Below are 115,343 nucleotides of genomic sequence, written 5' to 3' on the forward strand. Positions count from 1 at the left end.
GTGCCTGCGCTTGCCGCTTCCGGCCCGCGGATTTCCGCACCCTGACCTTCACCGGTGGCGATAGGCTTCGGCTGCACGCCGCCACCGTTTTCACCTGGGGCTACTTTCGTAGTCACAGCCGCCGTGTTGCGTACCGCACCTTTCACTAGGTTGCTTTGGGCACCCGAGTTTTCAGCTGAGGTTACCGTCGTTTTAGGCTCGGCATCGGTCGCAGTTGCCGCCGGCATCTTACGCACTGAGCCTTTAACCAGTTTAGGTTGGCCTTCATACGCCGTACCGTTGTTGGTATTCCCATCACGCGGTGTGGCGTTGTCTTGCACGTTGTTGGTGCCCGACCCTGGGGTCAGTACCACCGGTGCCGGTTCTTCAACTCCCCAGCTCTTACCGTCGTACTTGCTCGGATCACCGTTCAGGCCGGTGGTTTCAGCGATATTCTTCGCGGTGCCGTCCGGATCGTGAACAACTTTGCCCTGGCCTTCGTATGCAGTGCCGTTACTGGTATTCCCATCACGCGGCGTGGCATTGTCCTGCACGTTGTTGGTGTTGGACCCTGGGGTCAGCACCACCGGCTCAGGCGTTTTCACATCCCAGTGCTTACCGTCGTACTGGCTTGGATCACCGTTCAGACCGGTCGTCTCAGAGATATTTTTCGCCGTGCCGTTTGGATCGTGAATAATCTTGCCCTGGCCTTCGTATTCGGTACCGTTATTGGTATTCCCGTCACGCGGCGTGTCATGATCCTTGATGTTGTTGGTGTTAGACCCTGGGGTCAGAATCACCGGATCAGGCGTTTTCACATCCCAATGCTTGCCGTTATATTGGCTCGGATCAGCAGCAGGGGTGCTGTCTGCCGGTTTAATATCCGCCACACGCGGAATGGTAGAACCCGACCTCGGTACGCCCTCATACGGGGTGCCGTTGTTGGTATTACCGTCGCGCGGCGGCTCAATCCATTCCGTTTTACCGGTGGCTGACCCTGGGGTGAGGATGACGCGATCCGGCATCTTCACTTCCCAATGCTTACCGTTATATTCGCCAGGACGGCCCGGTTTAGCAGGATCGATCGTTTCGTCACCATCCGTTCCATCCGGCTTCGGCTGGTTATCGTCCGGCTTCGGCTGAGGTTGCGGCTTCACATCATCCGGTCTTGGTGCCGGGCGTGCGTCATCCGGTCTTGGTGCCGGGCGTGCGCTATCCGGCCGTTTTGGCGGTGACGCTGCGTCTGGTTTTTTCTTGCCACCACCTCCGGTACCGAAGCTGAAGGAGATGTCATTGCCCCACTCTTTCTCATCTTTAGTGATGGTAGAGGTCTGGCTGCCATCCTTGTTCAATTTGCCATTGACCTCACCGACGACGTCACCGACAGAAATGGTTGAGTGCTGTGTTTCGTTGAAATGCACTTCATCCACAGTTTCCACATAGCCGTTGACACTGACACCGGTTTTGGTGATACCACCGCCGCCGCCGCCGTAGGCACCGTCTTGCTCAACCTTATCAATGAGTTCAGTGGCGTTGATCTTGCCTTTCGTTTCCACCGTGCCGGTTTTGCTGTCAGAGATAATGTGGGCACCGGTCATGTTGATATCATCACCGCTCTTCACATTCAGCTCACCCTTGGTATGGATGCCCGCCTGTTTATTGGTTTTCGCTTCATCATGATATTCCGAGCCCCCACCAGCATTCACGCCAAAGGTTGGAATCGGCATCATCTTGCTGTCCGTTGTGACGGCCACGCCTACTGAGACCCCGGCATGCCAACTGGACGCGTCGGTGTTTACCGTATCCTGGCGTGAGATGATATTGAGTTTGCCGCCGGTCTCAATATCGGCGGTGTCCGCCTCAATATTCGACCCGTCCAGGGTCATATTTCCCCCGGTCTTAATCTTCACATCTTTCGCTGCAATGGAAGAGTTGGTGTAACTCTTCGTATCACCCGATGACTTACCGCCATGGGCGCTGATATCCAGCGAGGCCCCCATACCGACGGTGTCTTTGTCAACCGCCACGCCCGAACTGATACCGACCTCAAAGCCTTTGGATTTCTCTTTAAAGGAAGTTTTTGCCTCCGCCGCACGCACGCTGAGGTCACCGCCAATGTCCATATTCACGCCATCGGCTTTGATATCCACCCCGTTCAGGGCCGCATCGTTTTTGGTTTTAATATTGAGCTGGCCGGCTTCAATATGGGTAATGTTTTCCTTGCTCGACGATGTAGAACCTGAGGTAGAGTTTTTACTGACGCCCCACGTGGTGGTGGAACTTGCCAGGTCGTTGAAATAGAGGTTAGAGGCATCGCCCGCTACCTGGAGTGCCGTCATTGCCGGGTCAAAGCCAACGTCCGGGTTATTGACTTTATTCACCACCATCGCCGCGTTCTTATCCAGCACGTCGGCGACCACGCTGCCGCTCTGGTTTTTCACCCCAATGAACATCTCTTCCTTGGAATAGGTCGTCTCTAACGTATCTTCATACTTCGTGGACGCCAGTTCCTCGGCCGTGAGATTAACAAGGCCTTTGGACTTGATATCCGCGCCGCCGATATCCAGCGTTTTCCCGGCGGTCATATCCAGTTGTTCGTCAAAGTTAAACTGGGCGTTCTTATTGGTGGTGCTTTGGGCGGTGCTCTCTTCCTTCAGTGAGCTATAACCCGCTTTTACCTCAACCATCGGTGCCACCGGCGCTTTACCCGGTTTTCTGCTGCCCGGAGAGGCGGTGTCGGTGTCATTCACGTTCTCATAGTTGCCGCCATCGGTATGGGAGGATGCGCCGTCGCGGTTACTGTATTCCCCTTCTGCGGTATAGCCGCCGCCACTCACCTTGCCGGAGATAGAGAACTCTTCTTTGACATGTTTCGTTTCACTGTAGGCGTGATCCTGTGCAGTTTTGATCAGGATGTCATTGCCTGCGTTGAATTTACCCGCTTTCGCGGTGTATTCGCCGCCTTCCATGACGATGTCATTGGCTGCGTCAATAACCATATTGTTGCCGGCGGAAATATGGCTCTGCTTACTGGTTGCCTGCGTGTTTTTGGTTTCTGTGGACTCAAAGTTCAGCGCACCGCCAAAGTCAGAGGATTGTTTATACTCCGCAGAAATTTCATGCATTTCATTGAATTTGACATCCCCTTCAGTGGCCTTCATGCCGATATCTTTGCCTGCCGTGATGGTGCCGGCATTGACGGTGATATCTTTGGCTTGCATGCCGATGCTGCCGCCTGCAGAGATGGCATCATCGTAGCGATGGATCTCCTGTTTACCGGTGACATCACGGCCGACGCTGGCAGTGATATTGATTTCACCGTTTTCAGCGCTCATCAGGATATCCTGACCGGCTTTCATCGCAGCGCCGTCATTATTGATGGAGCCATCGGTACTCACCGCAATAATGCTCTCACCGGCTTTGATGCCGCTGTTCATGCCGCGGCTGACGTTATTGATGTCGCCTTTCGACTGGATCACAACACTCTTACCAGCGCTGATCACGCCGTTATTGTTGTTCACTTCAGTCGCGTCAGTGATCACGTTGTTATTGGCGTGAATCACTGCCGAGCCGGCGCCTTCCTGTACCCCGGTTTCCATCTGTTCAATGGTTTTGGCAGAGAGGTAAACCATCGGCACCAGCACATCTGTGCCGTCAATGTTCTGGTTAACGAACCAGACAATGTCCTGATCCAGATTGGCTTTTTGCTCATCCGTCAGCGGTTTACCCACTTCCAGCCCCATGAAGGCATCATCACTGGCCTGACGGGCATTGTTCATCAGCATCTGCACCAGGTCGGCGCCTTCTACCCCATCACGCACGCTGAAGAAGGTGCCGACGGATTGGTTCAGCTGGCGGCGGATCAGTTCGGAGATGAAGTAGTTGTCCCCAATCACCATCGCCGGCTGAGCCGGGTCGTAGCCTACCTGCTCAAAGAAGTACTCAGAGCCGAAGTAGTCATCCTGATTAATCAGCGATGTCCGGGTCTCATACATCGGCACGACTTTGCTGTCAGGATCTGTTTTAACAGCTTTATCATCGCTATTGCGGGTATTCCACTCGGTCGAGGTGGCGAACATTCCTGGAATGTTGATAAGCTCCGCCAGCGTCGGCAGGGTACTGATGCCGCCACGCAGCTCTTCCACTTTTTTCAGGTTAACGTCGATTTCATAGCCTGCATCAATGGCGTCGACTTCTTGTTCGCCGACTTTCTCCACCACGACATTTTCGTCTTTGCCGGTTTTGATCTCGACATCGTCGATGCCGTTATTCAGGCTGCCGCCATCGTGGACGAAGTCCCCCCCGGAAACAATGCTGCCTTTATCACTTGGCAGGAAATATTGTTTCTTCTCTTTGAGTTGTTTCTCACTCTCACCGTTAAGTTTTGCCCAGTCACTTTTCAGGTCAGCATAATCTTTTGTGATCCAGCTTTCGCCAAACAGCCTGATCATAATATCGTTTAATTGCGCTGAAGAATTTGGTGTGCCCGCAGCAGTTTTCCGCATAACGTCGACGAATTTAGGACGATTGGCATCTTGCCACCAGCTCCAGCTTGCATCATCATCTTTATAGTCGCTTGGCTCGCCGCTTCCTAACAGGTAATCCAGCAGACCATGCAACGTATCGAACAGCGCCGTACGCGTGCCGTCACCTACTGATCTCCAGTAGAAGCTGATTTTAATAGGCGTTGCGAGCTGATGATGCAGATAGTCATGCATAGACATATCCACATAACGCGGGGTGTTATACAAATCACCCGTAATAAACATGCTGCCTTTGGACTGAATAATGCCGCCGTCATTTTTAACGCTCATCGGCTTTTCAGCACTGTTGGTAAACAGATCTTTCTGGTTAATGAACATATGCCCACCAGAAGAGATCTCCCCGGCTTTTACCAGTTCAATATCAGAAGAGAGGATGGGCAGGTCTGTCCACATTTTCCACTCTAAGTATTTCATCCCCTCATCACCGGTGATAGAAGCCGTGCCTTGCTGCGTTGGGCCGTAATCCCATTTATCGCCGCTGTACTGGCTGCGGTTTTCAATGACCTGGGCATCCAGGTTCATATTACCTTCAGAACGGATAATCCCTACGTCGTTAATCAGGTTTTCGGCGACGATAGATATATCGCTCATGCTCAGCACATTACCGTTATAACCATTGGTAAAGGTGCCTTCTTTCGCGTCGATATTAAGATCGTCCATGCTCCAGATCAGCGAATTTTCACTGTTGGTAACATTGGTACCGGTCAGGTAGATGTCCTGGTTACTGATAATGGCGTGGTTATTGGTGAGGTCGCCTTCAGCATTCAGATGAATTTCACCGCGGCTTTCCAGGGCGGAGTCAATCTGCAAATCACCCGTGGTATTAATAGCAAGTTTATTCCTGGCGTTGATTGTCCCGGAGTTATCACTGTCATCAACGTTGTCATCCGGGTTGCTGTCGGCAATATCCCGAAGGGTGAAATCACCCTTGATATTCAGCTCCAGAGAATGATCTGACCAGAGCGTCCCTTCGTGGTTTTTCAGGAGCTTATTGATATTCAGGATCAGGTTTTCATACGCCTGAATTGCGCCGTGGCGGTTATCCAGCGTGTTAGTGAGTAAGTTGACCTCACCAGCGCTGATCTGGCCCCCCATCAGATGATCACCCTTGGTGTTGGACAGGGTGTCTGTGATGATATCCAGGCGGTTATTTGCGACCAGGGCAGCGCCGCCGGTGTTCACCAGCTCATCAGCAATCAACAGTTCCATGCTGTCATCTGCCAGCACGCCGGTACCTTCGTCTGTGTCAGTACCAATGTTCTCCATCGTATCGGCACTGATGCTCACATCGCCCGCGGATTGGATAATCGCTTTGCTGTTGATCAGCTTGCCGATCTGTTCCAGTACCGCTGCGGTTCCGCCGCTGATGTAGGCACCGTCCGCGTTGGTAAGCTCCGCGATGGCCTGCAGCGTCAGCTGCTCGATAGACGCAATCAGGGCCGTTTCACCGCTGTTGACCAGGCGGTTAATGCCCTTCAGCATCACGGCGTCATTCGCCTGAATGACGCCCTGGTTTGCCAGGGTATCGATGTTAACGATGGCTATCTGTGCGGCAGAGAGAATCTGGCTGGTCGCATCATTAGAGAGGACGCCGATATCAGACAGTGTCAGCGCGTCATTAATCGACAACATGCCGGACGCGTTTTCATTTTTCAGCAGGCCGACATTGTCGATATTGAGTGAACCCTGGGACTGAATTGTACTGCTGTCAATATTACGCAGTTGGACGGCATTGCTGATGTCAAGCGAGGTGCCGGCGCTGATCAGGCCTTTCTGGTTAACGATGTTTTCTACACCGTCCAGCACCACCTCATTGGTGGCCGACAGCGTAGACTGCGCATTGGTCAGGTCTTTAACCTGCGTCATGCTCAGCGAATCCCCGGCGAGGATGGTGGAGTCATTCTGGTTAGTCACGGTGTTGATGTTATCCAACACCACGTTATTACCCTGAATCAGGCCTGAGTCATTCAGCAATGTATTGCTGTTTTTCAGGTCAAACGTATTACTGGTAATAATGGTACCGTTATTTTGGTTCGTCAGCGTATCCAGCCCGTTAAGATGGATATTATTACCCTGCAACCAGCCACCATCATTGGTGATATTGAGTTTGCGCTCTTCTGCACCGGTTACCGTCAAATCGCCGTAGGCGGTGGTTTCACTGCCCTGATGCAGGTTTAGTGCATCGGTCAGCGCCAGGTTCATCTCTTTGCCGGAATAGAGTTTGCCGCTGTTGTCCAGGGTGTCGGTTTTAATGCGCAACGCATCTGCAGCCTGCACTTTCCCGGTATTGGTCATTTTCGCGCTGCCGGCCGTGGTGCCGTTCTGCTCGATAGCGACATTTTTACCCTGAATATCCCCGCTGTTGTTAACCAGATCGCCATTCGCCTTGAGCGTAATATCCGCATTGGCGTTGATCACACCGCTGTTATCCAGCGCGCCGGTTTCAACGATGACATTATTGGCAAACATCGCGCCCTGGTTTTCCAGGCTACCCACCGTAAAGCGCTGGGTGTCAGCATAAATAATGCCGCTGTTTTTCGCCTTGCCTGTATTGAGGAAGAAAGAGCCGGCAGCCTGAATGGTACCGTCGTTTTCAGCCACATCAGTAATATTGAAGGTGATTGCGCCTTTTCTGGCTACCACCCCGCCTTTATTGTTTTTGAATTTTTTCGCGTTAACGCTGATGTCACCCTGTTGTGCCACGAGCTGCGCATCAGAGGTCACACCGGCGTTCACCACCTGCCCGCCGACCCGCACCACATATGCGCCTTTTTCCAGCGTAATCGTGGCGTTATTCAGGCGGTTACCTTGGGCATCAACCGCATACAGATTGCCCGCAATCTGGTACTCATCATTGACGTTGATGATAATGGACGGGATATTGCCGGTGCTGCTCTGGCCATTTTTAGCCATCAACACTGCGGCGCTTTGCAGCATAGAGCCGGCATCGATGCGGATCGTGCCCTGTTCAGAGACCGCATCGGCCCCCAGCATCAGGTGGGACAGTGCACGGATAACCAAATCGCCCTGGCTGGCGATGCCGCCGTAGCCATCATGCTTCTGCACGGAGATAGTGTTACCCGCCAGCGTGACATTGCCCTGATCGCTTTGAATGCCGCTCAGCATCAGGTCGCCGTCGGCAGAGATTTCAACGCCGCGCGTCCCCACCAGGCTGCCCTGGTGGCGCACGCCCACGCCGCTTTCCGTACTGATCAGCTGAATACGGCCGCCATACATGGAGCCTAAGGCGCTGCCGTCGATGGCGACTTCCGGCCGATCTTCACCGGTGGTGCTGCGCACGGTGTGTGTACGGGTTTCCGGATCATAATCATTCAGGCCCGTTACCACTTTGGTTTCAGCCTGGCCTGCGATTTCCCCGTCCAGTTTTACGGTGCGGCTGATGATATCAAAATAGCCCAGGCCATCGGTTGAGATGCCGCGCCCTTCGATATCTACCCCACCTTTTTCTACGTTAAGCAGAATACGGCCGTCGTTCTGAGGGACGACTTTACCGGTAGTCAGGGTCAGGTTATTGGTGTTGACCGTAGACACACCATTCACTTTGATCCCATTTTCGTTGGCAATGATGACGTCAGCTTTACGGCCAAACACTTCCATGGTGCCGTTAAGGTGAGTACCTTTCGCGCCCGTCACCTCATTGAGGATGACGTTAGCCTCTTTATTCAATTGGGTGTTCTTCATCGTATGGCCGCCGATTTTAGAGACACCATCGGCCATGCTGTTGTTAAAGATCACACCCTGCTGGTTAACGTTGAATTCCGAGTATTTATTATGTGAAATTCCACGTTGGTTAGGATCTGTGATATTAACCACCGGCGTACCATTCGCTGACTGATTCATTGTCGGCGCATTTTGTTTATTGGTTTCCGGGATAATCGCATCACCCATTGCAGCGACCGGCATAACGCTGGCAACGGCCAAGTATAAGGGACGAAGCTTACTGTTCAACCCTTTTCCTTTTTTACTTCCTTTCTGAACCGGCTGTTTTTTACTCACCATTTTTTCCTCTAAAATATCACCATTGCACATCAAAGATTATTCACTTAAAAATTCAACCCAACGCTGTAATAGATTGCGCTTTCAGACACGTCCTGATCCCTTAACGTAGAAGGTTCAGCTAAAGGCCAGCTCATCGTAAGTGACGTATTAAAATATTGGCCGGAGGCTTTAATACCGACGGCAGCACCTGTCATATATTGCGTATGACATACATTAACCCCTGCCGGGCAGTTGTCTTTCACCGTCCCCAAATCGTAACCAATAAACGGCGTAATCTGGTTTACGCCAAATTTATTCACGTAAATCGGGAAATTGAGGTTATTCGCAATATAGGCACCGCTATGCACTGACATAAAGCTGTCTTTATAACCACGCACGGTAAATTCATCACCCACGCTGAATTTCGCGTCGCTTACGGTGACATCCGGCGTATATTGGAAACCTGAGCTCATGTCATAAGTGATGCCGACATGATCATTACGATAGAGGTCGCGTGACCAGTTCACCATGCCGTTATATTTGACATAGTTCAGGTCAAAGCCTTCCAGATCGGCATCGTCTTTCCAGGCTGCGTTAAACCAGGGTGTGCCGGTCGTGATATTCAGATCACCATAGAGCCAGCCGCCCCATAAGGCGCCCACCCGGTTTAACCCGGCAGTGATGCTGCTAAAACGTTTACTGCTGACATCAATGATGTCGCCTTCAATCAGGTTCGCGCTGTCACGCGTTTCTACTTTGACATAGCCGCTGGTTTTCCCCAGCGCGTCACGGTGCAACAGACGGCTCAATTTTAATGAGGCCCGGCTTGAATCACCTTCACTGTGGTAGCCGCCATAATAGCCGCCAATGGTTTTTGCATACCCGGACTTATAGAACATCATGTCCCAGGTCCAGTAGCCTAAAGGCAGGCTGTAGTTAACGGACCAGGAGTCCTGGTTATCCGGGTTGTTTTTCAAGTCGTTAAAGGAGTAATAAAAGCCCAGCACATCGTTCAGGCCAAGTGGGTTATTCACATTCAGACTGGCAGAATATTGCCCCCAGCCTTCAGCTTCCGAACCGGAGTTATTGGTGGCAATGCCGCCGGAAAAAGGCTGAACATCCGCACCTTGCAGATTCACCGTGGAGTAGCCCATTTTTTCATGGGGTACGATGCTCAGTTTGTCACTACGGGAAACACGCATCAGGTTATCGAGGCCCTGATCAATATCCTGAAGGTTTAATGGTTTCCCTTCAGCAAAGGGCATGGCACTGAACAGACGCGATGATTCACGGAATGTCGGCTTCTTTCCTTCCACGCTAAAGTCAGCAACTTTTCCCCACAGCACTTTCAGGTTCAGAATACCTTCACGCAGGTTACCCTGCTGAATGGTGACCAGCGTCGTGGAGTAGCCTTTTCCAATATAGAAATCACTCAGCTCCTTTACCAGGGACATAATTTCATATTGGCCCATTTTAGTATTGATATAACGATCAATAATTTTTTGGCGCGCCGGTGAATCTTCATAGATATCGTCACCGGCAACATTGATCTGTTTAATCATAAACTGGTAGCCGGCACCGGGTTTTCCCAATTCCGACAAAGAAGTGTCGACCCCCATCTCTTTCTGGGTAATGATCTCTTTTTCACGTGCCTTCTCCTCCTCAATAGTGAGTTGGTTCTGACGGCGCTCTAATTGATCCAGTTCATGCTTTGCGTTATTTGTTGATAACATCGCAGAGTAAGCATTGCCGGAAAGTAGTAATACGCCTGCACTAACGCAAAGCATTTTCTTCATCATGTTAAATTACACCTATAAGACTTAATGTATTGAAATGAGTTAATCCATGTAGATATCAAAAATGGCATACGTATTGACTTTGCCCGGCGTCATCGAGGGAATATCAACAGGAACAATCTGTGCTTTATATTTCAATGTTTTCTTACCGGTAACGTTGCCCACATTGATTGCCTTTGTTTTATCGCCTGTGACATCAATGCCCATGCCCATGCTATTCATTAATTTCACTTCAACGGATTTTGCGCATTCTGTTGTTTCGCAGTTTTTAATTACGCCTTTCGCTGCCCCAATACTTTGCTCCCCGGTAAAGGCAATTTTTACGGGTACCGTTACCGGGCAATCCAGGGTCAGTTCAAAATCCTTTACCACGCCTTTCGTAATTTTCTTTGTGGTGAAATCTGCAATGGAATAACTGCCTAAATCAACGTTCTGATAGGTTGTCAAAATCGCGCAGGATTTAGGCTGAATGTCGACGGCGCTGGCCAGCGTGACGTTCATTAATGTCAAAGGCGCGCCAGGGTTAGTGTCTGCAGTGACCTGAACCACCCCGATCTGGCCGGCAGGAATCACACCGGCAGAGATGGTGCCGGTCTGAACAAACTCCAGCTTAACCGTATCACCACGTTCACTACAGGCCCCATTACACGGGTATGCAGTGGGGAAATATGCCCCTCGCGACGTTGGCCAGCTTAACCGGATGCCTAAGCCTGGAATATTTGTCTGGTACACATCCGGCACCGTAGACTCCGTACTCAGCTCCGGGCGGGTAAATTTAGAACGCCAGGTATTCCTTATATTGGTTCCGCAGTTATAACTGATCCCCGGCGCCTGAATTTCTGCCGCCCCAAGCACGGTACCGGATGTGCCGTTACTCGCCGGACGCAGGGTAGGCACCGTGATAGCAATATTCATCACTGAACCCGATGTAATAGAGCAATTGTTGGCTGCCGCCACAGGCATGCTATAAAAAGAGAAACCTGCCGCCATAACAAAGGCTATTTTCATCAAAAATTTAAACATAACGCCCCCCTGCCCCGTTCAGAGCAGTAATTTATTTTTTACACATCAGATGCTGGGTAGGAATATCTTCGTCAGAATTAGTGGAAGATGTTTTATCCATTTTATAGTCAATGAAACAGCTGCCTTTCTCTTTTCCGGATGTCCAGCTCACCCGCAATTTTCCGGAAATCTTATCCTGCGGCAGGCTTAACATGGCACGGCCGCCCTGGCCTACAATGCCCAGAACCTCATCGCCTTCATTTTTGATCGTCGCACCATAAGGAATATATTTTCCGTCAACGCGGTTAATCTGAATAAATTGTGTTGAGGTACTTTTAGTATCCAGTTTTATTTTTACTGATGCACCGGCCGTCGGTACGGTCTGTAATTTGGATTCACCAAATTCCACGCCGATGGGTGCGCCCTTTGCTTCAACATAAATTTCGTTATATTGATAAGGGCTCAGGGAAGAGATGATCGCATAGCCATTATCCGACACGGTGGACGTCAACTCTGGGTAAATACGCGCGCCCGCCGCTCCTTTTGCTTCAACAATGCCGAAGGTATTCCCTAATGAAGAGGAGAAATTCACACCGCCGCCATGCACAACGACCGCACCGCTGGCATTTATTGACCCGGTATAAGAGGTTTCTGTCTGGCTATAACTGATGTTGCCTTGTGCGCGGCTGCCGTTATACCCCATATTGAAACCGAAATTGGTCTGGTGTTCCTGGGCATAATCAAACCAGGTGCCGTAGTCGAACTGATTATATTCACCGGCATTGCCGTATAAGGAAGCCCTGAGCTTGGCATCCTGATTGCTGTAACTGACAGCGGCATTCAGTGTCGGGACTTTGGTATGCAATGTCCCGAATGGCACCGACATCCCTAAATAAATTGCCCGATCTTCTATCCCGTCCTCATCAATGGTTTTACTTAAATTGACGCTATAACTGACAGAGCGCCAGGAATTGGAATAACCAAATTGATAGCTGCTTTGTGTATTACGGCTGTAGCGGCTGTCCCAGACACGGCCATAGTAACCGGATGCAAATACACTGCCCCAGCCAGGTGCCAGCGACTGGCTGATATTGACTTCAATTTTGTCGCGGTAGTTTTCCGGCAAAAAGCTGTCATCACCTGTCTCCTGCGCTTCCGCCGTTAACAGCGCATCCATCAGCGAGTAGTAGTTCTGGCTGGAATAGCGATACCCTGCCAGGCTCAGGTTGGTGCCCGTCTGGTCAATGTATTTCGCCAGGCTGACTTTCAGGCTCAGATTGCAGATGCTGTCACAGGCATTATCCTGTTCGTCTTCAAACGAGGTGAAAGAGCGGGTTAAATCGATACCCAACGCCCCCAGAGGCGTATTGATTGCCATCCCGCCCATCAGCGCAGCGTAATCACCTGGTGCGGTAATCTGGCCGCCGCCATAGACCGTCACCGTATTATTCAGGCCGTACTGATAAGTGCCTTCCATTAATACAGGAGTATGGCGCAGCGATTCACTGCGGACTTCACCGGCCGTTGCTGAGAACTTCGACGTGCCTGGGCGCAGCAACATGGGCAGGCTGGCGTAAGGCGTAATGAAGGTGCGGGTCTTACCGTTACTTTCGTTGATCGTGACTTCTAAATCACCGCCATAGCCGGTCGCGTAGAGGTCATCGATGACGAACTCACCTGGCGGCACGCTCATTTCACGGATAAGGTTGCCGTTTTGTTTAATGGTGATCCGGGCATTGGTATCCGCCACACCGCGCACAACCGGAGCGTAGCCTTGCAATGACTGCGGCAGCATCCGTTCATCGCTCATCAGGCTTACGCCGCGCAATGCCACGGTATCGAAGAGTGACCCTGTGGTATTGATATCCCCGGCGGTCAGCTCCGCCTTAAGTGGAATAACGGCACGTTGTACATAAGAAGAGAGATGGCTCCATTGCGTGCCGGTTTCATCATTGGTGTTAATATTGTCATAGGTATAGAGACGCCAGGCGCCCCATTTCAGTGATGAGAGCAGGCTGCCGTAATAATAATTAGAGGACGTATGATCATCATATTGGGTGCTGGTTGCACTGACGTTATAGCTGGCTGAGAAGGAAGGCACACCTTCATCCCACAGCATAGGGTTAATGTAACCCTCCGGATTGTTATTTAAATAACGCTGTGGAATGGTTATTTGCAGGATTTCATCATCAGTGTCATAGTCCGTCGTTGCACCGGGAATAATATCCTTAATTAAAATGCAGGCGTTATTCTGCCAACCGAGCGGCAACGTTTCAGGATTCACATCCATTTTAAGCAGCATCTCTGCTGACAAACAGGGTTCTACATTTCCGGCAGAATCCTTCACAAACTTAATGTGATGCGTACCTAATGTTTTTTTATTGCGCGTAACTTCAACAAAGTATTCGCCCGGCTGAGTGGTTGGCTCGCCATCATAAATACTGAAGTCTGTCCCTTCGTTATAAGCATTGGCAAAACCACGATTAAATTTTACCGCGGATTTTTTAGGGGCAACTGCGCCCCCATCAACAGGTTGGGTGTCACTGTTATTAATAATATGGCTTTCATCTGCATAGTTCACTGCCGGATAGATACTCAGGCTGCCGACCACCAATGAAAGGGCTATTTTTCCTCCTTGTCCAACCCGCATTTTATCTTTTCCTCTATCATAAAAAGTCTGACAACTTAAAACTGCTTATCCACGTAGGCACCAAGATCGGTGATGAAGGTGTATTCCAATACCGGCTTAGCGGTTTTGTTTTTCGTTTTAAAAGAAAATGTTTTTTTACTAAAAGGTGCAACCATATCGCCATTGATCAGCGTTTTATCATCGCCTTTAATGACTAGCCGGGAGAAAGAGACATGGAAAGGCGAATTATTTTCACAGGTATAGGTATACCCGTCCGCATTGTTTGCCATGCTCCACTTCAGATTTTCTCCGGCCTTGATTTCATCACCCTTCAGGCCTGCCGGACGATAGAAGAATTTCAGGCGGGTGCGGAACGCCAGATTAAGCAGATTTTTATCCTGCAACGACGCCTCTTCCGGCGGAATATCCAGGAAGTTAACCCATAAGACGGATTCACGATCTTTCGGGTATTTGTTTACCGTATCCTGCGTCTGGAATATGCGGAATGTTTTCCCTTTTCCTTCGTTAACCCGCGCCATCGGCGGCGTAATAACAAACGGCAGATCTTCTTTATCCGCAACACCCGATTCTGCGCGGCTATCCAGCCACACCTGGACTAAGCTCGGTGTATTGCCAACGTTATTGACACGAATAGCCTGCTCTTTATCTTTCGCATTAAATATCACCCGGGTTCCCATAATTTGTATTGAGGCAAAAGAGGGGAAGGCTGTTGTAAATAACAGCGAAGTCAGTAAAAGTGCTTTCAGCTTCATAACATTAGCTCATGTAGAGTAAATAAGGGGGAGCACCCCCCTTATTTAATTAGTTGTAAATAATGGAATAAACAACGTTGGTATTAACCGTACCTGCAGTTGCTGCCCCACCGGTTGCAACATATTGCGCCCAGTAATCAAATCGGGCAGTACTGTTTGTAATTTGTTTACCTTTGGTTGGATCGGTAATTTGCTGGTTAAGATCAATCGCGTTCAGTTTTTCATCCGTCAGCCCTACCTGTACTTTGGTTGCCGCACCCGCTGCAGTGTGGTTTTTCAAATTACCGGTTACCGGGTCAATATTAAGGCTGAGCGCGCGCTCAAAGGAAACATTGGCATATTTCCCGTTTGGACATTGCGCACCACTCAATTTAATATAAAACGGTGTATCCCCAGCACGACGTTTGTCTGCATCCAGAGACGTCACACTGACAGGTTTCAGTTTTACGGTGAAATCACCGGTATCACTGGAACCCGTATCATCGCCCACTTCAATTTCACAGGTTGCATCACTAATATCACCCGTAAAGGTAATGGTGCCGTCTTCAGCGCTGACCGCTGTAGCACTTACCAGTAGACAAACAGGTAACATTAGTGCTTTCATACGTTTAGTAACAATACTCATAATTACTTCTCCTTTAACTAGGCCAATTTCCTAAGGGAGGAAATAATAGACAACCCCTAAAAATACATATATGGCGCTATGCCTAAAATATTCGGAGAAATACCTCAAAATCATTTACTTGCTTCATGATTTTTATTTTACTCATAGAAGAAATGCATTAATTAAACCTGCTTTTAAAGATAAATTAACAATAAAAGTGATGAATACGGGAGAAAAGGATTTAATTTTATAATTACCATTACTATTCGATAATAAGTTTTTCACTTGAATAAGGTGAAGAAAAAGTAAAAGTGCTTAATCAATAATAAGTTGGCTAATAACTAAAGCTTTCTCATTTTTCTCCGCCTTAAAGAAGCCGGCGATTTAAAGCAGAGAGAAAAATACCTCTACCCACCTGCTTATTTATCATTATAAATATAAGCGCCGGCTGTCTTTACCTCTTCTTTCCTTTCTTATATTTATCCCTATGATTTACACGCCAATACATGGCGATGCGCTGCTTTTAAAGCGTGCGTTTTATCAGGCCAGCCCTGTAAATAAGACCCGGTGAAATAACTTGTTACTGTGCATAATCCTTATAACCAACTGTTTTTTTTAATTTTTATGAGGGAGGGGCAATAACGGGTAGCGAACAGAGAGGGTCATGACTAGGCTTAATACATCAACAAATCATCATAAGGAGGACACGATGTCGAACAAGAAAATTGCGGTACTCATCACCGATGAATTTGAAGATGCAGAATTTACCTCACCTGCGGACGCCTATAAACAGGCTGGTCATCAGGTCATTACTATTGAGAAGAAAGCCGGTAATGTAGTGAAGGGTAAAAAAGGTGAGGCCAGCGTCACCATTGATAAGTCTATTGATGACGTCAGCGTTGAGGACTTTGATGCGCTGCTGCTGCCCGGTGGCCACTCACCGGATTCCCTGCGCGGGGATGACCGGTTTGTTGCTTTCACCAAAGCATTCTCTGACAGCGGTAAACCCATTTTTGCGATTTGCCATGGGCCACAGCTGCTAATCAGTGCGGATGTGCTGCGCGGGCGTAAGGCCACCACCGTGAAACCGGTCGTGGTTGATGTAAAAAATGCCGGTGCTGATTTTTATGATAAAGAAGTGGTGGTAGACAACGATACACTGGTCACCAGCCGCACCCCGGAAGACTTGCCGGCCTTTAACCGTGAAGCATTGCGAATTCTGGCGCAGTAAGCGCGGGTGAAAGGTCAGTTACTGTGATGTGAAAAGGCCGCATAATGCGGCCTTTTTTATGGGCGGTTTTCACGCTGCCAGAAAAGTTTTTTACCGAACCCCAGCGTGTTGTCGGTCATTTTTATTTCGTCCAGCGACAGCCGCCAGACAGGCGACGGCATAGCCCGGGCCACCGGAAATTGTTTGCAGTAAAGCGCCCTGCCCGCCTGCTCTTCCTCCCCCACCAGCTGTATTGCCCGGCCGCTGTATTGTACCCCTTTAATCAGCGCAACGGTTTTCGGCTGTGCGGCAATGGTGCCGCTGACACGGGGCTGCTGCGCCATCAGCGCGCCGTGGCGGGTTTTCAGATCGGTCATCAGCAACAATGCCATCTGTCCCGGCTCCACTACATAAAAACAGTTCGCGCACCATAAATCTTCCCCGGCTGCCGCGCAGAGGGTCAGGACATGGTATTTTTTCAGGTACTTCTCAATGGCTACCCGATCATCAGACAGCTGCATATGTTTCTCCCCTGGGAAGGGTACGCCGGCCTGGCCGGCGCACACGGCAAGTAGAACCCACCCGCCAACTGGTTTACCCTGTGGCCATGATAAATGATCAAAAACCCCTTATTGCTGACTGCGCGCCCGCCGCCCTGTGGCACCTCTATATGCTGCGTACCGCCGCCGGGCTGCTGTATACCGGCATCACTACCGATGTTCCGCGCCGCCTGACGCAACACCAATGCGGCAAAGGGGCGAAAGCCCTGCGCGGCAAGGGGCCGTTGACGCTGGTGTTTCACTGTGTCATTGGCGACCGCTCAGCCGCCCTGAAAGCGGAATATCGTATCAAGCAACTTTCACGCGGCCAAAAAGAGAGGCTGGTAAGCGACCAGCCTCAGGATCTTATGGCGTATATGGCGCATACCGGCCGGGTGCCCGCTTAAAAACGGTTAAAAGGCGGCGCAAAACTGATAAGGCCGGAGGCATCATCCAGCGCCTGCTCCGACAGCGGATAGATCTGGAAGGCGGCTTCCGCCCCCGGCCAGCGGCAATGCAGCTGATGGGCGGCAGCCGGGGTGAACCCCAGCCGGCCGTACCAGGCCGGGTCGCCCAGTACCACTACCGCCGCATAGCCAAATTCATTGAGCGCATCCAACCCCTCATACACCAGTTTGGTGCCGATGCCCTGATGGCGCAGCGTTTCATCCACCGCCAGCGGTGCGAGGCCCACCCACTGACGATCTTCCCCTTCCACATCCACCGGGCTGAATGCGGCATACCCGACTACCCCGCCTTCGTCATCGGTGGCGACGATGCCCAGGGTTAACAAGCCATCCTCACGCAATTGCTGGACCAGATCGGCCTCATCGTCACGGCCAAAGGCGCGGCGTAACAGGTTGTCGATGCCGGCAGCATCCACCGGGATTTCTACACGAATTAACATAATTCACCTGCACGGGAGAAGGTTGCGGTGTCCTGTTGCATACCGGCCTCAATAAAATCAGCCAGCTGGGTCAGCCCTTGCCGGAGCACCGGCGGCAGCGTGTCCAGATCCACGGCATCCATCAGGTTTTTCACATACAGGCCGAGTTCAGTATCCCCTTCAATGCGCAGACGGCGCTGGAAGAAGAGTGTGTCCGGGTCACGGCGGCGGGCCGCGATCAGGATCAGGTCATTGGCGTCCGCACTGAAGCGGACATCCGGCGTGGCGTCTGCACTGATTTTCAGGCGATCATTTTCCACGGTGACATACCAGCGCAGGCCCAGGTCCCGGACGTCGACCTCCAGCCAGCGCGATGCCAGAAATTCCAGCTCCCCGTCAGCCAGTGCCTGCCGGAACTGCCAGTGCAACAGTTGCTGTAACACCTGTCGTTGCAGAGCAAACGGCATAAAGGTTAACGGAATGCGCAACAGTGACGGCCCCTGCCGCACAATGCGTGCTCGTAATTGCTCCAACACTGGCATTTACTCCTCTGGTAAAGACTGGCGCTATTTTGCCATATCGGGAAACAGGTTCAGCGCGCGGTATCCATAAATTTTGCACCAGAACGTCGCTGTGTACAGTGGAATTTATTCATCAGCTTGTTAACAACTCGCCAGAAACTGCCTCAAATCAATACTTCAGCCTGCCGGGTTGCCTAAAATCGCCGGCTGTTATGTCATCACCCATGATGGGTGGCTCTGCCGGGAATATACTATGGAGTTACTTTGCCCTGCTGGCAATCTGCCAGCGCTGAAAGCTGCGATCGAACAGGGCGCGGATGCGGTTTACATCGGCCTGAAAGATGATACAAACGCCCGCCATTTTGCCGGGCTTAACTTCACTGAGAAGAAACTGCAGGAAGCGGTGGGCATTGTCCACCGCCATCACCGCAAACTGCATATTGCCATCAACACCTTTGCCCATCCCACAGGCTTTGAACGCTGGCAGCGCGCCGTGGATATGGCGGCCCAGTCCGGCGCGGATGCCCTGATCCTTGCTGATTTAGCGATGCTGGAGTACGCCGCCCAGCGTTACCCCCACCTGGAACGCCATGTCTCTGTGCAGGCGTCCGCCACCAATGAGCAAGCCATCGCGTTCTATCACCGGAATTTCGCTGTCAGCCGGGTGGTACTGCCGCGGGTGCTTTCCATGCATCAGGTTAACCAACTGGCACGCAGCAGCCCGGTGCCGCTCGAAGTCTTTGCCTTTGGCAGCCTGTGCATTATGGCGGAGGGGCGCTGTTATCTCTCCTCTTACCTGACCGGGGAGTCGCCCAACACGGTCGGCGTCTGTTCACCGGCCCGCTTTGTGCGCTGGCAGCAAACGCCACAGGGGATGGAATCCCGGTTGAATGACGTGCTGATTGACCGTTATGCCCGTGGCGAAAACGCCGGCTATCCGACGCTCTGCAAAGGCCGTTATCACGTCGGGGATGAGCTCTACCACGCGCTGGAGGAACCCACCAGCCTGAATACGCTGGCCCTGTTACCGGCGTTGATGGCGGCTAATATTGCGTCGGTGAAAATTGAAGGGCGTCAGCGCAGCCCGGCGTATGTCAGCGAGGTGACGCGCATCTGGCGGCAGGCTATCGACCTGTGTAAAGCCGATCCCAACGCCTTTGAGCCGCACCCCGCCTGGATGACAGCACTGGGCGGTTTGTCGGAAGGCACACAAACCACGCTGGGTGCCTATCACCGTAAATGGCAATAGAGGATAAGGGACATGAAATACTCATTGGGTGCAGTGCAATACTACTGGCCAAAAGAGAATGTGGAGGCGTTTTACCAGGCGGCGGCAGAGAGCAGCGCGGACATCATCTACCTGGGGGAGACGGTATGCAGCAAGCGCCGGGCGATGAAAGCCACTGACTGGCTGGCCCTGGCACGTATGCTGGCAGCCGCAGGCAAGCAATGCGTGATCTCTACCCTGGCGCTGGTGCAGGCCCCTTCAGAACTGAACGAGGTGCGGCGTTATGTTGAGAACGGGGAGTTTTTACTGGAGGCCAACGACCTGTCGGCCGTCAATATGGCGGCGGAACAGCATCTGCCGTTTGTGGCCGGCCATGCGCTGAACTGTTACAACGCCTATACCCTGCGCATTTTGCACCGGCAAGGCATGGTGCGCTGGTGTATGCCGGTCGAGCTTTCGCGCGACTGGCTGGCCGCATTGCTGGCGCAGTGCGAGACGCTGGGGCTGCGCGGTAAATTCGAGGTCGAGGTGCTGGGCTACGGCCATCTGCCGCTCGCCTATTCTGCCCGCTGCTTTACCGCACGCTCAGAGAACCGCGCCAAGGATGAGTGCGAAACCTGCTGCATTCGTTACCCGACCGGGCGGGTCGTGCATTCGCAGGAGCAACAGCAGGTTTTCGTCCTGAACGGTATTCAGACGCAAAGCGGTTACTGCTACAACCTGGGCAATGCGCTGGCCGGCATGGCGGGCCTGGTGGACATTGTCCGGCTTTCTCCCTCATCCATTGACGATCTGGAGATGCTGTCGCGCTTCAAGGCGAATGAGCAAGGAAACGCGCCGATGACTGTTGCGACACAGCCTGAATGCAATGGTTACTGGCACCGGATCGCCGGGCTGGCGCAGGTCGCGCAGCCGTAACCGGTGCGGCTGCCCGGATGAGGAAGCCCGCCCACTTTCCTGGGGCGGGCCAATAGCGCACATTCCCCTTAGGCAAGAACTGCGGGATGCGTAATACTCAGGGTTATGATTAGTTGGCGAGCTATTTCGCCACTGTATAAACCGTGGGTAATGACTATGTCTCAATCAACGACAGTATCCCAACAAACGGCCTCCCAGCCGCAAACCGTTCCTCTGTCGGTGCTGGACCTGGCACCGGTGCCGCAAGGCCTGGGTCCGGCCGATGCCTTCCGCCACTCCCTTGAGCTGGCACAACATGCTGAAAAATGGGGCTATCAGCGCTATTGGCTGGCCGAGCATCACAACATGACCGGCATCGCCAGTGCCGCAACTTCCGTACTGATTGGCCACCTTGCCGGCGGCACGAAAACCATCCGCCTTGGCTCCGGCGGCGTCATGCTGCCTAACCATTCCCCGCTGGTGATTGCCGAACAGTTCGGCACGCTGGCCACGCTCTACCCCGATCGTATCGATCTGGGGCTGGGCCGTGCGCCGGGTACAGACCAGCGCACCATGATCGCCTTGCGCCGCCATCTTTCCGGTGAAGTGGACAATTTCCCGCAAGATGTGCAGGAATTACAGCACTATTTTGCTGATGCCCAGCCCGGCCAGCCTGTACGGGCAGTGCCGGGCCAAGGGCTGCATGTGCCGATCTGGCTGCTTGGCTCCAGCCTTTACAGCGCGCAGCTGGCCGCCGCGCTCGGCCTGCCGTTTGCCTTTGCCTCACACTTCGCCCCGGACATGCTTTATCAGGCACTGGCGTTGTACCGCAAAAACTATAAGCCGTCAGAACGCTGGCCTGCGCCGTATGCGATGGTCTGTGTGAATGCGATTGCGGCCGACACTTCAGAAGAAGCACACCGTATGTTTACATCGAACCAGCAGCAGTTTATCAACCTGCGTCGCGGCCACCCCGGCCCGCTGCCGCCGCCGGTGGATGACATCGACAGCCTCTGGTCTCCGGCGGAGCGTTTTGGCGTTGAGCAGTCACTGCGGATGTCAGTGGTCGGCGATAAGAAGAGTATCCGCCACGGCCTTCAGGCGTTGCTGCGCGAAACCCAGGCGGATGAGCTGATGATTAACGGCCAGATCTACGATCATCAGGCACGTCTGCGCTCATTTGAAATTGTGTCAGAGGTGCAGCAGGATTTGGTGAAAGAACCGCGCATCGGCTGAGGCCGTGAATAGCAGGCAAAAAAAACCAGCCCGGAGGCTGGTTTTTTTATATCACTGGCAATTAATTATGCATCGCCAAAACGACGTGGGGTGCGCTGGCCGTCACGGTTACCTGCCGGACGACGCTCGCCGCCTTCACGACGTTCACCGTTGAACGGACGCGGAGGACGGGCACCGCCTTCACGACGCTCACCGCCGCCAAAGGAACGGCCACGGCCGCCTTCACGGCGATCACCTGCCGGTGCACCACCTTCACGACGCTCACGGCGTGGTTGCGGCTGTGCATCACCCAACAGCTGCATGTTCAGCGGCTTGTTGAGAATACGGGTGCGGGTGAAATGCGACAGCAGATCGCCCGGCATCCCTTTCGGCAGCTCAATGGTGGAGTGGGTAGCAAACAGCTTGATGTTACCGATGTAACGGCTGCTGATGTCGCCTTCGTTGGCGATCGCGCCCACGATGTGACGAACTTCAACGCCGTCATCGCGGCCCACTTCAATGCGGTACAGCTCCATGTCGCCCACGTCACGACGCTCACGGCGCGGACGGTCACCATCACGTGCATCACGGCGATCGCCACGATCGGCACGGTCACCACGACGATCGTCACGATCGTTGAACTCGCGGCGCGGACGCGCTTTGAAAGCCGGCTCCGGCGGCAGAATCAGCGGACGTTCGCCCTGGGCCATTTTCAACAGTGCTGCGGCCAGGGTTTCGATTTCCAGCTCTTCTTCCGGTTGCAGTTTAGCCAGCAGACCACGGTACAGGTCCAGATCGCTGCTTTCCAGCTGTTGCTGCACTTTCGCAGCAAATTTAGCCAGACGACGTTGACCCAGCAGTTCTGCGTTCGGCAGCTCTACTTCAGGAATGGTCAGCTTCATGGTGCGCTCGATATTGCGCAGCAGACGGCGTTCGCGGTTTTCCACGAACAGCAGCGCACGACCCGCACGGCCTGCACGGCCGGTACGGCCGATACGGTGCACGTAGGATTCAGAATCCATCGGGATATCGTAGTTCACAACCAGGCTGATGCGCTCAACGTCCAGGCCACGGGCCGCTACGTCGGTAGCAATCAGGATGTCCAGACGACCATCTTTCAGGCGCTCCAGAGTCTGCTCACGCAGAGCCTGGTTCATGTCGCCGTTCAGGGCAGCACTGTTATAGCCATTGCGCTCCAGCGCTTCTGCCACTTCCAGGGTCGCGTTTTTGGTACGTACGAAGATGATCGCCGCATCAAAATCTTCCGCTTCCAGGAAACGTACCAGCGCTTCATTTTTACGCATACCAGACACAGTCCAGTAGCTCTGGCTGATGTCAGGACGGGTCGTCAGGCTCGACTGAATGCGCACTTCCTGCGGGTCGTTCATGAAACGACGGGTAATACGACGAATCGCTTCCGGCATGGTGGCAGAGAACAGGGCGGTCTGATGGTCAGCCGGGATCTGCGCCATGATGGTTTCAACGTCTTCGATGAAGCCCATACGCAACATTTCGTCAGCTTCATCCAGTACCAGACCGCTCAGGTTGGAGAGGTCCAGCGTACCGCGTTTCAGGTGGTCCAGCAGACGGCCTGGAGTCCCTACTACAATCTGCGGGCCTTGACGCAGGGCGCGCAGCTGTACGTCATAACGCTGGCCGCCATACAGGGCAACCACGTTGACGCCATGCATGTGTTTAGAGAAATCGGTCATTGCTTCAGCAACCTGAACCGCCAGCTCACGGGTCGGTGCCAATACCAGGATCTGAGGTGCTTTCAGATCGGCTTTCAGGTTGTGCAGCAGCGGCAGCGAGAACGCTGCAGTTTTACCGCTACCGGTCTGTGCCATGCCCAGCACATCGCGGCCGTTCAACAGGTGAGGAATACACTCAGCCTGGATCGGTGACGGTTTTTCATAGCCCAGGTCAGTCAGGGCGGAAATGATCGGAGCAGACAGCCCCAGGTCAGCAAAAGAGGTTTCAAACTCAGTAGTCATGTACACGTGCCTCATATGAGATGGCGGCCAGTCTACGTAACTCGTCGAGAAAATTTTCAGTCATTTTCATTGAAAAGTGTGAACCGGCTCAAAATAAATTTAATAAACGAACAAAAAAGCCTCGCCCGTTAAGGCGATTGACGTTGGTGGAAAACCAAGGTAAATCAGGCTGATAGGTCCGTCAGCTATTGCTGGTCCGATTCTGATAGGTCGTCTTGCTCTTGGCCCAAAAGCGCCAATTCCAACAATGCGTAGCGGTGCTCAACAAAGTTATGAACATTGTTAGCCACCGTCAGCTTGAACAGTGCCGAAGCGCTGCTCTTGTCCCCCAGACTCAGGTAGTGTTTACCTAAATAGAAGTCAGTTTCACTGAGATGCTCAGCGAGCGAAGTGTTATCCGTTGCATCTGCCTTCAGGCGGTCCATCAGCGTGTCTTCGCTGATTTTGCCCAGGTAGAATTCGACAATATTCCATCCCCATTGCCCTCTGTCCGCTTTGTCGTGACGCTGTTCCAGCAACACGTCAGCCTCTTTGGGGTCGATTTCTCGTTCCACCAAATAAAGCCACAACGAACGGAAGGGATCATTTGGGTCGTCTTGATAAAACGCCTGCAGATCATCCTGCGCCAGGCGGTACCGGCCACCGTAATACAGTGCGATGCCCCTGTTTAAACGCGCGTAATTGTAAGTTGGATCAAGCTCTAATACAGAATCAAACGCTTCATAGGCAGCATCAAAGTTGCCTGCCTGCGTTAAGTAAATGCCCAGGTAGTTGAAAACTTCCGGCATGTCGGGACGAATCGCCAGCGCCTGTGAAAAGTCGTTTCGCGCTAACGCCCGTAATCCAAGGCTATCATACAGCACTCCACGCTCATATAACAACTGCGCACGCTCATCATCTGTCAATGCCCGGCTGGCAAGGATTTGTTCCATGCGTGCCAGAATGACTTCCTGCTGCAGCGTAGGCTGCAAAGGAATCGCCAGAACGTCGTCTTTACGCCAATCATGGTTGCTGCATCCTGCCAGCATAAGTGCTGTCGCAACATAACACCAGCGCAAGAAAGGCTTCATTTCCCACTCCCGAAGACAAACATTGGATGATCGTCCTGTCATCCGCTTGCTTAACACAAAGGCGTCCTGCCCTCGCGATACGAACAGCGCCCTGCCACCGGCAAGGCGCTGTAAAACTGCTTTAACAGTTATTCTGCTGCGGGTGCAGCCGCTTCCGGAGTTGGCGTCGTTGCTTCTTTAATGCTCAGACGCACACGGCCCTGGCGATCAACTTCCAGTACCTTAACCGGGACTTCCTGACCCATTTCCAGGTAGTCGGTCACTTTCTCAACGCGCTTGTCAGCGATCTGAGAAATATGAACCAGCCCTTCTTTACCGCCGCCGATAGCCACGAAGGCACCGAAATCAACGATACGGGTCACTTTGCCCTGATAGATGCGGCCTACTTCGATTTCAGCGGTGATCTCTTCGATACGGCGAATCGCGTATTTGGCTTTGTCACCATCTGTTGCGGCAATTTTAACGGTACCGTCATCTTCGATTTCGATGGTGGTGCCGGTCTCTTCCGTCAACGCACGGATAACAGAGCCGCCTTTACCAATCACATCCTTGATCTTATCAGGATTGATTTTGATGGTGTGGATGCGCGGAGCGAACTCAGAGATGTCACCACGCGGCGTGCTGATCGCCTGTTCCATCACACCCAGGATGTGCAGACGCGCACCCTTGGCCTGGTTCAGTGCCACCTGCATGATTTCACGGGTGATGCCTTCGATTTTGATATCCATCTGCAGAGCAGTGATACCTTCGCGGCTACCGGCTACTTTGAAGTCCATGTCACCGAGGTGGTCTTCGTCACCCAGGATGTCAGACAGCACGACAAAGTTCTCGCCCTCTTTCACCAGACCCATCGCGATACCTGCTACAGCGGCCTTGATCGGCACGCCGGCATCCATCAGCGCCAGGGAGGCACCACATACGGACGCCATAGAGGAGGAACCGTTGGACTCCGTGATTTCAGACACCACACGCACGGTGTACGGGAACGCATCAGCTTCCGGCATGACAGCCAGCACACCGCGCTTCGCCAGACGACCATGGCCGATTTCACGACGTTTCGGTGAACCTACCATGCCTGTTTCCCCGACCGAGTACGGAGGGAAGTTATAGTGGAACAGGAAGTTATCGGTACGCTCGCCCATCAGCTCATCAAGGTTCTGCGCATCACGTGCAGTACCCAGCGTCGCGGTAACCAGCGCCTGCGTCTCACCACGGGTGAACAGTGCGGAACCGTGGGTACGCGGCAGCACGCCGGTACGGACGTCCAGACCACGGATCATGTCTTTTTCACGGCCGTCGATACGCGGCTCACCACGCAATACGCGGCTGCGCACCACATTTTTCTCAATGTGACCCAACACATCCATGATTTCGCCGTCATCCAGCGATTCATCTTGTGCCAGCAGGGCAGCGCTGACGTCCGCTTTAATGGCGTCAACCTGCGCATAACGCGCTTGTTTGTCAGTGATGCGGTAAGCATCGCCCAGGCGGGACTCAGCCAGTTCTGCCACACGGGTGTGCAGGGCTTCGTTCACCGGCTCCGGCTGCCAGTTCCATTTTGGTTTACCGGCTTCAGCGACCAGAGAATTGATGTTCTCGATAACCACTTGCTGTTGCTCATGGCCAAAGACCACAGCACCCAGCATCTGATCTTCGCTCAGCAGCTGCGCCTCGGATTCCACCATCAGCACGGCACCCTGGGTCCCGGCAACTACCAGGTCCAGTTTGCTTTGCTTGAGTTCATCCGCAGTCGGGTTCAGCACGTACTGGTCATTGATGTAACCAACGCGCGCAGCACCAATCGGGCCATTGAACGGAATGCCGGACAGGCTCAGTGCAGCAGACGCGCCAATCATCGCCACGATATCCGGGTTAACCTGTGGGTTAACAGACACTACGGTCGCGATGACCTGAACTTCGTTCAGGAAGCCGTCTGGGAACAGAGGACGGATTGGGCGGTCAATCAGGCGGGAGGTCAGGGTTTCGCCTTCGCTCGGGCGGCCTTCACGACGGAAGAAACTGCCCGGGATGCGGCCTGCCGCATAGGTACGTTCTTGATAGTTAACAGTCAGCGGGAAGAAGTCCTGGCCCGGCTTCGCTTTTTTGGCACCGACGACGGTAACGAAAACCGCGGTGTCGTCCATGCTTACCATCACAGCGGCAGTCGCCTGGCGGGCCATCATGCCGGTTTCCAGCGTTACGGTGTGCTGGCCGTATTGGAATTTGCGTACGATCGGATTAAGCAAAATCATATCCTTCTTTAAGACACAGCACCGCATTGGCGGCGTCGTGTCAGTAACTTACCGACCTTCACATTACATCCTCGCGACTAATGACAATCCTTATCTTTTCCACTGAAAGACAAAGCCTCTCATTAGCCGCGCGAACCTCTGTAGCGGAAGATCCTCTTTAGAAACAACACCCATTACCATACTGCGTTCTTGTGTTGCTTCCTAGAATAAAGGGGCCAAATTTGGCCCCTTTACACTGAAACTCGCAGACTTAGCGACGCAGACCCAGACGTTCAATCAGGCTGGTGTAACGTGCAACATCTTTACGCTTCAGGTAGTCGAGCAGCTTACGACGCTGAGAAACCATACGCAGCAGACCACGACGGCTGTGGTGATCTTTTTTGTGCTCTGCAAAGTGACCTTGCAGGTGGTTGATCTGAGCGGTCAGCAGAGCTACCTGAACTTCGGTAGAGCCGCTATCGTTTGCACCGCGACCGTAGTCGGCTACGATCTGTGCCTTAGCTTCAACGCTTAGAGACATGGTAATACTCCAGATTATAGATAAAAAAAACAGGTGCCGATCTCTAATTCAGCAACCCAATGCATAAGCTGCGCCATTCTACTCTTTGCCTTGGGTATTCGCAAGATGAGCAGCAGCGCCTCAGACAGGGTTTTCTACCACCAGACGGCGGGGCGCAACACGTCCGTCATCCGCGATTTCGCCGACGCCGATAAAGTGGTGTTCTTCCCCTTCCGTGATGCGAACCATCCCTTGTGCCGGTGCCTGCGCGGCCTGAACCGGCTGCCCCTGCTTGACGTAGCCTGCCACCACGAGCGGCAGATTCACTTCCGGGAAGTGCTGTACGGCACTGTCCATCGGCATCAGCAGCGGATCCAGCACCTCTGACGGGGTACGCCCTTCGGCATCACACTGTTCAAGCAAACTGTTCAATTGCTCCAGGGTCACCATGCGGGCAACCGGATAGGTCGCGACCTGCACACGGCGCAGGAAGATAACGTGCGCGCCGCATCCCAGCTGCTCACCCAGGTCATCAATGATGGTACGGATGTAGGTGCCTTTGGAGCAGTGAATTTCCAGCTCCAGCTCCAGCCCTTCATGGCGGATAAACTGAAGTTCATACACCGTGATATCGCGGGCTTCGCGCGGAACCTCAATACCCTGGCGCGCGTACTCATACAGCGGTTTACCCTGATGCTTGAGCGCGGAATACATTGACGGCACCTGCTTGGTGGCACCGCGGAAACTCTCCAGTGCCGTCTCCAACTGGGCAGCGGTAAACGCCACCTCACGCTCAGAGATGATCTGGCCGTCTGCATCGGAAGTATCCGTGCGCTGCCCCAGGCGTGCGATCACCCGGTAGCGCTTATCGGAATCGAGCAGGAACTGGGAAAATTTGGTGGCTTCACCCAGGCAAACCGGCAACATGCCGGTGGCCAGCGGGTCCAGTGCACCGGTATGCCCCGCCCGGTTGGCATTATAAATGCGCTTTACTTTTTGCAGGGCATCATTGGACGAGAGACCCTGCGGTTTGTCCAGCAGCAGGATGCCGTGAATATCGCGCCCGCGACGGCGAGGACGTCCCATTATTCTTCCTCGTTATCGCCTGCGGCAGAACGGCGCTCAGCGTCATTCTTCACAACATTGGTCACCAGGTTGGACATACGCATACCTTCAACCAGAGAGTTGTCGTAAGCGAATGTCAGCTCCGGCACCACGCGCAGGCGCATCGCTTTACCCACTAAGGTACGGATAAAACCTGAGGCGTCTTGCAACGCTTTGATACCGGTCACCACACGATCAGGATCGTGATTTTCTGCCAGCACATCCAGGAACGTGACGAAGACTTTGGCGTAGGCCAGATCGCGGGACACTTCGACGCCTGAAACAGTCGCCATACCAATGCGCGGATCTTTAACTTCACGCTGCAAAATGATAGCAATCTCTTTCTGCATCTCCTGAGAGACGCGCTGAGTGCGGCTAAATTCTTTTGCCATAAGGGATTCTCCAGACAAAGCGGGGGGCGCAAGGCCCCCCAATTGGATCTAAGCAGAGTGTCGCTGTGATTAAGCGATGGTGCGTTGGATCTCGATGGTTTCGAAGACTTCGATCATGTCGCCGGTACGAACGTCATTATAGTTCTTCACGCCGATACCACATTCCATGCCGTTACGCACTTCGCTGACGTCATCTTTGAAGCGGCGCAGGGATTCCAGCTCGCCTTCATAGATAACCACGTTTTCACGCAGTACACGGATTGGGCTGTGGCGCTTGATGATACCTTCGGTAACCATACAACCGGCAATCGCACCAAACTTCGGCGATTTGAACACGTCACGCACTTCGGCCAGGCCGATGATCTGTTGTTTGTATTCCGGTGCCAGCATACCGCTCATCGCCTGTTTCACTTCGTCGATCAGGTCATAGATCACGGAGTAGTAACGCAGGTCGAGGCTTTCAGACTCGATAACGCGACGGGCAGAGGCATCAGCACGCACGTTGAAGCCGATCACGATAGCGTTGGATGCAGCCGCCAGGGTTGCGTCGGTTTCGGTGATACCACCTACGCCGGAGCCAACAATCTTCACCTTCACTTCGTTGGTGGAGAGCTTCATCAGGGAGTCGGCAATCGCTTCTACAGAGCCCTGAACGTCCGCTTTGAAGACGATGTTCAGTTCGGACACTTCGCCTTCGGTCATGTTGGCAAACATGTTTTCCAGCTTAGACTTCTGCTGACGTGCCAGTTTGACTTCGCGGAATTTGCCCTGACGATAGAGCGCCACTTCACGGGCTTTCTTCTCGTCACGCACTACGGTGGCTTCATCACCTGCTGCCGGCACGCCGGACAGACCTAGGATTTCAACCGGGATAGACGGACCCGCAGAGTTAATCTCACGGCCCAGCTCATCACGCATCGCACGCACACGGCCATATTCAAAGCCACACAGCACGATATCGCCCTTGTTCAGGGTACCTTCACGTACCAGTACCGTTGCAACCGGGCCACGGCCTTTGTCCAGGAAGGATTCGATAACCACACCGCTTGCCATGCCGTTACGGATTGCTTTCAGCTCCAGAACTTCAGCCTGCAGCAGGATGGCGTCCAGCAGCTCATCAATGCCGGTACCCGCTTTGGCGGAAACGTGCATGAACTGGGATTCACCGCCCCACTCTTCCGGCATAACACCGTACTGGGAGAGTTCGTGCTTAACACGGTCCGGATCGGATTCTGGTTTGTCGATTTTGTTCACCGCCACCACAATCGGCACATTGGCCGCTTTGGCGTGCTGGATAGCTTCAATCGTCTGCGGCATCACGCCGTCATCGGCAGCCACGACCAGAACAACGATATCGGTCGCCTGGGCACCACGGGCACGCATTGCGGTAAACGCGGCGTGGCCTGGGGTATCCAGGAAGGTGATCATGCCGTTTTCAGTCTCAACATGATAAGCACCGATGTGCTGGGTAATGCCGCCTGCTTCGCCTGCCGCCACTTTCGTGGAGCGGATGTAGTCGAGCAGAGAGGTTTTACCGTGGTCAACGTGGCCCATGATGGTCACAACAGGCGCGCGCGATTCTGCACCGGCACCGGTGTCACGGTCACTCATTACCGCTTCTTCCAGCTCGTTCTCACGACGCAGGATAACTTTGTGGCCCATCTCTTCAGCAACCAGCTGTGCGGTTTCCTGATCGATAACCTGGTTGATGGTAGCCATCGCGCCCAGTTTCATCATCGCTTTGATGACCTGAGAACCTTTGACCGCCATCTTGTTAGCCAGTTCTGCTACCGTCAGCGTCTCACCGATCACCACATCGCGGTTCACGGCCTGAGCCGGCTTGTTGAAGCCCTGCTGCAGGGTGCTTGGCTTACGCTTACCTTTACCGCCACGGGTAACGGCGCGGGCCTCTTCACGGTCAGCTTTGGATTCAGACAGCTTGCTGCCTTTCTTTTGCTTGGTGGATTTGCTGGTACGGACACGGCTGCGGCGCTCGCCTTCAACCTGACGATCGTTCTCGTCTTCCGCTTCGCGGGCATGGTGAGACGTGGTGACATGATAGTCAGCAGACTCGGACTCAGTCGGCTCTGCCGTTTCAGTCCATACGCCGGAATCCGCCATTTTACGGGCTTCTTCTGCAACGAGACGGGCATTTTCTTCAACCTTGCGGCGCGCTTCGTCTTCTGCTTTGCGTTTCAGTTCGGCGGCCTCAGCCTCGCGTCGTGCTTTTTCTGTCTGAGCTGGCTTGGTCATTTCGTCGGTATGTTGGTTAGTCACTTTTTCTTTTTCCGCTGCGTCACGCTTCGCTTTTTCAGCGGCCTCACGTTTGGCTTGCTCATCGGCTACACGCTTCGCTTTCTCAGCGGCTTCACGTTGAGCTTGCTCTTCTGCCAGGCGTCGTGCCTGCTCTTCCGCTTCGCGCCGTGCTTGCTCTTCCGCTTCAGCCTGAGCCTGTTCAGCCTCGGACGTGTCGCGTTTAACATAAGTGCGTTTCTTGCGGACCTCAATTTGCACCGATTTACTTTTACCGCCGGTGCTCGGAATATTCAGGGTACTACGCGTTTTGCGTTGCAATGTCAGTTTATTTGACGCACCGCTGTTATCACGGTTCAGATGCGCCAGTAATGTCTCTTTCTCGTGCTGGGTCACAGAGTCCGCTTCGGATTTATTGATCCCTGCATCAGCAAACTGCTGTACCAGGCGATCAACCGACGTTTGGATCTCTGCGGCCAATGATTTTACGGTTACATCTGTCATGCTGTTCCTTCCTGCTACAGTTTATTACGCATTGTCGCCGAACCAGCAGATATTACGTGCGGCCATGATCAGCTCGCCGGCTTGCGTATCGTCAAGCCCTTCAATATCTGACAGGTCGTCAACACCCTGCTCGGCAAGATCTTCCAGCGTACAAACCCCACGCGCAGCCAGTTTAAATGCCATGCTGCGTTCCAGACCAGCCAGGTTCAGCAGATCGTCTGCGGGTTGCTTATCGCCCAGACTCTCTTCCTGTGCCAGTGCCAGGGTGGTCAGTGCAGCTTTGGCGCGTTCGCGCAGCGCTTCGACTGTATCTTCGTCCAGACCGTCGATTTCCAGAAGTTCTTTCATCGGCACATAGGCCAATTCTTCAAGCGTAGAGAAACCTTCTTCCACCAGGACTGTCGCGAAGTCTTCGTCAATATCGAGGTGTTTAGTGAAGGTATCGATAGCAGCATGTGCTTCAGCCTGATGTTTGGCTTGCAAGTCATCTGCTGTCATGACGTTCAGTTCCCAGCCACTGAGCTGAGATGCCAAACGTACGTTCTGGCCGTTACGGCCGATCGCCTGAGCCAGATTACTGGCTTCAACAGCGATATCCATCGTGTGTCGATCTTCGTCAACCACAATTGACGCCACATCCGCCGGCGCCATCGCGTTAATGACGAATTGTGCCGGATTGTCATCCCACAACACGATATCAATGCGCTCACCGCCCAGTTCACTGGAAACGGCCTGAACGCGTGCGCCACGCATACCGACGCAAGCACCCACCGGATCGATGCGCTTGTCATTGGTCTTCACAGCGATTTTTGCACGGGAACCCGGATCGCGGGCTGCCGCTTTAATCTCGATCACTTCTTCGCCGATTTCCGGCACTTCAATGCGGAACAACTCAATCAGCATTTCCGGACGTGAGCGGCTGACGAACAGCTGCGCGCCGCGTGCTTCCGGGCGAACGGCATACAACACGCCACGGATGCGGTCACCCGGACGGAAGTTCTCACGCGGCAGCATATCTTCACGCAGAATGACCGCTTCCGCATTATTGCCCAGGTCCAGAGAGATGCTGTCACGGTTAACTTTCTTCACAACGCCGGTGACGATTTCGCCTTCCTGCTCGCGGAACTGGTCAACCACCATCGCACGTTCCGCTTCGCGGACTTTCTGTACGATAACCTGTTTAGCGGTCTGGGTGGTAATGCGGTCGAAGGTGACAGATTCAATCTGATCTTCAATATAGCCGCCTACATCAATAGACGGATCTTCAAACTGGGCAGCTTCACGGGTAATTTCACGCGTAGGCTGGGTAACTTCTTCAACAACCAGCCAGCGGCGGAAGGTGTCGAAATCACCGGTTTTACGATCAATGCTGACGCGTACGTCAATTTCTTGCTCGTATTTTTTCTTTGTCGCCGTAGACAGTGCAGTTTCCAGTGCTTCAAAAATTTTTTCCCGCGGGAGGGCTTTTTCGTTCGAAACTGCTTCTACAACAGCCAGAATCTCTTTATTCATCCTAGTTGCCTCATCCTAACTTTAAAAGTGGGGTACCAGGTTCGCTTTCTGGATGTTACTCAGCGCGAACACTTCATCTTTCCCATCCACAGTCACCGTGATCATCTCACCATCGACAGCCTTGATAATACCCTGCCATTTGCGACGGTTTTGCATTGCCATACGCAGGACAATGCTGACTTCTTCACCAAGATAACGGGTATAGTGTTCAGCGGTGAACATAGGACGATCAAGGCCCGGAGAGGAGACTTCCAGGTTGTAAGCCACAGTGATGGGGTCTTCAACATCAAGCACTGCGCTCACCTGATGGCTTACATCAGCACAATCGTCGACATTGATGCCGTCTTCACTATCAATATAGATGCGTAGCGTTGATTGGCGACTACGGATGAATTCGATACCGACCAGTTCATAGCCTAACGCTTCTACCGGCGCGGTAATCATCTCTGTCAATTTTTGCTCTAATGTGGACAAGCCCACCCCCAAGACATAAAAAAAGGGCTTAATAGCCCAGTGATTCTGTTGTCAAATAACAAAAAACCCCGATAAATCGGGGCTTTTTGTGACTGGACCCTATTTGCCGCAGTGCGGCTTCGGTGCACTTTCTGGCAAGAATTTTTTCAAATTGCCCTGAAAACACTGTCGATTCATTCACAGTATATTTGAAAAAAGACTTTAAGGGAAAGTGGTTGCGGGGGCCGGATTTGAACCGACGACCTTCGGGTTATGAGCCCGACGAGCTACCAAGCTGCTCCACCCCGCGTCCGAAAACGTGGCGAATACTACGCCGAAATTTGCGAAAATGCAAATCAATAAAAGGATTGGTACCGAGGACGGGACTTGAACCCGTAAGCCCATGCGGGCACTACCACCTCAAGGTAGCGTGTCTACCAATTCCACCACCTCGGCACTTTTTTTTAAACAACCGTCTTTGCTGCTTAGGCGCATTAACCGTTATTTGAAAAGCGTTTACTACTGTTTGTCACCTGTCGCTTACTGCGGCAGGTCACTGTTCTGAGCCGGTGCTGCCGGTGCAGTTGTCTGCTCAGATTTTACTGGCTGACCCAGGTTTTCCCACTCACTGCCTTTATGGCTTTGGTTACTGCTCAGGTTGCCCAGGATCAGGCTGATGACGAAAAACAGTGTTGCCAGAATCGCCGTCATGCGGGTCATGAAGTTACCGGAGCCGCTTGAACCGAAGAGAGTGGCTGAACCACCTGCTCCGAAAGAAGCGCCCATATCCGCACCTTTACCTTGTTGCAGCATAATCAGAGCTACAAGCCCTAACGCCACGATCAGGAAAATAACCAGAAGAGCTTCGTACATAAACGTACCTGTATCCTTGCGGGTTCACCGCATGCCAATTGCTTCGCACCAATCAAGCAGGTCAGGCTAACTCACTCACCTACTGAAGCGGGTGTGAATACTAACCAAAGGGAGCACCACGCGCAAGGGCAATTTTTTATATCTGGTTTGATTGCGGAAAAAAGCGCCAGACCAGAATAAATTACAGCCATTTGCCGGCCGTGCGACGTGCGCAGGCCGGCAAAAACCGGCTGTCAGCCAGCGGCTTTCACCGCATCGGCAATACGGTTCGCCAGGGATTCAACCAAAATGGCATCCTCCCCTTCCACCATCACGCGGATCAGGGGTTCAGTGCCCGATTTACGCAACAGAACGCGGCCCTTACCTGCCAGTTGTTTTTCCACTTCCTCAGTAACTTTCATCACTTCAGGAGACTGCAGCGGATCATTTTCCCCGGCAAAACGCACGTTAACCAGAATCTGCGGCAGCAGTTTCATCCCGCTGCACAGATCATGCAGGCTCATGTGGTTACGCACCATCGCAGTAAGCACTTGCAAACCTGCTACGATGCCGTCCCCGGTCGTGGTTTTGTCCAGCAGGATGACATGCCCGGAGTTTTCAGCGCCAATGCGCCAGCCCTTCTCCTGCATTTTTTCCAGCACATAGCGGTCGCCCACTTTGGCACGCGCAAAAGGAATGCCCAGCTGTTTCAATGCCAGCTCCAGCCCCATGTTGCTCATCAAGGTACCGACAGCACCGCCACGCAATTGGCCCTGACGAAGCCCTTCCCGTGCAATGATGTACAGGATCTGGTCACCGTCTACGGTGTTACCCTGATGATCCACCATCATCACGCGGTCGCCGTCACCATCCAGCGCCAGCCCGACATCCGCCTTTTCAGCCACAACACGTTTTTGCAGCTCACGCACATCTGTTGCGCCGCATTTTTCGTTGATATTCATGCCATCCGGCTCACAGCCAATGGCGATGACTTTGGCACCCAGCTCACGCAGCACACTTGGCGCGATGTGGTAGGTTGCACCATTGGCACAGTCCACCACGATCTTCAGCCCGCTCAGGCTCAATTCGCTGGGGAACGTCCCTTTGCAAAATTCAATGTAACGGCCTGCGGCATCAACGATGCGGCTGGCTTTACCCAGCTCACTGGATTCTACACAGGTCAGCGGTTTTTCCATTTCCGCTTCAATGGCTTCTTCCACTTCATCCGGCAGTTTTGCGCCATCGATCGAGAAGAATTTTATACCGTTGTCATAAAACGGGTTGTGGGACGCCGAGATTACAATCCCCGCCTCGGCCCGGAAGGTGCGGGTCAGGTAGGCAACCGCCGGGGTTGGCATCGGCCCGGTGAAGGCCGCTGAAAGCCCTGCGGCAGCCAGGCCGGCCTCAAGCGCGGACTCCAGCATATAGCCTGAAATACGCGTATCTTTTCCGATGATGACTTTCCGGGAGCCATTGCGCGCCAGGACTTTGCCGGCTGCCCAGCCAAGCTTCAGGACAAAATCAGGTGTGATAGGGGTCTGCCCGACCTTCCCACGAATTCCATCAGTGCCAAAGTATTTACGGTTACTCATAATCTCTTTTTAATCCTTCGCATAAAGTGTTGCTTCAACCACGCGCATTGCCTCAACCGTTTCTTTGACATCATGCACCCGGATAATTTTGGCGCCTTTCATGGCGGCAATCACTGCACAGGCAACACTGCCGGAAACACGTTGTTCTGGAGGAATATTTAACAGCTGCCCCACCATCGATTTACGCGACATCCCTACCAGGAGCGGCAAATCAAATTGATGCAGCTCGGACAAACGGTTCAGTAACTGATAGTTGTGCGACAAATTCTTACCGAAACCAAAGCCTGGGTCGAGCACCAATTTTTCCTTGCCGATCCCTGCCTGCTCACAGCGGGCAATATGATGACGGAAGAAGGCGAAGACATCTCCCATTAAATCATCATAGTGCGGCGCTTGTTGCATGGTAGAAGGCTGGCCCTGCATATGCATCAGGCACACCGGCAAGCCCGTGCCTGCTGCAGCTTCCAGCGCACCAGGCTCCTGCAAAGAGCGGATATCGTTAATCAGATCGGCCCCTGCCGCCGCACTGGCGGTTATCACCGCAGGTTTTGAGGTATCAACGGAAATCCACACATCAAAATAGCGGGTCAGAGCTTCAACCACCGGGATAACCCGATCCAGCTCCTCTTGCTCACTGACTTCTGCAGCGCCTGGCCGGGTGGATTCACCGCCTACGTCTATCAGCGTGGCACCCGCTTCAATCATGGTTTGAGCATGACGCAACGCGCGATCAATGGTGTTGTGTTTACCGCCATCTGAAAAAGAATCAGGCGTGACATTCAAGATGCCCATTACCTGCGGGTAAAGCAGGTTAAGTGAGCGGCTTCCCGCAGTCAGCTGCATAGGTTGTTCTCCACCGTGTAGCATATATAACAGACAATAAAAAACCCCGGGCGAGCCCGGGGTTAGTATGTAGCAAACAGCATTTCAGGCAGGCGTGAAACTTATTTGTCGCCCAGCTGCTCAGACATGGTGTTACCGGGGTTTGCTGTGCGCGGGTCATCAACCGGTGTTGGCGCTTTAGGGGAGCCGCCATCATTCGAATTGTTTTTCACCGCGTCATCCCAACCTGCCGGCGGACGCACATCTTTACGGTTCATCAGGTCATCAATCTGCGGCGCGTCGATGGTTTCATACTTCATCAGGGCGTCCTTCATTGAGTGCAGGATGTCCATGTTTTCCATCAGCAGCGAACGTGCACGCACGTAGTTGCGTTCAATCAGGGATTTCACTTCCTGGTCAATGATGCGTGCCGTTTCGTCAGACATGTGCTTGGCTTTGGCCACGGAACGGCCCAGGAACACCTCGCCCTCTTCTTCCGCGTACAGCAATGGCCCCAGCTTCTCAGAGAAGCCCCATTGGGTCACCATGTTACGTGCAATCGACGTCGCAACTTTGATGTCATTTGACGCACCGGTAGACACTTTTTCCGGCCCGTAAATGATCTCTTCTGCCAGACGGCCGCCGTAAAGCGTAGAAATCTGGCTCTCCAGTTTCTGACGGCTGGCGCTGATTGCATCCCCTTCCGGCAGGAAGAAGGTCACACCCAGAGCACGGCCGCGCGGGATGATCGTCACTTTGTGTACCGGGTCATGCTCAGGAACCAGACGGCCAATGATCGCGTGCCCAGCCTCATGGTACGCCGTGGACTCTTTCTGCGACTCGGTCATCACCATAGAGCGGCGCTCAGCACCCATCATGATTTTGTCTTTGGCTTTCTCGAACTCAACCATCGACACCACACGTTTGCTGCCGCGGGCGGCAAACAGTGCAGCTTCGTTGACCAGGTTAGCCAAATCCGCCCCTGAGAAGCCTGGGGTACCACGTGCAATCACAGAAGCATCAATGTCCGGTGACAGCGGCACACGGCGCATGTGAACTTTCAGGATCTGTTCACGGCCGCGTACATCCGGCAGGCCGACCACGACCTGACGGTCGAAACGGCCCGGACGCAGTAACGCAGGGTCCAGTACGTCAGGACGGTTGGTCGCGGCAATCACGATGATACCTTCATTCCCTTCGAAGCCATCCATCTCAACCAGCATCTGGTTCAGCGTCTGCTCACGCTCATCATGGCCGCCGCCCAGGCCTGCACCACGCTGGCGACCCACGGCATCAATTTCATCGATAAAGATGATGCAAGGTGCCGCTTTCTTCGCCTGCTCAAACATGTCACGGACACGGGACGCACCCACACCCACGAACATTTCAACAAAGTCAGAACCGGAAATGGTAAAGAACGGCACTTTGGCTTCGCCTGCAATGGCTTTCGCCAGCAAGGTTTTACCGGTCCCCGGCGGGCCTACCATCAGGACCCCTTTTGGAATTTTACCGCCCAGCTTCTGGAAACGGCTCGGCTCGCGCAGGTAATCGACCAGCTCGCTGACCTCTTCTTTCGCTTCGTCGCAGCCGGCAACATCAGAGAAAGTGGTTTTAATCTGGTCTTCGGTCAACATGCGGGCCTTACTCTTGCCAAAGGACATGGCACCTTTGCCGCCACCGCCCTGCATCTGCCGCATGAAGAAGATCCAGACCCCAATCAGCAACAGCATCGGGAACCAGGAGATAAAGATAGAAGCCAGCAAACTCGGTTCTTCCGGCGGTTCACCAACCACTTTCACATTTTTCGTTAACAGGGTATCCAGTAATTTTGGATCGTTAACCGGGAGATAAGTCGTGTATCGGTTACTGTCTTTCTTGGTAACGTTGATCTCACGTCCGTTGATACGTGCTTCACGAATCTGGTCTTGGGTCAATTCGGACATGAAGGTAGAATAATCTACCCTACGGCCATTCGACTCGCTGGGCCCAAAGCTCTGGAACACAGACATCAGCACAACTGCGATGACCAACCAGAGAATTAGGTTTTTCGCCATGTCACTCAAGGGATTAACCTCATATTACAACTGTGTTAACAAACAGCGTTAGGGTACTACAGTTTGCGCCCTGTCGCTACGATGTACACTTCCCGCGACCTTGCCCGGGAAGCGTCTGGCTTACGAATCTTAACCTTCGTAAACAGAGAGCGGATTTCGCGCAGGTATGCGTCAAACCCATCCCCCTGAAACACCTTCACCAGGAAACTACCCCCTGGCGCCAGTACATCACGACACATATCCAGCGCTAATTCAACCAGATACATCGATTTAGGAATATCGACAGCCGGAGTACCACTCATATTCGGGGCCATATCGGACATGACCACCTGAACTTTCTTGTCGCCTACGCGTTGCAGCAGCGCATCCAACACTATTGGATCACGAAAATCCCCCTGAAGGAAATCAACGCCAACAATAGGATCCATCGGTAAAAGGTCACAGGCAATAATGCGCCCGCTTCCGCCAATCTGGCTGACCACATACTGTGACCAGCCACCCGGTGCCGCGCCTAAATCCACGACGGTCATGCCCGGTTTGAAGAGTTTGTCGCTTTGTTGTATCTCATCAAGTTTAAACCAGGCACGTGAGCGTAGCCCTTTTTTCTGTGCCTGCAGGACATATTTATCGCTAAAGTGTTCCTGTAACCAGCGACTGGAGCTGGCAGAACGCTTTTTATTGGTCATCGGTTTTCCAACTATCCTGATTTTAAGCCTGTTTTACAGGCCCTTAGAGACATACGATTGATTGCTTAGCGCTCGGCAGCGGCGGAGAGGCAGATACCGGGTTGGTGATAAACCTGAGATGGCGGTAGAATGACCCGTTTTCAATCCCAACCTAAGCAAAAAATACGATGAATCTGAATAACAAACAAAAACAGCACCTGAAAGGCCTGGCGCATCCGTTAAAACCGGTCGTTATGCTGGGTAATAACGGGCTCACCGAAGGGGTGCTGGCCGAGATCGAGCAGGCGCTTGCGCATCATGAACTGATTAAAGTGAAGATCGCTGCTGAAGAGCGCGAAACCAAAACTTTGATCGTTGATGCGATTGTGCGTGAAACTGGCGCGGCTAACGTGCAAGTTATCGGGAATATTCTGGTTCTCTATCGTCCGTCCGACGACCGAAAAATCAGTTTACCGCGTTAAGCTTCCCACGTTTACTGAAAAGGTGCCATGTGCACTGCTCTGATAAAAGGCCGCATGCGGCCTTTTTCTTATCTTTACAAATGTAGCGGGATTGTAACCTTCCGGACAGCGTTAAAGATAATCAACGTGCAAAATTTCATATTCCACGTCGCCGCCCGGCGTGTTGATCACCACCACATCATCCTGCTCTTTGCCAATCAGGCCGCGGGCAATCGGGGAGTTTACCGAAATGAGGTTCTGCTTAAAGTCAGCTTCATCATCCCCTACGATCCGGTAAGATTGTTCTTCATCCGTATCCAGGTTCAGGACCTTCACGGTGGCACCGAAAATCACCCGGCCATTATTTGGCATTTTTGTGATATCGATCACCTGAGCGTTAGACAGTTTTGCCTCGATCTCCTGAATACGCCCTTCACAAAAGCCCTGTTGCTCACGGGCGGCATGATATTCAGCATTCTCTTTCAGGTCGCCGTGCTCACGCGCATCAGCAATATCAGCGATAATTTTCGGGCGACGCACACTCTTAAGGTAATCAAGCTCTTCGCGCAACTTCTCTGCGCCACGCAACGTCATCGGAATCTGTTTCATAGTTACACTACCTCTACTTCTATCCTGATTAAAAATCCGCCTTCCTGACGTGTTCGGATGAAAATGCGCAGGACCGGCGTGGCCCTTTCGCTTCCAGGCGAGAAACAAAAGAATCCTGACCGGCAGTGATAGCCGGGTCAGGATTGGTTTTGCATTTTGATACGCATTTTAACGTAGAGTTCATTATGGGTCATCGTTTACTTTTTCCTGCTTTGCACCGTAGTATGACGGCACATTATCCATCTGTTGCCCCAAAATTATGCGTTTTTCACGAATTGTCAGCGGATTAACCTGCGCATTTATGTTGTCTGCCCATGCTGCGCCGGTCGAAGATTACACGCAATACCTGCCTGATGGTGCCAACCTGGCACTGCTGGTTCAAAAAGTAGGCTCAACGACGCCCGCCATTGATTATCACGGCCAGCACATGGCGTTACCGGCCAGTACCCAAAAAGTGCTGACGGCATTGGCCGCGTTGCTGCAACTGGGGCCGGATTTCCGCTTCAATACGACGTTTGAGAGCAGCGCGACGATCGCAGATGGCGTATTGCGCGGCAACCTGGTGGCGCGTTTCGACGGCGACCCAACCTTTAAACGGCAAAACCTGCGCAATATGGTTGCGGCGCTGAAAAAGCAGGGTATTCGTGAAATCACCGGTGATGTGATTGTGGATACCTCCGTGTTTGCCAGCCATGACAAAGCGCCGGGCTGGCCGTGGAATGACATCACCCAGTGCTTCAGCGCTCCGCCGGCTGCCGCGATTGTTGACCGCAACTGTTTTTCAGTTTCGCTTTACAGCGCCCCAAAGCCTGATGATATCGCCTTTATCCGGGTAGCTTCCTACTACCCGGTGCATATGTTCAGCCAGGTACGTACGCTGGCAAAAGGCTCGCCGGATGCGCAATATTGCGAACTGGATGTGGTGCCGGGTGAACTTAACCGTTTCACGCTGACCGGCTGTCTGACCCAACGTGCTGACCCGCTGCCGCTGGCGTTCGCTATCCAGGATGGGGCCGCTTACGCGGGGGCCATCCTCAAAGACGAGCTTCAGGATGCCGGGATCCAGATTGGCGGCACATTGAAACGCCAGACACAGCAAACCCCGGCCGGAACAGTCCTGGCGCAGACGCAATCCCTGCCGTTGCATGATTTGCTGAAAATCATGCTGAAAAAGTCCGACAATATGATCGCCGATACGGTGTTCCGGACTATCGGCCATGAGCGCTTTGGCGTGCCGGGAACCTGGCGCGCCGGGGCAGATGCTGTCCGTCAGATTTTGCGGCAAAAAGCCGGGGTAGACCTCGGCAACAGCATCGTTGTGGATGGCTCCGGCTTATCGCGCCATAACCTGCTCTCCCCTGCCACCATGATGCAAGCACTGCAATACATCGCCCAGCATGACAACGAGCTGAATTTCATCGCGATGTTACCGTTGGCCGGTTATGACGGCACGCTGCGTTACCGCGGCGGCCTGCATGAGGCGGGTGTGGACGGCAAAGTGTCGGCGAAGACGGGTGCGCTTCAGGGTGTATATAACCTGGCCGGGTTTATCACCACCGCCAGCGGCCAGAAGATGGCCTTTGTGCAGTACCTGTCCGGCTATGCAGTTCCACCGGAAGATCAGCGCACACGGCGCGCCCCGCTGGTGAGGTTTGAAAGCCGCCTCTATCGCGATATCTACCAGAATAACTGAGCATGAAACTACTGATCATTGAAGATGATGCACTGTTGCAACAAGGCCTTTCGGCCGCGCTTTCTGCGCAGGGCTACGTGTGTGACTGCGTCAGCTGTGCAGCCGACGCAGTCCGTTATCTTCCTGCCAGTCAGTACAGCTTAATTATTCTTGATCTGGGGCTGCCGGATCGCGACGGCACGTCGCTGTTGCGTCAGTGGCGGCGTGAAAACATGGCGCTGCCGGTGTTAATTCTGACGGCGCGTGATGCCATGGAGGATCGGGTAGAGGGGCTGGATGCAGGCGCGGATGATTACCTGATAAAGCCTTTCGCGCTGGCTGAACTGCAGGCGCGTGTCCGCGCTCTGTTGCGGCGCTATCAAGGGCACAGCGATAATCTGCTGACCGTGGATAATCTCACGCTTAATCTGTCGACTCAGCAGGTTTCTCTGGATAACAAACCCCTGGAGATCACGCCTAAAGAGTTTGCCATTCTGTCCCGGTTGATGCTGCGTGCAGGGCACACGGTCAACCGGGAGCTGTTACAACACGATCTCTACACCTGGCAGGATGATTTAGGCTCCAATACTCTGGAAGTGCATATCCACAATCTGCGCCGCAAACTGGGCAAAGAGCGCATCCGTACCGTGCGCGGTATTGGTTACCGGCTGGATGCCCAGTCATGATCAGTATGCGTCGGCGTTTATTGTTAATGCTGGCGTTAATTCTGCTGGTCACCCAACTCATCAGTGTTTTCTGGCTCTGGCATGAGAGCCGGGAACAGATTAGCCTGCTGGTGGATACTACACTGACCGCTAAAGTCCGCAACCAGCACGTGGAAATGGAAATTGCCGAGGCAGTGGCTTCCTTGCTGGCTCCCTCGCTGATTATGCTCGGCATCACGTTACTGCTCTCCTTCTGGGCCATCAGCTGGATTATCCGCCCGCTGAATCAGCTGCAACAGCGTCTGCAGAACCGTTCTGCGGATAATCTGACTCCCCTGCCGATTAATAGCGATATGCAGGAAATTGTGTCGGTGACGACATCGCTTAATCAACTTCTGGCGCGACTCTCCAATACTATTCAGCAAGAGCGCCTGTTTACGGCCGATGCAGCTCATGAATTACGCACGCCCCTGGCGGGCATCAGGCTTCATCTGGAGCTGATGGAGCAAAAGGGAATCACTGAAAGCCGGGTGTTGATCGCACGTCTCGATCTGCTGATGCATACCATTGAGCAGCTGCTCATGCTGTCACGGGCCGGGCAAAACTTTGCCGGCGGCCACTATCAGCGGATTAACTGGGTTGAAGAGGTTGCCCTGCCCCTGCGCGAAGAGTTGGAGGAGATGGCTGCGCAACGTCAGCAAACGGTGATATGGCACATGCCAACCCAGGCCTGGATGGAGGGGGATGCGGTATTGCTGCGGCTGATGTTACGGAACATGGTGGAAAATGCGCACCGTTACAGCCCTGAACAGACGCGCATCACTGTGTCGTGTCTGGCACAGCAGGCGCAATGGCAACTGACGGTGAGCGACGAAGGGCCGGGCATTGATGAAAATCTGGCGGGTGAGCTGACTAAGGCCTTTACGCGGATGGATCAACGTTATGGCGGCAGCGGGTTAGGGCTAAATATTGTTATTCGTATCGCCCAGCTTCACCGGGCGACCCTGACGCTACAAAACCGGCCTAAAGGGGGTTTGGCGGCCCAATGCCTGCTCCCTTCCCGGCTTGATCCAGCCTGATTGCTCAGATGCGTATAAAAAAGGCTGCCCGAAGGCAGCCTTTTTTCCGCAGATTAACGCTGGTAAATGATTTCGACGCCTTCGTCGTCATCTTCATCCCAGTCGTCATCCCACTCTTCTTCTGCTTCAGCCTCAGCTTCGGCCAGCTGTTCACGGTGGTAATCATCCCACATGAACTCTGCTTTTTCCGGCTTGCTCTCTTCGATGGCCATTTCACGCGGCTGCGTGTTCAGGAAGCTCATCACATCCCAGCACAGGGCATTTACCCCAGCGCGGTTTGCTGCTGAGATCAGGTAGTATTTACCTTCCCAGCCCATTTCTTCCGCAATGGCTTTGGCACGGGCTTCCGCTTCTTCATCGTCCAGCAAGTCAACCTTGTTGAACACCAGCCAGCGCGGCTTCTCAGACAGTTTTTCGCTGTACTGCTTCAGCTCGTTGATGATGACACGGGCATTTTCAACCGGGTTAGATTCATCGATCGGGGCGATATCCACCAGGTGCAGCAGCACGCGGCAACGCTCCAGGTGCTTCAGGAAGCGAATGCCGAGGCCTGCGCCTTCCGATGCGCCTTCGATAAGCCCAGGAATGTCAGCCACCACGAAGCTCTGTTCGCTGTCCATACGCACCACACCCAGGCTCGGCACCAGCGTGGTGAACGGGTAGTCCGCCACTTTTGGCTTCGCCGCGGAAACCGCACGGATGAAGGTCGACTTACCGGCGTTCGGCAGGCCCAGCATCCCGACGTCTGCCAGCAACAGCAGCTCCAGGTTAATGTCACGCTTTTCGCCCGGCGTGCCCATGGTTTTCTGGCGCGGAGTACGGTTAACGGAGGACTTGAAGCGGGTGTTACCAAGGCCGTGGAAACCGCCCTTGGCGACCATCAGGCGCTGCTGGTGACGGGTCAAATCGCCCACCACTTCACCGGTGCCCTGGTCGATAATACGCGTCCCGACCGGCACCTTAATGGTAATGTCTTTGCCGCGTTTACCGGTGCAGTCACGGCTTTGGCCGTTTTCACCCCGTTCTGCCCGGAAAGACTTCTCAAAACGGTAGTCGATCAGGGTATTCAGGTTCTCATCAGCCAGCAGGTAGACATCACCGCCGTCGCCGCCGTCGCCGCCATCCGGGCCGCCTTTAGGAATATATTTTTCGCGACGGAAACTCACGCACCCGTTGCCGCCATCACCTGCCACCACCAGAATCGTGGCTTCATCTACAAACTTCATTTGCTGTCTCCGTAAATCATTCGTCTGAGGGCTTTAATGAAGCAACCAGACTTTTTTCTGTCCGCCCGGGCCACCAACGGTGGCCAATTGCGGAAAACATTGCCCCTGACACCACAACGATCGCCCCGAGGTATCCCACCACATTCAGCGCAGGCACCGCGAAGAAATGCGGCCAGGCCAATGCCAGTAAATTCGAAAATAGCAGGGTAAACAGCGGTGTCAGCGTCACCAGGGCACTTACCTGTGCCGCCTGCCAGCGCGCCATGGCCTCAGCCAGCGCGCCATAGCCAATCAGGGTGTTGGCGCCACAAAACAGCAGACAGGCGAGTTGCCAGCCGCTCAATTGCATGATCATCCCCGGATGCGCCAGAGGAAAAAGCGCGACTGCACACAAAGTGTACAACATTACCAGGATCTGTTGCGATGCCAGGCGACGCAAAAGAACCTTTTGTGCCACGCCATAGCAGACCCAGACGGACGCGGCGCACACACCGAGCAAGACGCCCAGCGTGTAATCGGTCAGCCGGGTAAAAATTTCAATCAGGCTGTTGTTGAAAAACATGATCAGCCCGCAAATCAGCATCGCTGCGCCGATCACCTGCGTAATGCGCATCCGCTCTTTAAGGATGAACACACTGGCGATCATCATCCCAACCGGCGAAAGCTGGCCAATCACCTGTGAGGCTGTCGGGCTGAGGTATTGCAGCGAGGAGCTGAAAAAGATGAAGTTCCCCAGCAACCCTGCCGTGGCAACCGCCAGCAGCGCCAGCCAGCGCGGCTTGCCGAACAAGCGTAACGGCGGCAGATTCCCCCTGACAGCCAACAGCCCGCCCAGGCCCAGTGCGGCCATGGTAAAGCGGTACCAGACAACGGTAAACGGGTCCATGACCTGGAGTACCTGTTTCATCGCGATTGGCAATGCGCCCCAAAATACGGCGGTGGTCAATGCCAGCATGATGCCGATGCCTGCCTGCTGCCTGGTTTCCATATCCTGCCCCGACGTCCACTCTAAAATGTAAAAAGCCCCGCAACAGAATTGCGGGGCTTACATCTACCAGTAAGGCTCGAAAAACTTATTCAGCAACGATGCTGATGAATTTACGATTGTTCGGGCCTTTTACTTCGAACTTAACTTTACCGTCAGCCAGTGCGAACAGAGTGTGGTCTTTGCCGCAACCTACGTTGGTGCCTGCGTGGAACTTGGTCCCGCGCTGACGAACGATGATGCTGCCTGCCAGTACTGCTTCGCCGCCAAAGCGCTTCACGCCCAGACGTTTAGCTTCGGAATCGCGACCGTTACGAGTCGAGCCGCCAGCCTTTTTATGTGCCATTTTATGCTCCTAAACTTAAGCGCTGATGCCGGTGATTTTCACATCAGTGAACCACTGACGGTGGCCCTGCTGCTTACGGTAGTGTTTACGACGACGAAACTTAACGATTTTAATTTTCTCGCCACGACCGTGAGCCACAACTTCAGCGGTGATTTTGCCACCATCGACGAAAGGAACGCCGATGTTGATTTCTTCACCATTGGCAATCATCAGCACTTGGTCAAACTCAACAGCTTCACCAGTTGCGATGTCCAGCTTTTCCAAGCGAACGGTTTGACCTTCGCTTACTCGGTGTTGTTTACCACCACTTTGGAAAACCGCGTACATATAAAACTCCGCTTTCCGCGCACTCGCCTTTAGTAGTTCAAAGCGCGCTATAAATATTCACAATAGGGCGCGAATTCTACGCAAAAAAGCATCGCATGACAAGAGCAGAATAAAGTCAGAAGAAGAAAAAAAGCACAGCTCATTTCGCGACGTTTATCTATGCCATTTTTCAAGTACAATCAATGGTACTGTTACTACGATGAGCCGCTGCGTGCGGTGCTCCCATTCATGGTGAAGAGCATCCTAATAGAAAAAAACACAATGAACCTTGAACAGATTACCGACTTAACCGCACAAGATATGGCGGCCGTAAACGCGATCATTCTCGACCAGCTCAACTCTGATGTCACCCTGATCAACCAGTTGGGCTACTACATCATCAGCGGCGGCGGCAAGCGCATCCGGCCGATGATCGCAGTTCTGGCTGCGCGCGCGCTCAACTATACCGGCCAGAAACATGTCACCGTTGCGGCCCTGATTGAATTTATTCATACCGCCACCCTGCTGCACGATGATGTGGTTGACGAGTCAGATATGCGCCGCGGCAAAGCCACGGCGAATGCGGCCTTCGGCAACGCAGCCAGCGTGCTGGTCGGCGATTTTATCTATACCCGTGCCTTCCAGATGATGACCGGCCTGGAGTCACTGCGTGTACTGGCGCTGATGTCTGAAGCGGTCAATGTGATTGCCGAAGGCGAAGTGCTGCAACTGATGAACTGTAACGATCCGGACATCACCGAAGAGAGTTACATGCGGGTTATCTACAGTAAAACGGCCCGGCTGTTTGAAGCGGCGGCGCAGGCTTCGGCCATCCTGTCAGATGCCACCGAGCAGCAGGAAAAAGCGTTGCAGGACTATGGCCGTTACCTCGGCACCGCTTTCCAGCTCATCGACGATTTACTGGATTACGATGCCGATGGCAGCACGTTGGGCAAAAATACCGGCGATGATCTGGACGAAGGCAAACCGACCCTGCCGCTGTTACATGCCATGAAACACGGCAATGCCGAACAATCTGCACTGATCCGTCAGGCGATTGAGGAAGGCAACGGCCGCCATCTGCTGGAGCCGGTGCTGGAAACCATGCATCAGGCCGGGTCACTGGCCTATACCCGCCAGCGTGCGGAAGAAGAAGCGGATAAAGCCATTGCCTGCCTGAGCATCCTGCCGGACACGCCATACCGCCGCGCCCTGGAAGGGCTGGCGCACCTGGCCGTGAAACGCGAGTACTGAGGCAATAACCGGCTGCCTGGTCACCGGGGCAGCCGGTTAAGCAGCCCCTGCATCCCCTCTTTGACAATCAGGGCGATCACCCGCCGGCGTTGCGCGTCGGTCAGTTGGTGATAGCCCTCGATCCAGATCGTTAATGGGCTTTTCCCAGGCTTTCCGGGCACGACGCCAGAACACTGCCTCGTCAATTCAGCGACGGCGGCGGCCGGTAAACTCCGGATAGAATATTCCACCGCTTTTCCCTGTACGCCATGACGGCGCCGCCTGTCCCAGCCTTCGCGCCGGGCTCTGGCATTTACGCCCTGTGGGGTTGAAGGCAGGCTATACACTTCTGCCAGCTCTTTGGCCGTAAACCACGCTTGTTTCATTATCCTTCTCGCGTCTGAATGCCCGGTTAAGACAGGACACGCCCTGATCACTGCCGCGTGTTTTTAACCCCTCTGTTATACCATTCACCCACAAAGACCACACCAAAATTACGCGTATAAACGCGGATGCACAGATTTTTCAGACCCCTTGCCCGCTTTCAGGGATTTTTCAGATAAATTTTCGTTAATTTTCTATAAAAACCATTAATACATACTCCGTAAATGATTGATGGAAAACATTACCGTTCTGTTTCGTTTGGCTTATTTCACTGCATTTACAGCCATTATTTGTTGATGAGCACACATTCTTACCGTCTTTCAGAAAGTTATTTGCGCAAACTTACTAAATTTGATGTTATGAATTTCTCAAAATGCACGCAGGATTTTAAGCAACATGTGCATGTGGACGAGTAAGGACAAAGGGAATGAACATCAAGCTAAAGGCGGATTGGCACTCAGCAGATATTATTTCTGCCCTGCATAAAAGGGGCACGTCAATGGCGGCATTATCACGTAAAGCGGGGTTGAGTTCCTCGACCCTGGCCAACGTGCTTTACCGCCCCTGGCCTAAGGGAGAATGGATTATTGCCCACGCTCTGGGTGTTCACCCGAAGCGCATCTGGCCCAGCCGTTATTTTGATGCAGAGACGCTGTTACCGATTGAGCGGACAACCCGCCGGCCTTTGCCGAAGAAACTGCAACAGCCTTTGCCGAAGAGAGTGCCGCAGCCGTTGGTGAGAAAGGAGCGCGCCGGGGTGAAAAATCCCGGTTGAAAAAACCGCTGAAGCCAGCCCGGATTCCGGCCCCGAAAACGAACCGCTGGCATAGCGCCAGCGGTAATAGGGAAGTTATGCGTTAACGAATTTTACCCGTTAACGAACTGTTCCCCCAGTTCGATATCCTTGCGCAATACCTCCAGCATCCCTTCCAGCGCCTGTTTTTCAAATGCGCTTAATGTGCCGATATCCTGGCGTTCAGCCACGCCCTCTTTACCCAACAGCAGCGGTTGCGCAAAGAAACGGGCATAGCGGCCTTCCCCTTCAACATACGCGCACTCTACCACGTTACTTTCACCTTGCAGCGCCCGCACCAGCGACAGGCCAAAACGCGCGGCAGCCTGGCCCATAGAGAGTGTGGCTGAACCTCCGCCCGCTTTGGCTTCCACCACTTCTGTCCCGGCGTTCTGGATACGCCTGGTCAGCTCTGCCACTTCGTCCTCAGAGAAGCTGACGCCCGGCACCTGTGACAGCAGCGGCAAGATAGTGACACCGGAGTGCCCGCCAATGACCGGCACTTCAACCTCTTCCGGCTGTTTGCCTTTCAGCGCAGCCACAAAGGTATTCGCCCGGATGGTATCCAGGGTGGTCACGCCAAATAATTTGTTTTTGTCGTATACGCCGGCTTTTTTCAGTACTTCAGCCGCAATGGCCACGGTGGTGTTAACCGGGTTGGTGATAATACCGATCAATGCGCCGGGGCAGGTTTTCGCGACCTGCTGGATCAGGTTACGCACAATCCCGGCGTTGACGTTGAACAGATCAGAGCGATCCATACCCGGCTTACGTGCCACCCCGGCAGAGATCAATACCACGTCAGCGCCTTGCAAGGCCGGGGTGGCATCTTCACCACTGAAACCTTCAATGCTTACTGCAGTAGGGATATGGCTGAGATCGACGGCCACGCCGGGCGTGACGGGTGCGATGTCATAGAGAGAGAGTTCCGAACCTGAAGGCAATTGGGTCTTAAGCAAAAGGGCGAGCGCCTGACCAATACCGCCGGCTGCGCCGAGGACTGCAACTTTCATCCTATACTCCTTTTTTATGGTAAACGTAAAAATGCTGTGAATTCAGAACATTAATACTTTACGTCATCGCGTGATCCACCACAAACCATTAACAGGGCCTGTGCGGGCTTAGGCGATAATTCAGCCCGAACATTAAGGAAACTGCGAAGTAAATGAAGATCATAGTGCACAACGTGCCTGCAGAGTATGACATGATTCACAGCCTGCTAACCGTGAGCCGTGTGGCATCGATGCACAACATTTGAACAACATAATCTTAATAAGAATTCTACATATTGCCACCCGGCTAAAAACCCTGCCCAAACGGCATATTCATTACACAATGATTTTGCTACACTTCGCGCCTTTCCTTGTGCGAGTAAGCCTCAGATGATGCAGGCCCTCTCTCGACATTGCATAAAAATTCAATTATATGCATAATAATGACGTCAACTTTAGCTATTTCACGGTGCAATATGCGTAATCCCGCAAAACAAGAAGATCTGATCAAAGCCTTTAAGGCGCTGCTGAAAGAAGAAAAATTCAGTTCTCAAAGCGAGATTGTCCAGGCGCTGCAGGAAGAAGGTTTTGATAATATTAACCAGTCCAAGGTTTCGCGGATGCTGACCAAATTTGGCGCGGTACGCACCCGTAATGCCAAAATGGAGATGGTGTATTGCCTGCCCGCTGAACTGGGTGTGCCGACGACCACCAGCCCGCTGAAGAATCTGGTGCTGGATGTGGATTATAACGATGCCGTGGTGGTGATTCGCACCAGCCCAGGCGCCGCACAATTGATCGCCCGCCTGCTGGATTCGCTGGGTAAATCGGAGGGCATTCTCGGCACCATCGCCGGTGACGACACCATCTTTACCACCCCGGCAAATGGCTTTTCGGTGAAACAACTCTATGAGGCCATTCTCGGCCTGTTTGAACAAGAGCTGTAACCGGTGTGATACCGCAAGGGTACTGGCCAGGCTGGCCGGGCCATTGCGGTAGGTATGCTGCCCCCTCTCCTTCTCCTTTTCCGCCCCTCTGCCTGCTCATTGTCCCTGAGTGATAATTCCAGTGCGTTACCTGCATTACGCATATTGCTGCGCACTTCCCTGCTTCAGCAGTGATTATCACTGCTATGAACAGCACATTTAGTTAAATCATCCTAGATGTTTGATCTTACGAAAAATTAACCATAAATGTTCACGATTTATACAATTTTTATGCTTTTTGGTTATTAAAAACTCACAAAGCCCCTCAAAGTAACCTCAAAAACTATTAGCGTCCTATTTATTTTCGAATGTTACCAGGCGTATACTTCTTTCCGTGATGAAACTCACAGTTTCCTAACGAATAATAAAATACGACGAGGCTAAACCATGAACATTAAAACAACCATCGCGGCTGCCAGCATCCTTTCTGCACTGTCATTCGGCGCGTTTGCAGCACAATCTATCGATGCCAATCAGGCCGCTTCTCTGCAACCTATGGGCACCATTTCTGTAAGCGGCGTCAGCGCAGCACCTTCTGACATCCGTCAGGCACTGTCTGAAAAAGCGGATGATAAAGGCGCAAAAGCCTACCGGGTTATCGAGGCGTATAACAACGGCAACTATCACGCGACTGCAGAAATCTACCAGTAATAAAACGTGCCCGGTAAAACGCACGTCAGTGAATCCCTGAGGGATCGGTGATCCCGGCAATGCATCAGAACAACCGGCAGGCAATACCTGTGATATGGCCTTAACGGTTGTCAGCCAACATTAAGGAACATCATCATGAACATGAAAAAAACCCTGGCCGCCCTGGCCCTGCTCTCTGTTGTCTCTGCCGGTGCCTCTGCCGCTGAGCTTATTACTGCGCCGGACAGCAACCTGACCCCGGCAGGCACCATCAGTGTCAGCGGTGTCAGCGGTTCTCCGTCTGATATCCGCCAGGCACTCTCAGAGAAAGCGGACAGCAAAGGGGCGAAAGCCTACCGCGTGATTGAGGCCTATCAGAACGGCAACTACCACGCCACCGCTGAGATTTACCAATAAGCACTCCCCCTCTGGAACCTTGCCGGCGCCCTCTCCCTACTCAAACCATTACGTTAAGAGGGTGCCGGGTTATCTCTTCAGGAATAGATCGTGTCATTACAAGTTATACCGGCCGTGTGTGGGTTGCTTGCTGCCCTTTCGTGGAGTGTGTCGGCGGCCCCTGTAGAGGCGAATGATGCCCAGGGGAACACGCAACATGCAGAAATGCTGCCGCTGACGCTGCCACACGCACTGACGGTAAAAGCCATTGAAAAAAAGGTGAGTGAACCTCACCGCTACGGCGTGCTGGAAAGCCAGGAGTGGCATACCCGCCCGCTCTGATCCAGATGTACCCTCGTCCTATCCGACGAACCCCATTGCCCCCGTTTGGGGGCTTTTTTTTGCCTGGAATGACGTGAAGGCGGGGCGTTGCCCAAAAAAACAGGGAGGCGAATGCCTCCCTGTTTTTGTAGCCCGCGGAATTGTCGTAGCCCGCGGAATTGTCGTAGCCGGTGCGGTTATCACTGCCGGTAACGTTTACCGGGCCGCTTTGGCCGCCAGCTTTTCCAGCAGCTTGTTATGAATACCGCCGAAGCCGCCGTTGCTCATCACCAGGATATGGTCACCCGGCTGGGCCGCTTTCACCACCATGTCGGCCAGCGTCTCCACGTCGGCGCTCCAGTGCGCGGGCTGGATACACTCCTCAGCGACTTCGGTGACCAGCCACGGAATATGCTGCGGCTGGAACAGGAAGACTTCATCAGCCCGGCCAAGCGACGGTGCCAGCTCGTTTTTGCACATCCCCATTTTCATGGTATTCGAGCGGGGTTCCAGCACGGCCAGAATGCGTGCTGTACCACCGACCTTACTGCGCAGCGCCGCCAGGGTCGCCAGAATGGCCGTCGGGTGGTGGGCAAAATCGTCATACACCGTGACGCCATTCTCCTCACCGCGCAGCTCCAGGCGGCGGCGGGCGTTGATGAAGTTATCCAGCGCCCGGCAGGCGTCCGCCGGCAAAACGCCCACATGGCGCGCCGCGGCAATCGCCATCAGGCCATTGTGCATATTGTGTTCACCCACCAGCGACCAGTTCACTTCGCCCACGCGCTCGCCATTCAGGAAGACCTCGAAACGGCTGGCGTCCGGCGTCAGCTTGGCAGCACGCCAGGTGCCGTTTTCACCGAGGAACTCCTGCTCACTCCAGCAGCCCATCGCCATCACCTGCTTCAGGTGGGCATCATTTTCCGGCAGGATAATTTTGCCCTGGCCCGGCACCAGGCGCACCAGATGGTGGAACTGTTTCTGGATCGCTTTCAGATCGTCGAAGATATCGGCGTGATCAAACTCCAGGTTATTCAGGATCAGCGTGCGCGGGCTGTAATGCACGAATTTGGAGCGTTTATCAAAGAAGGCGCAATCATACTCATCGGCTTCAATCACAAAGAATGGGCTGTTGCCCAGCCGGGCGGAGACATCAAAGTTCCCCGGTACCCCACCAATCACAAAGCCGGGCTGGTAGCCGCACGCTTCGAGGATCCAGGCTGCCATGCCGGCCGTGGTGGTTTTTCCATGCGTACCGGCCACGGCGATAACCCAGCGATCATGCAACACATCATCATGCAGCCACTGCGGGCCGGACATATAGCGGATGCCGCGCTCCAGTACCGCCTCCACACAAGGGTTACCGCGTGACATGGCATTGCCGATGATCACCAGGTCCGGTGCCGGGTCAAGCTGGGCCGGATCGTACCCCTGAATCAGGTTGATGCCCTGGTTCTCCAGCAGCGTGCTCATCGGCGGATAGACGTTATCGTCTGAACCGGTTACGTCATGGCCCAGGGAGCGGGCCAGCATCGCCAGCCCGCCCATAAAGGTGCCGCAGATACCAAGAATATGAATACGCATATTATTTCCATTAGATCACATCAGGTCAGCCGGTATTCTACCGCTCGGAATCGTCCAGAAGAAATGGATTTGCCTATGAATCGTCCATATCTTTACGTTAAACTCATTTCGCTTATGTTGGTGGTTTGTATCAAAAACCACTTTCCATCATTAGATTCAGGGATTGTGTCATGAAAACGTTAGGCGAATTCATTGTCGAGAAGCAGCACGATTTTCCCCACGCCACAGGTGAACTGACGGCGTTGCTCTCCGCGATCAAACTCGGTGCCAAGATCATCCACCGGGATATCAATAAAGCCGGGCTGGTGGATATTCTGGGGACCAGCGGCGTATCAAACGTTCAGGGCGAAGTGCAGATGAAGCTCGATCTGTTCGCCAATGAAAAGTTGAAAGCGGCGCTGAAAGCCCGTGGTGAAGTCGCGGGGATCGCGTCGGAAGAAGAAGATGAGATCGTGATCTTCGAAGGCGCGGAAGATGCCAAATACGTGGTGCTGATGGACCCGCTGGATGGCTCCTCCAACATTGACGTCAATGTGTCTGTCGGCACAATCTTCTCTATCTACCGCCGCATCAGCCCGATCGGCACACCGGTGCGGGAAGAGGATTTCCTGCAACCGGGCAGCGCGCAGGTCGCGGCCGGGTATGTGGTGTACGGCTCCTCAACCATGCTGGTCTACACCACCGGCTGCGGCGTGCACGCCTTTACCTATGACCCTTCCCTGGGTGTGTTCTGCCTGTCCCATGAAAAAGTCTGCTTCCCGGAAAAAGGCAACATGTACTCCATCAACGAGGGGAACTACATCCGCTTCCCGCTCGGGGTGAAGAAGTACATCAAATATTGCCAGGAGCAGGATGAGGCGACCCAGCGCCCTTATACCTCACGCTACATCGGCTCGCTGGTGGCAGATTTCCACCGCAACCTGCTGAAAGGCGGCATCTACATCTACCCAAGCACCGCCTCGCACCCGAAAGGGAAACTGCGCCTGCTGTATGAGTGCAACCCGATGGCCTTCCTGGCTGAACAGGCCGGCGGCAAGGCCAGTGACGGTATGCGCCGTATCCTCGACATTACGCCTGAATCCCTGCACCAGCGTGCGCCATTCTTTGTCGGCACCCGTTCGATGGTGGAAGACGCAGAGCGTTTCATCGAGCTGTACCCGGACAACTGATTCGCCACCGTGGCACACTCCCGAAGGGCGATCGTCAGATCGCCCTTTTTTATTGGGGGTGCGCAGCGTTGCCGCCTGCCGGCCGGTGAAGGATAAGTCTGAAAGTACCGCAAGCGGCGGCCTGGGCGTTTCCCGCCGGGCTGACCGCATGTTAAAAGGACAGGAATTCATAAAAGAGTTGGCTATAATAGCCGGCACTCTAATTCTGGTTCGATGAAAGGAAACCACTATGAGCTTGAACAACGTACCGGCGGGTAAAGATCTTCCGGAAGACATCTATGTAGTGATTGAGATCCCGGCTAACGCGGATCCGATCAAATATGAAATCGACAAAGAAACCGGCGCCCTGTTCGTTGACCGTTTCATGTCCACCGCGATGTTCTATCCGTGCAACTACGGCTACATCAACAATACCCTGTCCCTGGATGGTGACCCGGTAGATGTGCTGGTGCCGACCCCATACCCGCTGCAACCAGGCTCCGTGATCCGCTGCCGTCCGGTTGGCGTGCTGAAAATGACGGACGAAGCGGGCGAAGATGCCAAGCTGGTCGCCGTACCGCACAGCAAGCTGACCAAAGAGTACGATCACATCAAGGATGTGAACGACCTGCCGGAACTGCTGCGCGCCCAGATCAGCCACTTCTTTGAACACTACAAAGATCTGGAAAAAGGCAAATGGGTGAAAGTCGACGGCTGGGACAATGCCGACGCCGCTAAAGCTGAAATCGTGGCCTCTTTCGAGCGCGCGAAGAAGTAAGACTCATCAGCGTCACGCCTTATGATGTACGGCGTACCCTGTAAAAAAAAACACCGCTCAATGAGCGGTGTTTTTTTATGGGCGAGCTCCCGGCATTCACAGTGTCCGGGGTTCACGCGTCAGCCAGTTACCACTGGCAATGCGCGGCACGCCCGCCAGTGAACGCTTATAGATGTAGATCCATGCGCTGCCGTAGGGCGTTGCAATCAACTCCCGGCGGTAGTCCTTGGTATTGCTTTTCAGCTCGTCCAGTTCTGCAAGGATACCGGCATTAATCCGGTATACCTCACAGTAAATCGTGCCCTCACCGGGGACGGCCGCCGGATACTGCCCCAGATCATAGAGGTCAAACCCCTCTAACTCATGATCGCCCAACCATTGGGCGTTGGTCATCCAGTGACTGTTACCCTGCTTGCGGCGCAAGCTGCCGTAGACAATTATTCGCATCGTTAAAACTCAAACTGATAGAGCAAATCCAATGCCTGGTCGAGTCCAGACACCGCTTCCAGATACAATTTCGGCATCAACCGGTAACGTAACGTCAGGGTCGCCAAAGAATCAAATATTCCTACACCATATTTTACTTGCAGGCCGGGCAGCACATAACCGCTGACCACCACCTGGGAGCTGTCGCCTACCCCGGCGGTATCCAGGGCCAGGTTGCTTACCCCGAACGCCTCGCCGATTTTACCCACAAGTTTACCACTTTGTGCAACCCCTAATCCCACCAGCATCGAGGTCATCATACTGCCGTCCGTGCCGGTGTCATCCAGCCCCTGGCCGCGCAGCAGATACGAGAGCGCTTCCTGTTGTGACATCGCCGGATCAGAGAAGATCTCCAGCTTCGGCTCGTCGGCCATGCCGGTGACTTTCACCCCGGCCACCACATCATTCTCGGTGGATTCCGGGTTACGGATCGCCTCAATGTTCAGCAGCGGTTGCGCCGGCGGGCCGGAGAACAGTAACTGCCCTTTGCGCACAATCAGATCCTGGCCATAGGCGTGGAAGCGGCCGGACGGAATATCGATCTGCCCGTTCAGCCCCAGCCCCTGCTGATCCTGCACCACTTTGAGCGCACCTTTCAGCTTCGCCCGCAGGCCAAAGGCATCCAGCCGCACATTGTCGCCAATGTTGACGGTCAGGTTGCTGTTGATCGGGATCGAGGCTTTTTTCGTTTCGATCGGCTGGTGTTGCGCATCCAGCATCACTTCATCCGACGACACGCCCACCGCGCTCTCCGGCAGGTCCTGCACCGTGATCCGCGCCCACGGGATATCGACATTACCGTTCAGCGAGAAGAGCTGCGGCGTCGCCTCAAATACCAGATCCGGCGAGACATCGAGCCGCACCATCGGCGGCACGATCACGCGCACCTTGTCACCTTTTGCCGCGATGCGCGCCCGCCAGGCATCAATCTGCGCCCAGTCCGCGTTACCGGCCAGCGACAGCTGGCCTTGTGTCGTCTGGATCAGGCCATTGAGCGTGGAATTGTCACCGTTGAAGTTCAGGCCCAGGCGGCCGTTGGTAATGTCAAACGGCATCCATGAGCCGTCGATATCCACATCATCCAGCGCCATTTGCCCATACACCAGCGGACGCTGGGCGTTCCCGCCCAACCGCAGGTTGGCACTCAGCAGCCCCTTGGCTTTTTCATCGCTCGACAGCACCGGGTTAAGCATCGCCAGGGAAATAGCGTTAATGCTGACATTGCCCGAAATGTTGCGGCGGCCCTGCGGGTCACTGACCTGCACGTCACCGGCCAGCTGGCCGTTGTCCGCGATCTTGATAAGCCACCCCAGCCGTGCCCGGCCCTTGTCCAGCCCGGCCGAGAGGTTCAGCGTGTCGAAATCTACCGGCAGGGTTTTGCCCTGTAGGTTCTGCCGGACTTTTACCCCTTTGCCGGAAAGCGACACAGCCGCCTGCGGCAGGCCGCCCGCGGCATTCCAGCTGACATCCGCTTTGCCGGTAAAGATGCCGCTGAGCCGGGTATCGTCCGTCAGGTAAGGTTTGACCATCGCCAGATCAAAACGGTTGAGCACCAGGCTGGCCTGCCCGCTCGCCCCGGCGTTGATGGTTTTCGGCACACAGAGTTCAGCATTCGGGTTCAGCCAGCAATGCGGGCCTACTGTCACGCGCTGTTCATTGTTGAAATACTCCAGCGCGATTGCGCGGCTGAGCCGCACTTCACCGACCGGCGTATCAAAGCGGGTATTATTGAGGGTGCCTTGCCAGCGCTGGGTCTGCCGGTCAAAACTGCCGGCCAGCGCCAGTTGGCCGGAAACCGGTTTGCCGTCAATACGCAGTTGCATCTGGTGCTGCTTTTCGCTGCCTTTGGCCTCCAGCGTTAACTGCCGGATCGCCAGCGAAGCCTGGGTCAGTTGCTGCACCCGCACGGCCAGTTCACCCTGGATCTGCTCACCGGAGCGCACGTCCCCTTTCACGTTGACGCTGTTGATGCGCAGTTCCTGCCAGCGTAACCGGCTGGCAGTGAGATCGGCCAGAACCTGCGGGGCCTTCAGGTTTCCGCGCAGCTTCAGGTTGCCTTTCGCCACGCCGCCCAGCCCCGGCAGGGCGTTATCCAGCGCCGGTGCATCGATCAGGGCATCCAGCGCCCAGTTCTCGTCCAGCTTGCCTTTCACATCAATTGCGTTGCGGCCGAGCGCCAGGTGCATTTGCGGAATATCCCACTGCCCGGCGGCATTGCCGCTGAGCTGGCCGCGCGCCTCGACCTTGTTCTGCCGCACATTACCGTCCAGTTGCAGCTCGGGAATGCGCAATTGCATGTTGCCGCCATACAGGCTGCCGCGCGTGACAATTTTGCCGCGCAGCGTCGCCGGCCATTCCGGCCACTGCTTCGCCGTGTTGATGCCGTCCAGCGTCAGCACCGTATTCCAGCTGATGGCTTTGCTCCAGTCCACCACGCCACTGAGGTCGGTGTTGCCCTGGAGGGCGGCCACCCGCAGCCGCGCCAGCCGGAACTGTTCAACATTGCCGCCGCCGTCCAGCGTGACGGTAGCCGGCGGCAGCCCGACACCGCTGATGTCAGAATGCAGGCCGAGCCGGTAATCCACCGCTTTGCCGTTGAGGCTGACGTCAATATTCTTCACCTGATACTGCGGCTCGCCCACCAGCGGCCAGCGCAGTTCATCACTTTTCAGTGACAGCGCCAGCGGCAGCCCGGCCTCGGCCAGTTGCGTCTGCACGGTAAGATCGCTGCGTACCGGCCCAGAGAGGTTCAGCGCCACGTTCAGTTTGTCACGCAGCCCGCCGCCGACCGTCAACCTGGCTTTCTCTCCTTTGAGCGGGTCCACATTCAGCGTGCTGTTCACGTCTATTGCCAGCGGCCAGTTGCCGCTGAGTGTGGCCTGCCCGCGGGCATTCAGGGTGCCCTGCGGCGAGTCCACATCCAGCGTGTCGAGTTGCAGATGCTGATCTTTGGTGCTGGCCTGTAACAGCAGTGAGGTGACGGTAACGTCGGTATCACCGGTCAGGCGCAGCTGGGTGCCGCGCACGGATTTCACCGTGATATCCAGCGGCAGGCGGAATTCCGGCAGATCCGGCAGCAGCGGTTTGGCGAACAGCTGTTTCAGGGTGTCGCCCAGCGGCGGCCCAGGCGGTGCCGGTTTGGCCGGTTCCGGCGGGGCGGGTTCGGTGACCTTCTCCAGCGCCAGTTGGGCGGCGGTCGGCAGTGCCACCAGCAGGGAATTAATCTGCGTCGGCATCAGCGTCAGGGCGCGATCCTGCCATTGTAAGCCGGTGCGGAATTCATCCAGCGCAATCGCGGTGTTATCCACGGTCACTTTAACGTTATTGACCCGCAGCATCCGCAGGATGATGGGGTACGGCGTGCTCAGGTTGCTGTTGCCCGCTTCTTCTTCCGGTTGCGGGGCGGCCGGGGCCATCTGTTGGGTATTGACCGCCACATTCACATCCTGCGCCGTCAGCGCATTCACACAGAGCTGGCTGCGGCGGAAACAGGAGAGATCCAGCGAAAGATGGAACTGCCCGGCATTCACGGTGACACCCGGCATTTTATAGGTCACGCCGGTCAGCGTCAGGGAACGCCAGCCGCCGGTGACGCTGTTAATCTCCAGCCCCGGCACCCAGCGTGCCGCGCCGTTAATCACCAGATGCAGGCCGGTTTGCGTGCCGAGCAGAAAGGCGACAGTGCCCAGCAGCAGGAGCACCACGATCAGCACCCCAAGAGAAATCTTTTTCAACAGGCTCATAATTCAGGCCCCAACCCAATGTAGAACTCGACGCCGTGCTCTTCCTGATCGCCAACCGGGGCGGCGAAATCCAGTTTTACCGGGCCAATCGGTGATGCCCAGCGCACGCCTACCCCGGCGCCGGTCTTCACGTTGCTCTGTTTGATGTCGTTGACCGCTTCACCGGAATCAACAAACACCGCGCCCCACCACTTGCCGGTCACGTTGTATTGGTACTCCAGCGAGCCGGTCGCCAGCTTGGAGGCACCGGTGAGTTTGCCTTCATCATCCCGTGGTGAGATCGATTTGTACTGGTAACCGCGGATGCTGCGATCGCCCCCGGCAAAGAAGCGCAGGGAGGGCGGCACCCGTTCGAAGTCGTTGGTTTCAATCCAGCCCAGATTGCCGCGCACCACAAAGCGGTGTTTCTCCGCCAGGGTTCGGATCCAGACGTTTTGCGCCTGCACCACGGCAAAATCGATGTCAGAACCCCAGCCGGTATCGGAGACGTCAAGCGAATAGCGCTGCGAATCGCCCCAGTCCGGCATCAGCCCGCCGCGCTGGCGCGTCCGGCTGACGCTGACACCGGGGTAGATCAGCATCGTGGTGTTGGTGACGCTGCCCTGCGTAAAGTGGTCCATGCTCCAGCGCAGGTTGATGGCTTTTTTCCAGCCGCTGGAGGCATCCCAGTAGCGCGCCACGTTGGCGGTGGCCCCATCGGACTCGGTGTCGTTGAGGTCTTCGCGTTTGAAGCCGCCCTGTACCACGTAATATTGTTCGATCGGGTTTTTCAGCAGCGGGATTTTATAGCTGAGCTCCAGCTCCTGCTCCGGCCCGGAGAGGTTCATGGTGCTTTCCAGGCTGTGGCCGCGTGAGTTAAGCCAGGGTTTTTTCCAGTTGGCTTTGATGCGCGGCCCGACGTCGGTGGAGTAGCCCACCCCGGTTTCCAGCGTGTTACGGGTACGCGGCGTGACGACCGCGTTTAACGGCAAGACTTTGTGCTCTTTGGCATTCTTGAATTCAGGCGCGACCACCACGGAATTGAACCAGTTGGTGGCAGAGAGGCGACGGTTCAGCTCAGCCAGATCGCTGGCGCTGTAGTAGTCACCCTCATGGAAGGGAACAAGGTTTTGCAGATAATCATCACGGATTTGCGCACCCTCAAAGGTGACGCGGCCGAAGCGGTAACGCTGCCCGGTATCGAAGTCGATGTCCCAGAACGCCTGATGCTGATCCTGGATGATGCCGAGCTGGCTTTTGCGCATGGTGGCATCGAAATAGCCTTTGCGCACCGCCACATTGGTAATCGAACTTTTGAAACTTTCATAGGTGCCGTGGTTGAGCTGAGTCCCTTTCACCGGGATATTATTTTTCTTCAGCGTCTGGTAGTCCTCATCGTCTTTGCCCTGCCCTTCAATCACGACAGAGGTGCCGGCAATCCTGACCGGCTCACCCGGCGTGACGCGCGCAATCAGCACCGGACGGCCGGGCGGCGGCGTGGCCCGGTACTCAAAATCGATGGTGGGGTCGTAATAGCCGAACGGCCGTAACCCCTGGCGGACTGCCTTATCCACACTGGCCCGGAAACGCCCGTCAGCCGTGACTTCATCACTGCCGATGGCGGAAAGCCGCACCCGCACATTTTTCTCTAAATCCCCGCTCAAACCCTCCACCTGCAACCGCAACGTTGCGGCATGTGCCAGGGGGGAAGCCAGCAGTACACATAAAATACTAAGCACCCGGTTTTGTCGCACACGTACTCCTGGGAATGTTTTACTGTCCTGTAACGCAACACGCTGGCATAAAAAACAGCATCAGTATGGGCGAAATCCCTTCGGCCGGTAGCCGTTTAACCCTGAAATTTTGATTATCGTAAGAAAATTAATCGATAACAGACGATGTATTGTGTGCAAAGACGCAATCAGATACAACTAACGATCCTTACCCTGCTATTGAATGGAGCCCAGCGTGGTGCAGAATTTCGACAAAACTCAACCTGTTACTCAGGAAAACGCGTTACCGGGGCGGACCACGCCAATGCCGGTCGCCCCCCTTCATGCGGTCACCGGCCACTCCATGACCCATGTTCCTGACGGCATGGAGGAAGCGATTTTTGCGATGGGCTGCTTCTGGGGCGTAGAACGCCTGTTCTGGCAACAGCCGGGCGTGCACAGCACCGCGGCCGGTTACAGCGGCGGCTACACGCCAAACCCGACGTATACGGAAGTCTGCACCGGGCAGACCGGCCATGCGGAAGTGGTACGGGTGGTGTTTGACCCGGCCGTCATCAGCTATGCCACCCTGTTACAGCTGTTCTGGGAAAACCATGACCCGGCTCAGGGTATGCGCCAGGGCGGCGACATCGGCACCCAGTACCGTTCGGCGCTTTACCCGCTGACGGCGGCGCAGCAGGCCGCAGCGGAGCAGAGCCTCGCCGCGTTCCGCCGGGCGATGCTGGCCGCCGGCGACACCCGGCCGATTACCACGGAGATTACCGCGGCGCTGCCCTTCTATTATGCTGAGGATGAGCACCAGCAATATCTGCATAAAAACCCGGAAGGCTATTGCGGCCTCGGCGGCATCGGGGTTTGCCTGCTGCCGCAGTAATGCCTGAACGGCCGCCCGGTGCCCTTTTTTCTCCGCTGGCGGCCTTCTCAGCGCTGCTGCTATACTATGCGTGCTGCAAATGTAGGCTGTTTGCAGCATTTCTGTCTGTTATTTTAGAATTTTTCACTCAGTGTTACCCCCTGCCTCAAACGCGCCGGTCGGGAACCGGAACTAAGCGGATAAACTATGCTAAACAGTATATTACTCATTCTTTTATTGATCGCCGTGAGCGCCTTTTTCTCCCTGTCGGAGATCTCCCTGGCTGCCTCACGAAAAATCAAACTTAAACTTCTGGCGGATGACGGCAGTATTAATGCCCTTCGCGTGCTGAAACTCCAGGAAACACCCGGCATGTTCTTTACCGTGGTGCAGATTGGCCTGAACGCGGTGGCCATCCTCGGGGGTATTGTCGGTGACGCGGCCTTCTCGCCGGTATTTGAAACCTTCTTTATTCGTTTTATGTCGCCTGAGCTGGCTGAGCAAATCAGCTTTATCTGTTCCTTTGTGCTGGTTACCAGCTTATTCATCCTGTTTGCGGATTTAACCCCGAAGCGCATCGGTATGATTGCACCAGAGACGGTTGCCGTCCGGATCATCAACCCGATGCGTTTCTGCCTGGCGGTATTCCGCCCGCTGGTCTGGCTGTTTAACGGGCTGGCGAACTGTATTTTCCGTCTGTTTAAACTGCCGATGGTACGTAACGATGACATCACCTCTGATGACATCTACGCCGTGGTGGAAGCCGGCGCACTGGCCGGGGTGCTGCGTAAGCAGGAACATGAGCTGATTGAAAACGTGTTCGAGCTGGAATCGCGCACGGTGCCCTCCTCCATGACCTCGCGGGAAAGCGTGATCTTTTTCGACCTGCGGGAGAGTGAAGAGAGCATCAAGCAGAAGATCGCGACGCATCCGCACTCGAAGTTTCTGGTGTGCGATGGCCATATCGATCAGGTGGTGGGGTATGTGGACTCCAAAGATCTGCTGAACCGGGTGCTGGGTAACCAGAGCCTGATGCTGAGCAGCGGCGTTCAGATTCGCTCGGCGCTGATTGTGCCGGACACCCTGACGCTCTCCGAAGCGCTGGAGAGTTTCAAAACTGCCGGTGAAGATTTCGCGGTGATCCTGAACGAATATGCGCTGGTGGTCGGGATTATTACCCTGAATGACGTGATGACCACACTGATGGGTGACCTGGTCGGCCAGGGCATGGAAGAACAGATTGTGGCGCGTGATGAAAATTCCTGGCTGATCGAAGGCGGCACGCCGATCGATGACGTCATGCGCGTGCTGCACATCGACGAGTTCCCGCAGTCCGGCAACTATGAAACCATCGGCGGCTTTATGATGTTCATGCTGCGCAAGATCCCGAAACGTACCGACTTTGTGAAATTCTCCGGGTACAAATTCGAGGTGGTGGACATCGACAGTTATAAGATTGACCAGTTGCTGGTTACCCGCATCAGTGACAAGCCACTGACGCCGCTGCTGCCGAAAACGCCGGAAGAACTGGCGCGCGAGAAAAGCCTGTAACGGTTTCCCTCTGCCCCTTCGCTCAGCACAGACAATAATGGCCCCAATCGGGGCCATTATCTTTTATCCGGGTATGCTCTAAGGTACGGGGGTGTTACCTGACCAACGCGTTGACGCGCCCGTCATTACATCTCTGCCTGTAGGCTCATTACCTGGCGGTTAACTTCAGACATCACACTGAAGTGACGCTTATCGCGTACTTTCGGCAATAAAATTTTGCCGTTATCAAATTCAAATGCACCAACATCTTTGATGTAGATTCGACCACGAAACAGCGTTTTTACATATTTAGCCACTTTTAGCGGATTATAACGCTGAAAGATTCTCATTTCTTACTCTCTCCTTGCTGGGATCCGTTGTGTTCCTGCCAGATAAATAACCAGACTAGGGGCAGCTCTTCGAAACGAACACAACGTAATGGACTTTAAAAATAGTCGTTAGTTCTGAAATTGCCACTCTGTTTTGTTACTTTTACAGAATCTGACAGTAAATTGCATGTAATCAAACTGCTCTGAATACGTTGTACCGGTCTGGCGCCGGATACCTTGCCGGAAAGCGATCCTCATCACGCTTACCAACAGGACAGACCACTGATTACAGCTTATGATGCGGCTTTCTACTATCAGAGCGCTCTTAAACCGATCGCATCGCCAAGGAGAAAGCATGTTCAAGCATAGTCTGCTGACTATAGTGTTAATGGCTTCATCATTTATCGCCTCCGCCCACAATTTTACAATTATGCAACCTGTTCCCCCGGTCTATGTCAGTGACAAAGGTGAACTGCTGCTTAACCACGGCACCTTCAGTTACCAGCGCTGGCAAAGTGCCGCATTGGCCGGGAAAGTCCGTGTTATCCAGCACATAGCAGGCCGTACTGCGGCTAAAGAGATGAACGCGCCACTGGTCGAGGCCATCAAGGCAGCCAATCTACCCGCCAAATATTACCAAACGACGACAATCGTCAATTCAGATGACGCGATCATCGGCACCGGTGCTTTTGTGCGCAGCAGCATTAAAGAGAGCAAAGAGAGTTTCCCGTGGTCACAGTTTGTGGTGGATGACCAGGGCGTGGTGCGAAAAGCGTGGGCATTGAAAGAGGCCAGCTCAGCCATCGTGGTGCTGGACACCGCCGGCAAGGTGCGGTTCGCCAAAGAGGGGGCGTTAACGGCGGCGGAGGTGCAGCAGGTAATCGCCCTGCTGCACCAGCTTATCCCGGCGGCTTAATAGAGTGAAACGCGGAAGCCGGGGTTAATAAAGGATTCGCGCGGGGTATAGCTCAATGTCTGGCCCTGCCAGTCATGCACCTGCGCCCCGGCGGCCAGCGCCACGGCGTGGCCGGCCGCGGTGTCCCAGATGGACGTCGGCCCGAAGCGCGGGTAAAGCTGCGCTTTCCCTTCGGCCACCAGGCAGAACTTCAGCGATGACCCGACAGCCACGGTCTGGTGCTCGCCCAGTTGCGCCAGATAGTCCTGCAACTCCTGGCTGCCGTGCGAACGGCTGACCACCACCAACGGCGGGCGCGCATCCCGCACCGCGATCTGCTCCCGGCGGCCGCCCTCTTCTTTCCAGGCTTTGCCGTCTGCCGCAGCGTACATCACGCCGGTAACCGGCACATACACCACGCCCAGCACCGGAATGCCATGTTCAATCAGCGCAATGTTCACGGTGAAGTCACCGTTGCGCTTGATGAACTCTTTGGTGCCGTCCAGCGGGTCAACCAGCCAGTAGCGGTCCCAGTGCCGGCGCACATCCCAGGCCGGGGGATCCTCTTCTGACAGCAGCGGGATATCGGGCGACAGCGCCGTCAGCCCGCGCTTAATCACCTGATGCGCGGCCAGATCGGCTGCCGTTACCGGCGAGTCATCTGTCTTGGTTTCAACATCAAGGGGCTTGTGGCCGTCATAGACCTCCATGATCGCCGCGCCCGCTTCCCGGGCCAGCTGACAAATTTTTTCCAGCATCCTCTACCTCTGCAATTTTGAACCTTATTAAGCAGACTAGTTATTTTTCCCCTGAAGATCTATAGCCGTGCCTGATGGATAACGCCCCCTGCCTGGAACAGGCCCGCCAGACGTGATTTCCTGCGCAGTTTTAAGGGCTTAAATTCGCCATACTTCACAGTTATTTGCGTCATCTGGTCATATTTACACGTTATTCTGCGAGCTTTGCCTGATAAATACCCAAGGAGAACGATCATGAGGAAAGGTTATTTTGCCCTGACGCTGCTGGCTGCCGCAGTCAGTACGCACGCCGCCACGGTGGATCTGCGCATCATGGAAACCAGCGATCTGCACAGCAACATGATGGATTTCGACTACTACAAGGATACGCCGACCGACAAGTTTGGCCTGGTGCGCACCGCGACCCTAATTGCGCAGGCACGCCAACAGGCCACCAACAGCGTGCTGGTGGATAACGGTGACCTGATCCAGGGCAGCCCCCTTGGGGATTATATGGCGGCCAACGGGCTGAAAGCCGGTGAGGTTCACCCGGTCTATCTGGCGATGAACACGCTGGGTTATTCGGTGGGGAATATCGGCAACCATGAATTCAACTACGGGCTGGACTACCTCAAGCGCGCCCTGGCCGGGGCCAAATTCCCCTATGTGAACGCCAACCTTATTGATGTGGCGACCGGCAAACCGCTGCTCTCCCCTTACCTGATTGAGAAAAAAGAGGTCAAAGACCGGGACGGCAACACCCACACATTGAATATCGGCTACATCGGCTTTGTGCCGCCGCAGGTAATGGTCTGGGATAAAGCCAACCTGCAGGGTAAAGTTACGGTGGATGACATCACTGAAACCGCGAAAAAGTGGGTGCCGGAGATGCGTAAAGCCGGGGCGGATATCGTGGTCGCGATCCCGCACTCCGGGCTATCCAGCGAGCCGTATAAGGCGCTGGCGGAAAATTCGGTCTACTACCTCAGCCAGGTGCCGGGTATCGACGCGATCATGTTTGGCCATGCGCACGCCGTGTTCCCCAGCGACGATTTCGCGGCGATCAAAGGCGCGGATATCAAACAGGGGACGCTGAACGGTATCCCGGCGGTGATGCCCGGCCAGTGGGGCGATCACCTCGGTATTGTCGACCTGCAACTCACGAACGATCAGGGGACATGGCAAGTCGCGCAGGCGCGGGCCGAAGCACGGCCAATCTTTGATAAAGCGGCGAAAAAATCCCTCGCCGCCGAAGATGCCAACCTGGTCGGGGTGCTGAGTGACGCCCACAAAGGCACGCGGGCGTTTGTCAGTAAACCGGTGGGCAAAGCCAGTGACAGCATGTACAGCTATCTGGCGCTGGTGCAGGACGACCCAACCGTGCAGATTGTGAATAATGCCCAGGCGGCCTATACCCGCCATTATATCCAGGGTGATCCGAACCTGGCGGACCTGCCGGTGCTCTCGGCAGCGGCGCCGTTCAAAGTGGGTGGCCGGAAAAACGATCCGGCAAGTTATGTCGAGGTAGAAAAAGGGGAACTGACCTTCCGCAACGCCGCCGATCTCTATCTCTACCCCAATACGCTGGTGGTGCTGAAAGTCACCGGCCAGGATGTCAAGGAGTGGCTGGAGTGCTCAGCCGGGCAATTTAACCAGATCGATCCGCACAACAGCCAGCCGCAGCCGCTTATCAACTGGGACGGTTTCCGCACTTATAATTTTGATGTGATTGATGGCGTGAACTACCAGATCGATGTTACCCAACCGGCGCGTTATGACGGCGAATGCACGCTGGTCAACCGCAACGCCAGCCGCATCCGCGACCTGACCTACCAGGGAAAACCGGTCGACCCGAAAGCGACCTTCCTGGTGGCGACCAATAATTACCGCGCGTACGGCGGTAAATTTGCCGGCACCGGTGACGCGCATATCGCCTTTGCCTCACCCGATGAGAACCGCGCAGTGCTGTCGGCCTATATCAGTGCGGAAACCCGTGAGCATGGCGAGGTAAAACCTCAGGCTGACAATAACTGGCAACTGGCACCGATTGCGGGCACCCAGCCGCTGGATATCCGCTTTGAAACTTCCCCCAACGCCAAAGCGGCCGCGTTTATCCAACAAAAAGCGCGTTACCCGATGGTGTTGAAAGGCCAGGATGAGATCGGCTTTGCGCTGTACAGCCTCGATCTCCGCCCGCGCTGAATTACCGGCGGCAAGGTTTCAGGCGACATCAGGCAATAAAAGCAGGGCAATAAAAAAGGCAGGGCCGGAAAACCGGCTCTGCCTTTCTGTTTATCTATAACGCACACATGAAACGGGGAAAAAAATTACAGAATTTCCAGCAGCTCAACGTCAAAGATCAACGCGCTGTACGGCGGGATCGACGCACCGGCACCACGCTCGCCATAGGCCAGGTTGTGCGGGATGTAGAGCTGCCATTTGGAGCCGACCGGCATCAGGGTCAGCGCTTCGATCCAGCCTGGGATCACGCCGCTGACTGGGAATTCTGCCGGCTGGCCGCGTTCTACGGAGCTGTCGAACACATCGCCATTGATCAGGCGGCCGGTGTAATGCACACGGACATGGTCCTGACGGCCTGGGATCGGGCCGTCGCCTTGCTGCATGACGGAGAATTGCAGGCCGGACTCGGTGCGGGTCACGTCATCACGTTCCGCATTTTTTTCGAGGAACGCCTGTCCCTCAACGGCCATCGCCTGCTGCTGCTCGCGGCGCACGGCGTCTGCACGCTCATGCACGGTGCGCAGGGCGCGGTGCAGAACGTCAACCGGAACCGCCGGGGCGTTCCCTTCGAGCGCATCGCGCAAACCTGCGGCCAGAGCTTCCGGCAGCAATCCTTCCAGGCCGGACTCCTGCAATTGCTGGCCAACCTGTAAACCGATGCCGTAACTTGCCTGCGCTTCCACGCTGTCATAAGAAGGGGTTGTCATGCATTTTCCTCAAATCGATAAAAAGTCGAAGGCAAAGCATAACAGCGCAACAGTTTGCGGTAAAATCTTGCGTCAGGGAGGATGACATTTGTTACTGAAACAGAAACAATACCGCTCCGGGAAATACCTGATTTACCAATCCGCTTAGTTCCCTGCTGTCTCTTTCTGCCTCAAGCAGTTATCAGACTATACTCAACAGGTAATATTGGGCTGCATAACGCCGCCTCCCAATCATTACGCCGGTACTTTTGTTTGCCCGTTGCGGCAAACCGCGTTGTAAGAGAGGTTGTCATGGGCAGAATCGCGCCCAGGAGAAGGAAAACCCCCCAGGTCAATGTATCCCTGCGACACCTGTGGACCACGCTGAAATCTAAATGGCCGCAGCGCGCCGGGCAGGATACTGCGCCCGACGATCAGCCGCCCCCGCCTGCCGCACGTACCAGGCGCAGCGCCTCCTGGTTACCCTCCCGGTTATCGTCGTCCTGGTTAACCACGGCCTGGCAATCCCCGGCCCGCCTGCACTGGATGGACCCGCTGCCGCTGCCGCACCGCCGCGGTATTTTGCTGGCGGCACTGGTGATACTGCTGGCCATCCTCTGGCCCAACACCTCGCCGCGCTACCCGGTTGAGCAGGCTGATAGCCAGAACACGCGGGACATTCCGTTACAGGCGAATTTGCAGGACAACACCGGGCGCCCTGCCACGGCAGAGAATGTCCGGGGCTGGCAAACTTACCAGATCCAACCCGGCCAGACGCTGGCCCAGCTCTTCCGCGACAATGATTTGATGGTGAATGATGTGTTTGCCATGGCGCAGGCAGAGGGCGATGACAAGCCGCTGAGTAACCTGCAAGCCGGCCAGCAGGTCAGGATACAGCGTAATGCGCAGGGTGTGGTGACGGCGCTGGAGATTGAAACCAGCACGAGCATGGTGCGGTTTGTCCGGCAGCCGGATGGCAGCTACCGCCGCGTGGGGTAACGCGCCCGTTCATTACTCCCTTCTTCTTTTTCCCTTTCGCTAAAAAGCAAAACGCCGGCACAAGGCCGGCGTTTCACAAGCAGCGGAGTAAAACTTACTCTGCTACTACAACGATGTTCAGCTGAGCGAACACATCGCTGTGTACCTGGAAGTGCACTTCGTGCTCACCCACAGTACGCAGGACGCCGTTCGGCAGGCGAACTTCGCTCTTAGCTACTTCAACACCAGCAGCAGTGACCGCATCAGCGATGTCACGGGTACCGATGGAACCGAACAGTTTGCCTTCGTCGCCAGATTTAGACGCGATGGTAACAGAGCCCAGCTCGTTGATTTTAGCAGCGCGCGCTTCAGCAGCAGACAGAACGTCAGCCAGTTTGGCTTCCAGCTCTGCACGGCGTGCTTCGAAGAACTCAACGTTTTTCTTGGTAGCCGGGACAGCTTTGCCCTGCGGTACCAGGAAGTTACGAGCGTAGCCCGCTTTCACGTTAACCTGGTCACCCAGGCTGCCGAGATTTGCTACTTTATCAAGCAGAATAACTTGCATTACCTTATCCTCTCAAAGTCGTTAATGGACAGTGGCCGATTACTGATGACGATCAGTGTACGGCAACAAAGACAGGTAGCGTGCGCGCTTGATAGCACGGGCCAGCTGACGCTGGTATTTTGCACGGGTACCGGTGATACGGCTCGGAACGATCTTGCCGCTCTCGGTGATGTAGTTTTTCAGCGTAGCGATGTCTTTATAATCGATCTCTACAACGCCTTCCGCGGTGAAACGGCAGAACTTGCGACGACGGAAATAACGTGCCATTTGGCTAGTCTCCAGAATCTATCAATTCAATCTGCTCGGCATGCAGCACCATTTTGTTCAGCCCATTGCGCCCCTGAAGGCTGCTGATGAAACCTGACACGGTAATCTGACTGCCGACCGTTAATCTGTGAGTTAATGCTTGTAGTGGGTGTCCGCTGGCGACCACGGGCATTCTGCACCATGCCACCCTGCTGAATCCGGCTTCCTGCTGCTGCGAGCGGTGCTCAAGCACAAACTGGCAGTGCGGTATTCCGGACGGACTGACTTTTCGCGTAGGTGTCTTGCACACTGTGCCGGTTAACACCAGGCGATTGGCCATCACCGCAATTACTCTTCAGAATCCCCAGCATCAGCATCATCAGAGGTTTCGTTGGCGAAATCTTCACGGCGATCACGACGCTCGTCTTTCGCTTTAACCATCGGGGATGCTTCGGTAACCGCGTGCTTAGTACGCATTACCATGCTACGGATAACGGCGTCGTTGAAGCGGAAGTTAGTTTCCAGCTCATCGATCACTTCCTGCGAAGCTTCAACGTTCATCAGAACGTAGTGGGCTTTGTGCAGTTTGTTGATCGGGTAAGCCAGTTGACGGCGGCCCCAGTCTTCCAGACGGTGGATCGTGCCTTCAGCAGCGGTGATAGCACCGGTGTAACGCTCGATCATGCCTGGAACCTGTTCGCTTTGGTCAGGATGGACCATAAAAACGATTTCGTAATGACGCATCGAATTGCTCCTTACGGATTATTCAGCCTCCTGTCCGGGTCAACCGCGGCCCATGGAGGCAAGGAACGTGTTTGTGTGCGGCTGAAAAATGACGCGCAATTATAGGGGGGCAGGCAGGGAAACACAAGGTATGAATCACAGGGAATGCACATTTTACGGGCAGGGCTGACACATCAGAAAAATTGCATGGTAAACCGCATTAACAGAGTTGAGCGCCAAAAAAAAGCGGCAAAAGCTGCAATTTTGATCAATTTTATTGAACATATCGTTCAATAAAAGCTTATTTATTAGCAAAGCAGGTTGATTACAATAGCCTCAGAGAAACAGTATCAGGACATAAACGAAGCGATGTGTTTCCTCGCCCAGCGGTGCCTGAACGTCACACACCTATGCTGGCAGTAAAAAAATGCAGTACCAGGGAATACCAAAAAAATAATATGTGCGTTAACGCCTGCTTACCAGCCCCCGTCATGGGGGCTTTTTCATGGGTGCCGTTCAGCCCAGATGCCGGGTGAAAAAGGTGGTGCAGGCTTGCAGGGCCGCAGGGGTTATCTTGTGCCCAATCTGCGGTTCGGTGAGATACGTCAGGTGTTGCGCCTGCCCCGCCTGCTGCAATGCCTGCGCAAGGCGGGCGCTTTCCTCCGCCGGGACCAGATCGTCCGCTTCGCCATGCCAGAGCAGCAGCGGCCGGTTGCCGAGCCTGTCCAGCGCGGCGCTCACGTCATACGCCTCCAGGAAGGCGAGCCGCTGTGCCAGTGCCTCCCCTTCCAGCGGGCGGCCCGCCTGCTGCGGCACGAATAACCGGCGCGACAGCGAATGAAAGTACGCCGAGCCCATAAAACTGGCGGCCGCATCAATCCACGGGTAACGCCCCAGCGCGCCCAGCGTGGTCATGCCGCCCATTGATGCCCCACACACCGCGACCTTTCCCTCAATCAACAGGCCGCGCTGCCGGTATGCCGCACGCAGGCCCGGCAGCTCATCAATATTGCTGCGTAAAATCTCCCAGAAGTGCGACAGCCGCTCCCCGGCATTGCCGTTATCCCGGGCGCCATGCATCAAGGCGTCCGGCATGATCACCCGGAACCCCGCCTGGGCCAGCGCATAACCAAAGTAGGCGTATACCTCTTTGGATGAGGTAAAGCCGTGATAGAAGAATATCGTCGGCAAGGCGTGCTCCTGTTTCCCGGCCGGTGCCGCATGGATGACCTGAATGCCGTTTATCTCTTCCTGAAACATTTCAATCATGCCGCCTCTCTCCTGTTAAATACGGTGTCTGTAGGCTTGAATTCACACCTTAAATAAGATTTCCATGATCTAAGTCAAAGAAAACACCTTATTACACTTTATGCCTAAATTTTCTGCCGTTTTTGCCGTTATTGCCATCACCTTTTCTAACCCAAGAGATGACAAAAATGACGGGATTTTCTTTCCGACAATGGGGCCTGGGCGTCAAGCTTTCTGTGCTGGCCTCGCTTACCGTGGCTGCCCTGTTTCTGCTGTTTACCCTGTCGCTGACCCGCACTGCGGGTGAGCAGATGAGAGCCTTAACGCTGGAAGACATGAGCAGCCAGGTTCAGGGCGTTGAAGACATGATAACCATGTACGATTCGAGCCTGAAAGCAGAAGTCAGCAGCTATACCCAACTGTTTACCAGCTTTATGTCCCCGGCGTTCAGCCTGCAAACCACCGGTGACCAGACCGTGCTGAAAGCGGGTGACAGCGTCCTCAATGACAATACCGCCATTCCTGATGATTTCTTTGCCCGGACCGGGGCGATCTCCACCCTGTTTATGCGCCAGGGTGATGACTTTATCCGTATCACCACCTCGCTGAAAAAAGAGGACGGTTCACGTGCCAGTGGGACCAAACTCGATCGCCAGAGTGCGGCCTATCGCGCCGTGATGGCCGGTAACGTCTATAAGGGCCTGGCCACCCTGTTCGGCAAGAAATTCATCACCCAGTACCAGCCGGTCAAAGATCAGGCCGGAAAAATCATCGGCATCGCCTTTGTGGGCGTCGATATCACCCCACAGTTTGCCGAGATGCGCCGTACCATCCTGAGCAAAAAGATTGGTAAGAGCGGCTATTTCTTTGTGCTGGATGCCGGCCAGGGTAACAGCCGGGGCCAGTACCTGTTCCACCCGCGGGCTGAGGGCCAGACGCCGGGCTGGGATGCCGGGGTGCGTGATCAGGTGCTGGGCACGCCGCACGGCACGCTGGAGTATCAGGACAGCAGCCTGCAGGCAGGCAGCGGCACGCAGGTGATGGTCTATAAAGCGCTGCCGGCCTGGGGCTGGGTGCTGGCGGGCACAGCGGATGAAGATGAAATCATGGCGCACATCACCCACAGCAGGAACCTGTTCCTGGGGATTGGCGTGGTACTGGTGGGCCTGTTTGCCGTGCTGTTTATGCTGGTGACCCGCAACTGGCTGAGCCGCCCGCTGGAAGAGGTGGTGAAAGTGGCGGAGCAGTATGCAGAGGGCAACCTGAGCGCCAGCCTGAGCACCACCCGGCAGGATGAAGTGGGCCGGATGATGACCGCGATGGACGGCATCGGCCGTGGTCTGGCGCGGATTGTATTGCAGGTGCGTGAGGCCGCGGTGGAGATTAACCACAGCACCGCCTCGCTGGCCGCAGACAGTGAAAACATCACCGGCCAGATCTCCCGCCAGGCCAGCAGCCTGGAAGAAACCTCCGCCAGCATGGAGCAGTTGACCGCGACCGTGCAGCAGAATGCGGACAACGTTTCAGAAGCGATGAAACTGGTGCGCCAGACGGAAAGCGCTGCCCAGTCCGGCGGCGAGGCGGTGACCTCCGCAGTCTCGACCATGAGCGACATCAAAGCCGCCTCCCAGCGTATTGCCGACATCACCAGCGTCATCGAGTCCATTGCTTTCCAGACCAACATTCTGGCGCTGAATGCGGCGGTAGAAGCGGCACGGGCCGGTGAGCATGGCAAAGGCTTTGCCGTGGTGGCCGCAGAAGTGCGCGCCCTGGCACAACGCAGCGCCAAATCGGTGAAAGAGATCGAAACGCTGATCGCTGAATCCCTGGACAAGGTCGAACAGGGGAACCGCATCTCGATGCAGACCCACGAGGCGATGAATGACATCCTCAGCCGGGTACAGCAGGTGCGGATGATCGTCAGTGACATCGACGTGGCCTCGCATGAGCAGTCTGCCGGCATTGGCCAGGTGAACATTGCCATTGTGCAGATCGGGCAGGCGACACAAGAGAACGCCATACTGGTCAGCAGCTCGGAAGAAACCGCGGCCGCGCTGAACCAGAAAGGGCAGCACCTGAAGAAGCTGGTCAGCATGTTCCGGCTTGATTAAAAAAACGGCACGCTCACCCCTCACGGCGATCCGCGCTACACTAAACACAGATGCTGTGAGGAGGAAAGAGATGACGTTTTCGCGTTTACTGACAGGGATTTTACTGGCGGGTACTCTGAGCGGTTGCAGTACCTTTCATGATGCGCCTAAGCCACCGCCACCGGCGACAGCGGCTGCGCAGGAAGTGACGCGCGCCCAGGTGGGTTCCCTGCAAAAAATGGGGACCATTTCGGTGACAGAGCGCGGCAGCCCGATGGATGCCGCCAGGGCATTGCAGAAAAAAGCGGATGCCAGCGGTGCCCGTTACTACCTGGTGCTGATGAATGATGAAACGATTATTCCCGGCACCTGGTACTCGCAGGCCATTCTCTATCGCTGACCGGCTGATCCGCACCAGCGGGCATACCCGCCTGCCGGTGTCATCAGGTGATGAGGAGATAAATCATGAAAGCGTTGCCGATATTAATACCCTGCTGTTTAGCCCTGGGGCTGCTGGCCCAGAATGCCCAGGCCGCGGAAGCGGTTTCCGCGGCGAAGGCTGCCCAACTGACGCCCATCGGGTCAGTGTACCTGCAAGGCGTGCCGGGCAGCCCGCAACAGGTTGATACGCTGGTCGCCCGGCAAGCCACCGCCAAAGGCGCAGCCTACTACCGGATTCATTCCGTGCAGGAGAGCCAGAGCAAAAGCAACTGGCACGCCACAGCCACCCTCTACCGCTGAGCAGCGGCGTCCCTGCCGGGGCACCTTCGGGTGCCCTTTTTTATCAGGCGCCGGTGGCCCGGTTGAGCAGATCGGTACAGAGGCTCTCCGGCAACGTGCTGTCACCCCGGTGGTCAAACGCCATGCGGCACCAGGCTTCCGCCCGCGGCGGGGCAGCATGGCGCAGTAATTCCGCCCCACTGCACAGCATGAACAGCTGGCGGGTAATCTGCCTTGCCTGCGCTTCCGCCGGTTTTTGCAGCTGCTGGCTCAGTTGCCGCCAGCTACGGTCAAACAGCCGGTTCTGGCCGCGCACCTCATACATTTCCTGGTGTAACATCTCCAGCGCGCCGGGCATTTTATGCAGCGTACGCAGAACATCCAGACACATGACGTTGCCCGACCCTTCCCAGATGCTGTTGACCGGCGCTTCGCGATAGAGGCGCGGCAATTCGCTCTCCTCGCAATACCCGATTCCGCCCAGCACCTCCATCGCCTCAGCCACAAACGAGCTGCCGTGGTGGCATACCGCATACTTGGCCGCCGGGGTCATCAGCCGGGAGAACGCGAACTGGTGCGCATCCCCGCGCAGCTCCCAGGCTTGCGCCAGCCGGAACAGCAGCGCGGTCTGCCCCTCCAGCCTTAAGGCCAGCCGCGCCAGTACCTGCCGCATCAACGGCTGTTCCACCAGCACTTTCCCGAATGCCTGCCGCTGAAACGCGTGGTAAAGCGCGACCGATAACGCCCGGCGCATCAGGGCATGGCTGCCGAGCGCGCAGTCAAAACGGGTATGTCCGCCCATCGTCAGGATCTGGCGGATGCCGTCGCCCTCCTCGCCCACCAGCCAGCCGGCGGCGTCCTGAAATTCGGCCTCACTGCTGGCATTGGAACGGTTGCCGAGTTTCTCTTTCAGCCGCTCCAGCCGGATGGCGTTACGCGTGCCGTCCGGCAGCAGGCGCGGCAGGAAGAAGCAGGATAACCCGCCCTCCGCCTGCGCCAGCACCAGATGCGCGTCACTTTGCGGCACGGAGAAAAACCATTTATGCCCTATCAGCCGGTAACACTCCCCCGGTCCGCGTGCACCGTCCGGCCGGGCGCGGGTGGTATTGCTCAGCACATCGGAACCGCCCTGCTTCTCTGTCATCCCCATGCCGATCAGCAGGCCGCGTTTCTGGCTGCCCGGCTGGCTGTGGGTGTCATAGCGATCAGAGAGCAGGCCCGGCAGCCAGTCGCGGAACGCCGCGGGCAGTGCGCGTTGCAGCAGCGGTATGGCGCCAAACGTCATGGTGACCGGGCAGAGCGTACCCGATTCCACCTGTCCATGCAGAATAAAGCGCGCGGCACGGGCGGCTACGCTGCCGATGCGCGCCTCATCCTGCCACGGCAGGTTATGCACCCGGTTCGCAATCAGCCCCTGCATCAGCAGGTGCCAGGCGGGATGAAAACGCACGTCGTCCAGCCGCTGGCCGGCGGCGTCGTAACGCAGCAGTTCCGGCGGGTTGGCATTCGCCAGCCTGCCCAACTCCAGGGATTCGGCACTGCCGAGTTGCTGGCCCACAGAGGCCAGAAGGTCTGCGTCCCAGTGGGCCTGTGCCCGGCTCACGGCCTCGCGCAGCGGCGTATCAGACAGGAACAGGTTACTGTTTCCCAGTGGCTTGGGCTGATTAAAGACGGTATGGGTTTGCCAGCTCATAACACTCCTCAGATGAATCACCACAGACAGATGCATCAGGCCGGAAAGGCGGATCAAAACAGAAGTAAGTATGGCTATTTTGCGGGGCGGTGCCGCAGAGACGATCACAAAGACGGGAGGAAAGAGCCGGGGCAGGACGCCCCGGTTCAGGGTCAGGCTTTTGCGCTGCGCTGACGCACGATTTCAAACAGGCAGACGCCGGTTGCCACCGAGACATTCAGGGAAGAGACGGAACCTGCCATCGGGATGCTGATCAGTTCGTCACAGTGTTCACGGGTGAGGCGACGCATCCCCTCACCTTCCGCGCCCATCACCAGCGCCATCGGGCCGGTCATTTTGCTTTGGTAAACGTTGTGATCGGCCTCACCGGCGGTGCCGACGATCCAGACATTGCTCTCCTGCAGTAAACGCAGGGTACGCGCCAGGTTGGTCACGCGGATCAACGGCACGGTTTCTGCCGCCCCGCTGGCGACTTTTTTCGCCGTGGCGTTCAGCGCGGCAGAACGGTCACGCGGCACAATCACCGCATGGACGCCCGCCGCATCCGCGGTACGCAGGCAGGCACCGAGGTTGTGCGGATCGGTCACGCCATCCAGCACCAGCAGCAGCGGGTTTTCCACGCTCTCCAGCAGCCCTGGGAGATCGTTCTCCTGGTACTGGCGGCCTTCACGTACACGCGCCACGATGCCCTGATGCACCGCACCTTCCACTTTTTCATCCAGCCATTGCCGGTTTGCCACCTGGATCACAATACCGGTGGCTTCCAGTTCAGCAATCAGCGGCTGGAGGCGGCGGTCGTCACGCCCTTTCAGGATAAAGACTTCCAGAAAACGTTGCGGGTCGCGCTCCAGCAGGGCCTGGACGGCATGAATGCCGTAAATAATTTCGCTCATGATGCTCTTTAACAAGGTCAAACGGGCTTACAGGCCCGTGGGGTATTGGGTTGGCAGGTACCTGCGGCCATCGTGCACGGCCGCAGGACCCGCCAGGGTATCAGCTGTTGTCCCGCTTCGGCCCGCGGCGTGAGCGGCTGCCTGTGGCACCTTTCTGGTTTTTATCAGAAGGGCGGCGGGAACGGCGTGGTTTTTTGTCATCCTGAGCCGGTGCGCCGCTGCCGTCTTTACGGAAGGCGCTGTCCGGCTCGAAGTTGGTGCGCTTTTTGTTGTCACGGCGTGGGCGGCGGCCGCGGCCGTCATCACGCTGGGTGCCCGGCTTGGCTTTATCGCGGGCGGTTTTGCCTGCGCCACGCGGGCGGCGGGTACTGGAGACCAGCGCGAAGTCGATTTTGCGCTCATCCATATGCACCGCTTCAACGCGGATTTCCACCTCGTCACCCAGGCGGTAAACCTGCCCGGAGGACTCACCCACCAGCCGCTGGCCGATGTTGTCGTAACGGTAGTAATCGTTGTCCAGCGTCGACACATGCACCAGCCCGTCGATGAAGAGATCATCCAGGCGCACAAAGAAGCCGAAGCCGGTTACGCTGGAGATGATGCCGTCAAACACGGAGCCGACATGATCCTGCATGAAATCACACTTCAGCCAGTCGGCAACGTCACGCGTGGCCTCATCGGCGCGGCGTTCGGTCATCGAACAGTGCTCGCCCAGTTGCAGCATCTCTTCGTAATCGCTGTGCCAGCCGCCGGTCGGCGTCCAGCGCTCTTTCAGCGTACCGTGCTGTTTGGCGAGGATATATTTGATCGCGCGGTGCAGCGACAGGTCCGGGTAACGGCGGATTGGCGAGGTAAAGTGGGCATAAGCCGACAGCGCCAGGCCAAAGTGGCCGCGGTTTTCCGGATCGTAAATCGCCTGTTTCATCGAGCGCAGCAGCATGGTTTGCAGCATTTCGCGATCGGGACGGTCAGCAATCGCATCCATCACATCGGCGTAATCTTTCGGCACCGGCTTCATGCCGCCGCCCATTTTCAGGCCCAGCTCATTCAGCACGCTTTTCAGCGCCGAGATGTGGTCATCACTTGGGCGGTCATGATCGCGGAACAGCGCCGGTTCGTTGAATTTCTCCACGAAACGCGCGGCGGCCACGTTCGCCATGATCATGCACTCTTCGATCAGCTTATGGGCGTCGTTACGTACCGTCGGCTCGACGCGCTCGATGCGGCGTTCGGCGTTAAAGATGAACTTTGCCTCTTCCGTTTCAAAGGCGATGCCGCCGCGATCGGCGCGGGCGTCATCCAGCACTTCGTACATCTCATGCAGCTCTTCCAGGTTCTTCACCAGCGGGGCGTACTGCTCGCGCAGTTCTTCATTGCCCTCGATGATCTGCCAGACTTTGTTGTACGTCAGGCGCGCGTGGGAGCTCATCACCGCTTCGTAGAATTTGTAAGAGGAGAGACGCCCGGTGGCGGAGATGGTCATCTCGCACACCATACAGAGGCGGTCTACCTGCGGGTTCAGCGAGCAGAGGCCGTTGGAGAGCACCTCCGGCAGCATCGGGATCACCTGCGACGGGAAGTACACCGAGGTGCCGCGGGTGCGCGCTTCATCATCCAGCGGGGTGCCGGGGCGGACGTAATAGCTGACATCCGCAATCGCGACCCACAAACGCCAGCCGCCGCCGCGTTTTTTCTCACAGTAGACCGCGTCATCGAAGTCACGTGCGTCTTCGCCGTCAATGGTGACCAGCGGCAAAGTGCGCAGATCGATACGCCCTTTTTTTGCCTCTTCCGGCACATGCTCGCTCAACGAGGCAATCTGCTTCTCTACGGCGGCCGGCCAGACGTGCGGGATCTCATGGGTACGCAGCGCGATATCCACTGCCATGTTGGTACCCATTTTGTCACCCAGGACTTCAACAATCTTACCGACCGCTTTGGTGCGGCGCGTCGGGCGCTGGGTCAGTTCGACCACCACCATATAGCCCATGCGCGCCCCGCTCACCTCTTCCGGCGGGATCAGGATGTCGAAACTCAGGCGGCTGTCATCCGGCACCACGAAACCGGTACCGGCATCGGTAAAGTAACGGCCGACAATCTGGCTGGTTTTCGGTACCAGCACACGCACGATGCGTGCTTCGCGGCGGCCGCGGCGATCGGTGCCGCTCGGCTGGGCCAGCACCACGTCACCGTGGATGCACATTTTCATCTGTTCTGCGGAGAGGTAGATATCCTCTTTTTTGCCGCCTTCCAGACGCAGGAAACCAAAGCCGTCGCGGTGGCCGATAACGGTGCCTTTCAGCAGGTCAAGGCGTTCCGGCAGGGCGTAACACTGGCGGCGGGTAAAGACTAACTGGCCGTCGCGCTCCATGGCGCGCAGGCGGCGGCGCAGCGCTTCCAGCTGCTCTTCGCTGGAGAGCTCCAGCTCGTTTGCCAGCTCCTCGCGGCTGGCCGGGGCTTCGCGCTTCGCCAGATGCTCGAGAATAAATTCCCGGCTTGGGATCGGGGAGTCATATTTCTCTGCTTCCCGTTCCAGAAAAGGATCTTGTGACATTGCGGTTCCTCCGTTGTCATCAGCGGGGTTGTGCTGAAATGTGCTTATTCAACAAGCAACAATTTATAGAGCGACGCATTTTCAGTGACCATATCGGCCAGTGTGTATTGGTCCAGCTCGTTCAGGAAATTCTGCACAGCCTGATTGAGAACATGTTTCAGGCGGCAGGCGGGGCCGATGTGGCAAAATTCGCCGGAGCAGTTAACTAAGGTGAGAGGCTCCAGTTCACGCACGACATCGCCGATGCGAATTTGTGCGGCAGGCCTGCCCAGGCGGATACCGCCTTTTTTTCCGCGTACTGCGGTGACCAACCCGGCACGGCTTAACTGATTTATTATTTTAACCATATGGTTACGCGAGACACCATATACCGCAGTGACCTGAGAGATGTTCGTCATCCGATCCTCCGGCAGCGATGCCATATAGATCAGTGCTCTTAAACCATAATCAGTGAAACTTGTTAACTGCACACACACCTCTGGGCCTTATTGACCCTGCCTGTAGGCGTCTGATCTCACAACGCTTAACATATACTTCTGTAAGATTACTCTTTGGATGATAAACCAGCCACAAAGAATGCAGCTAATCATTTAGACCCAGAATGGAATGCGGCGTGCACAACATGGAAGGAAAAAACAATAAACCGGGCACGATGGCCCGGTTTGGCATTCAGTTTACTGAATGATGCGGCAATCAGGCATCAAACGGATCGCGGAGGATCATGGTTTCACTGCGATCCGGGCCGGTGGAGATAATATCAACCGGTACGTCTGTCAGTTCTTCCACACGCTTGATGTAGTCGCGGGCTGCCTGCGGCAGTTTATCAAACTCTTTCACGCCAAAGGTGGAGTCGCTCCAGCCCGGCAGGGTTTCATAGATCGGCTCAATGCCGTCCCAGTTTTCGGCGGCCAGCGGCGTGGTCGTGACTTCACGGCCATCCGGCAGGCGGTACGCCACGCAGATTTTAACCTCTTTCAGGCCATCCAGCACGTCCAGTTTGGTCATGCAGAAGCCGGACAGGGAGTTAATCTGCACTGCACGGCGCACGGCAACGGCGTCCAGCCAGCCGGTACGGCGGCGGCGGCCGGTGGTGGCACCAAACTCGTTACCCTGCTTGCACAGGAACTCACCGGTTTCGTCGAACAGTTCGGTCGGGAACGGGCCGGCACCCACGCGGGTGGAGTAGGCCTTCACGATACCCAGCACGTAATCCACATAGCGCGGGCCAATACCGGAACCGGTCGCCACGCCACCGGCGGTGGTGTTGGAAGAGGTTACATACGGGTAGGTGCCGTGGTCGATGTCCAGCAGCGTGCCTTGCGCGCCTTCGAACATGATCAGTTCACCCTGCTTGCGGGCGTTGTCCAGCAGCTCGGAAACGTCAACCACCATACCGGTCAGGATGTCGGCAATTGCCATCACATCATCCAGGACTTTCTGGTAATCCACTGCGTCTTCTTTGTAGTAATGCACCAGCTGGAAGTTGTGGTACTCCACAATCTCTTTCAGCTTAGCCGCGAAATTCTCTTTGTTGAACAGGTCGCCAACACGCAGGCCACGGCGGGCAACTTTATCTTCGTAAGCTGGGCCGATACCACGGCCGGTGGTGCCGATTGCTTTTGCACCGCGGGCTTTTTCACGCGCAACATCCAGCGCGACATGGTAAGGCAGAATCAGGGGACAGGCTTCAGAAAGCAGCAGGCGCTCACGCACCGGAATACCGCGGTCTTCCAGCTGTTTCATCTCTTTCATCAGGGCGTCAGGCGCCAGTACAACACCGTTGCCGATGATGCTGGTGACGTTTTCACGCAGGATGCCAGAGGGAATTAAGTGGAGGACGGTTTTTTCACCGTTGATAACCAGTGTGTGGCCGGCGTTGTGACCACCCTGGTAGCGCACAACATATTTAGCCCGTTCAGTCAGCAGGTCTACGACCTTACCCTTGCCTTCGTCACCCCATTGGGTGCCCAGTACGACGACGTTCTTGCCCATCTTAAGAATCACCAGGTTGCTTAAAAAAGGATTCTAACATCTCATTCACGTGCTTTCAGTAATTTTTAGCACACGGTTGCCTGAAAAATTTTCGCCAATCAGGCACCGATCGCCCACGAATTTGGTGAGATCCTGAATATGGTATTACCCACCGTTCCGGACACGCAACATGTAGTAAATCACGCAACCGGCCACCACAATGCCCCCACCGAAACGGCGCAGTGAGGCATCCGGTAACGCCGTCATGGCCAGGATCATTTTACGCCAGGTTTTCGGCCATAACATCGGCCCCAACCCTTCCAGTACCATGACCAGCCCTACGGCCAGCCAGATTGTTGTGTTCATTATTTTCCCTTGCACATAAAAAAGGCCCGCGTTAACGGGCCTGAAAAGGTATGCCGGATTACGGCGCGATGGTTTTTTCCGGTGACTTCATAAAGCGGAAGAAGTCGCTGTCCGGGCTTAAGACCAACACATCTTTGTTGCTCTTAAAGCTGTTTTCATACGCACGTAAGCTACGGATAAAGGCATAGAAGTCCGGGTCCTGGCTGAACGCATTGGCGAACAGTTTAGCCGCTTCCGCATCGCCTTCACCGCGGGTGATCCGCGCCTGGCGCTCTGCTTCCGCCAGCGTACGGGTCACTTCGTAATCCGCCGTGGCACGCAGTTTCTCCGCCTCTTCATACCCCTGCGAACGCAGGCGCATGGCTACCGCGCTGCGTTCAGCACGCATACGCTGGTAAATCGCATCCGAGACTTCTGCCGGCAGGTTAATCTGCTTAACGCGCACGTCGATGACCTGAATACCCAATGCGGCCATACTGTTCGGATTGATTTGCAACTCCTGGCCGCTGGTTTCACGCTCAACCCGTTTGGCCACTGAGGCAATGGCGTCATCGGCTTCGGTGGTCGCGGCGGTTTCACCGTCTTCCGCCGTGCCGTTGTTCAGCTGGTCACGCACGTCAGACATCAGCTGGCCGCGCGAGTCGGTCACGATGTCTTTCACTTCCAGGCGGCCAATCTCTGAACGCAGACGGTCACTGAATTTGCGCTTCAGCAGCACTTCTGCCTGGGAGACGTCACCGCCGCCGGTCGCCAGATAGTAACGGCTGAAATCGCTGATGCGCCATTTGAGGTAGGAATCGACAATCAGGTCTTTCTTCTCATTGGTCACGAAACGGTCGGCCTGGTTATCCATGGTCTGGATACGGGCATCGAGCATTTTCACTGATTCAAAGAACGGAATTTTAAAATGCAAACCTGGGGTATAAACCTGAGGCTTGTTTTCATCATCCCGCAAGACTTTGCCGAAACGCAGCACGATGCCGCGCTCACCTTCCTGCACCACAAACAGTGAAGCGTACAGCGCCACCAGCACCACGACGACGATAAATATGACTGACTTACGCATTGGTTACTCTCTCCCTACGCGAGTGGTATCGTCACGCTGCGCATTGGCGCGGCGCTGGTCCATCACATTGCTGTCAACCGGGCGCTGGCCACTGTCGCCCTGGCTGAGGCCGGTGTTAGCCGGGTTCAGGCGAATCAGGCTGTCCGAGTCTTCGCTGTTGCTGTTGGACGCACCCTGACCGCCGCGCATCAGTTGTTCCAGCGGCAGCACCATCAGGTTGTTGCCTTTGTCACTGACCAGCACTTTACGCGTTTCGCTCAGCACTTTTTCCATCGTCTCGATATAGAGACGCTCACGGGTAATCTCCGGCGCGGCTTTATATTCCGGCAACAGGCGGGCAAAACGCGCCACTTCACCCTGTGCCTCAAGCACGGTACGGTCTTTATACGCCTTGGCATTTTCCAGTACGCGCTGGGCCTGGCCGTTGGCTTTCGGCTGCACCTGGTTGGCGTACGCTTCCGCTTCACGGATGTATTGCTGTTCGTTCTCACGTGCGGCAATCGCATCGTCAAAGGCGGCTTTCACCTCTTCCGGCGGACGTGCCGCCTGGAAGTTCACGTCCAGCAGCGTGATGCCCATCTTGTACGGACGGATAGTCTCTTCCAGTACGCGCTGGGTATCGTTACGCACCACGGTACGGCCTTCCGTCAGGATGCGGTCCATGGTGTATTTACCGATCACACCGCGCAGGGCGCTGTCCGTGGCCTGGCTCAGGCTGTCATCGGCACTCACTACGCTGAACAGGTACGCAGCCGGATCCGTCACGCGGTACTGCACGTTCATCTCTACGCGCACCACGTTTTCATCCGCCGTCAGCATCACGCCGGAGGCGGCCAGTTCACGCACAGATTCGACGTTCACTGCACGCACCTGATCGATAAAGGTCGGTTTCCAGTTCAGGCCGGGCTGTACCAGGTGGCTGAACTTGCCGAAACGGGTCACGACACCGCGCTCCGCTTCTTTAATGGTATAGAACCCGCTGGCAGCCCAGATAACGACCACGGCTACCGCCGCGATACCGACAATCCGCCCGCTGACGCCGCGCGCATTATTGCTGCCGCCGTTACCATTGCCTTTGCCGCCAAAACTGCCCAGTTTTTTGCTGAGCTTACGGAAAATGTCATCCAGATCCGGCGGCCCTTGTTCGCGCCCGCCTTTATTATTATTACCGCCAGAGTTGCCGCTATTATTATTGCTGCTCCCCCACGGGTCGCGGTCCTGTCCGTTATTACCGGGCTGATTCCACGCCATGTTTTAGCTCCATTCTTCTATGATTGGTGTTCTTCAGGCTTGCCTTACAGGTCCGATTCACACGACATAGCCGGTGAGCTCCTGCTCTTGCTTACAGAGGCGGCGCCAGTCAACGATGGGCATACGCACCACCAGACCCATACTGCCATCCTCTTCATTCCACTCTTTTTCAATCGCCTGAAGCTGGTAAAAACGGCTGCGCAGACGGCCTGCCTGCGGTGGGAGACGCAATTCAACTTGCGTAATTTCACCGGAAAGACGCTCCGTCAACGCCTGAAGCAGCAACGGGATCCCTTCGCCTGTCTGGGCTGATAACCACACCCGCACCGGTAAGTTTTCATCGTTGCGATCGATACGCGGCGTAAACTCATCCAGCATATCGATTTTATTCATCACTAGCAGTACCGGGATATCATCTGCTTCGATCTCGGCCAGCACCGTATTCACCGCATCGATATTCTCATCCATACGGATGTCAGCGGCGTCAACCACATGCAGTAACAGCGTCGCCTGACGCGTCTCCTGCAAGGTTGCTTTAAACGCGGCCACCAGGTCATGCGGCAAATGCCGGATAAACCCGACGGTGTCCGCCATTACCGTGTCGCCGACGTCAGCCAGGCTGATGCGGCGAAGCGTGGGGTCCAGTGTGGCAAACAGCTGATCGGCGGCATACACACCGGCCGAGGTGACCCGGTTAAACAGGGTGGATTTACCGGCATTGGTATAGCCTACCAGTGACACGGTAGGGACATCAGCCCGGGTACGGGCACGGCGCCCCTGCTCGCGCTGCTTCTCCACCCGTTCCAGGCGGTTGAGAATCAGGCGGATACGGTCGCGCAGCAAACGGCGGTCAGTCTCAAGCTGGGTTTCACCCGGCCCGCGCAGACCAATCCCGCCTTTCTGGCGCTCAAGGTGCGTCCAGCCGCGCACCAGCCGCGTGGCAATATGGCGTAACTGCGCCAATTCAACCTGTAACTTGCCCTCGTGGGTCCGGGCGCGCTGGGCAAAAATATCTAAAATCAGGCCGGTACGATCAATCACGCGGCATTGGCACAACGCTTCCAGATTTCTCTCCTGAGCCGGAGAGAGTGCGTGATCAAACAAGACGACAGAGGCGCCGGTGGCTTTTACGGCGTCCGCAATTTCTTCGGCCTTGCCTTCACCGACAAAGTATTTAGGATGTGGGGCCTTGCGAGTGCCCGTGATGACCTGCAAAGATTCAACGCCCGCAGAAGAGACAAGTGCCTCAAATTCACTGAGATTCTCAGTATCTTTATCCTGCGAGAAATAGATATGAACCAGTACGGCCTGCTCACCGGCTTCATAACGGTCAAACAAGCGTGCAACCTCTCAAACGGATAGGAACCGCTAAGGCGGAGGTCATAAGCAGAGATTGGCTGCCTATGGCCCCCGTCATGGTTGACAAGCAATACGCTTTATTCAGCGTCATCGCTTTCCGGCTGCGGCTGTTGCTGCGCAGTGGGAGTGCTACCATGATGATAATTACTGTTCTGGCCACCGCCCGGGTTATTGCTGTGATGCGATACCGGACGTGACGGTACAACGGTAGAGATAGCGTGTTTGTACACCATCTGGCTGACCGTGTTTTTCAACAGGATGACAAACTGGTCAAAAGACTCAATCTGGCCTTGCAGTTTGATACCATTCACCAAATAAATCGAAACCGGAACACGTTCACGACGCAAAGCGTTCAAGAACGGATCTTGCAAAGATTGCCCCTTAGCCATTCTATCTTTTCCTTATTTGCTTGTTGTTTGTAACTAAGAGCCTGACGGCCCTAAAATAAACGACATAAAAATTTGCGCGCTGAGTACCAATCAATTGTACACAAACATCCGGCCTATGCACCAACAACCTGAAGCACGCGATCCAGCGCTGCCTCCGGTTTTTCCGTATCAAGCCACTCTACAGAATCCCAGCCGCGCAGCCATGTCATCTGCCGCTTAGCCAGTTGGCGCGTCGCACAAATACCACGATAAACCATCTCATCGTAACTAATTTCACCGGCCAGATAAGACCACATCTGGCGGTAACCGACACAGCGAATGGCAGGCAAATCCGTATGCAAATCGCCGCGGGCAAACAGTGCCCTCACCTCATCTTCGAACCCGGCATCCAGCATCTGTTGGAAACGCAGTTCAATCCGTTGGTGCAGCAATTCGCGCCGGGTCGGCGCAATCGCAAACTGTTGAACGCGGTAGGGCAGCGTTTCACCCGAAATTTTTGTCAGTTCTGTTAAAGTTTTACCCGAAATAAAAAAAACTTCCAGTGCTCTGGAGAGTCTCTGGGGATCATTCGGATGAATGCGGTCGGCAGAAGTGGGATCGATTTCACGTAATTGATCATGAAGTGCTTCCCAGCCCTGTTCCTGCGCCTGCGCTTCAATGCGTTGGCGAACGGCGGCATCCGCCTGCGGCAAGGGAGAAAGCCCTTCCAGTAACGCTTTGAAATAGAGCATAGTTCCGCCCACCAGCAGCGGGATATTGCCCCGGCGCGTAATCTCTGCCATTTCGTTTAACGCGTCGGCCCGGAAATCAGCGGCGGAGTAAGATTGCGCCGGATCACGAATATCGATCAGGCGGTGCGGCGCCTGCGCCAGCTCCTGTGCCGTGGGCTTGGCGGTGCCGATGTCCATGCCGCGGTAAATGAGCGCCGAGTCCACGCTGATAAGCTCAACCGGCAGCTGCTGGCGCAGCGCCATAGCCAGGGCGGTTTTGCCGGATGCGGTGGGGCCCATAATGAAAATTGCCGCTGGGGCGGTCTTATCGTGTAAGTCAGTCATGCGTTAAAGAAGCGATGGCATCCGCGAGTTGTACTGGTTGCAAAAGGCCCGCCGGCGGTGATTTCACCAGCTGCGGGCAAAGGCGTTCAACCTCTGCCAGTAACTGGATCGCCTGCGAAGTGTTCCAGACCTCATGGTCACTGCCGAGGTGGCGAGCCAGCCAGGTGGCGACCTGCGCCGCCGTCAGATCCGGCGCAGAGGCCAGATAGCCTAACAGGTCTGGTATCAACTTTTGTAAATTTTGTTGGCGTAACGGTAAAGGCACCGCGCGCAGGGTGGCCCGCCCGTGGTCCACGCCCAGTTCCATGCCCAATGACTGGAGCACCGGCTGATAATGCCCGGCCGCCGTGGCCTCCTGTTTGCTGAGCGTCAGCTTAACGGGGATCAGCAACGGTTGCGGGCGTAACCCTTCCGGCGGCGGCAGCAGTTGTGCCTGTTTCAGCCAGCGCTCTGCCACCGGGAGGTTCAGCAATGCCAGCTGGCCGGGGCGCTCCAGCACCGCGTAACAGGGCGGAAACACCGTCAGTACCCGGCCAAGGCTCTGGCTATGCCCTTGCAGGGCCTCTTCCCGGGGCGGCCTCGCCGGAACAGGCGGAACCGGTGCAGCGGGCGGTGCCTCTTTGGCAGCCTCTTCCGCGGCCGGTTGCAGCAGCTTACGGTACAGCTCCCCTTCGCGACAGGTATAGGCCGGGGTGTCTGACGGCGGGCGGGCGCCATACTGCCCGCCTGAAGGCTCTCTGGCCTGGCCGCCGCGCTGCGCCGGCGTGGACGCGGCCGGAGGTTCACTGCGCGGTGCCGCCGGTGCTGAGAACTGGCTGGTGCCGGCGGCCTGCCGGGTTTCCGGTTGCCAGCGCGGCAACTCCGGCACTTGCGCAGCATCTTCATGCAGCGGCAAAGCGGCGGTACCCGCTTCCTGCAATACGCTGACCACCGCCTGATAGATAAAGTCATGCACCAGCCGCGCCTGATGGAACCGCACTTCATGCTTGGCCGGATGGACATTTACATCCACCTGGTGCGGATCGATATCAAGATAGAGCACATACGCCGGCAGTTGATCATCTTTCAGCTGATCCTGATACGCCTGCCGGATGGCATGGTTGATCAGCCGGTCTTTCATCATGCGGTTATTCACGTAGCAATACTGCATCTCCGTCAACGCGCGTGATCCGGCCGGATCGGCCACCCACCCACGGATCGACAGATCGCCGTGGCTCCAGGAGACCGCCAGCGCATGTTGCAGGAACTGCGGGCCACAAATGGCCCCCAACCGGCGTTCATGCTGGGAAGGATCTTTCGCGGCGCGGTACTGCCGCATGATTTTGCCGTTATGGCTCAGGGTAATCGCCACATCAAACCGGGCCAGCGCAATACGCCGCACCACTTCATCAATGTGACCAAATTCGGTTTTTTCGGTGCGCATGAATTTGCGCCGCGCCGGAGTGTTGTAGAACAGATCCAGCACCTCGAGCGTGGTACCGACCGGGTGGGCCGCCGGTTTTACCGTGACCTCCATATCACGCCCTTCTGCATACGCCTGCCACGCCTCGCTCTGCTCAGCAGTGCGTGAGGTCAGCGTCAGGCGTGAGACGGAACTGATACTGGCCAGGGCTTCGCCGCGGAACCCCAGGCTCATGATCGCCTCGAGATCGTCCAGCGAGCTGATTTTGCTGGTGGCGTGGCGGGCGAGTGCCAGCGCCAGCTCTTTCTGGGGAATGCCGCTGCCGTTGTCACGGATGCGGATAAGCCTGGCCCCGCCGCGATCAATCTCAATATCGATCCGCGTGGCGCCGGCATCCAGGCTGTTTTCAATCAGTTCTTTCACCACCGAGGCCGGGCGCTCAACCACTTCACCGGCAGCAATCTGGTTGGCAAGCTGGGGAGGCAACACCTGAATCGCCATGCACGCTCCTGATAAGAAGAATCACGCCGCAGAAAAACGGGTGATCAGGGAATAATCAGTGTCTGGCCAAGCTGCACCTCGCCGGACTTCAGGCGATTGGCGCGCTTGATGTCACTCATACTGACGCCATAATGCGCGGCAATCGCGGACAGCGTATCACCGCGCACCACTTTATGCCGCGCCGGGCGCGAAGGGGCGGCGGCGGTCACACTGCCTGAACCGGCCGGGATCTTCAGGCGCTGGCCTGTCCAGACGCCCGGCTTCTTCAGGTGATTATACTGGCTTAGTGCGTTGGCGGAGAGGCCGTAAGTCTGGGCAATACCGGAGAGCGTTTCCCCGCGTTTCACCACATGCACTTTGGCCTTTTTGCTGCTGGTGCCGTGCACCACCGGCTCCGATGCGCTTTCGCTGCCGGCCGCTGACACACTCAGCGGCCGGTTTTCAACCTTTGGGCCGGTCTGGTACGGATGCGCCAGGAAATAAGTGCGCAGGCCGCTGTAAATCGCCTGAGCTATCTTATCCTGATACGCGCTGCTGCCCAGCAGCCGCTCCTCAGTCCGGTTACTGATAAAGCCGGTTTCCACCAGCAGTGACGGAATATCCGGCGAGCGCAGTACGCCCAGGCTGGCATGTTCCGGGCGGCGTTTGTGCAGCGAGCCGACATGTTGCAACTCACGCAGCACTTTCACCGCCACATCGTAGCCCACACGCTGTGAGTGGCCGAATTGCAGGTCCAGCACAGCCTGGCTGAGGTAAGGATCATCCGCGTTGTTGGCCAGCAGGTCACCGGCACCGCCCAGCAATTCAGACTGCTTCTCGTGCTGCTCCAGCCAGTTTGCCATCTCACTGTTGGCGCGCCGGTTGGAGAGCACCCAGACAGACGCCCCTGACGCGCTGCGGTTGGGGGCAGCATCGGCATGGATAGACACCAGCATACTGGCCCCCTGCTTACGCGCGACATCAGAACGCCCCATCACCGAGATAAAATAGTCACCGTCACGCGTCAGCACCGGCCTGAACATCGGGTCGCGGCTCAGCTTCTCGCGCAGTTTACGCGCAATGGCGATGGTGACATTTTTCTCTTTCAGCCCATTTGCGCCGATAGCGCCGGGGTCCTGCCCGCCGTGCCCGGCATCGATCGCCACCACAATGCGCTCAGAGGCCGTAGTGGGGCTGGCAGTGCGGGTCGAGGTGCTGCCGCTGGTCACCGCCGTGATCTTATTGTTATCAAAAGGGTTGTTTGCCGGCGGCTTGCTGCGTACCGGCGCCGCGGGTGCGCTGCGGCTGACGGTGCTGCTGCCCTGCCCGCTCAGCGTAAAGACCACGCTTGAGAGGCGGCCGTTCTGTTGCGTGGCCGTCCGTGTGCGGGTTTTTCCGGTCAGTTCCACCACCAGCCGGATGCTTTGGGCATCTTTTGGGGTACTGGTACGGATGCGCTTCACCAGATTCTGCCCGCTGAATTCCAGCGGCAGCCCGGAGATCACCCCGCTCTGGTTGATGTCAATCACCACCCGCTCAGGGTTGTGCAGCGGGAAAAAGGCGTAAGCCGGCTTGCCGTCAAAGCTCAGGGTCACCGTGGATTGCTGCGCGCCATTGGTGACCTGGATGTCTTTCAGGTTGGCGGCCCAAGCCTGAAGCGGCCCGGCCAGGCCCGCCACGGCCAGGATCAGGGCTGCAAAGCGCCGCATCCGGGCCGGTGGGTTGAGCGATAATGTCCGCCGGATAATCCGGCTGATTCCCTGCATCATTGCTGGTTATCCCTGTTGATCAGCAACATGTTGCACCAGCCCGCGGCCATACTCAGACACCGCATGCAGCGTGGCTTGCCGTCCGTTTTCGGTATACGTCAGTGTGAGTTCAATATCCGGTTCCGGCAGGACACCGGCCCCCTGCTGCGGCCACTCGACCAGACACACCGCATCCTGAGAGAAATAGTCACGGATACCCATGAATTCAAGTTCTTCCGGATCGGCCAGCCGGTAGAGGTCAAAGTGGTACACCGCCAGCGGCGACAGCATGTAAGGCTCGACCAGCGTATAGGTCGGGCTTTTGACGTTGCCCTGATGCCCCAGCGCCTGAAGAAAGCCGCGGCTGAAGGTGGTTTTCCCGGCACCCAGGTCGCCAAACAGATAGATCACACTGGAACGCGTGCAGGCCTGGGCCAATTGCGCCCCCAGCCCCACGGTGGCTGCCTCATCCGGCAGAGATAAAATAAGTTCTTTCATTAAGTTATGTCGTTTATTTCAACTCTGGATTAACACTTTGCGCGATAACCGGCAGCAAGTCAGTCGCCAGCAGCCCGCGGGTGCCCTGGCGGCAGGCAACCAGATCGGCCGCATGGCCATGCACCACACATCCGGCACAGGCGGCATCAAACGGAGACAATTTCTGGGCCAGCAGCCCACCAATAATCCCGGAAAGAATGTCACCCATCCCACCTGATGCCATGCCGGCATTCCCGACATCGGCGATAGCCAACCCGCCTGACTCATCAGCGATTACCGTTCCCGCACCTTTCAATACCACCACGCCGCCATAGCACTCTGTCAGCTTCCGGGCTGAAAGTAAGCGATCACTTTCAACCTCTTTGACGCCGCAGCCCAACAAGCGGGCCGCTTCGCCCGGATGCGGCGTGAGGACGCGATTCTGACGCTTATCCGGGGTGATTGCCAGCAGGTTTAGCGCGTCAGCATCCCATAACGCAGGTTTGTCACTTTTCCTTAAGGCCGCCAGCGCATTTTTACTCCATGCGGATTGCCCCAGCCCCGGCCCAATCACCAGCACGTCGGCCCAGGCGTCGCCGTCGGCCAGCGTTTTATCGTTCAGTTCCTGCACCATCAGCTCTGGCCGGGCGGTCAGCAGCGGCGCGATGTTCTCTTTGTGAGTAAGTACTCGCACCAGCCCTGCACCGCTGCGCAATGCGGATTCAGCCGCCATCCGGATCGCCCCGGCGAAACCGTGGTCGCCCCCTATCACCAGCAGGCGGCCATGCTCGCCTTTATGGGAACAGGGGCGGCGCGGCTGGAGCCAGCGGGTGCGGCTTCCGGCATCCAGCCGCTCGACGGTGACCCGTTGTTTTTCCAGCCATTGTGATAAGCCTAGCGCAGAATGGTGAAGCTGCCCGACCCAGTCACGCGCCTGCCCGGTCAGCAGGCCGGGTTTGAGGGCGATAAAGGTCAGCGTATGGGCGGCGCACACTACGCTGCCGGGTGCCTGGCCGGTTTCAGCCAGCAAGCCGGAGGGAATGTCCAGAGACAGCACCGGGGCATGATGGCGGTTCACGGCGTCAATCAGCGCGTCATACGGCGCACGCGGGGCGGAGGTGAGGCCGGTGCCGAGCAGGCCGTCAATGATCAGATCGCTCTCTGTGGCCCAGAGACTCTCCGGCACGGCGATTTCACCGCCCGCCGCCAGCCACGCCTCCCGTGCCTGTGCGGCCTCCGGCGGCAACGGGCGCTCTCCCGGCACGGCGATAACCGTTACCTGCAAGCCCGCAGCGCGTGCCAGCCTGGCTACCACATAACCATCACCGCCGTTATTGCCGTGCCCGCACAGCACCAGCCAATGGCGGCTCTGCGGATAATGTTCGCAGGCCAGCTGAAACGCCGCCTGCCCGGCGCGCTCCATCAGGCCATACAGGGTGGTACCGGTCTGTTCAGCTGCGCGGCTTTCCGCAGCGCGAACCCAGTCTGCGCTGAACACAGAGTGTGGTAAACTGGTGGCGTGTTGTTTCTCACGTTGGTTTGCCATGACTTTCCCTCTCGATCTCCATCAGTTATCCCAACATATCAAGCAATGGGGCCAATCGCTAGGCTTCCAGCAGGTCGGTATCTGTGACACCGATCTCTCGCTGGAGGAGCCGAAATTGCAGGCGTGGCTTGATAAACAGTATCACGGTGAGATGGCCTGGATGGCGCGCCACGGGATGCTGCGCGCGCGGCCGCATGAGCTGCTGCCCGGCACACTGCGGGTGATCAGCGTGCGGATGAACTACCTGCCCGCCAAAGCGGCGTTTGCCAGCACCCTGAAAAACCCGTCGCTGGGTTATGTCAGCCGTTACGCCCTGGGGCGTGATTACCATAAGCTGCTGCGCCAGCGGCTGAAAAAGTTGGGGGATCAGATCCAGGCCTGGTGTACGGAACAGGGCGGCGGCGACGTGGGCTTCCGGCCGTTTGTGGACTCTGCCCCGATTATGGAGCGCCCGCTGGCGGCCAAAGCCGGGATTGGCTGGGTAGGCAAGCACTCACTCATCCTTAACCGCGAAGCCGGTTCCTGGTTCTTTCTGGGCGAGCTGCTGATCGATCTGCCGTTGCCGGTGGATTCCCCGCAAGAGGAGCAGTGCGGAAAGTGTGTCGCCTGCATGACTACCTGCCCCACCGGCGCGATCGTGGCGCCTTATACGGTGGATGCCCGGCGCTGTATCTCCTACCTGACCATTGAACTGGAAGGGGCAATCCCGGAAGAGTTCCGGCCGCTGATGGGTAACCGCATTTATGGTTGTGATGATTGCCAGCTGATCTGCCCGTGGAACCGCTTTTCCCAGTTAACTGACGAAGAAGATTTCAGCCCGCGGGCGGCCCTGCATGCGCCGGAGCTACTGGCCCTGTTTGCCTGGGACGAGGAGAAATTCCTGCGGGTGACGGAAGGATCGGCGATTCGCAGGATTGGGCACCTGCGCTGGCTGCGCAATGTTTCGGTAGCGCTGGGCAATGCAGCCTATCAGGCAGAGATTGTGCTGGCGCTGCAACAGCGGCTCGGCCAGGACCCAATGCTGGATGAACATATCCACTGGGCGATTGACCAGCAGTTGACGAAACGTGAAGCAATGAAGATTGATGTCCAGCTGCCCCAACAGAAACGGCTGGTGCGCGCAGTGGAAAAAGGGCTGCCGCGGGACGCCTGAACCAGAAAGTTATCCACCGTTTCACTTATCCACCGCTTGTGTATAAAAACAAAAACAGCTTGCCAATCAAGTGGGAAAAAAACATCAAGTGATCGGTATAACGTTTTCATACAATAAAATTAACCAGATATATCAAGTAATTATTTTTATTTTATTTGATATGCATAAAAAATAAACTGGTCAAAAAAAGCGCTTAAATTGTGGATAACTCTGTTTAAAACAAATTTTGGCTAAACAGGGATAAGGGACAGGAAGACCAACCCGGTAGGGTGGAAAGAAAAAGTAGGGAGAAAAATTTGGAGCGGGAAACGAGACTCGAACTCGCGACCCCGACCTTGGCAAGGTCGTGCTCTACCAACTGAGCTATTCCCGCGTCGCATGGGTATGACGTTTACTGCGTACTGCTTTTTACTCTTTACTGCGTACTGCTTTTACTGCTGTTTCATCACGCTGATATCAGAAGATGAAATTGGAGCGGGAAACGAGACTCGAACTCGCGACCCCGACCTTGGCAAGGTCGTGCTCTACCAACTGAGCTATTCCCGCTCTGCATACTAACGAAATTCTTCATCGGTACGGGGTGCGCATTATACGAGAATTCCTTTTTGCTGCAAGCCCCTGGAATCAAAAAATCGCTTTTTTTGTTTGATTGCTGCATAAATCGCCAAGGCGATGAATTATGCAGCACCCCCTGTATACTAAACCACCGACAACGCGTTTTCAGCGGTAAAAAAAATTATGGCTGAATAAAATGCTCGCGATAGTAAGCCAGTTCAGCCACCGATTCGCGGATGTCATCCAGCGCCTGGTGGGTATTCTTTTTCTGGAAACCGGCCAGGATTTCCGGCTTCCAGCGCCGTGCCAGCTCTTTCAGGGTGCTGACGTCCAGATAGCGGTAATGGAAATAGGCTTCCAGCTCCGGCATGTAGTTGAACAGGAAGCGGCGATCCTGTGCGACACTGTTCCCACAGATCGGTGACTTGCCGGCCGGCACCCATTGTTGCAGGAATTTAATCGTTTCCAGTTCGGCTGCCCGCTCATCAAACGCACTCTGTTTGACCCGCTCGGTCAGGCCGCTTGCCCCGTGGGTGCGGGTATTCCACTCGTCCATCAGGGCCAGCTGGGCGTCGCTCTGGCGAACCGCCATCACCGGCCCTTCTGCCAGAATATTGAGGTTGGCATCCGTGACCAGCGTGGCGATTTCAATGATGCGATCGCGCTCCGGGTCCAGCCCGGTCATTTCCAGATCGATCCAGATCAGGTGGTTTTCATTTTGCGTCATAGTCTTTCCTGCACCTGCGCCGGGCCAGCGCAGCGGCTGTGTAGCCCTCTGCCTGGCGTCGCGCTTTTTTCACGGGGAAGTCATTCACCAGCCATACGGTGAACGGTTAATTAATATAAAATAGCGTGTATCATAGTCTTTTTGGTCGCAACGAGCGATAAAAGCCGGTTTAAGTGAGGCGCAGTGAGTAAGAACAAACTGTCTAAAGGTCAACAACGTCGTGTATCCGCCAACCACCAGCGGCGTCTGAAAACAGACAACCGCAAGGAGCTGGATGATTCCCTGCATGGCGATCCGCAAGAGGGGATCGTGATCAGCCGCTTCGGCATGCATGCAGATGTTGAAGCCGCCGACGGCACCCAGCATCGCTGCAACATCCGGCGCACCATCAAATCGCTGGTCACCGGCGACCGGGTGGTGTGGCGCGCGGGCAAAGAGGAAAATACCAGTGCCAAGGGCATCGTTGAGGCGGTGCATGAGCGCGAGTCGGTGCTGACCCGGCCCGATTTTTATGACGGCGTAAAACCAATCGCCGCAAACATTAACCAGATCGCCATTGTCTCGGCGATCCTGCCTGAGCTGTCGCTGAATATCATCGACCGCTATCTGGTGGCCTGTGAAACGGTCGAAATTGAGCCGCTGATCGTCTTAAACAAGATCGACCTGCTGGACGCCGCCGGCCGCCGCGCAGTGGATGAGGCAATGGGTATCTACCAGCGTATCGGCTACCGCGTGCTGAATGTCTCCAGCCAGACCGGCGAAGGCATGGAAGCGTTCAAACAGGCGCTGACAGACCGCATCAGCATTTTTGCCGGGCAGTCCGGCGTCGGCAAATCAAGCCTGCTGAACGCCCTGCTGCCGCCGGAGGAAAAGCAAATTCAGGTAAATGCCGTTTCCGATGTCTCAGGACTTGGGCAACATACCACCACCGCATCCCGCCTGTACCATTTCCAATATGGCGGCGATGTGATTGACTCGCCGGGCGTGCGTGAGTTTGGCCTGTGGCATCTGTCACCGGAGCAGGTCACCCAGGGGTTTATTGAGTTCCGCGACTATCTGGGCGGCTGTAAATTCCGTGACTGCAAACATGGCAGTGACCCAGGCTGTGCCATCCGGGCGGCGGTTGAACGGGGCGAGATTGCCAGAGAGCGCTTCGAGAATTACCACCGTATCCTGGAAAGTATGGCGGAAGTCAAAGTCCGCAAAAGCGCTGACGAGCTCTGACGCGCACGCTTTCGCGCCCTGTCTGAAGGAACAGACTCTGTGCCGCTGCCGTAAGGCGGCGGCGCTTCACGTCTGGAGACCAGACAAATATTGAACACCATGCCCTGCGCCGCTACAATGCGCGCCCCTTATCCCGAGGCATGTCACATCCTATTGAGAGGCATCTGTGCTGGACAGTATCAAAATCAAATTACAGTACCTTCTTCCTAAACAGTGGCTTACCCGCCTGGCTGGTTGGGGGGCAAATAAACAGGCCGGCGCGCTGACGCAACTGGTCATTAATCTGTTTGTGCGTCACTACAAAGTGAATATGCAGGAAGCGCAACAGCCGCAGATTTCTGCCTACCGCTCTTTCAATGAATTCTTTATCCGCCCGCTGCGTGACGGTGCGCGCCCGGTCGTTGCCTTGCCGCAGCAGGTCTGCCTGCCGGCGGACGGCGTGATAAGCCAGCTTGGCCCCATCGACAACGGCCAGATTTTCCAGGCCAAAGGGCATTACTACAGCCTGGAAGCGCTGCTGGCCGGGAACTATATGCTGGCTGCCGAGTTCCATGACGGGTTGTTCGCCACCACCTACCTGGCCCCGCGTGACTACCACCGCGTACACATGCCGTGCGACGGCACCCTGCGTGAGATGATTTACGTACCGGGCGACCTCTTCTCAGTGAACCCGCTGACGGCGGCCAACGTGCCGAACCTGTTTGCGCGTAATGAGCGGGTTATCTGCGTGTTTGACACCGAATTCGGGCCGATGGCGCAGATTCTGGTCGGTGCGACGATTGTCGGCAGTATTTCCACCGTCTGGGCCGGCATCATTAACCCACCGCGGCCGGGCATTATCCAGCGCTGGACGTACGCACCGGCCGGCATTGAAGGCGCGGTGACGCTGGAAAAAGGCCAGGAGATGGGGCACTTCGCACTGGGGTCGACGGTGATTAACCTGTTCCCGGCCGGAAAAGTACGCCTTGAGCCGCAATTGGCCAACGGCAGTGTGACCCGTATGGGCGCACCTTTTGCTGAAATCCTCCCCTCCCCGGCGCCGTAACTGTTTTTACCAAAGGAATTCCCCCGTGCGTTTCCTCGCTGCCCTGCTGATCAGTCTGCTCTTTTCCCTGCCGCTGTATGCGGCATTCCCCCCTGACCAGGGGCAGCTTGAACAAGAGCTGAAACAGGCAGAAGCCAATAAGGGCGCGCCAAATCAGGCTGAGATTGTCCAGGCGCTGCAAAGCGCCCTTAACTGGCTCAGTGAAGCCCGGGCTTCCGCCGTCCGGGCTGCCCAGTACCAGAAAATCATCGATGACTTCCCGCACCTGACCCAGACCCTGCGCCAGCAAGTGACGCAGGAGAGTGAAAAGCCGCTGGACGTTAACCAGAACCTGCCCGCCACTGACCTCGAACAGCAGATTTTGCAGGTCAGCAGCCAGCTGTTGGATCAAAGCCGCCAGTTGCAGCAGGAGCAGGATGCCTCGCGTGACATCAGTGATTCCCTGAGCCAGATCCCGCAGCAGCAGTCTGAAGCGCGCCGGGTGCTGAGTGACATTGATGCCCAGTTGCAGGCCCAGGGCGCCCCCACCACTCCGCTGGCACAGGCACAGCTTTATGCACTGCAGGCTGAGGCCACGGCGCGCAAAGCGAAAGTTGATGAGCTGGAACTGGCGCAGTTGTCGGCCAATAACCGGCAGGAGCTGTCACGCATCCGCTCAGCGCTGTATAAGCACCGCCACGACCGGCTGGATGCGCAATTGCAGGAGCTGCGCAATATCCTCAACAGCCAGCGCCAGCGTGAGGCGGAACAGGCGCTGGAGCGCACGGAGCTGCTGGCGGAACAGAGCGGCGATCTGCCGAAGGTCATCAGTACCCAATTGCAGAGTAACCGTGAACTCTCTATGGCACTGAATGAGCAGGCGCAGCGGATGGATCTGATCTCCTCCCAGCAGCGCCAGGCGGCGGCCCAGACTCTTCAGGTCCGTCAGGCGCTGACCACCATCAAGGAGCAGGCGCAGTGGCTCGGCTCGTCCAACGTGCTGGGGGAAACGCTGCGGGCGCAGGTGGCGCGGTTGCCGGAGATGCCGAAGCCGCAACAGCTCGACCGGGACATGGCCCAGCTGCGGGTGCAGCGCCTGCATTATGAGGAGTTGCTGGACAGGCAGGCGCAGTTGCGCCAGGCCAAACAAGATGACGGCAGCGCCCTGTCGGCGTCGCAGCAACGGATTCTGGATGCGCAACTGCGCACCCAGCGCGATCTGCTCAACTCCCTGCTTTCAGGCTGTGACACCCTGATCCTGGAGCTGACCAAACTGAAAGTGGCCAACAGCCAGCTGGTGGACGCGCTCAATGAGATCAAAGATGCCGCGCACCGCTACCTGTTCTGGGTGGCGGATGTCAGCCCGATAGGCTTTGCCTACCCGGTACAGGTCGCGCGTGACCTGACGCGCCTGCTCTCTCTGGATACGCTGACGCAGCTCAGCGGCGCATCACTGATGATGGTGACCAGCCGCGAAACGCTGATGCCTATTTTTGGGGCGCTGATTCTGGTGATCATCAGCATCAGCTCCCGCCGCCATTATGCGGCGTTTATGGAGCGCGCCCATAGCCGGGTCGGCAAGGTCACGCAGGATCAGTTCCGCCTGACGCTGCGCACCGTGTTCTGGTCTATCCTGGTGGCGCTGCCGCTGCCGGTGCTGTGGGCCGCCCTCGGCTATGGCCTGCGCAACGCCTGGCCTTACCCGATGGCCGTCGCGATAGGGGATGGCGTGACCGCCACGCTGCCGCTGCTGTGGGCCTTTATGATCTGCGCGTCTTTCGCCCATCCACGCGGGCTGTTTATCACCCACTTTGGCTGGCCGCAAAAAAGCGTGTCACGCGCCATGCGTTACTACACGCTCTCGATCTGGTTTATCGTGCCGTTGATCATGATGCTGATCACCTTCGATAACCTGAATGATCGGGAATTCGCCACCACGCTGGGCAGGCTCTGTTTCATCCTGGTCTGTGTGGCGCTGAGTATCGTGACCCACAGCCTGAGCCGTGCCGGTATCCCGCTCTACCTGAACAAAGAGGGATCGGGGGAAAACCTCTGCAATAAAGCGCTGTGGTGGTTCTTCCTCTCCGCACCGCTGATTGCGGCCCTGGCCTCCGCAGTGGGTTATCTGGCGACCTCTCAGGCGCTGCTGGCGCGGCTGGAAACCTCAGCGGCCATCTGGTTCCTGCTGCTGGTGGTGTACCACATTGTACGCCGCGGTATGCTTATCCAGCGCCGCCGCATCGCCTTTGACCGGGCGAAACAGCGGCGGGCAGACATTCTGGCACAGCGGGCGCGCGGGGAAGAGGACGTGGCGCACGCCAACAGCAGCGAAGGCACGATTGAGATCGAGGAACCAGTGGTGGATCTGGACGCGATCAGCGCCCAGTCCCTGCGGCTGGTGCGATCCCTGCTGACGCTGGTGGCGTTGATCTCGGTGATCGTCCTCTGGTCTGAGATCCACTCCGCGTTCAGCTTCCTGGAAAACATCCACCTGTGGGATGTGACTGAAACGGTGAAAGGGGTTGAGAATGTCCACCCGATCACCCTGGGATCGGTATTGATCGCTATCCTGGTGTTGATCATCACCACCCAATTGGTGCGTAACCTGCCTGCGCTGCTGGAGCTGGCGTTGCTTCAGCATCTCGACCTGACGCCGGGCACCGGTTACGCCATTCTGACCATCACCAAATATGTGCTGCTGTTTTTCGGTGGCCTGACCGGCTTCTCCATGCTGGGCATCGAGTGGTCAAAATTGCAGTGGCTGGTGGCCGCGCTGGGTGTGGGGCTGGGCTTTGGTTTGCAGGAGATCTTCGCCAACTTTATCTCGGGGTTAATCATCCTGTTTGAGAAACCGATCCGCATCGGCGACACCGTGACGATCCGCAACCTGACCGGCAGCGTCACCAAAATCAATACCCGTGCCACCACCATTTCAGACTGGGATCGCAAAGAGATCATCGTGCCGAACAAGGCGTTTATCACCGAGCAATTCATCAACTGGTCGCTGTCTGATTCCGTGACCCGTGTGGTGCTGACGGTGCCGGCCCCGGCTGAGGCTGATACGGCAGAGGTGACAAACCTGCTGCTCAGCGCCGCGCGCCGGTGCAGCCTGGTGCTGGACAACCCGGAGCCGGAAGTTTACCTGGTCGATATCCAGCAGGGCATCCAGCTCTTTGAGATGCGTATGCACGCCGGGGAGATGGCACACCGTATGCCGCTGCGCCATGAGATCCACCAGCTGATTCTGGCGGCCTTCCGTGAGCACGGCATTACCCTGCCCTTCCCGCCTTTCCAGGTACGGACGGATACACTGCACCGCAGCCAGCAGGGAAACACCACCGTCAGCTCGGTCAGCCGCCAGCAACGTTCCACCGGCGATCTCTGACGTTTCCACTGACCATAAAAAAGGGGCTGAATCTTCAGCCCCTTTTTATTGCGCCGACAGCCTGTTGATCAGGCGCGTTCTACGGAGAACGCAATCACTTCACTTAAGCGCTCAGCACCCAGTGCCAGCATGATCAGACGATCCACACCCAGCGCGACCCCGGCACATTCCGGCATCCCATGCGTCAGGGCGTCCAGCAGGTTGTGGTCCACCGGATGCACCGGCAGGCCCCGCGCCGCCCGGCGGCGGTTATCCTGCTCAAAACGCTGGCGCTGTTCATTGCTGTCTGTGAGTTCACGGAAACCGTTCGCCAGCTCCATGCCTTTGTAATAGACCTCAAACCGCTCAGCGACCCGGTGATCTTCCGTGCTGATCTCAGCCAGCGCCGCCTGGCTGGCCGGGAAGTGGTAAATAAACGTTGGGCGATCCAGCCCGATATGCGGCTCCACCCCGAAGGCGAACAGCATTTGCAACAGGGTATCGCGATCCTCTTCGGTCTCCGCGATATTGCTCAGATCGAGCTTTTTCGCCGCCTCACGCAACTGCGCTTTGTCTGCTGACAGCGGGTCTACATCCAGATGGCGGGTAAACGCCTGCTGGTAAGAGAGCGACTCCGCGCTGTTGCAGTCCAGCACCTGTTGCAGCAGGTCATCCACCTCGTTCATCAGGCGGTACATGTCATAGTGCGGGCGGTACCACTCCAGCATGGTGAATTCCGGGTTGTGATGGCGCCCGGACTCCTCGTTGCGGAAGCTGCGGCAGAGCTGGAAAATCGGGCCGCTGCCGGCTGCCAGCAGGCGCTTCATATGGTATTCCGGGCTGGTCATCAGGTAGAGCGGTATGCCTCCGGCTGCGCCCGGCCCAACAAATTCAGTTTTGAAAGGAACCAGGTGGATATCCGTCACCGTTGCCTGGCTCATGGCCGGGGTTTCCACTTCCAGCACCCCGCGGTCGCTAAAGAACCGGCGGATCTCAGCCATGATCGCGGCACGTTTCAACAAATTGGCGACAGGAGCGCTGGGTTGCCAGCTTGCCGTTTCGCTCATGGTCATTCACTCCGAATTCAAAAGGGGTGCAGTCTACCTGTAACCCGGACAGCAAACAAATGCGGCGTTTTATCCTGCCGGGGTTTACCGCTTAGCCCCTTCAAGGTAACAGGGCAAGCCGGTTTGAGAGCGGTTTACACTTTTCCGATCCCTGCCGCAAAACGGCTGCGGCGATCGGGATAAACCCTCGATCGCATCAATATTTACGCATTTTTGTTTCGTTATACTCGGTTCCCTTATAAAAAGCAGGCCTATATTGCCGGCGCTGAGCCTTCATTTCACCGGCACGCCCGCCCGCGGGCAGGCCGCTGATGTCCCCTGAATGGAGGAGTGCCGTGCAAACCTTTAACGCCGATCTGGCCATCATCGGTGCCGGTGGTGCAGGGTTACGCGCTGCCATAGCCGCAGCGGAAGCTAACCCCGCCCTGACGATTGCGCTGATTTCCAAAGTTTACCCCATGCGCAGCCATACCGTGGCCGCAGAAGGCGGTGCTGCCGCCGTTACCCAACCCCATGACACCACAGACTCCCATTTTCACGACACGGTGGCCGGTGGCGACTGGTTGTGCGAGCAGGATGTGGTGGAGGAATTTGTCCGCCGCTGCCCGCAGGAAATGACACAACTGGAGTTATGGGGCTGCCCGTGGAGCCGCAAGCCGGACGGCAGCATCAATGTCCGCCGCTTTGGCGGCATGAAAATTGAACGGACCTGGTTTGCCGCCGACAAAACCGGCTTCCATATGCTGCATACCCTGTTCCAGACCTCCCTGAAATACCCGCAAATCCGCCGTTTTGATGAACACTTTGTCCTCGATATCCTGGTGGATGAGGGCCAGGTGCGCGGCCTGGTTGCCCTGAATATGATGGAAGGCAGCCTGATTCAGGTACGTGCGAATGCCGTCATCACCGCCACCGGCGGCGCGGGCCGGGTTTACCGCTATAACACCAATGGCGGCATTGTCACCGGGGACGGCATGGGCATGGCGTTCCGCCACGGTGTGCCGTTGCGGGACATGGAGTTTGTGCAATATCACCCGACCGGCCTGCCCGGCTCCGGCATTCTGATGACGGAAGGGTGCCGCGGCGAAGGCGGTATCCTGGTCAATAAAGAGGGCCACCGCTACTTACAGGATTATGGCATGGGGCCGGAAACCCCGCTGGGGCAGCCAAAGAATAAATACATGGAGCTTGGCCCGCGGGATAAGGTTTCACAGGCGTTCTGGCATGAATGGCAGGCCGGCCGCACCATCAGCACCCCGCGCGGTGAGGTGGTGCATCTCGACTTGCGCCATCTGGGTGAGAAAACGCTGCTGGAGCGGCTGCCGTTTATCTGTGAGCTGGCGAAAGCCTATGTCGGCGTGGACCCGGTCAACGAGCCGATACCGGTTCGCCCTACCGCGCACTACACCATGGGCGGCATCGAAACCAATGCCCAGTGTGAGACGCGCATCCGTGGGCTGTTTGCCGTGGGGGAATGCTCCTCGGTAGGGCTGCACGGAGCCAATCGCCTCGGCTCCAATTCGCTGGCGGAACTGGTGGTGTTTGGCCGCATCGCCGGTGAGCAGGCGGCGCTGCGTGCTGTCGAGAGCACACCTGTTCCGGTGCGGGCGCTGGACAGCCAGGCGCAGGATGTAGCGCAGCGGCTGACGGCGCTGATGAATCAGCAGGGAACGGAAAAGTGGTCCACCCTGCGTAATGAAATGGGCATCGCCATGGAAGAGGGATGCGGCATTTACCGTACGTCAGCGCTGATGCAGAAAACCATCGATAAACTGGCGGAACTGAAAACCCGTTTCTCCCGCGTGGCCATCACTGACCGCTCAGGGGTCTTTAACACTGACCTGCTCTATACGCTGGAGCTGGCACACAGCCTGGATGTCGCCGAATGTATGGCGCACTCCGCCCTTGCCCGCCGCGAATCACGCGGTGCCCACCAGCGGCTGGATGAAGGCTGTACCGAACGCGATGACACCCATTTCCTCAAACATACCCTGGCGTTCTACACGCCCGGCGGCGCACCGCGGCTGGAATACAGCGACGTGAACATTACTGCCCTGCCGCCGGCAAAACGGGTCTATGGCGCTGAGTCTGAGGAGAAAACCCATGGCTGACATGACGATTACCGTGATGCGTTATCACCCGGAGTATGACAGCGCACCGCACCCAGAAACCTACACCGTGCCTTATGACGAGCAGACCTCACTGCTGGACGCACTCGGTTATATCAAAGATAACCTGTCGCCGGATCTCGCGTATCGCTGGTCCTGCCGCATGGCAATTTGTGGCTCCTGCGGCATGATGGTCAACCGCGTGCCTAAACTCGCCTGCAAAACCTTTTTGCGTGATTATCCGGCGGGCATGGAGGTGGAAGCCCTGGGCAATTTCCCGATCGAACGCGATCTGGTGGTGGATATGACCCACTTTATCGAAAGCCTGGAGGCGATTAAGCCCTACATCATCGGCAACGATCGCCAGCCGGCGGCCGGCCCGAACCGCCAGACCCCGGCGCAGATGGCGAAATATCACCAGTTTTCCGGCTGTATTAACTGCGGCCTCTGTTATGCCGCCTGCCCGCAATTTGGCCTGAACCCTGAATTCATCGGCCCGGCGGTGATTACCCTCGCCCATCGCTATAACCTCGACAGCCGCGATCGCGGCAAGGCCGCGCGGATGCCGCAGCTCAATGGCGAGAACGGCGTCTGGCGCTGCACCTTTGTGGGTTACTGCTCTGAAGTCTGCCCGAAACATGTGGACCCGGCAGCGGCTATCCAACAGGGAAAAGTGGAGAGCAGTAAGGATTTCATGATCGCCATGCTGAAGCCACGTTAAGGAGAGCACCATGATGACCACAAAACGTAAACCTTACCTCCGGGACGTTACGCCCAACTGGTGGCAGCGGCTTGGCTTTTACCGTTTTTATATGCTGCGTGAAGGCACCGCCCTGCCCGCAGTCTGGTTCAGCCTGCTGTTGCTTCACGGCCTTTACCGGTTAAAAGCCGGGCCGGCAGGCTGGGAGGCGTTTGTCCATTTGCTGCAAAACCCGGTGGTTCTGCTGCTCAACCTGATTGCCCTGGCGGCAGCCTTGCTGCACAGCAAAACCTGGTTTGATCTGGCTCCCAAAGCGGCGATTCTGATCGTCAAAGGGGAAAAACTGGGGCCGGCACCGGTGGTGCGCCTGCTGTGGGCGGTGATGATTGTGGTGTCGCTGGCAATCTTTGCCATCGCGCTGTATTAACAGGAGGAAAAAATGGACCAACATCCTAAACGCGCTGATGAACCGGTCTTTTGGGGCCTGTTTGGTGCCGGTGGCATGTGGGCGGCGCTGTTTGCCCCGGCAGTGATTCTGCTGATCGGTATTCTGCTGCCCCTGGGCCTCGCCCCGGAAGGGACGTTCAGTTATGCGCGGGTACTCGCGTTTTGCCAGAGCCTCCCCGGTCGCCTGTTTCTGTTTTTGATGATTGCGCTGCCGTTATGGTGTGGCCTGCACCGGCTGCACCATATGACGCATGACCTGAAATGGGTTATCCCGGCCGGGAAATGGCTGTTTTATGGGCTGGCAGCCATTCTGAGTGTGGTCACCGCCATCGGCGTAATGACCCTCTGATCGCGGCTTTTTGCGTAAACGGCCCGGCAGGGCCGTTTTTCATTCCGCCATCCCTCTCTTATTCATTTTTATTACCTACACTTAGGAAAGATGGATGATAAAAGGAAAGGCTATGCATCTTTGGTCAAAACTCGGCGTCATGATGACCGCATTGTTTTCGGTAGCGTGCAGCGTAAAGCCGCCGCCGGACGTTAAAGTGGTAGAAAACTTCGAGCTGCCGCGCTATCTCGGCACCTGGTATGAAATTGCCAGGATGGATCACGGCTTCGAACGCGGGCTGGATCATGTCACGGCCAACTACAGCACCCGGCCGGATGGTGGCATCAAAGTCATTAACCGCGGTTATAACCCTAAAAAGAAATCCTGGCAGGAGAGTGAAGGGAAAGGCTATTTCCTGGGTACGCCGGTACGCGCCGCGCTCAAGGTCTCTTTCTTTGGCCCCTTCTATGGCGGCTATAACGTGATTGAGCTGGACAGGAACTATCAGTATGCGCTGGTCTGCGGCCCGAATAAGAAGTATTTATGGATTTTGTCACGCACCCCTATGCTGGACGAAGTGGCGCGAACCCGCCTGCTGGAAACGGCAAAACGTTATGGGTTTGATACCAGTAAGCTTATCTGGGTAAATCAATCCTGATCGGGAAATCAGGTACGGCCACCGGCAACCGCGTGTCCGTACCTTTTATCCGCATCAGGTTTATCCGCGTCAGCGTTCAGGGTTATCTGCGTCAGCGTTACTGTGCACTGCGTTGGATAGCTTCACCGCCTGCCGATACATCCTCGCCAACACCGCGCGTGGTATTACATGCCGTCAGCGACGAGAGGAACAGCAAAGAAAACACCACCAGAATTGATTTCTTCAACATAAAAATTTCCTTCTTTTAAGGGAGTAGGTGCTTAAGCCCTTTTAGTTTAGACAAGAAAAGCAAGGAAGTAGAAAGAAGGTGGTATTTTTTAAACGGGGGAATTAACTGGCGATATGGGAAATAGCGCTGCCCAGGTGCTGTACATCCTCACCAAAGCCGCGTGCGGTGTTACACCCGCTTAATGCAGCCAGCACCACGAAAGAGAGCGCAGCCAGCCAGATTTTCTTCAGCATCGTTAACAGATTCCTGAATGGCTGCTGCAACAGGCGTTGCAGCAGCATGACACTCGGGGCGTCAGAACAACCGTTACTTCACGCGGGAAACGTATTCGCCGGAACGGGTGTCAACTTTGATCACTTCGCCACGCTGAACGAACAGCGGAACTTTTACCACAGCACCAGTAGACAGGGTCGCCGGCTTGCCGCCAGTCCCTGCGGTGTCACCTTTCAGGCCCGGATCGGTATCAGTGATTTCCAGCTCAACGAAGTTCGGCGGGGTCACTGCGATCGGCTGGCCGTTCCACAGGGTCACGATACATTCTGCCTGATCCAGCATCCATTTCGCGCTGTCACCTACGGCTTTGGCATCGGCGGCCAGCTGCTCGAAGGTTTCGTTGTTCATGAAGTGCCAGAACTCACCGTCGTTGTACAGGTAAGTCAGGTTCATATCGATAACGTCTGCGCCTTCAGCGGAGTCGGTAGATTTGAAGGTTTTCTCAACGCGGGTACCGGTCAGCAGGCGACGCATTTTAACACGTGCAAAGGCCTGGCCTTTGCCCGGCTTAACGAACTCGCTGGATTCAATGGCGTAAGGTTCGCCTTCGAACATGATTTTAAGACCGGAACGGAAATCGTTGCTAGAATAAGTCGCCATAGTGGCCCTCTGAAAAAATGTATATTGGTAGCTTAGCCAAAAAATGGCACATATTATAACCCAAAACACGGCGACGAGAGAAGATTGGTTGCAGCAACTCGCCGATGTTATTACTGACCCGGACGAGTTGCTGTCGCTGCTGGCACTCGACACCCATCCGGAACTGCATAAAGGGCGTGATGCCCGCCGCCTCTTTCCTCTGCGCGTCCCGCGCGCGTTTGCTGCACGTATGCAGCCCGGCAATGCCGCTGACCCGTTACTGGTTCAGGTGCTGACAGCCCAGGAGGAGTTCCTTGCGGCCCCCGGTTTTACCACTGACCCGCTTGATGAGCAGCAAAGTGTGGTTCCCGGCCTGTTGCACAAGTACCGTAACCGCGCCCTGTTGTTGGTGAAAGGGGGCTGTGCAGTTAACTGCCGCTATTGCTTCCGCCGTCATTTCCCGTATCAGGATAATCAGGGCAACAAAGCAAACTGGGGCAAGGCGTTGGAGTATATCCGCCTGCACCCGGAATTGGATGAAATTATTTTCTCCGGCGGCGATCCGCTGATGGCCAAAGATCATGAGCTCGACTGGCTGATTAGCGAACTGGAAGCGATTCCTCATATCAGGCGGCTGCGGATCCACAGCCGCCTGCCGGTCGTGATCCCGGCCCGTATCACTGACACGCTCTGTCAGCGGCTGGCGGCTTCACACCTGCAGGTGCTGATGGTGACGCACATTAACCATCCGAATGAGATTGATGATCACCTGCGCCATAGTATGGCACGCTTGAAACGCGCAGGCGTGACGTTGCTGAACCAGAGTGTGCTGCTGCGCGGCGTGAATGATGATGCGGATGTGCTGGCGGCTTTGAGTAATGCACTGTTTGATGCGGGCATTCTGCCTTACTACCTGCATGTGCTGGACAAGGTGCAGGGCGCGGCGCATTTCATGGTAGATGATGAAGAAGCGCGGGCGCTGGTCAAAGCGTTACTGGCTAAGGTTTCCGGCTATATGGTGCCGAAGCTGGCGCGGGAAGTGGGTGGCGAGCCGAGCAAAACGCCGCTCGATCTCCGGTTGAAACAGGCCTGAGGAAGAGATTTCAGGCGAGGTACGCCTCGCCCGGATAAGCGAGACCTATCCCTGCCGGCAACGGATTGCCGTTATGGACACTTGTAGACCTGCCCTACCATTTTGCTGTCTTTTGGTACAAAGCTGGACCAGAAATCTTCGCTTGGGCTGGTGGCGCCATAAATGACGTTACCCCCCATTGCGGCCGCCTTATTGCGGAGATCATTCGCCGCGCCGCGCATTGAACTGCCGTCACCGCTGGTGCCTGAGAACCAATTGCTCTGCGTACCGGTCACTTCGCCCACCAGCTGGCATTCATTGCCGGGTTGGGCGTCAGTAAATTTAACTTGTTGTCCGGTGCTGCTCAGTTGGTGGGTGGAGTTACAACCCGCCAGCAGCAACGCGGCCGAAAGTCCAAGAAACACGTTAATCCGCATCTTTTTCCCCATTTGGTTGAGAATCTCGCAAACCTTATCAGCATGTGCGACATGCTGGTTAAGCATCCGTTGCCGTAATGAGATGAAGCCCGGCCCATCCCGCTGATAAGTAACGCGTCGGTAGTTTACAGTTTATACGTTAATTCAGCGAGACAATGATAGATATATAGCAGCAACAATCAATTAGATGCGAATTATTCTGCACCCATAATAAAAAACCCCCGGCCTGAGCCGGGGGTTTTCATAACAGACTGTAAGGGGAACAGTCGGCAGAAATTACATCATGCCGCCCATACCGCCCATGCCGCCCATACCGCCGGCGCCCATGTCTGCTTTCTCTTCTTTCGGCAGTTCAGTGACCATGCACTCGGTGGTGATCATCAGGCCAGCCACAGAGGCCGCGTACTGCAGCGCAGAACGGGTCACTTTGGTTGGGTCCAGGATGCCCATGCCGATCATGTCGCCGTACTCTTCGGTTGCAGCGTTGTAACCGTAGTTACCTTCGCCCGCTTTCACGCTGTTAGCAACCACAGACGGTTCTTCACCGCAGTTCAGGACGATCTGACGCAGAGGTGATTCCATTGCGCGCAGCGCAACTTTGATACCCACGTTCTGGTCTTCGTTCTGGCCGCGCAGGTCAGCCAGTTTGGATGCAGCACGGATCAGCGCAACACCACCACCGGCAACCACGCCTTCTTCCACCGCAGCACGGGTCGCGTGCAGGGCGTCTTCAACGCGGGCTTTCTTCTCTTTCATTTCAACTTCAGTTGCTGCGCCTACTTTGATGACGGCCACGCCGCCAGCCAGTTTAGCCACACGCTCCTGCAGTTTTTCGCGATCGTAGTCAGAGGTCGCTTCTTCGATCTGCTGACGGATCTGGGTCACACGGCCCTGAATGGTGGTTTCGTCACCCACGCCATCGATGATGGTGGTGGTGTCTTTGTTGATGACCACACGTTTAGCCTGGCCCAGGTCTTCCAGGGTCGCTTTTTCCAGCTCCAGACCGATCTCTTCAGAGATAACGGTACCGGCAGTCAGGGTCGCGATGTCCTGCAGCATTGCTTTACGACGGTCGCCGAAGCCCGGTGCTTTCACCGCAGCCACTTTCACGATGCCGCGCATGGTGTTCACCACCAGGGTCGCCAGCGCTTCGCCTTCAACGTCTTCAGCGATGATCAGCAGCGGTTTGCCTGCTTTGGCAACGGCTTCCAGCACCGGCAGCATTTCGCGGATGTTGGAGATTTTTTTGTCAGCCAGCAGGATGAACGGGCTTTCCAGCTCAACAGCACCGGTTTCCGGTTTGTTGATGAAGTAAGGGGAGAGGTAACCGCGGTCGAACTGCATACCTTCAACCACGTCCAGCTCGTCTTGCAGGCCGGTACCTTCTTCAACGGTGATCACGCCTTCTTTACCGACTTTTTCCATCGCTTCAGCAATCAGTTTGCCTACGGTGTCATCGGAGTTAGCGGAGATGGTACCTACCTGAGCAATGGCTTTGGAGTCAGAGCACGGTACGGAGAGTTTTTTCAGTTCTTCAACCGCAGCGATAACAGCTTTGTCGATCCCGCGTTTCAGATCCATCGGGTTCATGCCAGCGGCAACGGCTTTCAGGCCTTCAGTAATGATGGATTGCGCCAGAACGGTTGCGGTAGTGGTGCCGTCGCCTGCTGCGTCGTTCGCTTTAGAGGCCACTTCTTTCACCATCTGTGCACCCATGTTTTCGAACTTGTCTTCCAGTTCGATTTCACGGGCAACAGACACGCCGTCTTTGGTGATGGTCGGTGCGCCGAAGGATTTGTCCAGTACGACGTTACGGCCTTTCGGGCCCAGGGTCACTTTTACCGCATCAGCCAGCACATTTACGCCGCGCAGCATTTTTACACGAGCGTCATTACCGAATTTTACGTCTTTAGCTGCCATTTTACTTTCCCTTAAATTCGTTCAGTTCAGTGATATACGCGTGATTACGCTTCAACAATCGCCAGGATGTCGCTCTCAGACATGATCAACACTTCTTCATTGTCGATCTTCTCGGCTTTCACACCGTAGCCATCGTTGAAAATGACGATGTCGCCTACTTTCACATCCAGCGGCTTCATTTCGCCGTTTTCCAGGATGCGACCATTGCCCACAGCCAGCACTTCACCACGGGTAGATTTACCCGCCGCGGAGCCGGTCAGAACGATGCCGCCAGCAGATTTAGACTCAACTTCTTTACGCTTGACGATAACGCGGTCATGCAATGGACGAATTTTCATTGATAGCTCTCCTTTGAGAAGGTCCATATCTGATTCAGGATAAGATGCCGTATACGCTGCGCATACCGGCCTCGTGGTGTTTTAGATGGGGGCATTAGCCCCCCCTTCAAGGGACACCAACAAAAATTTTTTTATTTTTGTCGTGTCACCGCATAACAAACAGCTAACAAAAGGTCAGCCCGCACTCTATCTTGCCGGGGCCGGCACCGCCACCCCAGCGAAACGTTTTTCTGTTACCGCTTAGTGATCGTCTTTGTGGGTATCGCGTTGTTCCAGGCGGGGGTGAGGATCATCCTTGCGCTGGTATTCGCCGTCAAAGGTGGTGCCGCCCCCCTGGCCGGGCCGGAACCCGCCGCGGGCCGTAAAGGCGAGGTGCGGCAGCAGTTTCAGCGTCAGGCGTTTTTGCACCGGCGGCAACAGCAGCAGCAACCCTAAGAAATCGGTAAAGAACCCCGGCAGCAGCAGCAGGAAACCAGCCAGCACCAGCGAAACGCTTTTCACCATCTCAGCCGCCGGGCTTTCACCCTGCGCCAGCTTCTGTTGCATCTGGATGAAGGTTTTCATCCCTTCGTTACGCACCAGCGACACCCCGACACCAGAGGTAAAGATCACCAGCAGCAGCGTCATAAAGACGCCCAGCACATGGGCAACCTGGATAAACAGGGATATCTCAATGTAGGCCAGTAAAAATATCACCAGCAACGGTAACAAACGCACCGTATTCTCCTTTCAGCAAACGCGTTGGCAAAGAGGCACCAACGCGTAAAAATAGAGGCCCGGCAGGTCATGTTACCGGGCTGACGTTATTGAGATGGAGTTGGTGCCGGATGAATTCAACCGCAACCGCTATTTTTATTGAGCAGGTCAACGAAATGTGAAGCCCTTCACAGTTATCAAATCCTCCTGCGGCGAGCGTACAAGGCGTGATCGCGCTGCGTGCATTTCTCAGAAAGCAGCATATGATCGTGCGCGGCAGGAAGCCGGCGGTTAATTCTATGGTGTGAACATGCGCCCGCATAATGTCTACTATTTATTCAGTCATCCATTTACGGCATCAAATAGAGAAGGTTCTATGTCAAACACAATTCGTATCGAAGAAGACCTGCTCGGCACACGTGAAGTGCCGGCCGAGGCTTACTATGGGATCCATACCCTGCGTGCGATCGAAAATTTCTACATCAGCAATACCAAAATCAGTGATGTCCCTGAATTTGTCCGCGGCATGGTCATGGTGAAGAAAGCGGCGGCGCTGGCGAACAAAGAGCTGAAAACCATCCCGCGCAAGATTGCTGATGTCATTATCCAGGCATGTGATGAAGTGTTGAATAAAGGCAAGTGCATGGATCAGTTCCCGGTAGACGTGTTCCAGGGCGGCGCCGGGACGTCACTCAACATGAACACCAACGAGGTGCTGGCCAACATCGGGCTGGAGCTGATGGGCCATCAGAAAGGGGAATACCAATACCTCAACCCCAATGACCACCTGAATAAATGCCAGTCCACCAACGATGCCTACCCGACCGGCTTCCGCATTGCGGTGTATGCCTCAATCCTGAAACTGATCGATGCCATCAGCCAGTTGGGTGACGGTTTCGAGCGCAAAGCCAAAGAATTTGAAACCATCCTGAAAATGGGCCGCACCCAGTTGCAGGATGCCGTGCCGATGACCCTGGGCCAGGAGTTCCATGCGTTTAATGTGCTGCTGAAAGAAGAGACGAAAAACCTGCTGCGCACCGCGGAATTGCTGCTGGAAGTGAACCTGGGCGCGACCGCTATCGGCACCCGCCTCAACACGCCGGAAGGTTACCAGCAATTGGCCGTGCAGCATCTGGCCGCGGTAAGTAACCTGCCGTGCGTCCCGGCTGAAGACCTGATCGAAGCGACCTCGGACTGTGGTGCCTACGTCATGGTGCACAGCTCTTTGAAACGCCTGGCGGTTAAGCTGTCGAAAATCTGTAACGACCTGCGCCTGCTGTCGTCCGGCCCGCGTGCCGGGCTCAATGAGATCAACCTGCCGGAGCTCCAGGCCGGTTCCTCCATCATGCCGGCCAAGGTTAACCCGGTTATCCCGGAAGTGGTCAATCAGGTCTGTTTCAAAGTGATCGGCAACGATACCTGCGTTACCATGGCGTCAGAAGCGGGCCAGTTGCAGCTGAACGTGATGGAACCGGTCATCGGCCAGGCCATGTTTGAATCCATCCATATCCTGACCAACGCCTGCTATAACCTGCTGGAAAAATGCGTCAACGGTATTACGGCCAACAAAGCGGTGTGTGAGGCGTACGTCTTTAATTCCATCGGTATCGTCACGTACCTGAACCCGTTCATCGGCCATCATAACGGTGATATCGTCGGTAAAATTTGTGCGGAAACCGGCAAGAGCGTGCGTGAAGTGGTCCTTGAGCGCGGCCTGCTGACGGAAGCGGAACTGGATGACATCTTCTCGGTGCAGAACCTGATGTTCCCGGCGTATAAAGCCAAACGCTATACCGATGAGAATGAACAGTAACCCTGTTCTGACCTGACATCAGGGCACGTTATTCAGTGAATAACGTGCCCTTTTCTTTTGGAAGGTACAAAAATATAACAAGTTGTTTTCATTTTTCACTAAGGAACAAACGCAATGTTGATTCTGGAATTTGTCATTGTGCTGCTGGCCATCTTCCTTGGCGCA

General features: G+C 55.7%; 104 protein-coding genes and 4 tRNA genes (2 of these 108 cut by a window edge). 37 read left to right on the forward strand and 71 right to left on the reverse strand.

All coding sequences use genetic code 11. The features are described 5' to 3' along the window. The 6 genes in view from JK232_RS09635 to JK232_RS09660 are tightly spaced (at most 49 nt apart) and all read right to left on the reverse strand, a layout consistent with a single transcriptional unit that may run on beyond the window. Nucleotides 1-8,573: the 5' portion of a two-partner secretion domain-containing protein gene (locus JK232_RS09635; RefSeq protein ID WP_476739374.1), read on the reverse strand. Its footprint begins 499 nt before the window's first position; 8,573 of the gene's 9,072 nt are visible here — the first part of the coding sequence; its start codon is at nt 8,571-8,573; the stop codon falls past the left edge of the window. A gap of 14 nt (nt 8,574-8,587) precedes the next feature. Further along, nucleotides 8,588-10,321, reverse strand: a complete 1,734-nt coding sequence (locus JK232_RS09640) for a ShlB/FhaC/HecB family hemolysin secretion/activation protein (RefSeq protein WP_101828183.1) — start codon at nt 10,319-10,321, stop codon at nt 8,588-8,590. A 39-nt stretch (nt 10,322-10,360) separates the two neighbouring features. Next, nucleotides 10,361-11,341, reverse strand: coding sequence for a fimbrial protein (locus JK232_RS09645; RefSeq protein ID WP_072927145.1), 981 nt, complete (start codon nt 11,339-11,341; stop codon nt 10,361-10,363). A 31-nt stretch (nt 11,342-11,372) separates the two neighbouring features. Beyond that, nucleotides 11,373-13,970: a fimbria/pilus outer membrane usher protein gene (locus tag JK232_RS09650; protein ID WP_101857807.1), complete on the reverse strand. Its 2,598-nt coding sequence runs from the start codon at nt 13,968-13,970 to the stop codon at nt 11,373-11,375. Between the two features lie 35 nt (nt 13,971-14,005). Continuing rightward, nucleotides 14,006-14,722: a fimbrial biogenesis chaperone gene (locus tag JK232_RS09655; protein ID WP_072927134.1), complete on the reverse strand. Its 717-nt coding sequence runs from the start codon at nt 14,720-14,722 to the stop codon at nt 14,006-14,008. 49 nt (nt 14,723-14,771) lie between these two features. Then, nucleotides 14,772-15,347, reverse strand: a complete 576-nt coding sequence (locus JK232_RS09660) for a fimbrial protein (RefSeq protein WP_072927132.1) — start codon at nt 15,345-15,347, stop codon at nt 14,772-14,774. 688 nt (nt 15,348-16,035) lie between these two features. Between JK232_RS09660 and JK232_RS09665 the strand changes: the two genes are divergently transcribed. Beyond that, nucleotides 16,036-16,557, forward strand: a complete 522-nt coding sequence (locus tag JK232_RS09665; protein ID WP_072927131.1) for a type 1 glutamine amidotransferase domain-containing protein — start codon at nt 16,036-16,038, stop codon at nt 16,555-16,557. Nucleotides 16,558-16,613: 56 nt separating this feature from the next. Here the strand turns inward: JK232_RS09665 and JK232_RS09670 are convergent, their stop codons facing one another. Beyond that, the gene (locus JK232_RS09670) at nt 16,614-17,057 is read right to left on the reverse strand and encodes a YhbP family protein (RefSeq protein WP_072927129.1); all 444 of its coding nucleotides are present in this window, start codon (nt 17,055-17,057) and stop codon (nt 16,614-16,616) included. A gap of 86 nt (nt 17,058-17,143) precedes the next feature. Here JK232_RS09670 and JK232_RS09675 point away from each other — a divergent pair, with 86 nt between their 5' ends. After that, nucleotides 17,144-17,482: a GIY-YIG nuclease family protein gene (locus JK232_RS09675; RefSeq protein ID WP_212589106.1), complete on the forward strand. Its 339-nt coding sequence runs from the start codon at nt 17,144-17,146 to the stop codon at nt 17,480-17,482. Here the strand turns inward: JK232_RS09675 and JK232_RS09680 are convergent. Continuing rightward, the gene (locus JK232_RS09680; RefSeq protein WP_072927127.1) at nt 17,479-17,982 is read right to left on the reverse strand and encodes a GNAT family N-acetyltransferase; all 504 of its coding nucleotides are present in this window, start codon (nt 17,980-17,982) and stop codon (nt 17,479-17,481) included. The genes JK232_RS09675 and JK232_RS09680 overlap by 4 nt on opposite strands. Next, nucleotides 17,976-18,497, reverse strand: a complete 522-nt coding sequence (gene ubiT, locus JK232_RS09685; RefSeq protein ID WP_072927126.1) for a ubiquinone anaerobic biosynthesis accessory factor UbiT — start codon at nt 18,495-18,497, stop codon at nt 17,976-17,978. Before ubiT ends, JK232_RS09680 begins: the two co-directional genes overlap by 7 nt. Nucleotides 18,498-18,735: 238 nt before the next feature. Here ubiT and ubiU point away from each other — a divergent pair, with 238 nt between their 5' ends. From ubiU to JK232_RS09700, 3 genes are all read left to right on the forward strand, one after another. Continuing rightward, nucleotides 18,736-19,731, forward strand: a complete 996-nt coding sequence (gene ubiU, locus JK232_RS09690; protein ID WP_212589107.1) for a ubiquinone anaerobic biosynthesis protein UbiU — start codon at nt 18,736-18,738, stop codon at nt 19,729-19,731. 12 nt (nt 19,732-19,743) lie between these two features. Continuing rightward, complete coding sequence (locus JK232_RS09695; RefSeq protein ID WP_212589108.1) at nt 19,744-20,628, forward strand: U32 family peptidase; 885 nt, start codon at nt 19,744-19,746, stop codon at nt 20,626-20,628. A 156-nt stretch (nt 20,629-20,784) separates the two neighbouring features. Continuing rightward, nucleotides 20,785-21,843, forward strand: coding sequence for a luciferase-like monooxygenase (locus JK232_RS09700; protein WP_101828187.1), 1,059 nt, complete (start codon nt 20,785-20,787; stop codon nt 21,841-21,843). A 65-nt stretch (nt 21,844-21,908) separates the two neighbouring features. On the opposite strand, the gene JK232_RS09705 is transcribed toward JK232_RS09700, so the two are convergent. The 17 genes from JK232_RS09705 to rlmE all read right to left on the reverse strand — a co-directional run bounded on the left by JK232_RS09705 (nt 21,909) and on the right by rlmE (nt 39,861). Next, on the reverse strand, nt 21,909-23,816 hold the full coding sequence (locus tag JK232_RS09705; RefSeq protein WP_072927119.1) for a DEAD/DEAH family ATP-dependent RNA helicase: 1,908 nt from the start codon (nt 23,814-23,816) through the stop codon (nt 21,909-21,911). After that, complete coding sequence (gene yrbN, locus JK232_RS23060; protein ID WP_101816386.1) at nt 23,806-23,886, reverse strand: protein YrbN; 81 nt, start codon at nt 23,884-23,886, stop codon at nt 23,806-23,808. The genes JK232_RS09705 and yrbN overlap by 11 nt, the downstream gene beginning before the upstream one ends. A 115-nt stretch (nt 23,887-24,001) precedes the next feature. Continuing rightward, entirely contained in the window at nt 24,002-24,886 is an 885-nt protein-coding gene (gene nlpI / locus JK232_RS09715; protein ID WP_101828188.1) for a lipoprotein NlpI, read from the reverse strand. Between the two features lie 128 nt (nt 24,887-25,014). Beyond that, the gene (gene pnp / locus JK232_RS09720) at nt 25,015-27,132 is read right to left on the reverse strand and encodes a polyribonucleotide nucleotidyltransferase (protein ID WP_072927389.1); all 2,118 of its coding nucleotides are present in this window, start codon (nt 27,130-27,132) and stop codon (nt 25,015-25,017) included. 256 nt (nt 27,133-27,388) lie between these two features. Next, nucleotides 27,389-27,658 (reverse strand): 30S ribosomal protein S15, encoded by a 270-nt coding sequence (gene rpsO / locus JK232_RS09725; protein ID WP_072927115.1) that lies wholly within the window; start codon nt 27,656-27,658, stop codon nt 27,389-27,391. Nucleotides 27,659-27,778: 120 nt separating this feature from the next. Continuing rightward, a complete protein-coding gene (gene truB / locus JK232_RS09730; protein ID WP_212589109.1) occupies nt 27,779-28,723 on the reverse strand; it encodes a tRNA pseudouridine(55) synthase TruB in 945 nt (314 codons plus the stop codon). Further along, entirely contained in the window at nt 28,723-29,133 is a 411-nt protein-coding gene (gene rbfA / locus JK232_RS09735; protein ID WP_072927112.1) for a 30S ribosome-binding factor RbfA, read from the reverse strand. The genes truB and rbfA overlap by 1 nt, the downstream gene beginning before the upstream one ends. Nucleotides 29,134-29,202: 69 nt before the next feature. Next, on the reverse strand, nt 29,203-31,890 hold the full coding sequence (infB, locus tag JK232_RS09740) for a translation initiation factor IF-2 (RefSeq protein WP_072927110.1): 2,688 nt from the start codon (nt 31,888-31,890) through the stop codon (nt 29,203-29,205). A 24-nt stretch (nt 31,891-31,914) separates the two neighbouring features. Next, nucleotides 31,915-33,402 (reverse strand): transcription termination factor NusA, encoded by a 1,488-nt coding sequence (gene nusA, locus JK232_RS09745; RefSeq protein ID WP_072927109.1) that lies wholly within the window; start codon nt 33,400-33,402, stop codon nt 31,915-31,917. A gap of 21 nt (nt 33,403-33,423) precedes the next feature. Then, the gene (gene rimP, locus JK232_RS09750; RefSeq protein ID WP_139300262.1) at nt 33,424-33,876 is read right to left on the reverse strand and encodes a ribosome maturation factor RimP; all 453 of its coding nucleotides are present in this window, start codon (nt 33,874-33,876) and stop codon (nt 33,424-33,426) included. 212 nt (nt 33,877-34,088) lie between these two features. Then, nucleotides 34,089-34,165 (reverse strand) — tRNA-Met (locus tag JK232_RS09755). A gap of 59 nt (nt 34,166-34,224) precedes the next feature. Beyond that, nucleotides 34,225-34,311: transfer RNA gene (locus JK232_RS09760), tRNA-Leu, on the reverse strand. A gap of 84 nt (nt 34,312-34,395) precedes the next feature. Next, nucleotides 34,396-34,728, reverse strand: a complete 333-nt coding sequence (gene secG, locus JK232_RS09765) for a preprotein translocase subunit SecG (protein WP_072927106.1) — start codon at nt 34,726-34,728, stop codon at nt 34,396-34,398. Between the two features lie 233 nt (nt 34,729-34,961). Beyond that, nucleotides 34,962-36,299, reverse strand: coding sequence for a phosphoglucosamine mutase (glmM, locus tag JK232_RS09770; RefSeq protein ID WP_072927104.1), 1,338 nt, complete (start codon nt 36,297-36,299; stop codon nt 34,962-34,964). Nucleotides 36,300-36,308: 9 nt separating this feature from the next. After that, nucleotides 36,309-37,142 carry a dihydropteroate synthase gene (folP, locus tag JK232_RS09775; protein WP_072927102.1) on the reverse strand — a complete coding sequence of 278 codons (834 nt, stop codon included), beginning with the start codon at nt 37,140-37,142 and terminating at the stop codon, nt 36,309-36,311. A 101-nt stretch (nt 37,143-37,243) separates the two neighbouring features. Next, entirely contained in the window at nt 37,244-39,175 is a 1,932-nt protein-coding gene (ftsH, locus tag JK232_RS09780) for an ATP-dependent zinc metalloprotease FtsH (RefSeq protein ID WP_101828190.1), read from the reverse strand. Nucleotides 39,176-39,231: 56 nt separating this feature from the next. After that, nucleotides 39,232-39,861, reverse strand: coding sequence for a 23S rRNA (uridine(2552)-2'-O)-methyltransferase RlmE (gene rlmE / locus JK232_RS09785; protein WP_072927099.1), 630 nt, complete (start codon nt 39,859-39,861; stop codon nt 39,232-39,234). A 167-nt stretch (nt 39,862-40,028) separates the two neighbouring features. On the opposite strand from rlmE, the gene yhbY reads away from it, so the two are divergent. Beyond that, nucleotides 40,029-40,322 carry a ribosome assembly RNA-binding protein YhbY gene (gene yhbY / locus JK232_RS09790; RefSeq protein WP_072927097.1) on the forward strand — a complete coding sequence of 98 codons (294 nt, stop codon included), beginning with the start codon at nt 40,029-40,031 and terminating at the stop codon, nt 40,320-40,322. A gap of 111 nt (nt 40,323-40,433) precedes the next feature. Here the strand turns inward: yhbY and greA are convergent, their stop codons facing one another. Beyond that, the gene (gene greA / locus JK232_RS09795) at nt 40,434-40,910 is read right to left on the reverse strand and encodes a transcription elongation factor GreA (RefSeq protein WP_072927095.1); all 477 of its coding nucleotides are present in this window, start codon (nt 40,908-40,910) and stop codon (nt 40,434-40,436) included. Between the two features lie 259 nt (nt 40,911-41,169). Here greA and dacB point away from each other — a divergent pair, with 259 nt between their 5' ends. Genes dacB through pmrB form a run of 3 tightly spaced genes read left to right on the forward strand, consistent with a single transcriptional unit; the run spans nt 41,170 to nt 44,326 of the window. Beyond that, complete coding sequence (gene dacB, locus JK232_RS09800; RefSeq protein ID WP_072927093.1) at nt 41,170-42,603, forward strand: serine-type D-Ala-D-Ala carboxypeptidase; 1,434 nt, start codon at nt 41,170-41,172, stop codon at nt 42,601-42,603. A 2-nt stretch (nt 42,604-42,605) separates the two neighbouring features. Further along, entirely contained in the window at nt 42,606-43,268 is a 663-nt protein-coding gene (gene pmrA / locus JK232_RS09805; RefSeq protein ID WP_101828191.1) for a two-component system response regulator PmrA, read from the forward strand. Continuing rightward, nucleotides 43,265-44,326 carry a two-component system sensor histidine kinase PmrB gene (gene pmrB, locus JK232_RS09810; RefSeq protein ID WP_212589110.1) on the forward strand — a complete coding sequence of 354 codons (1,062 nt, stop codon included), beginning with the start codon at nt 43,265-43,267 and terminating at the stop codon, nt 44,324-44,326. Before pmrA ends, pmrB begins: the two co-directional genes overlap by 4 nt. Before the next feature lie 53 nt (nt 44,327-44,379). Here the strand turns inward: pmrB and cgtA are convergent, their stop codons facing one another. The 4 genes from cgtA to rplU all read right to left on the reverse strand — a co-directional run bounded on the left by cgtA (nt 44,380) and on the right by rplU (nt 47,210). Beyond that, nucleotides 44,380-45,552 carry an Obg family GTPase CgtA gene (gene cgtA, locus JK232_RS09815; protein WP_072927088.1) on the reverse strand — a complete coding sequence of 391 codons (1,173 nt, stop codon included), beginning with the start codon at nt 45,550-45,552 and terminating at the stop codon, nt 44,380-44,382. Nucleotides 45,553-45,568: 16 nt separating this feature from the next. Next, nucleotides 45,569-46,540 (reverse strand): DMT family transporter, encoded by a 972-nt coding sequence (locus JK232_RS09820; RefSeq protein WP_072927087.1) that lies wholly within the window; start codon nt 46,538-46,540, stop codon nt 45,569-45,571. Nucleotides 46,541-46,625: 85 nt separating this feature from the next. Beyond that, entirely contained in the window at nt 46,626-46,883 is a 258-nt protein-coding gene (rpmA, locus tag JK232_RS09825) for a 50S ribosomal protein L27 (RefSeq protein ID WP_072927085.1), read from the reverse strand. 15 nt (nt 46,884-46,898) lie between these two features. Beyond that, on the reverse strand, nt 46,899-47,210 hold the full coding sequence (rplU, locus tag JK232_RS09830) for a 50S ribosomal protein L21 (protein ID WP_072927084.1): 312 nt from the start codon (nt 47,208-47,210) through the stop codon (nt 46,899-46,901). A gap of 261 nt (nt 47,211-47,471) precedes the next feature. Here rplU and ispB point away from each other — a divergent pair, with 261 nt between their 5' ends. Continuing rightward, the gene (ispB, locus tag JK232_RS09835; RefSeq protein WP_072927387.1) at nt 47,472-48,443 is read left to right on the forward strand and encodes an octaprenyl diphosphate synthase; all 972 of its coding nucleotides are present in this window, start codon (nt 47,472-47,474) and stop codon (nt 48,441-48,443) included. 20 nt (nt 48,444-48,463) lie between these two features. On the opposite strand, the gene JK232_RS09840 is transcribed toward ispB, so the two are convergent. Continuing rightward, on the reverse strand, nt 48,464-48,808 hold the full coding sequence (locus tag JK232_RS09840; RefSeq protein ID WP_072927082.1) for a DNA-binding protein: 345 nt from the start codon (nt 48,806-48,808) through the stop codon (nt 48,464-48,466). Between the two features lie 425 nt (nt 48,809-49,233). Between JK232_RS09840 and JK232_RS09845 the strand changes: the two genes are divergently transcribed. Further along, the gene (locus JK232_RS09845; protein WP_079205173.1) at nt 49,234-49,581 is read left to right on the forward strand and encodes a helix-turn-helix domain-containing protein; all 348 of its coding nucleotides are present in this window, start codon (nt 49,234-49,236) and stop codon (nt 49,579-49,581) included. Nucleotides 49,582-49,673: 92 nt separating this feature from the next. Here JK232_RS09845 and mdh read toward each other — a convergent pair whose 3' ends face one another. After that, nucleotides 49,674-50,612 carry a malate dehydrogenase gene (gene mdh, locus JK232_RS09850; protein ID WP_072927081.1) on the reverse strand — a complete coding sequence of 313 codons (939 nt, stop codon included), beginning with the start codon at nt 50,610-50,612 and terminating at the stop codon, nt 49,674-49,676. Between the two features lie 455 nt (nt 50,613-51,067). On the opposite strand from mdh, the gene argR reads away from it, so the two are divergent. The 4 genes from argR to JK232_RS09870 all read left to right on the forward strand — a co-directional run bounded on the left by argR (nt 51,068) and on the right by JK232_RS09870 (nt 52,945). Continuing rightward, nucleotides 51,068-51,538 carry a transcriptional regulator ArgR gene (gene argR, locus JK232_RS09855; RefSeq protein WP_072927079.1) on the forward strand — a complete coding sequence of 157 codons (471 nt, stop codon included), beginning with the start codon at nt 51,068-51,070 and terminating at the stop codon, nt 51,536-51,538. Nucleotides 51,539-51,964: 426 nt separating this feature from the next. Beyond that, on the forward strand, nt 51,965-52,228 hold the full coding sequence (gene yhcN, locus JK232_RS09860; RefSeq protein WP_072927077.1) for a peroxide/acid stress response protein YhcN: 264 nt from the start codon (nt 51,965-51,967) through the stop codon (nt 52,226-52,228). Between the two features lie 135 nt (nt 52,229-52,363). After that, nucleotides 52,364-52,624 (forward strand): peroxide/acid stress response protein YhcN, encoded by a 261-nt coding sequence (gene yhcN / locus JK232_RS09865; protein WP_072927075.1) that lies wholly within the window; start codon nt 52,364-52,366, stop codon nt 52,622-52,624. A 90-nt stretch (nt 52,625-52,714) separates the two neighbouring features. Next, on the forward strand, nt 52,715-52,945 hold the full coding sequence (locus tag JK232_RS09870; protein ID WP_139300261.1) for a hypothetical protein: 231 nt from the start codon (nt 52,715-52,717) through the stop codon (nt 52,943-52,945). Between the two features lie 195 nt (nt 52,946-53,140). On the opposite strand, the gene mpl is transcribed toward JK232_RS09870, so the two are convergent. After that, complete coding sequence (gene mpl / locus JK232_RS09875) at nt 53,141-54,508, reverse strand: UDP-N-acetylmuramate:L-alanyl-gamma-D-glutamyl-meso-diaminopimelate ligase (RefSeq protein WP_072927073.1); 1,368 nt, start codon at nt 54,506-54,508, stop codon at nt 53,141-53,143. A 170-nt stretch (nt 54,509-54,678) separates the two neighbouring features. Here mpl and fbp point away from each other — a divergent pair, with 170 nt between their 5' ends. Both fbp and ppa read left to right on the forward strand, forming a co-directional pair. Then, nucleotides 54,679-55,677 (forward strand): class 1 fructose-bisphosphatase, encoded by a 999-nt coding sequence (fbp, locus tag JK232_RS09880; protein ID WP_072927072.1) that lies wholly within the window; start codon nt 54,679-54,681, stop codon nt 55,675-55,677. A 229-nt stretch (nt 55,678-55,906) separates the two neighbouring features. Further along, a complete protein-coding gene (gene ppa / locus JK232_RS09885) occupies nt 55,907-56,434 on the forward strand; it encodes an inorganic diphosphatase (protein WP_072927070.1) in 528 nt (175 codons plus the stop codon). A gap of 96 nt (nt 56,435-56,530) precedes the next feature. Here ppa and JK232_RS09890 read toward each other — a convergent pair whose 3' ends face one another. The 3 genes from JK232_RS09890 to tamA are packed head-to-tail and all read right to left on the reverse strand — an operon-like array spanning nt 56,531 to nt 62,396. Further along, nucleotides 56,531-56,881: a gamma-glutamylcyclotransferase family protein gene (locus JK232_RS09890; RefSeq protein WP_072927069.1), complete on the reverse strand. Its 351-nt coding sequence runs from the start codon at nt 56,879-56,881 to the stop codon at nt 56,531-56,533. A gap of 2 nt (nt 56,882-56,883) precedes the next feature. Continuing rightward, nucleotides 56,884-60,663 carry an autotransporter assembly complex protein TamB gene (gene tamB, locus JK232_RS09895; RefSeq protein WP_212589111.1) on the reverse strand — a complete coding sequence of 1,260 codons (3,780 nt, stop codon included), beginning with the start codon at nt 60,661-60,663 and terminating at the stop codon, nt 56,884-56,886. Further along, the gene (gene tamA / locus JK232_RS09900; RefSeq protein ID WP_072927065.1) at nt 60,660-62,396 is read right to left on the reverse strand and encodes an autotransporter assembly complex protein TamA; all 1,737 of its coding nucleotides are present in this window, start codon (nt 62,394-62,396) and stop codon (nt 60,660-60,662) included. Before tamA ends, tamB begins: the two co-directional genes overlap by 4 nt. A 217-nt stretch (nt 62,397-62,613) precedes the next feature. Between tamA and msrA the strand changes: the two genes are divergently transcribed. Together msrA and paeA are read left to right on the forward strand one after the other, a co-directional pair. Continuing rightward, nucleotides 62,614-63,249 (forward strand): peptide-methionine (S)-S-oxide reductase MsrA, encoded by a 636-nt coding sequence (gene msrA, locus JK232_RS09905; protein ID WP_101828217.1) that lies wholly within the window; start codon nt 62,614-62,616, stop codon nt 63,247-63,249. A gap of 186 nt (nt 63,250-63,435) precedes the next feature. Next, on the forward strand, nt 63,436-64,779 hold the full coding sequence (gene paeA, locus JK232_RS09910) for a polyamine export protein PaeA (protein ID WP_072927063.1): 1,344 nt from the start codon (nt 63,436-63,438) through the stop codon (nt 64,777-64,779). Nucleotides 64,780-64,904: 125 nt separating this feature from the next. Here paeA and JK232_RS09915 read toward each other — a convergent pair whose 3' ends face one another. Next, nucleotides 64,905-65,108 (reverse strand): DUF1107 domain-containing protein, encoded by a 204-nt coding sequence (locus JK232_RS09915; protein ID WP_072927062.1) that lies wholly within the window; start codon nt 65,106-65,108, stop codon nt 64,905-64,907. A gap of 334 nt (nt 65,109-65,442) precedes the next feature. Here JK232_RS09915 and JK232_RS09920 point away from each other — a divergent pair, with 334 nt between their 5' ends. After that, the gene (locus JK232_RS09920) at nt 65,443-66,003 is read left to right on the forward strand and encodes a YtfJ family protein (protein ID WP_101857812.1); all 561 of its coding nucleotides are present in this window, start codon (nt 65,443-65,445) and stop codon (nt 66,001-66,003) included. Here JK232_RS09920 and cysQ read toward each other — a convergent pair. Next, on the reverse strand, nt 66,000-66,740 hold the full coding sequence (gene cysQ, locus JK232_RS09925) for a 3'(2'),5'-bisphosphate nucleotidase CysQ (protein WP_072927058.1): 741 nt from the start codon (nt 66,738-66,740) through the stop codon (nt 66,000-66,002). The genes JK232_RS09920 and cysQ overlap by 4 nt on opposite strands. Nucleotides 66,741-66,974: 234 nt before the next feature. Between cysQ and JK232_RS09930 the strand changes: the two genes are divergently transcribed. Continuing rightward, on the forward strand, nt 66,975-68,921 hold the full coding sequence (locus JK232_RS09930; protein WP_101854786.1) for a bifunctional 2',3'-cyclic-nucleotide 2'-phosphodiesterase/3'-nucleotidase: 1,947 nt from the start codon (nt 66,975-66,977) through the stop codon (nt 68,919-68,921). Nucleotides 68,922-69,046: 125 nt separating this feature from the next. Here JK232_RS09930 and JK232_RS09935 read toward each other — a convergent pair whose 3' ends face one another. Next, nucleotides 69,047-69,667: a BamJ family beta-barrel-assembly machinery protein gene (locus tag JK232_RS09935; protein ID WP_072927054.1), complete on the reverse strand. Its 621-nt coding sequence runs from the start codon at nt 69,665-69,667 to the stop codon at nt 69,047-69,049. A gap of 291 nt (nt 69,668-69,958) precedes the next feature. Between JK232_RS09935 and JK232_RS09940 the strand changes: the two genes are divergently transcribed. Beyond that, complete coding sequence (locus tag JK232_RS09940) at nt 69,959-70,645, forward strand: LysM-like peptidoglycan-binding domain-containing protein (RefSeq protein WP_072927052.1); 687 nt, start codon at nt 69,959-69,961, stop codon at nt 70,643-70,645. Between the two features lie 94 nt (nt 70,646-70,739). Here JK232_RS09940 and rplI read toward each other — a convergent pair whose 3' ends face one another. The 5 genes from rplI to yjfP all read right to left on the reverse strand — a co-directional run bounded on the left by rplI (nt 70,740) and on the right by yjfP (nt 73,427). Then, nucleotides 70,740-71,189, reverse strand: a complete 450-nt coding sequence (gene rplI, locus JK232_RS09945; protein WP_072927050.1) for a 50S ribosomal protein L9 — start codon at nt 71,187-71,189, stop codon at nt 70,740-70,742. A 39-nt stretch (nt 71,190-71,228) separates the two neighbouring features. Continuing rightward, nucleotides 71,229-71,456 carry a 30S ribosomal protein S18 gene (gene rpsR / locus JK232_RS09950; RefSeq protein WP_005974788.1) on the reverse strand — a complete coding sequence of 76 codons (228 nt, stop codon included), beginning with the start codon at nt 71,454-71,456 and terminating at the stop codon, nt 71,229-71,231. Nucleotides 71,457-71,460: 4 nt separating this feature from the next. Further along, on the reverse strand, nt 71,461-71,778 hold the full coding sequence (gene priB, locus JK232_RS09955) for a primosomal replication protein N (RefSeq protein WP_165698493.1): 318 nt from the start codon (nt 71,776-71,778) through the stop codon (nt 71,461-71,463). A gap of 5 nt (nt 71,779-71,783) precedes the next feature. Next, nucleotides 71,784-72,179, reverse strand: coding sequence for a 30S ribosomal protein S6 (rpsF, locus tag JK232_RS09960; RefSeq protein ID WP_072927046.1), 396 nt, complete (start codon nt 72,177-72,179; stop codon nt 71,784-71,786). 495 nt (nt 72,180-72,674) lie between these two features. Then, nucleotides 72,675-73,427, reverse strand: a complete 753-nt coding sequence (gene yjfP / locus JK232_RS09965) for an esterase (RefSeq protein ID WP_212589112.1) — start codon at nt 73,425-73,427, stop codon at nt 72,675-72,677. Nucleotides 73,428-73,594: 167 nt separating this feature from the next. On the opposite strand from yjfP, the gene JK232_RS09970 reads away from it, so the two are divergent. From JK232_RS09970 to JK232_RS09980, 3 genes are all read left to right on the forward strand, one after another. Then, a complete protein-coding gene (locus tag JK232_RS09970) occupies nt 73,595-75,517 on the forward strand; it encodes a methyl-accepting chemotaxis protein (protein WP_101857815.1) in 1,923 nt (640 codons plus the stop codon). A gap of 70 nt (nt 75,518-75,587) precedes the next feature. Beyond that, entirely contained in the window at nt 75,588-75,896 is a 309-nt protein-coding gene (gene bsmA / locus JK232_RS09975; RefSeq protein WP_101835603.1) for a biofilm peroxide resistance protein BsmA, read from the forward strand. 65 nt (nt 75,897-75,961) lie between these two features. After that, a complete protein-coding gene (locus JK232_RS09980) occupies nt 75,962-76,237 on the forward strand; it encodes a YdgH/BhsA/McbA family protein (protein ID WP_072927039.1) in 276 nt (91 codons plus the stop codon). A 43-nt stretch (nt 76,238-76,280) separates the two neighbouring features. Here JK232_RS09980 and JK232_RS09985 read toward each other — a convergent pair whose 3' ends face one another. The 15 genes from JK232_RS09985 to nnr form a co-directional block, all read right to left on the reverse strand. Next, on the reverse strand, nt 76,281-77,909 hold the full coding sequence (locus JK232_RS09985) for an isovaleryl-CoA dehydrogenase (protein ID WP_165699913.1): 1,629 nt from the start codon (nt 77,907-77,909) through the stop codon (nt 76,281-76,283). Nucleotides 77,910-78,061: 152 nt separating this feature from the next. Then, nucleotides 78,062-78,802: a 23S rRNA (guanosine(2251)-2'-O)-methyltransferase RlmB gene (gene rlmB / locus JK232_RS09990; protein WP_072927035.1), complete on the reverse strand. Its 741-nt coding sequence runs from the start codon at nt 78,800-78,802 to the stop codon at nt 78,062-78,064. Nucleotides 78,803-78,902: 100 nt separating this feature from the next. Next, on the reverse strand, nt 78,903-81,356 hold the full coding sequence (gene rnr / locus JK232_RS09995) for a ribonuclease R (protein WP_101828197.1): 2,454 nt from the start codon (nt 81,354-81,356) through the stop codon (nt 78,903-78,905). A 44-nt stretch (nt 81,357-81,400) separates the two neighbouring features. Continuing rightward, nucleotides 81,401-81,826, reverse strand: coding sequence for a nitric oxide-sensing transcriptional repressor NsrR (gene nsrR, locus JK232_RS10000; RefSeq protein ID WP_072927032.1), 426 nt, complete (start codon nt 81,824-81,826; stop codon nt 81,401-81,403). 223 nt (nt 81,827-82,049) lie between these two features. Then, nucleotides 82,050-83,348, reverse strand: a complete 1,299-nt coding sequence (locus JK232_RS10005; RefSeq protein WP_072927030.1) for an adenylosuccinate synthase — start codon at nt 83,346-83,348, stop codon at nt 82,050-82,052. A 144-nt stretch (nt 83,349-83,492) separates the two neighbouring features. After that, entirely contained in the window at nt 83,493-83,693 is a 201-nt protein-coding gene (locus JK232_RS10010; protein ID WP_072927027.1) for a DUF2065 domain-containing protein, read from the reverse strand. A gap of 58 nt (nt 83,694-83,751) precedes the next feature. Continuing rightward, complete coding sequence (gene hflC / locus JK232_RS10015) at nt 83,752-84,759, reverse strand: protease modulator HflC (protein WP_072927025.1); 1,008 nt, start codon at nt 84,757-84,759, stop codon at nt 83,752-83,754. 3 nt (nt 84,760-84,762) lie between these two features. After that, nucleotides 84,763-86,010, reverse strand: coding sequence for an FtsH protease activity modulator HflK (gene hflK / locus JK232_RS10020; RefSeq protein ID WP_072927023.1), 1,248 nt, complete (start codon nt 86,008-86,010; stop codon nt 84,763-84,765). A gap of 57 nt (nt 86,011-86,067) precedes the next feature. Beyond that, entirely contained in the window at nt 86,068-87,348 is a 1,281-nt protein-coding gene (gene hflX / locus JK232_RS10025) for a ribosome rescue GTPase HflX (protein ID WP_072927020.1), read from the reverse strand. 98 nt (nt 87,349-87,446) lie between these two features. After that, a complete protein-coding gene (gene hfq, locus JK232_RS10030) occupies nt 87,447-87,758 on the reverse strand; it encodes an RNA chaperone Hfq (protein ID WP_072927018.1) in 312 nt (103 codons plus the stop codon). A gap of 113 nt (nt 87,759-87,871) precedes the next feature. Then, entirely contained in the window at nt 87,872-88,813 is a 942-nt protein-coding gene (miaA, locus tag JK232_RS10035; RefSeq protein WP_072927017.1) for a tRNA (adenosine(37)-N6)-dimethylallyltransferase MiaA, read from the reverse strand. After that, a complete protein-coding gene (gene mutL / locus JK232_RS10040) occupies nt 88,806-90,716 on the reverse strand; it encodes a DNA mismatch repair endonuclease MutL (protein WP_212589113.1) in 1,911 nt (636 codons plus the stop codon). Before mutL ends, miaA begins: the two co-directional genes overlap by 8 nt. Before the next feature lie 44 nt (nt 90,717-90,760). Continuing rightward, entirely contained in the window at nt 90,761-92,404 is a 1,644-nt protein-coding gene (gene amiB / locus JK232_RS10045) for an N-acetylmuramoyl-L-alanine amidase AmiB (RefSeq protein ID WP_246538459.1), read from the reverse strand. 66 nt (nt 92,405-92,470) lie between these two features. Next, nucleotides 92,471-92,941: a tRNA (adenosine(37)-N6)-threonylcarbamoyltransferase complex ATPase subunit type 1 TsaE gene (tsaE, locus tag JK232_RS10050; RefSeq protein WP_072927013.1), complete on the reverse strand. Its 471-nt coding sequence runs from the start codon at nt 92,939-92,941 to the stop codon at nt 92,471-92,473. A 13-nt stretch (nt 92,942-92,954) separates the two neighbouring features. Beyond that, nucleotides 92,955-94,466 carry a bifunctional ADP-dependent NAD(P)H-hydrate dehydratase/NAD(P)H-hydrate epimerase gene (gene nnr / locus JK232_RS10055; RefSeq protein ID WP_212589115.1) on the reverse strand — a complete coding sequence of 504 codons (1,512 nt, stop codon included), beginning with the start codon at nt 94,464-94,466 and terminating at the stop codon, nt 92,955-92,957. Between nnr and queG the strand changes: the two genes are divergently transcribed. Then, nucleotides 94,465-95,619 carry a tRNA epoxyqueuosine(34) reductase QueG gene (queG, locus tag JK232_RS10060; RefSeq protein ID WP_072927010.1) on the forward strand — a complete coding sequence of 385 codons (1,155 nt, stop codon included), beginning with the start codon at nt 94,465-94,467 and terminating at the stop codon, nt 95,617-95,619. The two genes, nnr and queG, sit on opposite strands and share 2 nt — an antisense overlap. Before the next feature lie 297 nt (nt 95,620-95,916). Here queG and JK232_RS10065 read toward each other — a convergent pair. From JK232_RS10065 to orn, 3 genes are all read right to left on the reverse strand, one after another. Then, nucleotides 95,917-95,992, reverse strand: a tRNA-Gly gene (locus tag JK232_RS10065). 97 nt (nt 95,993-96,089) lie between these two features. Further along, a tRNA-Gly gene (locus tag JK232_RS10070) sits at nt 96,090-96,165 on the reverse strand. Nucleotides 96,166-96,355: 190 nt separating this feature from the next. Then, a complete protein-coding gene (gene orn, locus JK232_RS10075) occupies nt 96,356-96,901 on the reverse strand; it encodes an oligoribonuclease (protein WP_072927009.1) in 546 nt (181 codons plus the stop codon). Nucleotides 96,902-97,084: 183 nt separating this feature from the next. Here orn and rsgA point away from each other — a divergent pair, with 183 nt between their 5' ends. From rsgA to mscM, 3 genes are all read left to right on the forward strand, one after another. Continuing rightward, nucleotides 97,085-98,125: a small ribosomal subunit biogenesis GTPase RsgA gene (rsgA, locus tag JK232_RS10080; protein WP_072927007.1), complete on the forward strand. Its 1,041-nt coding sequence runs from the start codon at nt 97,085-97,087 to the stop codon at nt 98,123-98,125. Between the two features lie 166 nt (nt 98,126-98,291). Beyond that, complete coding sequence (asd, locus tag JK232_RS10085; RefSeq protein WP_072927005.1) at nt 98,292-99,170, forward strand: archaetidylserine decarboxylase; 879 nt, start codon at nt 98,292-98,294, stop codon at nt 99,168-99,170. A 25-nt stretch (nt 99,171-99,195) separates the two neighbouring features. Beyond that, nucleotides 99,196-102,534 (forward strand): miniconductance mechanosensitive channel MscM, encoded by a 3,339-nt coding sequence (gene mscM, locus JK232_RS10090; RefSeq protein ID WP_212589116.1) that lies wholly within the window; start codon nt 99,196-99,198, stop codon nt 102,532-102,534. 68 nt (nt 102,535-102,602) lie between these two features. Here mscM and epmA read toward each other — a convergent pair whose 3' ends face one another. Continuing rightward, nucleotides 102,603-103,580, reverse strand: a complete 978-nt coding sequence (gene epmA / locus JK232_RS10095; RefSeq protein ID WP_212589117.1) for an elongation factor P--(R)-beta-lysine ligase — start codon at nt 103,578-103,580, stop codon at nt 102,603-102,605. A gap of 335 nt (nt 103,581-103,915) precedes the next feature. Here epmA and frdA point away from each other — a divergent pair, with 335 nt between their 5' ends. From frdA to blc, 5 genes are all read left to right on the forward strand, one after another. Next, nucleotides 103,916-105,691: a fumarate reductase (quinol) flavoprotein subunit gene (gene frdA / locus JK232_RS10100; RefSeq protein WP_212589118.1), complete on the forward strand. Its 1,776-nt coding sequence runs from the start codon at nt 103,916-103,918 to the stop codon at nt 105,689-105,691. After that, nucleotides 105,684-106,409, forward strand: a complete 726-nt coding sequence (locus JK232_RS10105) for a succinate dehydrogenase/fumarate reductase iron-sulfur subunit (RefSeq protein WP_101828203.1) — start codon at nt 105,684-105,686, stop codon at nt 106,407-106,409. The genes frdA and JK232_RS10105 overlap by 8 nt, the downstream gene beginning before the upstream one ends. 13 nt (nt 106,410-106,422) lie before the next feature. Then, the gene (frdC, locus tag JK232_RS10110) at nt 106,423-106,815 is read left to right on the forward strand and encodes a fumarate reductase subunit FrdC (protein WP_072927380.1); all 393 of its coding nucleotides are present in this window, start codon (nt 106,423-106,425) and stop codon (nt 106,813-106,815) included. Nucleotides 106,816-106,827: 12 nt separating this feature from the next. Beyond that, complete coding sequence (frdD, locus tag JK232_RS10115) at nt 106,828-107,184, forward strand: fumarate reductase subunit FrdD (RefSeq protein WP_101836088.1); 357 nt, start codon at nt 106,828-106,830, stop codon at nt 107,182-107,184. Nucleotides 107,185-107,296: 112 nt separating this feature from the next. Next, the gene (gene blc / locus JK232_RS10120) at nt 107,297-107,821 is read left to right on the forward strand and encodes an outer membrane lipoprotein Blc (protein WP_072926997.1); all 525 of its coding nucleotides are present in this window, start codon (nt 107,297-107,299) and stop codon (nt 107,819-107,821) included. Nucleotides 107,822-107,918: 97 nt separating this feature from the next. On the opposite strand, the gene JK232_RS10125 is transcribed toward blc, so the two are convergent. From JK232_RS10125 to efp, 3 genes are all read right to left on the reverse strand, one after another. Next, a complete protein-coding gene (locus JK232_RS10125; protein ID WP_072926995.1) occupies nt 107,919-108,050 on the reverse strand; it encodes an entericidin A/B family lipoprotein in 132 nt (43 codons plus the stop codon). Between the two features lie 101 nt (nt 108,051-108,151). After that, complete coding sequence (locus JK232_RS10130) at nt 108,152-108,283, reverse strand: entericidin A/B family lipoprotein (RefSeq protein ID WP_072926993.1); 132 nt, start codon at nt 108,281-108,283, stop codon at nt 108,152-108,154. A gap of 73 nt (nt 108,284-108,356) precedes the next feature. Beyond that, nucleotides 108,357-108,923, reverse strand: a complete 567-nt coding sequence (gene efp, locus JK232_RS10135) for an elongation factor P (protein ID WP_072926992.1) — start codon at nt 108,921-108,923, stop codon at nt 108,357-108,359. A 43-nt stretch (nt 108,924-108,966) separates the two neighbouring features. Here efp and epmB point away from each other — a divergent pair, with 43 nt between their 5' ends. Further along, complete coding sequence (gene epmB / locus JK232_RS10140) at nt 108,967-109,995, forward strand: EF-P beta-lysylation protein EpmB (protein ID WP_072926990.1); 1,029 nt, start codon at nt 108,967-108,969, stop codon at nt 109,993-109,995. A gap of 71 nt (nt 109,996-110,066) precedes the next feature. Here the strand turns inward: epmB and JK232_RS10145 are convergent, their stop codons facing one another. The 4 genes from JK232_RS10145 to JK232_RS10160 form a co-directional block, all read right to left on the reverse strand. Beyond that, nucleotides 110,067-110,411 carry a DUF4156 domain-containing protein gene (locus tag JK232_RS10145; RefSeq protein ID WP_072927378.1) on the reverse strand — a complete coding sequence of 115 codons (345 nt, stop codon included), beginning with the start codon at nt 110,409-110,411 and terminating at the stop codon, nt 110,067-110,069. A 276-nt stretch (nt 110,412-110,687) separates the two neighbouring features. Further along, a complete protein-coding gene (groL, locus tag JK232_RS10150; RefSeq protein WP_072926989.1) occupies nt 110,688-112,331 on the reverse strand; it encodes a chaperonin GroEL in 1,644 nt (547 codons plus the stop codon). 44 nt (nt 112,332-112,375) lie between these two features. Further along, complete coding sequence (locus tag JK232_RS10155; RefSeq protein ID WP_036103188.1) at nt 112,376-112,669, reverse strand: co-chaperone GroES; 294 nt, start codon at nt 112,667-112,669, stop codon at nt 112,376-112,378. Between the two features lie 240 nt (nt 112,670-112,909). After that, entirely contained in the window at nt 112,910-113,386 is a 477-nt protein-coding gene (locus JK232_RS10160; RefSeq protein ID WP_072926985.1) for an FxsA family protein, read from the reverse strand. Between the two features lie 355 nt (nt 113,387-113,741). Here JK232_RS10160 and aspA point away from each other — a divergent pair, with 355 nt between their 5' ends. Together aspA and JK232_RS10170 are read left to right on the forward strand one after the other, a co-directional pair. Beyond that, on the forward strand, nt 113,742-115,178 hold the full coding sequence (gene aspA / locus JK232_RS10165; protein WP_101828205.1) for an aspartate ammonia-lyase: 1,437 nt from the start codon (nt 113,742-113,744) through the stop codon (nt 115,176-115,178). Nucleotides 115,179-115,292: 114 nt separating this feature from the next. Continuing rightward, nucleotides 115,293-115,343, forward strand: partial view of an anaerobic C4-dicarboxylate transporter gene (locus JK232_RS10170; RefSeq protein WP_072926975.1) — the beginning only. It continues 1,266 nt past the right edge of the window; 51 of the gene's 1,317 nt are visible here — the first part of the coding sequence; its start codon is at nt 115,293-115,295; its stop codon lies off the right edge, out of view.

Origin of the sequence: Nissabacter archeti (genome assembly GCF_018257325.1) — a bacterium.
In the GTDB taxonomy this organism is placed as follows: domain Bacteria; phylum Pseudomonadota; class Gammaproteobacteria; order Enterobacterales; family Enterobacteriaceae; genus Chimaeribacter; species Chimaeribacter arupi.

What these genes read in the sequence shown, in the direction of transcription:
- ftsH (WP_101828190.1), bottom strand. Translation starts at nt 39,175, where the DNA reads ATGGCGAAAAACCTAATTCTCTGGTTGGTCATCGCAGTTGTGCTGATG.
- hfq (WP_072927018.1), bottom strand. Translation starts at nt 87,758, where the DNA reads ATGGCTAAGGGGCAATCTTTGCAAGATCCGTTCTTGAACGCTTTGCGT.
- JK232_RS09650 (WP_101857807.1), bottom strand. Translation starts at nt 13,970, where the DNA reads ATGCGGGTTGGACAAGGAGGAAAAATAGCCCTTTCATTGGTGGTCGGC.
- hflC (WP_072927025.1), bottom strand. Translation starts at nt 84,759, where the DNA reads ATGCGTAAGTCAGTCATATTTATCGTCGTCGTGGTGCTGGTGGCGCTG.
- tsaE (WP_072927013.1), bottom strand. Translation starts at nt 92,941, where the DNA reads ATGAAAGAACTTATTTTATCTCTGCCGGATGAGGCAGCCACCGTGGGG.
- JK232_RS09920 (WP_101857812.1), top strand. Translation starts at nt 65,443, where the DNA reads ATGTTCAAGCATAGTCTGCTGACTATAGTGTTAATGGCTTCATCATTT.
- orn (WP_072927009.1), bottom strand. Translation starts at nt 96,901, where the DNA reads ATGACGCAAAATGAAAACCACCTGATCTGGATCGATCTGGAAATGACC.
- ppa (WP_072927070.1), top strand. Translation starts at nt 55,907, where the DNA reads ATGAGCTTGAACAACGTACCGGCGGGTAAAGATCTTCCGGAAGACATC.
- blc (WP_072926997.1), top strand. Translation starts at nt 107,297, where the DNA reads ATGCATCTTTGGTCAAAACTCGGCGTCATGATGACCGCATTGTTTTCG.
- JK232_RS09640 (WP_101828183.1), bottom strand. Translation starts at nt 10,321, where the DNA reads ATGATGAAGAAAATGCTTTGCGTTAGTGCAGGCGTATTACTACTTTCC.
- nlpI (WP_101828188.1), bottom strand. Translation starts at nt 24,886, where the DNA reads ATGAAGCCTTTCTTGCGCTGGTGTTATGTTGCGACAGCACTTATGCTG.
- nnr (WP_212589115.1), bottom strand. Translation starts at nt 94,466, where the DNA reads ATGGCAAACCAACGTGAGAAACAACACGCCACCAGTTTACCACACTCT.
- rlmB (WP_072927035.1), bottom strand. Translation starts at nt 78,802, where the DNA reads ATGAGCGAAATTATTTACGGCATTCATGCCGTCCAGGCCCTGCTGGAG.
- JK232_RS09985 (WP_165699913.1), bottom strand. Translation starts at nt 77,909, where the DNA reads ATGAGCTGGCAAACCCATACCGTCTTTAATCAGCCCAAGCCACTGGGA.
- aspA (WP_101828205.1), top strand. Translation starts at nt 113,742, where the DNA reads ATGTCAAACACAATTCGTATCGAAGAAGACCTGCTCGGCACACGTGAA.
- fbp (WP_072927072.1), top strand. Translation starts at nt 54,679, where the DNA reads ATGAAAACGTTAGGCGAATTCATTGTCGAGAAGCAGCACGATTTTCCC.
- groL (WP_072926989.1), bottom strand. Translation starts at nt 112,331, where the DNA reads ATGGCAGCTAAAGACGTAAAATTCGGTAATGACGCTCGTGTAAAAATG.
- epmA (WP_212589117.1), bottom strand. Translation starts at nt 103,580, where the DNA reads ATGAGCGAAACGGCAAGCTGGCAACCCAGCGCTCCTGTCGCCAATTTG.
- frdC (WP_072927380.1), top strand. Translation starts at nt 106,423, where the DNA reads ATGACCACAAAACGTAAACCTTACCTCCGGGACGTTACGCCCAACTGG.
- pmrA (WP_101828191.1), top strand. Translation starts at nt 42,606, where the DNA reads ATGAAACTACTGATCATTGAAGATGATGCACTGTTGCAACAAGGCCTT.
- argR (WP_072927079.1), top strand. Translation starts at nt 51,068, where the DNA reads ATGCGTAATCCCGCAAAACAAGAAGATCTGATCAAAGCCTTTAAGGCG.
- JK232_RS10005 (WP_072927030.1), bottom strand. Translation starts at nt 83,348, where the DNA reads ATGGGCAAGAACGTCGTCGTACTGGGCACCCAATGGGGTGACGAAGGC.
- JK232_RS09695 (WP_212589108.1), top strand. Translation starts at nt 19,744, where the DNA reads ATGAAATACTCATTGGGTGCAGTGCAATACTACTGGCCAAAAGAGAAT.
- rpsO (WP_072927115.1), bottom strand. Translation starts at nt 27,658, where the DNA reads ATGTCTCTAAGCGTTGAAGCTAAGGCACAGATCGTAGCCGACTACGGT.
- efp (WP_072926992.1), bottom strand. Translation starts at nt 108,923, where the DNA reads ATGGCGACTTATTCTAGCAACGATTTCCGTTCCGGTCTTAAAATCATG.
- JK232_RS09705 (WP_072927119.1), bottom strand. Translation starts at nt 23,816, where the DNA reads ATGACTACTGAGTTTGAAACCTCTTTTGCTGACCTGGGGCTGTCTGCT.
- mutL (WP_212589113.1), bottom strand. Translation starts at nt 90,716, where the DNA reads ATGGCGATTCAGGTGTTGCCTCCCCAGCTTGCCAACCAGATTGCTGCC.
- rnr (WP_101828197.1), bottom strand. Translation starts at nt 81,356, where the DNA reads ATGTCACAAGATCCTTTTCTGGAACGGGAAGCAGAGAAATATGACTCC.
- rplI (WP_072927050.1), bottom strand. Translation starts at nt 71,189, where the DNA reads ATGCAAGTTATTCTGCTTGATAAAGTAGCAAATCTCGGCAGCCTGGGT.
- JK232_RS09665 (WP_072927131.1), top strand. Translation starts at nt 16,036, where the DNA reads ATGTCGAACAAGAAAATTGCGGTACTCATCACCGATGAATTTGAAGAT.
- rplU (WP_072927084.1), bottom strand. Translation starts at nt 47,210, where the DNA reads ATGTACGCGGTTTTCCAAAGTGGTGGTAAACAACACCGAGTAAGCGAA.
- yjfP (WP_212589112.1), bottom strand. Translation starts at nt 73,427, where the DNA reads ATGATTGAAATGTTTCAGGAAGAGATAAACGGCATTCAGGTCATCCAT.
- JK232_RS09840 (WP_072927082.1), bottom strand. Translation starts at nt 48,808, where the DNA reads ATGAAACAAGCGTGGTTTACGGCCAAAGAGCTGGCAGAAGTGTATAGC.
- JK232_RS09890 (WP_072927069.1), bottom strand. Translation starts at nt 56,881, where the DNA reads ATGCGAATAATTGTCTACGGCAGCTTGCGCCGCAAGCAGGGTAACAGT.
- truB (WP_212589109.1), bottom strand. Translation starts at nt 28,723, where the DNA reads ATGGGACGTCCTCGCCGTCGCGGGCGCGATATTCACGGCATCCTGCTG.
- rpmA (WP_072927085.1), bottom strand. Translation starts at nt 46,883, where the DNA reads ATGGCACATAAAAAGGCTGGCGGCTCGACTCGTAACGGTCGCGATTCC.
- JK232_RS09680 (WP_072927127.1), bottom strand. Translation starts at nt 17,982, where the DNA reads ATGTTAATTCGTGTAGAAATCCCGGTGGATGCTGCCGGCATCGACAAC.
- rlmE (WP_072927099.1), bottom strand. Translation starts at nt 39,861, where the DNA reads ATGACCAATAAAAAGCGTTCTGCCAGCTCCAGTCGCTGGTTACAGGAA.
- JK232_RS10125 (WP_072926995.1), bottom strand. Translation starts at nt 108,050, where the DNA reads ATGTTGAAGAAATCAATTCTGGTGGTGTTTTCTTTGCTGTTCCTCTCG.
- yhcN (WP_072927077.1), top strand. Translation starts at nt 51,965, where the DNA reads ATGAACATTAAAACAACCATCGCGGCTGCCAGCATCCTTTCTGCACTG.
- JK232_RS09700 (WP_101828187.1), top strand. Translation starts at nt 20,785, where the DNA reads ATGTCTCAATCAACGACAGTATCCCAACAAACGGCCTCCCAGCCGCAA.
- JK232_RS10130 (WP_072926993.1), bottom strand. Translation starts at nt 108,283, where the DNA reads ATGCTGAAGAAAATCTGGCTGGCTGCGCTCTCTTTCGTGGTGCTGGCT.
- bsmA (WP_101835603.1), top strand. Translation starts at nt 75,588, where the DNA reads ATGACGTTTTCGCGTTTACTGACAGGGATTTTACTGGCGGGTACTCTG.
- infB (WP_072927110.1), bottom strand. Translation starts at nt 31,890, where the DNA reads ATGACAGATGTAACCGTAAAATCATTGGCCGCAGAGATCCAAACGTCG.
- JK232_RS09915 (WP_072927062.1), bottom strand. Translation starts at nt 65,108, where the DNA reads ATGAGAATCTTTCAGCGTTATAATCCGCTAAAAGTGGCTAAATATGTA.
- JK232_RS09970 (WP_101857815.1), top strand. Translation starts at nt 73,595, where the DNA reads ATGACGGGATTTTCTTTCCGACAATGGGGCCTGGGCGTCAAGCTTTCT.
- nusA (WP_072927109.1), bottom strand. Translation starts at nt 33,402, where the DNA reads ATGAATAAAGAGATTCTGGCTGTTGTAGAAGCAGTTTCGAACGAAAAA.
- cgtA (WP_072927088.1), bottom strand. Translation starts at nt 45,552, where the DNA reads ATGAAGTTTGTAGATGAAGCCACGATTCTGGTGGTGGCAGGTGATGGC.
- JK232_RS10145 (WP_072927378.1), bottom strand. Translation starts at nt 110,411, where the DNA reads ATGCGGATTAACGTGTTTCTTGGACTTTCGGCCGCGTTGCTGCTGGCG.
- frdD (WP_101836088.1), top strand. Translation starts at nt 106,828, where the DNA reads ATGGACCAACATCCTAAACGCGCTGATGAACCGGTCTTTTGGGGCCTG.
- JK232_RS10010 (WP_072927027.1), bottom strand. Translation starts at nt 83,693, where the DNA reads ATGAACACAACAATCTGGCTGGCCGTAGGGCTGGTCATGGTACTGGAA.
- queG (WP_072927010.1), top strand. Translation starts at nt 94,465, where the DNA reads ATGACTTTCCCTCTCGATCTCCATCAGTTATCCCAACATATCAAGCAA.
- pmrB (WP_212589110.1), top strand. Translation starts at nt 43,265, where the DNA reads ATGATCAGTATGCGTCGGCGTTTATTGTTAATGCTGGCGTTAATTCTG.
- JK232_RS09820 (WP_072927087.1), bottom strand. Translation starts at nt 46,540, where the DNA reads ATGGAAACCAGGCAGCAGGCAGGCATCGGCATCATGCTGGCATTGACC.
- rpsF (WP_072927046.1), bottom strand. Translation starts at nt 72,179, where the DNA reads ATGCGTCATTACGAAATCGTTTTTATGGTCCATCCTGACCAAAGCGAA.
- amiB (WP_246538459.1), bottom strand. Translation starts at nt 92,404, where the DNA reads ATGCGGCGCTTTGCAGCCCTGATCCTGGCCGTGGCGGGCCTGGCCGGG.
- JK232_RS10105 (WP_101828203.1), top strand. Translation starts at nt 105,684, where the DNA reads ATGGCTGACATGACGATTACCGTGATGCGTTATCACCCGGAGTATGAC.
- ispB (WP_072927387.1), top strand. Translation starts at nt 47,472, where the DNA reads ATGAACCTTGAACAGATTACCGACTTAACCGCACAAGATATGGCGGCC.
- JK232_RS09930 (WP_101854786.1), top strand. Translation starts at nt 66,975, where the DNA reads ATGAGGAAAGGTTATTTTGCCCTGACGCTGCTGGCTGCCGCAGTCAGT.
- greA (WP_072927095.1), bottom strand. Translation starts at nt 40,910, where the DNA reads ATGAAACAGATTCCGATGACGTTGCGTGGCGCAGAGAAGTTGCGCGAA.
- rpsR (WP_005974788.1), bottom strand. Translation starts at nt 71,456, where the DNA reads ATGGCACGTTATTTCCGTCGTCGCAAGTTCTGCCGTTTCACCGCGGAA.
- JK232_RS09940 (WP_072927052.1), top strand. Translation starts at nt 69,959, where the DNA reads ATGGGCAGAATCGCGCCCAGGAGAAGGAAAACCCCCCAGGTCAATGTA.
- JK232_RS09675 (WP_212589106.1), top strand. Translation starts at nt 17,144, where the DNA reads ATGATAAATGATCAAAAACCCCTTATTGCTGACTGCGCGCCCGCCGCC.
- JK232_RS09935 (WP_072927054.1), bottom strand. Translation starts at nt 69,667, where the DNA reads ATGACAACCCCTTCTTATGACAGCGTGGAAGCGCAGGCAAGTTACGGC.
- paeA (WP_072927063.1), top strand. Translation starts at nt 63,436, where the DNA reads ATGCTAAACAGTATATTACTCATTCTTTTATTGATCGCCGTGAGCGCC.
- secG (WP_072927106.1), bottom strand. Translation starts at nt 34,728, where the DNA reads ATGTACGAAGCTCTTCTGGTTATTTTCCTGATCGTGGCGTTAGGGCTT.
- dacB (WP_072927093.1), top strand. Translation starts at nt 41,170, where the DNA reads ATGCGTTTTTCACGAATTGTCAGCGGATTAACCTGCGCATTTATGTTG.
- JK232_RS10155 (WP_036103188.1), bottom strand. Translation starts at nt 112,669, where the DNA reads ATGAAAATTCGTCCATTGCATGACCGCGTTATCGTCAAGCGTAAAGAA.
- rbfA (WP_072927112.1), bottom strand. Translation starts at nt 29,133, where the DNA reads ATGGCAAAAGAATTTAGCCGCACTCAGCGCGTCTCTCAGGAGATGCAG.
- mpl (WP_072927073.1), bottom strand. Translation starts at nt 54,508, where the DNA reads ATGCGTATTCATATTCTTGGTATCTGCGGCACCTTTATGGGCGGGCTG.
- yhcN (WP_072927075.1), top strand. Translation starts at nt 52,364, where the DNA reads ATGAACATGAAAAAAACCCTGGCCGCCCTGGCCCTGCTCTCTGTTGTC.
- tamB (WP_212589111.1), bottom strand. Translation starts at nt 60,663, where the DNA reads ATGAGCCTGTTGAAAAAGATTTCTCTTGGGGTGCTGATCGTGGTGCTC.
- mdh (WP_072927081.1), bottom strand. Translation starts at nt 50,612, where the DNA reads ATGAAAGTTGCAGTCCTCGGCGCAGCCGGCGGTATTGGTCAGGCGCTC.
- yrbN (WP_101816386.1), bottom strand. Translation starts at nt 23,886, where the DNA reads ATGAAAATGACTGAAAATTTTCTCGACGAGTTACGTAGACTGGCCGCC.
- miaA (WP_072927017.1), bottom strand. Translation starts at nt 88,813, where the DNA reads ATGACTGACTTACACGATAAGACCGCCCCAGCGGCAATTTTCATTATG.
- cysQ (WP_072927058.1), bottom strand. Translation starts at nt 66,740, where the DNA reads ATGCTGGAAAAAATTTGTCAGCTGGCCCGGGAAGCGGGCGCGGCGATC.
- yhbY (WP_072927097.1), top strand. Translation starts at nt 40,029, where the DNA reads ATGAATCTGAATAACAAACAAAAACAGCACCTGAAAGGCCTGGCGCAT.
- JK232_RS09645 (WP_072927145.1), bottom strand. Translation starts at nt 11,341, where the DNA reads ATGTTTAAATTTTTGATGAAAATAGCCTTTGTTATGGCGGCAGGTTTC.
- folP (WP_072927102.1), bottom strand. Translation starts at nt 37,142, where the DNA reads ATGCAGCTGACTGCGGGAAGCCGCTCACTTAACCTGCTTTACCCGCAG.
- JK232_RS09980 (WP_072927039.1), top strand. Translation starts at nt 75,962, where the DNA reads ATGAAAGCGTTGCCGATATTAATACCCTGCTGTTTAGCCCTGGGGCTG.
- JK232_RS09670 (WP_072927129.1), bottom strand. Translation starts at nt 17,057, where the DNA reads ATGCAGCTGTCTGATGATCGGGTAGCCATTGAGAAGTACCTGAAAAAA.
- JK232_RS09660 (WP_072927132.1), bottom strand. Translation starts at nt 15,347, where the DNA reads ATGAGTATTGTTACTAAACGTATGAAAGCACTAATGTTACCTGTTTGT.
- hflK (WP_072927023.1), bottom strand. Translation starts at nt 86,010, where the DNA reads ATGGCGTGGAATCAGCCCGGTAATAACGGACAGGACCGCGACCCGTGG.
- epmB (WP_072926990.1), top strand. Translation starts at nt 108,967, where the DNA reads ATGGCACATATTATAACCCAAAACACGGCGACGAGAGAAGATTGGTTG.
- JK232_RS09655 (WP_072927134.1), bottom strand. Translation starts at nt 14,722, where the DNA reads ATGAAGCTGAAAGCACTTTTACTGACTTCGCTGTTATTTACAACAGCC.
- glmM (WP_072927104.1), bottom strand. Translation starts at nt 36,299, where the DNA reads ATGAGTAACCGTAAATACTTTGGCACTGATGGAATTCGTGGGAAGGTC.
- JK232_RS09845 (WP_079205173.1), top strand. Translation starts at nt 49,234, where the DNA reads ATGAACATCAAGCTAAAGGCGGATTGGCACTCAGCAGATATTATTTCT.
- ubiU (WP_212589107.1), top strand. Translation starts at nt 18,736, where the DNA reads ATGGAGTTACTTTGCCCTGCTGGCAATCTGCCAGCGCTGAAAGCTGCG.